This window comes from Mucilaginibacter sp. SMC90 (assembly GCF_022811725.1).
In the GTDB taxonomy this organism is placed as follows: domain Bacteria; phylum Bacteroidota; class Bacteroidia; order Sphingobacteriales; family Sphingobacteriaceae; genus Mucilaginibacter.
Genome location: NZ_CP094527.1, coordinates 4,206,044 through 4,321,386 on the forward strand (window position 1 = coordinate 4,206,044; position 115,343 = coordinate 4,321,386).

Here is a 115,343-nt window from a genome sequence, read left to right on the forward strand (position 1 = left end):
GCCTCACTTATTGGCGCATCATAATCATAACTGGTAATATCGGGCTGGATCTGGTGCCCTTTATCATAATTTGCACCGCTTGTAAAACCAAAGTTAGTACCGCCGTGTGCCATGTAAATATTAAATGATACGGTATCTTTTAAATATTTCTCCAAATCTTTAATTACCGAAGCTTCTGATACCTTTTCAAATTTCTCGCCCCAATGATCAAGCCAGCCGGGGTAGTATTCTGCTACCATATAAGGGCCTTTGCCTTCGTTATATTGATTGATGAGTTTTTTCAAATTTTTGGTATCTCCTTCGCCGTTGGCTGTTGGCAATGCCCCTTTAATTACTCCACCTTCAAACAGCCAGTCGCCATCTGAGGTAAACAACGGCACATCTACACCTGCTTTTAAAAGCAGATCTTTTATGGCTGCACTGTAAATTTTATGATCGGCAAGTGGCACGTCCTTGCGCTGTGCTACGTATGATCCGAATTCATTTTCGGCCTGCACCATAATAATCGGCCCGCCATGGGTTATTTGCAAATCCTTAACCTGGCCCATCAATTGGTTAATGTAAGTTTTGCATGAATCCAGGAAACGATCATTCTTACTACGGATAACCAGCTGTTTATCGTTTTGAAGCCACCACGGATAACCACCAAACTCCCATTCGGCACAGGCATATGGGCCTGGCCGTAATATTACCATCAAACCCTCCTGCTGCGCAGTTTTCACAAATTCACGAATGTCACGATTTTCAGTTTTGAAATCCCACACACCCGGGCTGGTTTCATGATGGTTCCAGAATACATATGTTGCAACGGCATTCATACCCATTGCATGCAGCATTTGCAGGCGCTGCTTCCAATAAGCCTTTGGGATCCTGGCGAAATGCATTTCGCCGGAATGGATCTGGATAGGTTTTCCGTCATATATAAAATTACCATCGGCAATTTTAAAACTATGTTTCGCCTGACTAAAAACCTGCGAAGTAACAAGGGTTAGCAATAATAAGGAGAGAAGTGTTTTTTTCATTTGCGTTGTATGGTTGAAATGATAAGCCCGGGAGGTATATCATTTTTAATGTTTATAGGCACCTAAGTTATAAACCCAAAACAGTAACACCTAACTTATTTTAACGCAAACGTTTGCTGAACTGTAAAATCAAATTTAATAGCATAAAAAGACAGGTGTTAAACTTCAAGCTTTTGCAAGCTGGCACTTTCCCTGAGCTTACTGATGGCCCGGTTTCGTAACTGTCGCACCCTTTCTGCACTAACGCCAAGCCGGTTACCTATTTCGGGGGCCGAGAGCTCACTGTGCCCCTCAAGCCCATAATGATAAAATATAACCGAACGCTCGGCACCATTTAGCTTGCTCAGTAAATCATCAAGTTGTTGTTTAAGTTGAGATGCCTCCAAAAGGCCTTCTGCTCCGGGTTCATCGATATGTAAACGGTCGAGCAGACTGTATCCATCATCGCCCGGAGTATCCGATTTATCGTATGAATGCGTAAAGGGAGCAACATAAAGGGCCTCTTTTACCTTCCACTCGGCAGTATCCAAAAATGAGGCAATCTCATCCTGAACGGGCATTCGCTCCAATTGCTGCTCCAAAACGCCTGTTGCCCTGTTAACATGAACTATCATATCCACCTGGTTGGCAGGCAGGCGGATCATCCTTGTTTTATCAAGGAGTGCCTCCATGATGCGCTGCCTGATCCACCAAACAGCGTAAGATATAAATTTGAAGCCGCGGGTTTCATCAAACCGTTTCGCGGCTTCAAGCAAACCTAAATTACCCTCGCTTATCAAATCGCCCATGGGCATTCCCTGGTGCTGATATTTCTTTGCCACCGAAACCACAAAACGCAGATTGGCTTTTACCAGCTTGTGTAAAGCTGACATGTCTCCCTGCCTTATCTTTCCGGCCAAAAGCACTTCCTCTTCCGCACTGATGGTTGGCTCACGGGTTATATCGCTGAAATACTTCTCCAGCGAAGCAGCATCACGGGCGGTGATCGATTGGGTAATGTTCAGCTCTTTCATTGCTGCTGATTTTTAACTCACGGTTGCAGTATTACTATCATTTTTATAAACCGGTGCCAGGTGATGAAGCATATCAGCTGTCATGGCAGCAAGATCATATTCTGGTTGCCAGTTCCAGTCTTGTCTCGCTTCATTATCATCAACACCCGCCGGCCAAGAGTTTGCAATTGACTGACGTTTGTCTGCATTGTAGCTGATGGTAAAACCAGGCAGGTGTTTTTGCAATTCTGTTACTAAATCGGCAGGTGTAAAACTCAAAGCACCAATATTATATGCGCCTCGTTCTTTGAGGGCCTTTGCCGGGGCATTCATCAGTTCGATGGTTGCCCTTACTGCATCCTCCATGTACATCATCGGCAAAGCCGTGTCTTGGTCCAGGTAGCATTCGTATGATCCATTCTGCAAAGCCTCGTGAAATATCGCTACGGCATAGTCTGTAGTACCACCACCAGCCGGGGCACTATAACTGATCAAGCCGGGATAACGAATACTTCGCACATCAAGCCCATAGTGCTCCCTATAGTAGGCACACCATTGTTCGCCGGCTTCTTTACTTATACCATAAACCGTTTGCGGATCAAGTAACGCATCCTGCGGGCTGATCTTACGTGCGGTTGATGGCCCAAATACAGCTATACTGCTTGGCCAAAATATCTTTTCCAATTTATGATCTTTGGCAACTTCTAATATGTTCAGTAAGCTTTGCATATTCAGATGCCATGCCTTTAGCGGGGCTTCTTCTCCTTTGGCCGATAAGGTAGCCGCAAGATGATAAATTTGAGTTACTTTGTAACTAATAACCAGGTTTTCGATTTCATCCTTATCCAATACATTTAGTTGATGATATGGCCGGTCTGAATCTGGTATTGCAGAGGCATCGCGCAGGTCGGTAGCAATTACTTGCTTCCTGCCATAGGCGTTTCGCAGGGCGGCAACCAGTTCGGTACCTATTTGCCCGCGGGCACCGGTAACAAGGATCACCGGCAATGGTTGATTTTTATCGTATTCCATAGTATTATGATGTAAAATTGTATATTCACAAACTCATAATCCATACAATACTTAAAATTTGGTTTTACAACCTGAAAATACATCCCAAATGGGGTTTTAAAACTTTTGGCAAATAATTGATAATTGTATTTTAGTTTTTGTAACTCTTATGCTCGACCAACTTGACGATACCGATATCCGCATACTTCAATTACTTCAGGAAAATGCACGCCTTACCGGCCAGGAAATAGGTTTAAAGCTTAATAAAACTACTACACCTATCAATAACCGGATCCGCTCGTTACAGGAACGCGGCTATATTAAAAAGTATGTTGCAGTGCTTGATCATGAAAAACTGGAGCTTGATTTCATGACCTTTACTCATGTGCAACTAAAAGATCACAGTCAGCACAGCTTGAGCCATTTTGAAAGCGAGATCATTAAACTTCCTGAAGTGCTGGAATGCTACCACCTAACCGGCGACTTTGATTTTATTTTAAAGGTTACGGTAAAAGACCGTAAAGAATACCATGATTTTTTGATGAACAGGCTTTTTGCCATCATCGCCATTGGCAAGGTGGAAACCAAGCTTGTAATGAAAGCAGCAAAAACAGAAACTGCATTACCAATCAGAAAGCACTAAGTCCCGGATAGTTAAAAATAATGTTCTGTTGACGCAACGAGTGAAAGTAGTTCCAGCTTGGGTTCAACTTCTAAATCACTGGCCTCAAGTTCGCTTGCAAATTTGTGAAACGACTTCAATCCCTGAAGCACCTGGTGAGCTTCTTCATTCTCCAATTGGTCAAAATGCATAAATGTTTTTCCATCGGGCAATAACCATGCAGTATACTTAATACCAGGGTGGCCCAAACCTTTAAGCTCTTCAACAATGGCAGCAATATTTTGTTGATTGGTAGCCGCAAATTCGGGGCGTGTGGTGTATTGTACTCTTACTATTTTCATACCATGAAGCTAAATTAAAGACGATTATTGCCAAACACGCAAACGTGCCAACTAACAGGGGCATTTGCGCCAAAACCAAATACTACCGGATACTTCGTCTGCACAACTATATCTTCATTGTCATTTCAGTGTTTAAAACACATTGAAACATTTCTATATATTAATATTATTTTACCTTTGCATCATCAACCATTGATGAACGTTATTGGGGTAAAATATAATGGATAATAAAAAAATAGAAAAAATATCCCGGGCATTAAGCGATATAAACCGGATAGCTATCTTACAGCAATTTAAAAAAAAGAAGGATTGCCTTTATTGTGCTGAAGTAAACGATTTACTTGATCTTACCCAACCATCCGTATCTCACCATCTTAAACAATTGGTCGATGCTGATTTATTGCTACCACAAAAGGAAGGCCGCAACTTAAAATATGTGCTAAATCAGGATGTGCTTGATGAGTACATCGCCTCCCTCAACGAATTAAAAAGCTAAGCACAAACCTTCGGAAGCAGATACAGTTTCTCGAATTAAAACATCGAAACATTCAAATATTTAAATATATCGACTCATGAATAAATCAATCTATATTATGGCCCTTGGTGCTTTCGGCATCATAACTACTGAGTTTGGGGTTATCGGTATCCTCCCCGATCTGGTAAAGGAATTTCATATTTCAATTGATACAGCAGGCTGGCTGCTTAGTGCGTTTGCCTTAACAGTGGCGCTTGCAGGGCCTTTTACCAATATGCTTACAGCACGCCTTAACCGTAAATTTATTATGTGCCTGGTACTGGGAATATTTGTTATTTCTAATTTACTATCGGCAATAGCACCAAACTTTACAATACTGATGATAGCCCGAATTTTGCCGGCATTTTTACATCCTGTATTTTGGGCTGTATCGATAACAGCAGCTGCAAAGCAGGCTGGCCCAAAAGATGCACCAAAAGCTATCTCCATAGTTATGGCCGGACTTAGTGTAGCAACTGTACTCGGCGTCCCTTTAACCACCTACATGGCCGACCTTTTTAGTTGGAGAGCGTCCTTCATATTGTCGGCGGCCATTAACTTACTGGCTTTTGGCGCATTAACACTATTTGCACCATCAATGCCTGTTAATGAGGAGCAAGCAAGTCCTAAAAGCCAGGTAAAGGTACTGCGCAATATGCATTTATGGGTTAAGTTACTGGCGTCAACTATTATTTTAGCGGGTATGTTTGCCACGTATGGTTACCTTGCCGAGTACCTGGACAAAGTATCGCGCATGAGCGGAGCGCAGATTAGCATTATGCTGCTGGTATTTGGCGTTACAGGTATAGCAGGTAACTGGCTTATGGGCATTGCGCTAAGTAAAAACATGATACTTACTATGCGCCTGTTTTTAATTTCATTGGTTGCAACCCACTTACTGGCATACCAGTTTGGAGGATATTTTATCCCGATGATTGCTATCCTTTCGGTTTGGGGATTTATACATACAGGCGGATTTCTCGCAGCCAATATACAGGTTACCCATGGTATGCAGGAACCTGACCTTGATTTTGTAAACGGATTACTCCAATCCTTTTTTAACGCAGGTATTACGCTGGGCACCTTGCTGGGAGGCTTTGTGATTGCCCACTACGGTATTCATGAGGTAATTTGGATGACGGTACCTTTACTTACGCTTGCCTTTGGAATGAGCTTTATCACCTCAGGCACCGCCGGGAAAACAACATCAATGCAGATTGAAGTATTGCCATCAGAGGTTGAAACAATAGAGGTTGCAGTTTGTGAGTAAATAACCAGGCTTGATAATAAACTAAAAAAAGGAATCTCCTGGTGTTAGGCCAGAGATTCCTTTTGAGCATTTTTAGCTTACAAGGAAAGTACCTGTATGCCTTCAAGTCTATTTTGTCGAACTATCAGAAGTCGCTTTGCTGTATTGTAACAGGGCCAATTAATCCCGATTTTAATAGCGGTGAATCCTTTGTATAAAATTTATGAGTGGTAAACGCGAACCGTTGGCTTTTACGGGGCATTCCCTTTATTAGCCATTCTGGCCACCTCCCATCGCCTTGGATCCCGTCGTCAGGTAGTCTTTCATCCCCAATCAATCTGTTGGGCCATAGGTTTACAACTTCTATTTCTAATAGGTTGTGCTTTTTTAAATCAGCAGTGCTGATATCAATTCGCCAGGGGGCGGTCCAAAGAATGCCAACATTTTTACCGTTTAATTTTACCCGCGCCATGTTGTTTACCTCACCGAGATCAAGGCTGATCTTTTTGTTTTTTTGCAGTAATCCACCCGCGGGCAGGTCAAATGTTTTACGATATACTGCTGTGCCTGAATAATACTTGATGCCATCTTCCGGTCGCTGGGTCCAGTCCTTTAACATATCAAACTGTACAGACCTGGGGCCTCCCCATTTAGGGTCGAAACTTACCTGCCACGGGCCGTTCAAGGTTTTTATTGTTCTATAATCTGCGAAATTTTTGTGGTTTACTGCAGATATATTTTTAGTAAACAGAACAAAATAACTTTGATACGGCTCAAATTTTAAAGGAACTGATGTAAGTTCCCCATTTCTTGAATATTCGGGAAGCACCCGCACGCTGGCGGTTACAGGGTCCCAAAGTTGTACGGTATTATTACCCGTGCGGAATAATGCAGTAGCAGCAACTTGTTGATCTGTTCTGTTTGAAACGAAATAGACATCATCATTACCAACAACACGGTGGGTGTATCTTAACTGACCGTTTGCGGCAAAATCCAGCTCGATGTGCATTTTTTTCAGGATTGCGGCAGTAAGTTGATATGCAGGATAAAGATTGTCAATGTTGTTATTCAAATCGCCGCCCCATATTAATTTACCCTTTCCAAACTTATGCTCTGTTTGCTCACTGGGTTCTTGTAAACTACCCCATAATTTCGTGACCATTGCTGCAAGCTGTTCATCGCACGTAGGATAATCAGAAAGCCCCGGAGATTTTAAGGGAGGAGAACCCACAACAGTGGCACCGTTACTTATTAGTTCAGTGATTTTTTGCAACAACGCCCTTGTCATGGTTTTTACGGCAGGTAAAACCAGTAACCTGTAACTGGCTCCGCCAGGAAACACGATCTGCCCGTTTTGAACAGTTGCCTTATACAATTGGGCCGGCGAACAGCCGTCAAAATTATAACCTTTTCTGTCAGGAATTACCTCATCCCCATCCATTGCTGACGACGGTGGCCTGAATACATGCGGAGAGCCTTCGGGAGTAAGATAAAGCACATCGGCCACAGCCCTGCCCTGCTGCAACATATACTGGCAGCGCGATACGTAATCATGATACCCTTTTACCATCGGCCACCAGGTTTGGTTTCTGTCCCAATGTACGCCATAAGGGCCCATGGTAGCACCGGGCCTTAAAGAGTCGGCCAGGAATTGATTTTGGAACGTATGGTAAACAAAACGGTTTATCCCTGTAGCAAATGCCCAGTCGCCCTGGTTTTTCATCGAACCCGGATATTGTTTCCACATATCATTATCGGCGGTAAAAGCCTCTGCAGGGATTAATGATTTACCGTTTATATGCCCTATGGAAGTTGCTTCAATACAGCTAAAAGATGAATTAAAGCCATATCCTTTGCTCCAAAACTCGCACATAGGTACATCTGCAATATTGCCAAGTTCAAGATCGGCCGTTGGGTTCATGTCGTAAGGTTCAATTGATAACTTTAATCCAAGTTTGTGCGCATACTTTTTCACGTAACCGGCGTGGTTTTCTAAAACCAGTTCCTGTGAGGTTTGGCGCAGGTCCCACAAAAAACGTTCGCTTATTTCATTGCTTTCAACCACATTGCCCGCATAAACAGGGTAATAAGGTAAAGGGTCGTAACCTCTTCGCTTTATAAACTCGGCCCTGAAATTTCCAGTCCAGTTTTGCGCCCCCATTTCCCAACTGTCTATGTGTAATCTTTTTAAGCCCCCGGGTACAGCCGCATCAGGCATTCCGGCTTTACGCAGCAGCTTGCCAATATAATTTTCTAAGTGTGATTTAAGCGCTACTGTATCAAATTTATCTTCTTCAAAACCTAAACCGGGCACAGGTGCCGGGCGGGTAATAGCGCCATTGTTTCGTTTGCCTAAGCGCATCACTGTCCATTTTCCATTTGGGGCGGTCCAGTTAAGCGTGCCATCTGCACGCAATTTAGCAGTAAGATCAATGATCTTACTTTTATCTATTACGGCATCTTTAGTAACTTCCGGATATTTGGCCGTATAGGGAAGGTATTGTTTTACACCTTTTACAGACGAGTAAGGAGCGCGATAGTATAAAGCCTTTTCATCGATATCAGCTATTTTAACCGAAGTTTCTGCCGGAGTTGGATAGGCTATTACCGCAATATCCTCGTAAAAATCATTCCATTGCTTTTTTAATTCTGGTGTAAATGCGCCTTCTCCAAAATAAGGGGCCTTGGGTTGCGGAACGGGCAATTTGATCTGCTGCGCTGTTCCTCCTGTTATATTAACGGTACTACTTACCAAATGCTGCATAGATTGTGATACAGGTACCCAAGGGCCACCGCTGCCAGTCCATCCGGGCCCTATGCCAAGTGTTATTTCAATACCTAAACGTTTGGCCTCCTTTACAGCGTGGGCAAACATATTTTGCCACTCTTCGCTCAAAAAATCAACAGAGCCACGAGGGATACCTACGTTCACTTCCAAAAATATCAAATTACTGATTCCCGCCTTTTTCATAGATTCCAGATCAGAAGTAATTGACCTTGCCGACATGTTGCCATCCATAAAATACCAGTACACACCCGGTTTTGCACTATCGGGCGGGTTAAGAAAACCTGCTTTCAATTTGCCCACTTGCGCCTGGCTTGCAAACTGAAAACACAAAAAAATAATAAACGAGATTACAAAAGGCTTATACATTTATTAAATATAAATAACTGGTAAATCAAAGCTATTTTAATTCCTATTAATCTGACGCTACTTATTTGATATTTAACTTATAATTTTTGATTTGCCGGGGCCGAAAAAACCGGTTATATTTCAAATTTGATTTAATCAGTTTTTTGTTTTTAATTTTGTACCGATGATGGACACGCTGCAAATAAAACTTATTAAAGAACAGCTTGATGAGCTAAAGGATGAACCTGAAAGCCTATCGAAGTTTCTGAACGTATTATTTGAGCCTTTTTCAGCAAATTACGAACAGCTTAAATATGCACTGGAGCGCGAGTTCAGGCCGGAAGGCTCACCGGAAGTAACCCGTTTAAATTTTGACAGGATCAAATTTGATCAAAATGCCGGGCAAGGAAGCTTCCGCATTGTATTGGATGTTAATTATTCATTTGGCTGCGAGGATGTTGTTACGTTTAAAAAGGACCAAACATCAGAATGGACATTTCTTATTGACCATAAGCTTTTAATTGTGAGCTTTTTTAGCTCGCCTTATATCGATAGCCGCTCAACCGCCGACGAGTTTTAGTTGCTCAACTATGCAACAATCTGAAGCTACAATACTGATTCAAAAAGGCATAACAAACGAGTTTCCGCAAAACTGGATTGATCTGGGCTGTGGTAACGGAACGTTCACACTTTCCCTCGCAAACCTCCTTCCTCTGGAAAGCCATATCACAGCTTTCGATAAAACCAGCCAGCAGTTACCATACTCTATTAATGGGATCAAAATAGATTTCCGTAAAGCTGATTTTATAGATGAACAAATAGCCGTTAGCCCTTTAGACGGGATCCTCATGGCAAACTCATTACATTTTGTGGCCGACAAAACAAAACTGATCAAACAACTGGAAAACATATTTAAGGGCAATCCCAAGTTCCTGATTGTAGAATACGATACCACTACAGCCAGCCCATGGGTGCCGTATCCCATTTCTTATCAGAAACTAAACCAGGAATTTAATCAGTTAGGCTATCGAACAGATAAGTTAGCGGAGATGCCCTCAAAATTTGGTGGGATAATTTATTCGGCGCTCGCATTCAAATAAAATAAGTTCATTTACTTCAATGCTGTAATGTTCTATCACTTTGCAACCTGGTTATTATAGATCTTTACATCCTTACAATCTTTTAAGCTTATCAACTTATTGATATCCTTAAAACCGGATGAAGTTATCTTATTACCGGTAATTCTTACCCCGCCGGTGCTCGAAGCTTCAAAAAAACGGGCATCTTTCAAAGTAACTTTATTACCCGCTATTTTGATCCCGGTATGTACCGGACTTGCAGACGCTACTTTATTTTCTGGCAACAAGCCTATAACTGGACCACCGCATTCGTAAAACGTGTTGTTTTGAATGGTAACATTCTTTACAGCACCCGATTCATACCAGCTTGAAGCATCATCGTTGATCATGATGGCACTGTTATGAGTGCGGTTAACGATATTGTTTTCTATTAATACTTTTCTCCTGGTAGTAACCAGGATACCCCTCGTCGGAATCTTTTCAATTGTATTGTGATGGATCCAAACTTCGGGAGTGGCGGTTATATTTTCAACCACATCGCCGGTTTCCATACCATCAGGCAATGGTTTATTCAGGTTTAACAAAAACTCCTTATTATTAAGTTTTTTCACATTCAATAGTTTATTATTTTGATAACTAAGCAAACTTGCAGGATGTACGAGACCAATGCTGTCTCCGGTCGAAAATGCGTCGAACCCATAGGTTTGATCATGCATGAACCTAACTTTAACCTGTGTTGGCGAAAGCTTTTCTGTTATCTTTAAAAATGTGCCATGCACATTAATGGCGTCATCATTGGCCCCCGATAAATATGAACCGGCAACTTCAATTTTACCATTGCAGCCCGAAAAATGCAGTATATCAGCCCAGGCCGCGCAAGTTCTCCCTGTCCGGGCTTTAACACTGATATTGGTAAAGCTAAGGTTTTTGCTAAACTGGCTTACTACTCCCATTCCGTGCATAAAATAAATGCGGATTTGGTTTAAATCAATATTACTGCTTTTTTGAATAAATATTCCGGCACAATCACGGGTAACATCCCTGTTTTGATATACCATACCTTTATGAAAGCCAGGGTTTTGCCTGAAAAATATGCGGACCTTATTCGCATTCAAAGAAGCATATTTCAGGTGTTGCTGCGGAATATCCAACCTTTCAAGTATTCGTGTAGCGGGGTTGTATTGTTGCCAGTATGAATCCGGCTGGTAGCGCCAGCCTTCACCAATCCAGGTTAAGGTGCTATCTTTAATACTAAATTCCGAATCATTATTAATAACTGCATCTGCATGATTTGCAGTTAGCTCCGTAATTGTAAATTCCGAAACAGTTGGCCTCTGATAGTCGAAACTTAAACCACTAATTTTAACGTTATTGCTGTGATTAATGTAAGTTTCGATCATTTTACCCCTTAAATTAACCAGCGCAGCACCACCTGTCACGTTTACAAACCGACTGCTGTCAAGCATCAGGGCTATTGCTTTTAAACCGTACGGAACATCGTTGGTATTGGAAATGTGCAATTGCGTTTTAAAGGCCCCGTCAGGGAAAAAATCATATTTGCCGGGAGCAAATTTTATGGTAACAGGATTCTCCTTTGTTCCATGGGCTACTACAGCCATTGTTTCGTGAAATCCCCCGGGTGATAACACTGTCACATTATCACCTGCTGATAATACAAGCCTGTTAATACCCATAAATGTTTTCCAGGCTTTTGCAGGGATCTTTCCATTATTGCTATCATTACCCTTAACAGGATCGATATAATATGTGCGGTTACCGGGAGAAATGTGCCGGGCTACCAGGGTTGAATATTCAACCGGCTTATTTTGAGCTTTTAACAAACTGCATATCATTAACAAGGCCAAAAGCAACAGATATTTTGTGGTGAAGTTTCTCATGGTATATATCAGGTTACTAATATATAGTGTAGATAGCATAACACCTACACACAGCATTTACAAAATAAATAGTTGTTTGGTATTTAAGGGAAGCCTACAGGATAAAAACAAAAAGCAAGGATACAGCGGCACCGCTGAAGTGAGGATATAATGATCGAAGGAACTTTAACGCAATGGTGATTTGATTTTCTACGGTACGCTTGGAGATATTAAGCCGCTCGGCTATTTCGTCATTGCTCAGGTTTTCAACCCGGCTAAGCCAGAAAATTTCCTGGCAACGACGCGGTAGCTGTTTAAGCACATTGGTTAACTCGGTTTGCAGGTCTTCATACCCCAATTTAACATCTGCCTCGCTAACTACGGCAAGGGTTGGTTGCTCCGGTACTTGCTCGTGAAATTCAATTTTTTCGGCAGCGATCGCCCGCAACTGTTTGTATACGTGATACCTGGCTGTTACCAGGATATACTTCTGAAAATCTATAATATTTGAAGTGTGCCTTTTTTGCCACAAAGCCACAAAAACATCATGAACTATTTCTTCGGCAAGAGTATCATCTTTTAAATACTTTTTTGCCGTTTGATAAAGTTTATGCCAATACCGATTATACAGAACCACAAAGGCTCTGGAACTATCCGAGACCACGGCCTCCCATAATTCGTTGTCAGTAAATTTATTGGACATAACTGGTGCAATAAAAGTAAAAATTATTTATGATTTGTAACAGTGGGCGTTACATAAAATTAAATTGATACTTTTTTTCAGATGTATGTGTGTTGGAGCTTCTGGAACCACACTATATAATAAACAACGGCTCTAATCCCGCAACGGCCAAACCAATAATGACAACCGAAGAATATATTAAATTATACGAAAAGTTTAATTCAGGGCAATGTACCCCTGAAGAAGAAGCGCGCCTCATGGAATTTCAGGATGATTTTAAATTCCCTGAAACAAGCCATGATTTGCCGCTTAACGCAGCAAATAAGCAAAAGCGATCAGTATTATATGCCCGCATAAACAAAACCTTAGTTACTAAACGTGCAGGCAGAAGTTTCCGGACAATGTGGGGATGGGCAGCAGCGGCAGCGGTTGCGTTGCTGTTTTCGGCTATTCTTATTTTTCAGGAAAAACAGCCAGGAAATACCATTGCGGCCAACGTCGTAAAAAAGCCGGCTGCCAAGCCAATAAAGCCTGGCCGAAACACCGCTATCCTTACACTGGCCAATGGGACCAGCATAACACTTGATGATGCAAAAAATGGTGTTATAGCCAAATCTGGAAAATCATCGGTAAAAAAACTGGCTAACGGACTTATAGCTTACAGCGAAGATGGCCTGGCCCAACCAGCGGGCGAGCCTGCCAAAAATATAGTAACCGTACCAAGAGGCGGGAAATATACGGTACAATTGCCCGATGGCACTATGGTTTGGCTCAACTCCTCCTCTTCACTATCATACCCGGTGGCTTTTGCCGGTGCCAACAGAAGCGTTACACTAACGGGCGAAGCGTACTTTGAGGTAACAAAAAATAAACACCTTCCTTTTATAGTACATACCAATGGTGTTGATGTAAAGGTACTGGGCACCCATTTTAACGTATCGGCCTACGAGGATGAAAAAGATATTAAAACAACGCTGATTGAAGGTTCGGTAAGTTTATCAAACAATAAATCGTCGGCATTACTGGTGCCGGGGCAGCAGGGTGTTACCGGCACAGACCAGGGAATCATTACAAAACCGGTAAACGTAAACCAGGTTATCGCCTGGAAAACCGGCTACTTCATTTTCAGGGATGACGATATCCGCGGCATCATGAAAAAAATCTCCCGTTGGTATGATGTTGAAGTTGAATACCAGGGAAACGTTACACACAGAACATTTGGTGGTATCTATTCTATGAATAAAGATATCAACGAATTGCTAAAAGGACTTGAATTAACAGGACTTATTCATTTTAAAATCGAAGAAAGGAGGATAATCGTAATGAATTAACACGTACTTACGATTACCCGGTAAAAGACCGGAGGCGTTGGCGCGCCCCCGGTATGAAGCCAGGTAATCAATGATCAATTGAGCGACAACCAATTATTAATTAAAACCTAACATTCAAATGTATAAAATATTTACTGAATCAAAGTTCAGGCGGCACCCTCATGCGCTGCTCAAAATTATCCGGATTATGAAATTATCGTGTGCCCTGATTATGCTGGCCATAATGCAGGTGAGTGCCACTACTTATGCACAGAAAGTAAGCGTTGATGTACAGCGCGTATCCCTTGAAGATGTGCTTTTTAATTTGCAGCAGCAAAGCGGTTATGACTTTATTTATAGCGCAGATCTTTTAAAAACTACCGCTCCTGTTTCATTGTCGATTAAAAACGCGAGTATCACCAAAGCGCTTGATAAGCTTTTTGCTGATTTGCCGCTTACCTATCTCATCAATAAAAAAACCATAACCATAAAAATAAGGCCCGAGCCCGATGCCCAGGCAGCTATAACGGTAAATGGCAAAATTGTTGACGAAAAAGGCGTGCCAATACCGGGAGTGAATGTACAGGTAAAAGGTACAACTACCGGCGTCATCAGCAAAAGCGATGGATCTTACAACATCAATGTGCCGGATGGTAACTCCGTATTAATTTTCAGTTTTGTTGGCTTTGTTAAACAGGAAGTTTCGGTTGGCAGTAAAACGACAATCAATGTTACCCTTGTTGAAGATAAAAAGGCCCTCAACGAGGTGGTTGTAACGGGTTACAGTACTCAAAGTAAACATACCCTCACCAGCGCCATAGTATCTGTTAAAGGCGAAGATATGACCAAAAGGGTTGCAACCGATCCTTCATCCCTTTTGCAGGGCCAGTTACCGGGTCTATCAGTAGTACAAAACTCGGCCGAACCCGGTAATGAAAATATTCAGTTCAGGATACGTGGTTTAGGAACATTCAGTAGCGCCAGCAACAATCCTTTAGTTATAGTTGATGGTATCCCCGGCGACCTCGGTGTCATCAATCCAAATGATATCGAATCGGCAACGGTGCTTAAGGATGCGGCAGCAGCTACTATTTATGGTTCGCGCGGCGCAAACGGTGTGCTGGTAATAAAAACAAAAAAAGGAAAAGGCGGCGGCGGACTTGCCTTGAGCTACAATTATAACGTAGGTTTTGCTACTCCAACAAGGCTTCCGAAATTAATTACAAATTCAGCAACCTATATGGAATTGCTAAATGAAGCCGAAGCCAATTCTGGTAATGCTCCCATTTATACACAGCAACAAATAGATCTGTATAAAAACGCTACAGACCGTGTAAAATATCCTAACCACGATTGGCTTAAGGACATGTTCAGAACGGCTACGGTACAAAACCATTACCTTAACCTCGGCGGAGGCAACGATGCAACTGTTTATAGCATTGGCCTGGGTTTAACCAATCAGCCGGGTACTATGCGTGGCTTTGACTACAAAAAGTACACTCTTAGCCTGGGTTTAAACTCCAGGGTAAACAAGCGCGTAACGTTAGGAACCAACTTCCAGTTACGCTATGGTGACCGCAGTTATCCATTTGATAATGCAACGGACCTTTATATTTCAACGCTGGCGCAATCACCGCTTTATCCCGCTCAAACAGCAGATGGCTTATGGATCACCAAGGCTTACGATAAAGAACTTGGCAACAAAAACCCGGTATTATCTTCAACCATATTAACGCACAATCCAAATTACTATGGGCAGGGCAACATCTCGCTTGATGTACAGATCGTTGATGCATTGAAATGGGAAAACCGGGCGGGCGTTAGCTTTAATATGCAAAAATATAAAACCTTTGCCCCTGTTATTCCTCAATACCTGTACAGTGACCTCTCCTACTATCGCAACGCCGACGTAGGTACGCCGGGGCTCAGTTCAACAGAGCAGGATGAATCGCATTCAACAATTTATAGCCAGTTAAATTTTCACAAACAGTTTGGCAGGCATGACCTTACGATATTAGGTGGTGCACAACAGGAAGTTGATCATTACAGTAACCTCGGCGCGTTCCGTACCAATTATCCTACCAATGATCTGGAAGAGATTGATGCAGGATCATTGAACGGGTTAAAAAACAACGGCACATCGGCACAATGGGCTATAAGCTCGTTTTACGGTAATGCCAACTACAATTTTGACGATAAATATCTTTTGGGGGCCAGTATGCGTTATGACGGCACATCGCGCCTGCCAGGCAACAGTCGCTGGGGCTTATACGAATCCTTTTCGGCTGGATGGAGGATCTCGAAGGAGAACTTTCTTAAAGATGTATCGTGGCTAAACGATTTGAAAATAAGAGGGTCATGGGGCAGACTTGGGAACCAGAATATTGGTAATTATCCTTATCAGCCTACATTGATACAAAGTGTGTACGCATTCAACGGTACTATATCTAACGGATTCCAGGCCAACCAGCTTATCGACCCTGCACTTACCTGGGAATCGACCCGCATGACGGATATCGGCCTTGACCTCGTAGCCCTGAACAACAAGCTTACCTTCACTTTTGACTGGTTTAACAAATACACCTATGATATTTTAAGACAATCGCAGGTACCGTTGGCCCTGGGTGTAAATGCTCCGGTTGTTAATAATGGCGCGGTAAGCAATAAAGGCGTAGAGCTAAGCCTTCATTACCAGGACCGTCCTTCCGAAAAATTCAGCTATTATGCTACCGCCAACTTCCAGCTTTACCGAAATAAAGTAGTGTCATTCGGAGCTCCTGAAATTGGCGGACCGGACCAGCAAACCATCATGCAAAATGGCTATCCCATCAATTCGTTTTACCTGTATACCATGCAGGGCATTTTCCAGAGCCAGGCCGAGATCAACAGTGCTCCCGACCAGTCAAGCCTTGGCGGCGTGCCTACACCCGGCGACATCAGGTATAAAGATATCAATGGAGATGGTAAGGTAGATGCTAACGACCGCAGTATTATCCCCGGTCAGTACCCTAAGTTCGAGTACTCTTATACCATGGGCGCAACATGGGGCAATTTTGATGCAAGCGTACAACTTTATGGTTCGTACGGTAACAAACTTTACCTGTACAAATGGGGTGTTGATCCTTTCGCACAAGGTGCCATGCCTACTACCGATTGGCTGAACCGCTGGACACCGCAAAACCCTTCAACCACCATGCCTAAAATTTACATGGGCTTTTATGGTTACCCGAAGATCACCAGCGTACAATCTACTTTTCACCTGTACAGTGCAAGCTTTATGCGGATCAAAAACGTACAGGTTGGTTACACCTTCCCCCATGATATGATCAAAGGCGTAAAATCGCTTCGTGTTTTTGGCTCGGTTGATAACCTTGCGTTGTTTACACCGCTAAAACAAGGTGCCGACCCGGAAAGGCAGGATATCAATAACAGGCCCGATGCCTGGTATGGCTTTGCCGGTTATCCGCAAAACAGAACTTTCACTTTTGGCGCATCTGTTCAATTTTAATTTGTTAGCAATGAAAAAATATATCATCATATTTATAGCAGCGTTAGCAGGCTTTACTTCATGTAAAAAGCTTGACGTAACGCCTCCCGATAAGTTATCAAACCTCACTTTCTGGAAAACTCCTGCAGATGCTGATCTGGCGCTTACAGGCGTTTATGCAACCCTTTACGCAAGGAGCGGGCAAATCTCAACCTACGCCCCAATGTGGTACGAAAACTTTAGCGACGACACGTATACACAAAACAACCAGGCGGGCGCACAACAAGCGCTGGTAGCAGGCCTTACCCCTTCAAGCGGTGGCTTTGTGGGCGATGGAGGTAACAGCCTTTATATTAATGCTTATAAAAGTATAGCAGCCTGTAATACCTTTCTGGCAAATGTTGATAAAGTACTTACCGGCGATAAGCTCACACAATATAAGGCTGAAGTTTATTTTGTACGCGCATTCAATTACTTTTTATTAGCCGAAACTTACGGAAACGTTCCGTTGCTGACAGCCGATCCCATCACTTCAGATTTTAAACAAAAGGTGAGTAAATCATCAAGGGCAGATGTATTAAAGCTGATTGAAAGTGATCTTAACAATGCTATTTCCGGCTTGCCAAATCAAAAATTTAATACAGGTCACGTAGTAAAGGGCTCGGCGCAAGGCCTGATGACGAGGGTGCTACTTTTTGAAAAAAAATACACCGATGCTGCAGCGATGGCTAAGTCCGTTATAGATGGCGGCCTGTTTTCGCTTAATAGCAATTACCCTTCAAATTTTTACAAGCCCGATCAGCAAAGCAGTCCCGAAATAATGTTTTCGGTACAATACAGCGCTCCTACCGTTCCGCATCCTGATGCGCTTACCATGATACTGATTTTACCGGGATATGTTGACCTGCAAGGCACACAGGATATGATCAATGAGTATGAAGCTAATGATCCGCGCGAAAAAATGACTTTCTTTTTCCCGGGCGATACACCTGCGCAGGGATGGCCTTATCCTGGCACCGTTGGCAAACCCGGCGTGAACAACTGGACTGCCGGTTTCTATCCATCAAAAAAATGGCTCGATCCAAAGATCGTTAACCCGCAGCCCGGTCTGCTGGATGATCAGGACTATGTATGGATCAGGTTTGCCGATGTAAAACTGATGTACGCCGAAGCCCAGAACGAAGCCGCTGGCCCTGATGCCAGTGTTTACAAACAAGTGAACGAAGTAAGGGCGCGTCCCGGTGTAAATATGCCGGCACTCGCGTCTGGCTTATCGCAAGCGGATATGAGAGAAAAAATAAGGCACGAGCGCAGGGTTGAACTTGCCCTGGAAGGTTTCCGCTATTTTGATATGCGCCGCTGGGGAATAGCTAAAGCCAAACTTAACGGCTTTATTCAAAACCCGCTGATCCCGGCAACAAAAACTATTTATAAAGATAATTTCGATTTCTGGCCGCTTCCTCAATCAGAGGTTGATAGAAATGCACCTGCACTGATCCAGAACGATGGTTATTGATTTTAATGCTGAGTCGTCCTAAAATAGGTTGACAGAAATTAATGATTTAAAGATAGTCCTTGTTGGTCGATACCAGCAAGGATTTTTTGTTGATGTACAAATTGTGGTGTTTGATAATTTAAAGCCAAATGAGGCCTTCGACAGTTATAAAGTTTAATAGCTTCTGCAATCATTACCCTTGCCTGCTGTATATCTGCTGGTTTAACCACCAGGAACTCGTTTTTAATAATGCCGTTGATGCGTTCTGCCAAAGCATTCTGATAGCAATCATATCCATCCGTCATAGATGGGGTAATCTGATGTTTGGCCAACAACTGCTGATATTGTGCTGAGCAATATTGCAAACCTCTATCCGAATGATGTATCAATGGCGCTTTGATCTGCTCATGTCTGACAGCCATTTGCATGGCAGCAGCCACACCATCTGTGTGCAAGCTATGATGCAGATGATATCCTACGATCTTTCTTGAATAAGCATCAGTGATCAAGCTAAGATATGCGGTCTCTGCTTTAGTGTCGATATAAGTAATATCGCTTACCCATACTTCGTTAGGCCTCGTTGCCGCTTTCCTGTGTTTAAGTAAGTTAGGATACTTATGTAACCAGTGCTTGGAGTTCGTCGTTTTATGATAAGAGTGCTTTGGTTTGATCAGCATATGTTCCGAACGCAGAAAATCGAATAAAGCATCTCTGCCTATCTTTATTCCCTTGCTTCTGATCTGTTTACCTAAACGATGATAAAGCTTACGCGTACCCAACCTGGGCAAATGGATTCGTTCTTTAATCACATCCGCTTTTACCTGGCTAAGTTCTTTTAAACGCTTTTCTATGCGCTGCTGCTTTTGATAATAGCCCTGACGGCTGATCCCAAACAACCTGCAAGCCTTTGACAGGCTCACTATTCCTTTGGCTTTGAGCCTTTGGATTGCTTGGGCAAAGACTTTTTTGGCAATGCAACACCGTGCTCTTGCTGCAGGATATCGAACATGGTCTTGTAGATCAGGTTCTTGTCCTGTTCATCTTTTAATGCTGCTTCTAATTGTTTGATCCGCTGTTCCGGACTAAGTTCCCGATCGTTTTCCAAGGTGTACTGTTTGGGTAATGTCCAATCTAAGGTACCATGTTTCCTTAACCAAACCAATACCGTACTCCTTCCCTGGATCCCGTAATGTTTTTGAGCCTTTTTATAGGTCAGTTCGCCTTTTTCAACCTGCTGCACGACCTGCAACTTAAAGGCAAGGCTGTAATCGCGCTGACTGCGCCTACTTACATTCTTTGTTCGTTTTTCCATATAAGTCAACTTGAGTGTCAACTTATTTCAGGACGCGACATGCAATTTGTAAAAGCCTGATGAATAATCATCAGGCTTTTTTTGCTTTACCTCCGCTTGTTAAACAAAAGGTTCTCTTTTCATAATATCCGCAGCATTAATTGTAAACCAAAAATCTACCAATTAAGGGCCAATATTCAATCATGGTAATTGCTGAATGATCATATCATTTTTATCATTATCATTGTTCCTTCAAAACCATTTGCAACAGGCCTTATCAATTTTTCGATTATAAAGCCAGGTGTGCTGATGAATATAATTATATGAACGTTTTATCAAGGAAGATACTGCTTGCTTTTTTAGCCTTTACCATAATTTTAGTTATTGCTGCTCTTTTTGTTAGAGATAAGATCGCCGAAAGATTAGCTCATACGGCTCAAATATCTCACCTTATGGACCTCAACAACTCCAGGCCCCAGCAAGCCCTGTTATTACTGCACCAGGCCGAAGACTTGTTTCAGTCATCACTTGTAGATGGCGACGCCGAAAAAAACAAAGCATACCAGGCCAAGCTTTCGTTAGCATTTGCCGAAATTGATACCTTGTTAAATATGCAGCATGACACTGCCAAACTAAATACTGAGCAGCGTACACAACTTCATACATGGCATAGCCAAAAGATAAAGCTATCAGCAGATCTGCTTTCTGCCCGGCATGATTTCGACTCCTTATTAATGACGTCTTCAGATCTTGAAGTGGCGACGGCTCAAAATAAAATTGCTGTTAAGAGCAGTCAGAAAATTCAAAACAGCACTGACACTATAACCCAACCTGCTAAATTAAAACGAAAGGGCTTTTTTGCGAGGATCAAGGAGGCCATTAAAAACAAAAATGCATATGCAACCGGCTCCGGTGGAGTTGTTATCAATCACCGCACGCGGATCTATGTTGACTCGGTTGCACAAAGGCTTCGCTTTAAGGATAAGTCCAACTACCTTAATAAACTGAAGCAGCTGCGGCAAAGCAATACTAAGCTACAGGAAACTCAAAGGCAGCTTATTGCACTCAATATGCGCATTACCCATAAAATGGAACTATTGATTGCAACCATTAAAGACATCAATTATAGTTTAACTGATGCCTTTAAGGGATTGGCCTTTAACAGCTACCTGGAAACAACGAGCTTATTAAACAAACTTTACCTGAGTGCCCTTTTACTGCTTTTAGCTTTCGCTGTATTGCTGATTGTATTTGTTATTAAACTGGGGCAGTCTGAAGACCTTTTACTTAAAGAGAATGAGCGTGCTGTAATGATAGCACGGCAAAAGATGGATTTACTGCTGCATATGAGCCATGAAATCCGTAACCCGCTAACATCAATAAATGGTTTTCTGTACATTTTCAGCAGAACCACTCTTACACCGAAACAAACAGAAATGCTAAGCACGGTAAGGGCATCATCAGACCTGCTGCTGCAAACGCTTAACGACACACTTGATGCTGCAAAAATGGAAGGCAGTGAATTAAAAATCCATCATGATCCTTTTTGCCCCGATAAAACATTAAAGGAAGTGATAGAAAGTATGGCATTTAGTGCCGATAAAAAGCAGCTGGAATTAAATTATCATTTTGACGGCGACACAGAAGCCGAAGTTTTAGGCGATAGCTTCAGACTTAAACAGATCATTGTGAACCTTGTAAGCAATGCGATAAAATATACGGAGGCCGGGAAAATTAATATCAGGGCAACACTAAATTTAACCGGGGACAAAGGAGGATTAACAGTTGACATAATTGATACGGGGGCCGGTATAAGCCAGGAACAGCAGGTTAACCTTTTCTCAAAATACTATCAAACCAGTTCGGCAAAAGGAAATACCGGCACAGGTCTTGGCCTTTACATTTGTAAGCAATTGATTGAGTTGCAGAAAGGCAATATCACCGTTAAAAGTGATGCTGGTAAAGGGAGTACTTTTAGTTTTGACATCCCCTATAAAAAGTATGAAATAGACTAATTGGGGATATTATGTTTTTTACGTAAATAGTGTGTTTCCAAAATTTAGAAACCTTTTATTTTCCAGCCGATTAACAGGCATAAAACAAAGCCCAACAACACCATGCCCATGCTGAACGGAAAAATGTATAACATCCCAAAATGACTTGCCACCCCGCCTACCAGCGGTCCGGTAATTCCAAGTGAAATATCAAGGAACAGGCCATAAGCCCCCAGAGCGGCACCTTTATTTGAACCGGGCACCAACTTTACCGCCTCTACCCCAAGTGCCGGAAACACAAGTGAAAAACCAAGTCCGGTCACTCCTGCACCGATAAGTGCTGCCTCGGGAGTATTAGCCAGCCAAAGAACCATCAAACCTACTGACTCCAGCGCCATACAAGCAATGGCTGTTTTTAATCCTCCGTAGTTATCAATTGCCCCTGCAAATATCAAACGGCCAAGAATAAAAAAAACACTGAACACCGAAAGGCAAAGTACCGCATTAGTCCAGTTCAGATAGGCATAATAAAGTGTTATAAAAGTAGATATGGTGCCAAATCCCAAAGCAGCCAACGTAAGACACAGCCCGTAAGGAGCAACTGTTTTAAGTACAGATGCAAATGATTTTCGTTGCTCTGTGCTTTTTATCACCGCATCTTCTTTTCTTTTAGCCAGCAAATAACCAATTATGCCAAGTATAAAAACCACAATTCCAATACCGGCTATGCCGTAACCCCCATCAAGCAGTATGCCCACCGGTGCACCAACTGCAAGTCCGCCATAGCTTGCAATGCCATTATAAGATATGGCCTTCGCCGTATTTTGTTCGCCAACAGCATTAATTGTCCAATTGATAGGGCTGGATCCTATCAGGCCTTCAGCAAAACCTGTTACAAGCCTTGTAAGCGCAACTAAAACCAAACACAAGTCATGATGCTCCTTAAACAAAAACGCCAAACACAAAACCAATCCGCTAATGGCAAAACCTGTCATCCCGGAAAGCACAGCCGGCTTTGGCCCCTTTTTATCAATGATATTTCCGGCATAACCCCTAAATAAAAAAGTGCTCAGATACTGCAGACTGATCACCACACCAGCTATCATGGCACTGTATCCTAATTGGTTATGGATAAACACAGGAAGTACCCCAAGACTTAACCCTATAGTAAAATATCCTATAAAGGTAAACTTAACAAAACCGGCTATTTCTAAGGCTATTGATGATGCTGCACTTTTTATACTTGACCCTGCTTCCATGCCGCAAAGATAGGCAGATTCGGCACCTACTTAAGTGTAAATTATACACTTTACTTTTAATTAACATTTAAGCCGATCAAAAGGCCGTATCGTCTGTTATTTCAGGCAAAGAATTATTCCCTCAACTACCCGTTTGGTTTCATCGGGGTCGCGCACCTGGATACAATCTGCACCTGTTGCTCGGGCTGGGTGGTCGTTGCCCCCTTCAAACAAGGCATCACCAATGAATATCATTTGTTTGATCCTGATCTCTAAAGTATGCTGCAGTTTATGAATTCCATAAGCCTTATCTATTCCTGGTTTAGTAATATCAATAGAAGTAGCTCCCCCTATTTGTACCGAAAAACCGGTGAGTGATTTATCAAGAAGAGCTTTGATCTTTTTACGCTTAACATATTTAGGGTCCCACTTTTTCTTTTCGTCAAGCGGCGCATGTTGCCCTAATGCCGAAAATGTGATCTGGCTGCCCCGGTCTTCTATCTGATCGCCCCAGGTTTTCCTGAATTTAACGCCGGATTTTCCAATGGCTTCATTTAATTTGCTGATGATTTCCTGTCTTTCCTGATCTGTAAAGTCTTCTGAATATAATTTTTTCCAGCCCGCTTTTTTATACTGATAGTATTTGGTGCCGCAGGTTGGCAATATGGATAAGTTTTTAAGTAATTTTTTAACGGGCAGGTTTGATAATACCTGCTTTTCAAATTGCGGCCAGTCTCCGCCGGATATGATCGCAACCTTTGCTACTTTCATCAAATCGGTTAAAAGCACAGCCATCTCTTTATCAAGGGCAGCTTTACTTTCGGCAAGGGTGCCGTCCAAGTCAAATATGATCAATTTTTTCATTGCGGGCAGATATCAATTATTAGCCAACAGCAATTAACTGCGCTTGTTTATAACAATGCTGTTATAAGTTACACCAGTACGTCCACTTTAAGGTAAGCTGCCTGTTTTTTACGGTATAGGGTGACGGCGTGGTATTGTCGCCGTAAACAATAAATAAGTCGGAAGCCGGCTTATAACGCCATTGCAGGCGTGTGTTAATATTAATATTGTCAATTTGCTCGTTGTATTGTACATAGGTTGTAAAATACAGGTTATTGGTAAAGGTTACATCAACTTTTGGCCCTACCAGCCAAAACGTGTTATGCCCAAACGGCTGCGGCAGCCGCAGGTCATTAAATGAGGTGTTAATTGCAATATTTACATACGGCTGAAAACGATAGCCTATCAAACCTGTAACACTGTTACGCACGCCTTTGTCATAATAACCGCCATGCGATGCTTCCAGCAAATAGGTAAAAACATTTTGCGGTTTAGATACAAACTGAACATCAATAGTATTCCAATTGTGTTCAGACCCGGTTGGTAACAAACCTTTACCAATGTTAGTAGGATCGTAAGGCTTTAACAATCGCACATAATCATTAATACCCGATACCGAAAGTGTTGCCCGGTTGCGGAATGTAATAAGGTACGACAGGATACTTTCATTATCTGTCCGGTGAAATGATTCGTCAAAAAAGTAATTAGATGTAAGCTGAACGCCGTGGCTGAGGATATTTCCCTGCTTAGGGAAAAAATTACGCAGCAGCAGCGGGCTTAGCTTTACATAACCAACACGGGGTACATAACCCACTTCGGCATTGTAGTTTCTGCCTACGTATTCTTCCTGCATGTACAATGTCCAGTACTTGCTTAGGTATTGGAAATGATCAGAAACAACGTAGTCATGCCCGCTTACACCCGGTGTAAATGATTTAAGTGCAAGCACTTTGCCTGTCCAGATATTACTTCGCGACGCCAGGTTAAACTCGGCCCCAATGTTACGGTTATACGCTGTTGAGCCTGTATTGGTACCGGGAATATTAGCTGTAGCATCTTTATTTACAAACAGGAAACCAATATTAGAGCGGTCGAGCACCCGCCTTTGCAAGGTAATAATACCGTAATTTTCAGGCGCTTGTGCCACACTGCCTGAACCTCCTGTTTGGATATCCATAGCTCCTATACGCCAGTCCTTATCCAATTTACCGGTAAGTCGTGCCCCAAAATCTATCGGAACATTTAAGCCTATCCGCCTTGAAAAAAATGGCCTGATATCCGAATAACCAAAATTGGCAAACAAATCACCATTCTCTAAAAAGAACTGCCGCTTTTCGGGGAAGAAAAGTTCATACCTGTTCAGGTTAATTACCTGCTGATCAACGTCCACCTGCGAAAAATCGGGATTAACCGTTAAATCAAGGTTTAGGGACGGCGTAACCGAGATCTTGGCATCTCCCCCTATTTCGTGTTTATATTCGGTTTTAGTATTGTGCTGATAATCTTTAGATAAACCGGTGAGTGCATAAGGAATAATGGATACGTTGCTACTTGCTGTTGGCGGAGCCTCGTCCCAAACCAAAGTACCGGTATATGCCAGTGAAGCTGTAGGAAATTGTCGCGGAATAGGTGTCCAGCTTGATTTTTCGGCAGTTTTGAGATCATTACGGCTAAAGTTGATCCCCCATTCTTTTATGCCTTTTTTATAACGGATACTTTTAAAAGGGATAGATGCTTCCCAGATCCATTTATCCGGATAATTTTTTACGGCCGAGTACCAGCGGTTATCCCAGCTAAGGTCAACCTTGCCGCCTTCATACATACTGCCATCCCATTGGCCACCTGCGGCGTTGGCTCCAAAGCTAAAACCATCGGTCCGTGCATCAAACGGATCCATGAAGATCAAAAAGTTATCATTCTTTACAAAATTGAAATCCCGTTTCAATGATTCGACCATATAAGGGCCAGGCACCGAATTATAATTGATGGCTATGATGTATAGGTTTTTATCATCATAGGTCATCCGAACTTCGGTCTTAACAGTGGCCTTACTGGTATCCATGGGCAATACCATAAAAAAGTCTCCGGCCGAATCAGCCTGCATCCAGGCCTGTTCGTTCATCACACCATCAACATTAATTGCAGAAACAGCCCTGCGGATATGGTACTTATACCCCGCATTCTTCTTTTGTGCAGACGCGTAAAAGCAGGTCATACAGCACAAAATAACTGGCAATATCATTTTTGCAGGAGGCAGGCAGGGGCGTTTAAAGGGCATTAAGATAAGGGTATAGTAAGTTTATTGGTTATGGATTTTAAAACTACATTTTTTAACCAAAATTCAATGCCTTGTATCACATTATTTACTACCGCTATTTGTTTCTTTGCACCAATAATTATCTACCTGCTAATCTGTATCACATTTTGTTAAAAATGTATCAAGCCATCACTCCCATCGTTAAAAATCAAATTATTTTTAAGCAAACCTGTTTTTATCGCAATCGATTGCAAAAAAATACGGAAAACCTCGTTTTTGGGCATTAATACAGCCTTTATTAATGTATTATTTATTTTTTATTAATGCCTCCCTGTTGTTTTGTACCTGAAATTATAAACCAACAACAGTGTTTTTTATGGCTTGCCAGTAGCAGAGCACTGCATTAACCAACTTTTTTAAACCATGTATTACCACGACCCTAACCCACCGTAAGGCATGCCGCTGCATGCGCTATTTAGTACCCTAACCAGGTAATAATCAATTTAACCTTAAAAAATCAACAAAGAGAGACGATATGAAAAAATATAAATACTTACTTATACTTTTCTTCCTTTTCCCGCTTAGTTTGTTAGCCCAGCAAACTACTTTCGGCGGTAAAGTAATAGACTTAACTGATGGGTCGACACTTCCGGGGGTAAGTGTAAAAATTAAAGGCACCAATACAGGTGTTATTACCGATGCAGCAGGTAAGTTCCTGCTTACAATTCCTAATCGCGATGCTGTTTTACAACTGTCGTTTATAGGTTATGCAACCCAGGAAATTGCGGTAAAGGATATTAAGGGTGGCATAATAGCTCTTAAATCGGCCAATAAAACACTTGATGAAGTGGTGGTTGTAGGTTATGGAACGCAAAAAAGAGCTACCATAACCGGCTCCATCGCAACACTTCAAAATAAAGACATTACCACTACAAAAAATGAAAGCGTAATAAACTCGCTAAGCGGTAAAATACCGGGCTTACGGATTGTACAGAGAACGGCTGAGCCGGGAGGGTATGCTAACGATTTTAATATCAGGGGCTATCAGGGCACCCCACTTGTAGTAATTGATGGTGTTATCGGCGGCGATCAATCAACCATTGGCCGTATGGACCCTAATGAAATTGAAAGTATCTCTGTATTAAAAGATGCCGCTGCATCCATATACGGTATGCGCGCTGCTGGGGGAGCTATTTTAATTACTACCAAAAAGGGCTCTAAAAACGGAGCGATCAATATTAATTACTCATTTAATGATGCAATACAAACGTTTTTGGGCATGCCCGAAGGCGTAAGCGCCATAGATTTCATGATGCTGACCAATGAAAAAGTTAAACGTGATTTCACCCAAAACTTTGTGAACAATCAGGCTCCTACATATACCTACGCCAATTTTTTGCCATATCTTAACGGAACACGCAAATCATCAGACTGGATAGATCTGGCGTTCAGGAAAACGGCTAATCAGATAAGTCACAATTTAAATATCGATGGCGGCAATGACAAGATCAGCTATTTCTTCAACTTCGGCTATCAGAAACAGGACGGCGTATTTAAATCAGGCGATTTAAATTACAATAAGTATAATTTCAGATCAAACGTTACTGCCAACATAACCAAAGGCTTAAAGGCACAGGTGCTTACATCGGCCTGGATGGATGAAAAAAACCAACCGTTTACAGATCAGTGGACTATTTATAAGTACACCTGGAACATGAAGCCCATCGACCCGATTTACGCCAATGATAATCCCCTTTATCCTAACCAGATCCCCGGTGGAGATAATATGAACCCGGCCATTGTAACCGACGCAGATAAAGTAGGGTTTAAGCGATTAAGGAATAAGTCAATCACAAGCCAGTTAAATTTAACGTACAACATACCCGGCGTAAGCGGGCTGAGCGCTAAAGCTTTATTTAACATTGATTATGGCGTTGCCGATAACGATTTTATCAGGAGAACATCTAACCTGTATACCTATGACGCGGCAAACGATATCTATAACCCAATTGTAATAAACTCGCCCGCTGGCATAACAAGGCAATATTATACCCATTTAAATACATTAAGCCAGTTAACATTAAATTATAACCATACATTTTTCAATGACCATAATGTGGCCGCTATGTTTACCTACGAGCAGAGCCATGAAACGGCAGATAACTTTGCCGCCTATCGTGATGTTGAAATTCCTATTGATTATTTATTCGGTGGCCTCTCAAATTCAAATATGCAGGGCTATATGGATGGCGGTGCCCTTTCTGACCGCGCACACCGAAGCCTTATCGGCCGTTTTAACTACGACTATAAAGGAAAGTACCTCGTTGAATTCAGCTTCAGGCGGGATGGTACTAACCTCTATCAGCCCGGGCCAGATCAATGGGGCTTTTTCCCCGGTGGATCAGTAGGATGGGTTTTAACCAAAGAAAGCTTTTTCCGCAAACTTGTACCTGAAAATATTTTGTCCAACTTAAAGTTAAGGGCATCGTACGGTCAAACCGGTGATGAAGCCAACGCAGCGGCATTTAGCTATGTTAATGGATACACCTACCCTACCACCAACTCTTATATCTTTGGTCAAAGCGCCGTTAATGGCTCAACACCTAAACTTGGCAATCCGGGTTTAACATGGTCTGTAAATACCATCAAGAACATCGCTCTGGACTTTGGCCTTTTTGGTGGAAAGGTAGATGGCACCATCGAAATTTTCAGAAACGACAGAACAGGATTACCGGCAACGCCTTCAGTAAGCATACCGGGCACTGTAGGAGCAGCTGTACCGCAAATTAACTATAACAGTGATCGTGTGCAAGGCCTTGACTTCAGCCTGGCATATCATAATAAATTTGGACAGGTTGGTTTTAATGTTGCCGGCAATATTGGTACAACCCGTTTACAAAACAGAAACGTGCTTCGTTCACAATCGGGCAATGAATATTTAAACTGGAAAGAAAATCAAACCAACAGGTACCAGAATGTTTGGTGGGGCCCTGAATATGCAGGCCAGTTTACCAACTATAATCAGATCTATAATTATGGGATAAACACAGGTGGCGGCAACAATAACGTTATACCAGGCGATTATTATTATAAAGACTGGAACAACGATGGTGTTATAGATGATAAAGATAACCACCCAATTGCAACAAGCGGTATTCCTTTATACAATTACGGCCTCACCCTTGGCGTAAGCTACAAAGGCTTTGATATGAGCATGGTTTTGCAGGGTGCCGCCGGTGTATATGTACAATACGGTGAACAATTTGCATCGCCGTTGATGTATAACAGGAGTGCGCTTACCCGTTTCCTCGACAGCTGGCATACAGCAGATCCCTCTGCCAATGTTTTTGACCCGAATACCGTGTGGGTACCGGGTTTCTACCCTGCCATGGGTTCGCCTGATGCCCAGGGCACAAAGGCTATACAGAATGCCAGCTATCTGCGTGTAAAATCGCTGGAGTTTGGTTATTCGTTATCGCCAAGCGTATTGAAAGCTATAGGCGTAAAAAAGCTAAGGGTGTTTGCAAACAGCTACAACTTACTAACATTTACCGGGCTTAAAAATTATGATCCGGAACACCAGGGCCCAAGTCCAAGCGATAACGGCGATTTCAGCAGAGCGCAGCTCGGGTACACCTACCCAATGAACAGGACCTTCAACTTTGGAGCAAACGTTTCCTTTTAAACTTATTGAAACATGAAAAGTATCAAGAAATTAATTATAACAATAACTGTTGGAATAGGAGCCACGGTAACCTCCTGCCAAAAGCTGAACATTGCACCCACCAATATCGTTACACCTGATATTATATACAACAGTGAGGCCGGCGTTAAATCTCTTCTGGCCACTATATATGCAAATTTACCCATCGAGGATTTTAAATACAGGCCCGATGGCGGTGATGATAATAATGGTATTCAGCGCCCTGGCTTCAACCCGGGAAACCCCTGGATGAATTTTTATAATACAGGTGCCGTTACAGGTGAAGAAGTTGGCCCATTTGGTGGCATGGACATCGGTGGTGGTTTCGGTTACTGGCCATACGGCGATATCAGAAACGTAAATACCCTGATAGCCGAACTACCTAAACACACAGCATCCCTTACCCAAACAACCGTAAACTCGCTTTTGGGCGAAGCGCATTTTTTGCGGGCTTATTATTATTTTGGTTTGGCCAAGCGTTATGGCGGCGTTCCTATCATAACTGTTCCGCAAGATCCGGGAGCACCGCTGTCAACTTTGCAGGTTCACCGTGATAAAGAACAAGCTACCTGGGATTTCATAGGCTCGGAACTTGACTTAGGGTACCAGATGATGCCCGAAACCAATGATGCAGGCCGAGCAAATAAATATGCTGCTGCTGCATTAAAGTCAAGAGCGATGCTTTACGCGGCATGTATTGCCAAGTACGGCTCAATTAACTTTGTTGACGGGCCTGCCCGCACTCAGGGCTTGGTAGGGATTCCTGCAGATCAGGCAAGCAAATACTTCCAGGCCGCTTTTGATGCCGCTAAATTATTAGAAGGCCACTATTCGCTTTATAACCAAACTTCGTCAGATAAAGTAAAAAACTTCACCGACCTATTTTTAGACGCCAGCAGCAAGGAAAACATTTTTATCAGGCAGTATTCTCTTACCCTTAATGTCAATACCCCTGCCGGTCCGCATAGTTGGGATGCTACCATGTCACCCGGGCGTATGACATCTGGAGGGCTGTCACGTTCATACCCTACATTAGATTTTGTGCAGCTTTGGGGAAATCTGCCTTTAACCAATGGTGACGGCACACCTAAACGCTTCAGCAATCTTATAGATTTAACGCAAGGACTGGAACCCCGGCTTAGGGCAACCGTATATTTCCCTGGCGAAATGCTGAGAGGCATTGCTTTTGATACGCAAAGAGGTATTTATCCATCATTCAACAGTACCGCTGCCGACGAAGTTACCAAAGCGCCAAACTCGCGTACATGGGTCTTGCAAACCGATCCAAACGTACTATACCCAAGTAAGACTGATGCTAACGCAAAACAGGTTATTGGTTTTACCGGCATTTCCAACAATTTGGGCGATGACCAGTTAACCCGCACCGGTTTTTATGTGCGTAAATACATCAACTACAATGCGGCTAAAACCAACGTTGACTTGTACAAAAGCATCCAGCCATGGATTGATCTGCGTTACGGTGAAATATTGCTGAACCGGGCTGAAGCAGCCATGGAGTTAGGAAACGCCGCAGATGCATTGAACGACATCAATCAGTTAAGGGACAGGGCCGGTGCAACACCGTACATTTCTATCGATCTGGACAAAGTTCGTAAAGAAAGGCGCATGGAACTTGCCTTTGAAAACCAATATTACTGGGATTTAAAAAGATGGCGCACAGCCGATGTTGTGCTTGACCGCGCGCACTTTAAAGGCCTGATGCCATACTACATATTTAACGAAAACAAATACATTTTCCTGGCCGAAACCGAGCTTTTTAACCGCGAATATACATTCCAGAAACAGTTTTATTACGAGCCAATTCCGGGTGGTCAAATAAATCAAAACCCGAACCTGCTTCCTAACAACCCTAATTATTAAAATTTAAATTGAAAGACATGAAAAATCTGATTGGCAGAATTTTGGTGGGCATAGCAATACTGGCAAGTTCTGCGTGTACAAAAACAGATAACTACGATGGCCCAAATGCCTCATTGCAAGGCAATATATTATCATCTGAAGGCGGCAACCTGCTTACTTCCGGAGGCAGTACCACTATTAAACTACAACAAATAGGCTGGACAACGCCGCAAACCATTCCGAGTAAATTTGATGGTACTTATGAGGACAGTAAATTATTTAAAGGCGGATATAAAGTTGTACCTACCGGCGGCGCTTTCTGGCCTGTTACTGACACGGTTACGGTTAATATCGACAAAGGTACTAAGCATGATTTTACGGTTACACCTTATATCGTAATCAAAAACTTCAAGCATACCTTAACCGGTACAACGCTTACGCTCACATTTGATATCGATGCACCCATTATTGCCGGCTTGCCAACTATTAAAGATGTGCAACCATATGTAAATACTACCCGGCTGGTAGGTACAGGAGCTTCTATCCGCGATTTTTCTGATTTAAATGCCAAAACTATCAACAAGGCATTTATTGATATGAGTGCGGCCGAAAAAACGATCACGCTTACTATACCTAATCTTATTCCGGGCCGTACCTTTTTTGTACGTGCAGGCGTTCGCCTGAGCGACAGCTTTAACAGCTCAAATTTTTCGGAAATAGTACAGGTAGATATTCCTAAATAAGTTAACCTAAAACCAAAAAGGAAATGAAATTCATAAAAACAAAGATGGCTTGCTCCATCCTAATGATAGGCCTCAGCATTGTGGGGTGTAAAAAAGAAAAATATATTTCACGCGATACTTCGTACCTGAAACCGCCACCGCCGGATACCACCGCACCGCCAGCAGTTGATCCTACGTTGATATCATTTGATAATGCGGATAAAGCAGATGGCTGGCAAACGGTAGGTACGCCAGCAATAGAAACCAGCGGGCAAAAAGAAGGCAAAGGATATTTAAAAAACACCATTGCAAACGGCAGCGATTTCATGCAGTTTATCAAAGACCTGCCTACCCCGCTTGATACCAAACTTACAGCCAATAACGGTCAGTTTAAATTCTGGTGGTATATATCAGATGTATCGTTACTTAAAGCCGATGGTTCAATTGAGATCACCAGCTCGGGCAAATCAGATGATCATGAATCGGCCTGGGATGTGGCTCCACTTATCCCCAGCCTGAAAAACGGTTGGAATGAGGTTGCCCTGAACTTCAGCAAAGCCATTAAGACAGCTGATGGCGGTGCCGATTACTCGGCTATTAACCACTTCCGCATTTTCTTTTTTACTAAAGATAAAGATCACGGAGAGTTGGTTACGGGTATTGACGACCTTGTTTTCAGGGCCGCCCCGGCCCCACCTCCGGTAGTATTTGACAGTGCCGACAAAGCTGATGGCTGGCAAACTGTAGGCACGCCGGCTATAGAAACCAGCGGACAAAAAGAAGGTAAAGGTTATTTAAAGAATACCATCACCAATGGCAACGACTTTATGCAATTCATAAAAGATGTAACTCCTCCGGTTAACACTTCCTTTGCCGCTGCTGATGGTAGGTTCACCTTCTGGTGGTATGTATCAGATGTGTCGTTACTAAAAGCCGATGGCTCTATCGAAATCACCAGTTCGGGTAAATCAGATGATCATGAATCGGCCTGGGATGTAGCACCATTAATACCAACGCTGAAAAATGGATGGAACCAAATTACACTGGACTTCGATAAATCGATTAAAACTGCTGATGGAGGTGCCGATTATACCGCCATTAACCATTTCAGGATCTTCTTCTTTACCCAAAATAAAGATCATGGAGATCTGGTAACAGGCGTCGACGACCTTAAGTTCATATCCAAATAGTTAATCTCAATTTATAACTAATACCCCAAAGCCGGTTGCTGGTAATACCCTGCAACCGGCTTTAATAACAGTAACATCATAATGAATTTAACCGCATTATATAAACCATTAACAATAAAAGCCCTACCTGCCGTGCTTGCCGCAGTATTTGTATTTGCAGGAAACAGTTGTACTAAGGCCCAGGAAAAAAAAGCCGCCGACAGCGCAACCGGGAATCCATTTATCAGGAATATGTACACTGCCGATCCATCTGCTCACGTTTGGAAAGATGGGCGGCTTTACGTTTATGCATCGCACGATATTTTCCCTGCGAGAGGCTGCGATCTGATGGATCAGTACCATGTTTTTTCGACAGACGATATGGTTCACTGGAAAGACCACGGTGAGATCCTTCGCGCGTCGCAGGTATCATGGGGACGTAAAGAAGGCGGTTTTATGTGGGCCCCGGATTGTGCTTATAAAAACGGCACCTATTATTTTTATTTCCCGCACCCGAGCGATACCAAATGGAACGAAAGCTGGAAAATCGGTGTGGCTACCAGCAAAAGCCCGGCAAGCGGCTTCACCGTTCAGGGTTATATAAAAGGGCTCGAATCAATGATTGATCCATGTGTTTTTATTGATGATGACGGGCAAGCCTATTTTTATTACGGCGGCGGCGGCACTTGCAAAGGTGGCAAACTAAAAGATAACATGATGGAGATTGACGGTGCCATGAAAACTATGGAAGGCCTCAAGGATTTCCATGAGGCAAGCTGGGTGCATAAGCGTAATGGCATCTATTACCTGTCGTATTCAGATAACCACGACGTTAATGGTAAGCACAACCGCATGAATTATGCCACCAGTAAAAGCCCGCTTGGCCCCTGGACTTATGGCGGTATTTATATGGACCCAACAGATAGTTATACCAATCATGGCTCTATAGTGGAGTACAAAGGTCAGTGGTATTCATTTTATCATACCAGCGCATTATCACATGAAGACTGGCTAAGATCCATTTGTGTTGATAAGCTTTATTATAATACTGATGGATCTATAAAAATGGTCGAGCCTACATCTTCTAAATAAATAACAAGTTATACCATGTTATTAATCAATACGCTATGAAAAAAACCAGAAGTAATTGTTCCATGACACTATGCGTTGCTGCTATGCTTGCGTTAGCCTTTGGGTGTTCAAAAAAAAGCAATGGCAACGGCGGCGGTGACGTTACACCTGTAGATAAGCCAAAGGATACAATCGACCTTACCCCGTCGCCCATTGGTGATGTGGTAGGCAAAGTAATTGTCGGTTATCAGGGCTGGTTTGCCGCTATCGGCGACGGTTCTCCGATTGATAGATATTGGCATTGGGCTCAAACCTGGGAAGAACAGCCATCTCCAACCAACGTTGCTATCGCATCATGGCCAGATGTGCGCGACTATACCAAAACCTTCCCTACTAAGTATGCCAACCTCAACAACGGTCAGCCTGCCAATGTATTTTCATCCTTTTCAGATCAAACTATTGATGTACAGTTTAAATGGATGAAGCAATACGGTATCGATGGCGCAGCCCTTCAACGGTTTAACCCAAGCGGTCTGGAAGGCCCGGTACGTGATGCTATGGCAGCGAAAACTAAAATAGCAGCCGAAGCAAACGGCGTAAAGTTTTATATTATGTATGATGTAAGCGGCTGGAAGGATATGCAATCGGAAATAAAGACCGACTGGACTAATAAAATGTCTGCCTATACCTCCTCGCCTGCTTATGCCAAGCAAAATGGCAAGCCGGTAGTATGTATCTGGGGCTTTGGTTTCAGCGATGATAACCACCCTTTTACGGCTGCACAATGCCTGGATGTAATCAAATGGTTTAAAAGTAAGGGATGTTATGTTATTGGCGGTGTACCTACTCACTGGCGTACCGAGGATAGCGACTCGCGCCCGGCATTTCTTTCAGCTTATAGTGCACTGGATATGATATCCCCATGGATGGTTGGCCGGATCGGCAACAAAAGCGAATCAGACAACTTTTATGGTTCGGTTAATCGCCCTGACGTTGCTTATTGCAAAGCTCATGGTATAGATTATCAGCCTTGTATTTTACCCGGAGATTTGCAACAGCATCAGCGTGCCCACGGCGATTTTATGTGGCGACAGTTTTTCAACATGCAAAGCGTTGGTGCAAATGGCCTATATATTTCCATGTTTGATGAATATAACGAGGGCAACCAGATAGCCAAAACTGCCGAAAGCCAGGATTTTGTGCCGGCAGGCTCATCATTTGTTACCCTTGATGAAGACGGTACAGCTTGCTCTGCCGATTATTATCTGAGGCTTACAGGAGATGGTGCAAAGATGTTTAAGGGGTTGATCCCGCTAACGCCAACAAGACCTACACCGGTTAAATAGTACAACAGACTTATTATAACGAAACAGCCGCTTTTTCCAATGGGTAAAGCGGCTGTTTATATTTAATAAGCGTCATTGCGAGGCACGAAGCAATCCCCGATTGGCAGATTCTCTCTGTATAGTTAGGGATTGCTTCGTGCCTCGCAATGACGGTCTTGTATAATATTTAGTTTAATTAATACTCTCCAACATCTTAATATACAACTCAATACCTTCCCTGATCTCATCCACATAAACAAACTCATCGGCAGTATGTGAACGTGCAGAATCGCCGGGGCCAACTTTTATGGATGGAATATCAAGTAATGATTGGTCGGACGTGGTTGGTGAACCGTAAGTGGTACGACCGAGTGCTATGCCAGCCTGAACTATGGGGTGCTCTTTTGGGATAGATGATGGTTTTAACCTGATGGAACGTGGTTTTACATCGCTTGCAACATGTTCACGGATGATCTCTAATACTTCCTCATTACGGTAAGCATCGGTAACACGCACATCAACAGTATAAACACAGCTGGCAGGTACCACGTTATGTTGTGAACCGGCGTTGATAATGGTGACAGACATTTTTATCGGCCCAAAAACTTCTGATTCTTTCGGGAATTTAAACGAGCGGAACCACTCAATATCAGTTAAGGCCTTGTAAATAGCGTTCTCCCCTTCTTCGCGGGCGGCATGACCTGCACGGCCATGAGCGGTACAATCCAACACCATCAAACCACGTTCGGCAATGGCTAACTGCATCAGCGTTGGCTCACCCACAATACCAAAAGATAATTGCCCTAATTCGGGGATGATCAGCTCCAGACCGTTCACGCCTGAGATCTCCTCTTCGGCAGTAGTGGCTAAGCAAAAATTGTATTTCAGGTTTTCCTTATCATGAAAGTACAGGAATACCGCTATAAGCGAAACAAGACAGCCTCCGGCATCATTGCTGCCAAGGCCATATAATTTACCATCTTCAATTTTGGCATCGTACGGGTCACGAGTATAACCCGAATTGGGTTTAACAGTATCGTGATGTGAGTTAAGCAGGATAGTTTCTTTTGCCGGATCGAAATGTTTGTTCCAAGCCCAGATGTTATTTAGTTTACGATGAGTAGTTACTCCGTGCGATTGCAGAAATTCGTTGATCAGATCGGCTGTGCGGTCTTCCTCTTTACTAAACGACGGTATGGATATCAGTTGCTGCAGTAAGGTTACTGCCAGTTGAAATAAATTGCTTGTTTCAGTCATAAATTTAAGGGTCGTCCCTTGTAATGAACGGGCAAAATTAATACTTTTTATTCACGTGGATGAAATACATTTCCTGAACATTAACCGGGCGTGATAGATTTACCATTAATTTAACACCTGATTAACGCGAAGGTTACATGCCATCTGCACATCTGTAATTTGCACATCGAAAAATTCACTCATCTTCCATTTTTGAATGCTTACGTGTATCGTTCATCGTGATGTACAGGATCAACGAAAGCGCGATGCAAACAGTTACATACCAGTAAAACCACTGCGCATGGTGTTCATTTTTGAACCACAAGGCAATATACTCGGCAGTACCCCCAAATAACGATACGGCTATAGCATAAGGGAAGCCCACTCCAAGCGCACGCACATTAGCCGGAAAAAGTTCAGCCTTAACAACCGCGTTGATAGAGGTGTAACCACTTACGATGATCAGCGCGCAAAGGATCAGCGCAAATGCAACCCATACATCTTTGGTATGACTTAGCAAGGTCATAATAGGGATAGTGCAAAGCGTGCCCAGTATTCCAAAACCAATAAGCAGTGGTTTACGGCCAATTTTATCTGATAGTAAGCCGAATAAAGGTTGTATCACCATAAATACAGCTAATGTTAAGGTTGAGATGAGCGTAGCGGCACTTTTGCTAAAGCCTGAGGTGTTAACCAAAAACTTTTGCATATAGGTAGTGAACGTATAAAAGGCCAGCGTACCGCCAATGGTTAAGCCTATTACCGTAAAAACCGCTTTAGGGTGCTGCGTTAACGCTTTTATAGTACCATTCAGGGCATTGGGTTTGGTTCCCTCCTTTTCAAACGATGCAGACTCCTGTAAGCTCCGCCGTAAATACATGGTGGTAACGGCCAGTACTGCCCCTATACCAAAGGGAATGCGCCAGCCCCAGTCGTGCAATTGTTTTTCTGATAAAAATGCCCTCTGCAACAAAACCAACACGCCCAGCGCAAGCAACTGCCCCATAATGAGTGTTACATACTGAAAGCTCGAATAAAAACCGCGATGCTTTTTTGTGGCCATTTCGCTTAAGTATGTGGCGCTGGTACCGTACTCGCCACCAACACTCAAGCCCTGGATAATACGGGCCAAAACCAGCAATATAGGCGCGGCCACGCCAATAGATTTATAGCCCGGCGTTATGGCAATGATGAGAGAGCCAACACTCATCAACAATACAGAAAACGTGAGCGCGGTTTTACGGCCGCGTTTATCAGCAAAGGTACCCATCACCCAGCCGCCTATTGGCCGCATTAAAAAGCCGATGGCGAAAATACCTGCCGTGTTTAATAGCTGTACGGTTTGATTATCCGAGGGAAAAAAAGCATCTGAAAAATAAAGGGAAAAGGCTGTATAAGCATACCAGTCGTACCATTCAACCAAATTACCCAGCGATCCCCCAATGATGGATTTGATGCGCCCACCCGTGGTTTGGGGTAATGGTGATTTTATTTCATTCATAGGTTTGGCAGATATTGTTGGTTTCCGTAATATTAGGAATTTTAAAATAGAGGTACAATACCAATATAATAACCGGCATATTTACTTTAATAAAACTTAATCAACCTAATCTAACCCTATCAACCACTCACCGAACATGCTTTTCACCGAAGATTTTTTGCATTACATATGGAAGTTCAGGCTATTTGAGCGCGAAAACCTGCAAACTGTAGATGGTGAAGAACTGGAGATCTTTTCGGCAGGACTACATAATTCAGATTCGGGCCCTGATTTCCACAATGCCAGGATCCGCATTGGCGAAACGGTTTGGGCCGGGAATGTAGAAGTGCACCTTTCTGCTTCCGACTGGCAAAAGCACGGACATACACATGACGGTGCTTATGATAACGTGATTCTGCATGTAGTTTATCACAATGATGTGCCGCTGTTTCTGCCAAGCGGGCGCAAAGTCCCAACACTTGAGCTGCAAAACCGTATCAGTGAAGAGCTTTACAATAAATACCATAAACTGGTTTTCGGCAATCAAACTTTTATTCCCTGCGAAGCAGGCATAGCAACCGTTGATGGTCTCACCATGCAAAACTGGCTTACCCGTGTACTTGTTGAACGGATGGAAAAACGATCGGCCAATGTAGCGGCAGCTTTGGCACTTAACAAAGGCGATTGGGAGAAAACTTTTTACCAATTTTTAGCAGCAAACTTTGGCTTTAAAGTAAACGCCCTGCCGTTTGAGCTGATGGCAAAATCACTGCCTCAGCTTACCCTCGCCAAAAACAAAAACAACGCTATGCAAATAGAGGCGCTGATATTTGGGCAGGCAGGCTTTTTGGAGGGTGAGTTTAAAGATGAATATCCTTTGAAACTTCAAAAGGAATACAGCTATCTCAGCAAAAAATACAACCTTAAACCGATAGAGAACCATTTGTGGAAGTTTATGCGGCTAAGGCCTCAAAATTTTCCGACAATCAGGCTGGCGCAGTTTGCGGCGCTTATAGTACAATCAAGCCACCTGTTATCCAAAATACTGGAAATTAAAGAAGTAAAAGCCCTGCGTGGTTTGTTCACAGAGATCAAAGTGAATGATTACTGGGAAGATCATTACCGCTTTGATGTACAATCCAAGCCATCGTCAAAAAGTATGGGCGATGGATCTGTTGATATTTTGCTGCTTAATACCGTGGCCTTGTTCCTGTTCAGTTATGGCAAACAGCATCAGCAGCAATATTATATTAGTCGCAGTCTTAAATTATTAGAAAATTTACCGGCCGAAAAAAACAATATTATCGCCGATTTTGTTAACTTAGGAGTGAAAATTGATACTGCGTTTGAATCACAGGCATTGCTTGAGTTAAAAAATAATTACTGTAACTATAAGAAATGCCTGCAATGCGGCGTTGGTAATAAGATACTAAAACTGGCCTGACACCATGCTACAGCGAATACTCACTTTTTTTGAACGGTACTCTTTTGGCGTATGCACCTATCTTGGCGAGCGTTTTAATATTTCTATCTCCAAGATCCGGCTTTTCTTTATCTACTCCTCGTTCCTGGCGGTAGGTTTTCCGCTCATATTTTATTTCTTTGCTGGTATTGTATTGGATATCAGGAATTTCATCAAACGCAAACATACCGGGGTTACTGATCTTTAACCGCTGACTTTTTTTGATTACGTTGATTTCGCTGATTTTTGTTTTATGGATTTCACTGATTGCTTTTTGATTTCACCGATTTCGGATTGGGGACACCTATATCATTCATTAAACCAGTTTACCCGTTTTTACGGCATCCTGTAGGTTCCGCACTTTAAATTTGGGGGTATAGCAGTATTGGGCCAGCTGCTTAACCCACGTGGTGTTGTAGCCAAACATCAATTTTATCATCTTTACCCGGGTTGAGCCTTTGGGATAGCCGTATTTATACCAGCTGAATTTGGACGGATCGACATTAAACTCTTCGGCAAAATCGGCAAGAAAAAGATCTATCTCAATATCAAAAATATCCAGATCAAGATCGATACTGGTATCGAGGCTCAGGCTGTGTGGGTCAACCTTGTGGATCTTATACCTGTTGCAATAATCAACAATAAATTCTTTTAAGGGTGGCAGTATCTCTTCCATTTAAACGAATATTAATTTGACCATTTAAGTTATGAGACGTAGCTTTTGAAATAAGGTTGCATACAAATTTACTTTATTTTTAAATCCCTTAAATTGAGCTCAATAGTTAATAAATGTTAAATTTTTATTGCTGCTTAACGACCCTTTATGCTGCTAAAATCAACCCGATGTATTATTATTGCACCAGGTAAACCAGATACTTCAAATGAACCTAAAAGTAATTGCCTTTGATGCCGATGATACCCTTTGGGTAAACGAACCTTACTTTCAAGCTACTGAGGAAAGGTTTTGCAGTCTGCTCGAAAATTTTTCGCCGCAGCATACCATTTCCAAAGAGCTTTTTAAGGTTGAAGTTGATAACCTGCCGCTTTATGGTTATGGGATAAAAGGCTACATCCTGAGCATGATTGAGGCAGCGCTAAGTATTTCCGAAAAAAACATCAGTGTTGAGGTAGTTGAAACGATACTGCAATATGGCAAGGATATGCTTAACCAACCGATAGAAATCCTAAATGACGTAGAGCATGTATTATCTTCATTAAAAGACCATTACAGGCTGGTGGTAGCTACCAAAGGCGACCTGCTTGACCAGGAGCGCAAACTCAAAAAATCCGGACTGGCACATTACTTTCACCACATCGAGATCATGAGCGATAAAAAGGAAGATGATTATATCAAGCTGATCAAACACCTTGATATCAATCCCGAAGAATTTATGATGATCGGTAACTCCCTAAAATCAGATGTGATGCCGGTGATCAATATTGGCGGGCATGCTGTTCACGTACCTTTTCATACCACCTGGGCGCATGAACACGTGGAGACCGTTTTAACTCACGAAAATTTTAAACAGGCTGATAAGATCAGCGAGGTGCTGGAGTTTGTTATGAAGTCCTAAGCTCCAAGCCGGAAGTCTCGAGTATTAAGTTTAAAGTCAATTTACTCTGCTCATTACTTTCGACTAAAAACTTAGAACTTAAGACTTCCGACTTAAGACTCTAAATACTTTTCTCCATCACTATCAGTTCAATATGCTGTTTAGCATCGCCGAAACGTCCATGGGCGTGAAAAGGCTGAATTTCGCCGGTTGGTCTGTAGCCCCGGCGCTCGTACCAGCTTATAAGTTCAAAACGGGTGCTGATCACTGTCATCGTTAGCGTATGGCAATTATGTTTACGTGCGTAAACTTCGGCTTCTTCAATTAAGGCACGCCCTACACCTTTATTTTGCAGCATTGGCGATACACTAAACATCCCTACATACAGCTTCGGATACCTGATCTCAAGATAAACTGTGCCGGTTATATAGCCATCCTCATCGGTATGTTTTAAAATGATGATATTTTCATCATTCATATAAGTGGTAAGTGTTTCTTCATCAATGCGAAGCCCTCCAATTAAATCGGCTTCGGTTGTCCATCCTTTTTTGGAGCTTTCGCCACGGTAAGCACTATTCACTAAAACGTTAAGTTCAGGAACATCAACAACGGTGGCTTGAGTTATTACAGGCATATGCTTAATTTAAGGACGCCAAATGTAGTATTTGCAAACTTTAAATAAAAGAACAAGGCATAATTTTAAAGCCTGCGCAGTTATATCAAATGACATTAAAAAATCCATTCGTTTTAAAACCAAGCTGTATATTTAATAGTTAATAACACATCTGTTTATATTAAACCCAGCCATGGCTTTTATAGATTATTACAAAGTATTAGAGCTTGATAAAAATGCATCCGAAAAGGATATTAAAAATGCATACCGCAAGCTGGCCCGCAAGTATCACCCCGACCTTAACCCTAACGATGAAGAGGCCAACAAAAAGTTTCAGCAGTTAAACGAGGCGAATGAAGTATTAAGCGACCCGGAAAAGCGAAAGAAATACGACAAATATGGCGAAAACTGGCAGCATGGCGAAGCGTACGAACAACAGGCACGCCAACAGCCCGGCGGGCAAGGCGGTGGCTTTGGTGGGTATGGCGGCTTCGGCGGTGCAGAGGGATTTGGAAGTACTGAAGGTTTTGGAAGTGAAGATTTTTCGGATTTCTTTCAGTCGATGTTTGGCGGTGCCGGAAGTGCGCGCGGAGGCAGACAGGCAAAATTCCGCGGGCAGGATTATAATGCCTCGTTGAGCTTAAATCTTCGCGATGTACTTGAAACACATAAGCAAACGCTCACCGTTAACGGCAAAAATATCCGCATCACTATACCCGCAGGTATCGAGAACGGGCAAACCATTAAAATAGCCGGTCATGGCGCTCCGGGCGTAAACGGCGGCCCTGCCGGCGACTTGTATATTCAGTTTAACGTTGCCCCTGACGCCGGCTTTAAACGTGATGGGAACAATTTATATACCACGTCAAAACTTGACCTATACACTGCTATTTTGGGCGGTGAAATAACTGCTGATACATTAAACGGCAAGGTTAAAGTGAAAGTAAGCCCGGAAACACAAAATGGCACCAAAGTAAAGCTGAAGGGCAAAGGTATGCCTGTTTATAAAAAAGAGAATGAATTTGGCGACCTATACCTGACCTACGACATCCAAACTCCAACCAACCTTACCGAAAAACAAAAGCAACTGTTTGAAGAACTGGCCAAATCATCAGCCTAAATTAAACGCATTATGAAAACAGCAGAGTTAATAGCCGCAAACGATTTTTGTGTATACCATAATGTTGAATACACCTTTATTACTTCATTACATGAAGCGGGCCTGGTTGAAATTACTATCATCAATGAAACCACCTTCATCCCACAAACCGAACTCCAAAAGCTGGAAAAGCTGATCAGTCTGCACGAACTGGATATCAATATAGCAGGTATTGAAGCTATCTCTCACTTGCTTGAACGGATCGAAAAACTACAGGAAGATATGAAGTATTTGAAAAACAGGCTGAGGTTGTATGAGGATTGATTCCCCCCTTAGGAGAAAGAAATATAACGCGTCATTGCGAGGTACGAAGCAATCCCCAAGAGGCAGAGCAGCTATACAAATCTCTCTGTACAGTTTGGGATTGCTTCGTACCTCGCAATGACGCTATTTTAATTAATTGCAGAAAAGCTGCCGCCACTACACCAAATACTTATTCATCATCCGCTCACTTATGATATTAGCTTCATCAATAACCGGTTCAGGGTATCCCATTGATTTGAGAATGGCGATGCCGTTTGTATTTTTAAGCAAGCCTTGTTTCAGAATATAATCAAACACCAGCACCCGCCCGTCTTTCGACTCTGAGAATGAATACACAACAAAGTCCTCATCCAGCAGTTCGGCCAATTCAAGGTCATGGGTTGAAACAAACACAAAATTCTGATTAGCTGTAATATATGACAGAACTGATTTTGCTGCCGCGATGCGCTCAATGGTGTTGGTACCCCTGAAAATTTCATCAATGATCACCAGGCTTTTTATCTCTTCCTTTTTAGCGCTGTTATCGAGGATATTTAAAATTGCCGATGCCTGTGCCTGAAAATAGCTCTTTTGTTCATCAATATTATCGCTGGTTTTTATACTGGTTTGTATTTTCAGCAACGGCGCTTTGTAAGCCTTTGCACAACTTGTAAATATAGTTTGGGACAACAGCGTGTTTATACCCAGCGCTTTAATAAATGTAGTTTTACCAGCCATGTTAGATCCGGTGATCAATGCTCCCCTATCGGCATCCGTTGTATAAAGCGAATTGCTTACACAATTGATTACCAGTGGATGAAAAAGTTCAGTAACCTCTATCCTTTCCTCACCTTCCGTAAACTCCGGCTTCGCATACGCAGGCAACCCGTCACGTACAGATTGTATTGCTATCAATGTATCGGCCCGGCCAATAAATTCATACACCACTTTTATATCATTACGATATTTACTTACCTGTGTCAACGATGAACTGTATGTACCCGGCTCAATTACAAAAAGCAACTTAAATAACCGGAAAATTTCATAACTAATTTGGCTTGTACTATTTACAAAGCCACTTTCTATGCTCACAAACTTAAGCGCCCGTTTTAGTCCTGTTAAGTTGGTAAGAGACTGTTTTACCTCCGGTACCTGACCAAATTTCCCGCTTTTTACCAAGGCCACCGCAACTTTATGCATAACCAGCATTTGAGGTAGTGCCTGGGTATAAGAAGAAATTCCCCTACGGTTAGTGATATGTATAACAATGTTGTAAGCAAACAACAGCACTAAAAATATGACACTAAAAATATTGGGAATAGCAATTAATGATATAAGGGTTGCCAAAATCAGAAACGGAGAAACTCTGATATAAAAGTTCACTACAGGTGATAATACCGGCTCATGTACTTTAAGAAAAAGATCAGCGATAAAATAGGCATCAGGATGGTTAAGCCTGGATAATTCAACCTCTATCAATTCCCGCCCGGGAATATCCATATTAAGGTCCTCAATACTATTATCAAGGTCATGCAAAGCATCGATATCGGTTATAGGATGGTGCAGCAAATTAAACAGGTATTGTTTACCGGGTTTGCTGTTCGTTCTGTCAATGTAGTTGAAAACATTGATCAGATCGAGGTCATTTGCAGTTTGAGTTGAAAGCTTATTTTTATTTTCTGCCGAATTTAAGTAGATACTGATCAACTCAAAATTTCGGCGCGCATTAACAGGCTTACCCCACTTACCTTTAATTTTCACCAATCGTTTTTTAGCCCAACGTAACCTATCATAATATGACTTTATATAAAACGCCCCGCTTATAATAAGAACAATTATTGCAAAAAAGACAAAGTAATACATGCCTAAAAATATAAATTTTAATTAAACCAACCTATCTGTCACCAGTCATAATTATGTATTACAATTCAGGTATTAACTAAAATTTACAACCATGAAATTGATCAGATTTTCAATAATAGCTTTTGTGATGATGTTTTCATTTCAGTTTGCGAAAGCTCAAAGCATAAGTATACATGCACATTTTGGACATCCATATCACCGGGTAGTTTACACAAGGGGATATTATGCAAGGCAGGTTTATTATGGACGTGATGTTTATTACGGGCGTCCGCATTACTACGCATCACGATATTATGATGCGCCCGTATATCGCCACAGATATTATCGTGTTAATCATTACTACAGACACTGGTAAAGTAAACAAGAAGCCCCCGGGATTATCCCAGGGGCTTCCTGTTTTAATCATGGCTGGCCGCATCACGGGCCATCTCAACAATTACTTCATCAAGGCGTTCAAGTTCTGTTATCATATAATCAAGTATCTCAACATCGGCAGGGTTATCTTTTAACAGTCCTGCAAGTCCTTTTAAATTGGCAACCGGGCTGCGCATATAGTGCGACTGTTTCCAGGCCATATTTTTTATGCGGTTAATATGATTATGAATCCGTTCGTAAGCAACTTTCAGGTTATTTTCGATATTCTTTCTTTCGGTGATATCGTAAAGGGCCAGCATCAGGCCTAATATATTATCATGACTGTCTGTTATAGGGAATAAGCGCACATAAAACCAGCATTTTGAGCCATCTGCCTGAACATAGTCCACTTCATAGCTTACATTTTGACCGTTTAAAACCTGTTGGTTAAATTCAACAAATTGCGGAAACCGCTCGGGCGGAAAAAAATCGGCAAGCTTATCTCCATTTTGAGGATCATGGTTAAACTGGCCCCTTACAAATGCTACAGCTTTATGATTAAATGCTAAAACCTTAAGATCTTTATCAAACAGGGCATAAGCGGTGTCGGTTGTGTTTAAAATGGTTTGCAGGTTTGCCTCCGATTTTTGAAGCAATTCTTCCGACCGGAGTTTTTCGGTGATATCATTAGCAATTGAAAGCCTCACCAGGCGTCCCTCATATATGATATCCTGGCCAAAGATCTGAACGTTTATCATCGATCCATTTTTTTTTCGATGGAGTGTAGTCATTGTATTGCCCCACAAAGGCGCCTCTTCGGCGTACCCTCTATACATTTCAGCCCATTCTTCTGGAGGTCTTACATCCTTGATAGTCATGCTTAAAAATTCCTCGGCTGTATAACCATAGTGTTTGGTAGCCGCATGGTTTACCGCAATTATCGATAGGTCATTTTTGGCTATCATCCACATAGGTAATGGATTGCTATCAAAAAGAAGCTTATATTTTTGTTCAGATAACCGCAGTTCCTCTTCAATTTTCTTCCTCTCGGTTATATCTATCATCGAGCCGATAATGGTTGGTTCATCATCAATTTTTGCCCTTGTACCGTAAAATTCAACCCAATTGTTTGAACCATCTTTACAGCGTCCCATCACCTCATAATTCACACTTTCAACTTCGCCCGAAAGCCTGGCCCTTACATGTTCGGTAGTTGTGGCCTTATATTGATCGCTGATAATAACATCAACGGACGAAACTCCAATTAATTCATGAGGTTCATAACCAAAAACATGTGCAAACCTCGGGTTAACATAAATAAACGTACCTTTTTGAACTATGTAAACCCCAACCATTGATTTTTCGGCCAGCGTGCGGAATTTAAGTTCGGCCTCTTTAAGTCCGGCCTCCATAATTTTACGGCTTGTAATATCACGAGCTATCACCAGTACGCTATCTTTGGTAAATCTTTTCACGTTGATCTCCACGTCAAAAACCTGCCCGTTTTTCTTTACAAAACGGCGTTCTTTCATAACTGCATTATGCAAATCATCCGGACCAAGCGTTACCGGTTCGGCCTTCAAATTTTCAGGATCAATGATCTGTGTTGCCTTAAGCTGCAGCAATTCTTCGCGGTTATAGCCGGTCATCCTGCACATACTGGCATTTACTTCGGTAAAACGTCCTTCAAAGTCAATTACATATATGGCATCGGAGGCATGCTCAATAAGGGAACGATATTTTTCTTCGCTGACCTCAAGTTTAACAACCGTATTAACAAGTTCAGAAGCATGATGATGCATTCGTTCGGTAAGGGCAGTATTAAGATCGATGATCCTGTTTTCGGCTTCAAGCCTCTTTTTTTCAAAGTAGTTGAGCAAAATCAGGGCGATGCCTGATATTACTATATAAACTAACGTATTTAACAGCCAGTTTCTTTGCAGCAGATTAAAAACAAGCATGATAAGCAGGCTTATGATAACAATAATCTTGTTTTTCTGCGGATAGTTCATTCAAATAATATAATAAGCAAAGGCCTGCGTAAAACGACTATCTAATTTTTCAACAAAACCGATTTAGGTGAGCAAAGGTAAATTACAACTAATCTGTTAATAACGGGAATCATCTGTGAAATAATATAAAAATGCTGGCAACCTATTTTAACTTGTCCTTAAAAAAAGCATGCAATGCCTGCTGCGTAAACGCCGACAAAACAAGTTCCCCACTTATGGCAGCACGTTGTTTAAGTAAATCATCCCAATCGGCCGTGCCTTCCCAAAGTACCTGCTTTAAATGGGCAAGTGCTGCCGGGTTATATAAAGCCAGCTTTTGTGCAAGTTCAGATACAGCCGCGTCAAGACCAGGGAGATCTTCATACACTTCATTATACAAACCATTTTGCTTTGCCCATTGAGCAGTTTGAAAATCAGCAGTCCTGATGCTAAGTTGAGAAAATGCAGGCAACCCCGTTTTGCGGATCACTGCAGGAGCAATTACAAAAGGGCCAATACCAATAGTAAGCTCACTTAACTTTACTGATGCCGCTTCGCTGGCCAGGCAGTAGTCGGCAGCAGCAGCAAGGCCAACGCCTCCTCCCACTGCTTTTCCCTGTACCCTTGCGATAATTATTTTAGGACATTTACGGCAAGCGCTGATTACGTTGGCAAACCCTTCAAAAAATGACGTACCGGTGTCCTTATCTTTAATTTGTAACAACTCATCAAAACTTGCACCTGCACAAAAAGTACGGTCGCCCCCGCTCTTTAAAACAATAACCTTTGTTTTTGGATCGCTACCGGCGCTGGATATGGCTTCGGCAAGCTGTTTTAATAATGCCGATGGCAATGAATTTTGTGCCGGATGATAAAAACTAATGATTGCTATCCCACCCGTTTCGTTTATAATGGATACATTTCCGTTTTCGGCAGACATATTTTATGGTTTATATCAGGTTTTGAGGCCAATATCAGAAGTATTTAGGTAAGCCGCAATTTTGAGCCGAAATAACACGTGTTTATTTTTGAAGCAACGGCAACTCAAAATAAAAAGTAGCACCTTCGCCCAATTCACTTTCAACGCCTATATCGCCTTTATGGTTGTTAATAATCTCGGCCGAGATATAAAGTCCCATGCCAAGCCCGCTCGCCATAAATTTCTTGTCCTCGACACGATAAAACCGCTCAAAGATATGCTCAATTTGCCCGGCCGACAGGCCGATGCCAAAGTCGGTGACAGATACACGCACTTTTCCGTTTACGCTTGCGGTTTTAATGATGATCTTCTTATTATCGGTTGAATATTTTACAGAGTTATTAATGAAATTTACAAGTACCTGCTCCAGGCGTCCGGCATTGCCATCTACATAAAAGTTGCTTTCTGATTTATTAATAAAATCAAATTCGGGATAAAGATGAACAGCGCTTTCAAGGGTCAGCGATACCAAATCGCGAAGATTTACTTCTGCCATGGCGTATTCAAGCCTGCCAGCATGTATTTTGCTCACATCAAGCAAATCGTTTACCAGCCGCTGAAGTTTGTTTAGAGCCCCGCTTGCCTTTTCAACATATTGCTTCACCATTGGAGGGACTTCCTCCCTTTTATAAACCGTGATAAGCTGCAAGTAACCTTTCAGGCTGGTTAAAGGCGTTTTAAGTTCATGACTGGCAACACCAATAAATTCGTCTTTTAAATCAAGCTGCTTTTTCTGTTCTTCAATATCAGTAGCGGTACCAACCCAAAAAAGGATTTCTCCGGTATCGTCTCTTAAAGGTACTGCCCGGTTAAGGTGCCAGCGATAAGTATTATCCCAGCGCAGGTACCTGTTCTCCAACTCAAAAACACTTCCGTTTTTTAAAGAATCCAGGTAAACATCCATCGTTTTCTGCAAATCATCGGGGTGCACAATCTGTTGCCAGCCCCAGCCTGCTGTTTCGCCATACCGCCTGCCCGTATAATCAAACCAACGCTGGTTGTAAAAATTTACTTCTCCACCGGGCAGGTTTGTCCATGTCATTTGAGGTATGTTATTAGCCAGCAGCTTAAAGTGCTCGCGGCTGATCAGCAAATCGCTGGTGCGCTCTCTTACTGTGTCTTCAAGTTCATTATTTAGCCTTTCGGCAATATTTTGAGCTTCCTCAAGCTGATCATTCTTTATTTTCAGCTCCCATTCCGTTTCCTTTTGAGCAGTTAAATCGGTTAAAATCAAGCTTAACGCTGTTCCTTCATCAAGATCAAGGGTAGTACATGACAGCAAACAGGGCGTTAATTTACCATCCAGGCTTGATAGCAAGATCTCACCTTTACAGTCGTTGTTCCAGCCATCTTTTATTACTTCCTCATATTTTCCTGCGGATACCTCTGCAATGAAATTATCAAAATAAATGCCGATCACTTTTTCAAGCGGCTCATTAACCATTGCCGCAAAGCGCGAATTACTATATAAAATAATTCCTTTGCGGTTAAGGGTAACAGCCCCTTCGTTCATTTTTTCAATAAAAACCCGGTAGGTTTGATCAGCTGTTTTTAGCGTGTAAAGCTGGTGCCCTTCATCACCCTTAACCACAAGCGCATCAACCTGACCGCTGCGAATGGCATCAATGGTATCATTGGCTTCTTCTAACTGAAAACGCAACTCATTATTTTCGGCCAGCAACTGCTCATATGTATATTTAACTGACTCCATGATCAACTTTCTGAATATATACCAAGCCCTTTCAAAACTTTGGGAGTATCTGACATATCTCCTATAAGTTTCCTTTCAATGCCAGGAGATTTTTTGATAAGCAATGGCAGTGCTACAATCTGCTCAGCTTCGGCTATTAGCGGCTGTTGATAAACATCAATTATTTCCAGCTCGTAATTAGCTTTTATATGTTGTTCACAAATATTTTTAAGATTAGTAATAGCCCGGATAGAATTAGGCGATGCTCCAATCACAAATAAACGCAATCGAAAAAGTTGGTTTTCCCCTTCACTTAAATTATTATCGGCATTTAAAGGCGATTGGTTTTGCTCCGTCATTTATTTATTATTTACAGGCCTGATGTTTAATCCAACCAATACTTTCTCTTCGTTACTTAAATCGCCTATTATTTTGCGAATCGGTTCAGGCACTTTCCTTACTAATGTCGGAACAGCAAAAATCTGATCACCCTCCGCCAATTGTGGCTGCTGCAGTAAGTCAATTACTTCAATAACATATTGACCTTTTAAATGTTCTTCACAATATTTTTTAAGATTGGTAAGCGCAGTAACGGATTTTGCCGTTTTCCCTGCCACATACAATCTTAATTCATACTTTATAGCTTCTTCCAGTTCCATTACTTTTTACTTTTTGATTTACTTTTAGGAGCATCGGCATTACCACGGCGGATATTTGTTATCTCCTGCCTGTTTTTTTCAATGATGTCCTGTTTTAACTCTTCTTCAAGGTACATTTTATTCAGTTCTTCCTCGGCCGATTCAAACTCAGCCTGCAGGTTTGCAATTTTCGATTCGAGCATCATCCGCCTGCGCAGTATCTCTTTATCCTTGCGGGTTACGGCAAAGTCCCTGAGCGCCACGCCTGTTTTTTCTTTTAGCTTTTGTGCCTCACGTGCCGATCCGGTAAGCACCCCTTCAGGGCCAAGGTATACATCAACCAGGTTCAAGCCATTATCAGTTATTGTAAACTCACGCACTTGATTCGAGTGGCTCATCCCACGAGATTTCATAATGTACAAGCCCCTGTTGCGTTCGCCGTTCGACTCAATATCCCTCACAAGCAACCAGGCATCAACTAATGATGACACACCCTCATCAGTTTGTTCGCTTACAATTGTATTAAGGCTAAGCGCAGTGAACATAACGGTGATCTGCTCGTCCTGTAAAAAATCAATCAGCCTGATAAGCATGGATTTCACCTCACTTACCGAGCCTACTGTGATGAGATTTGTGATTGGATCAAGGATCACAGCTGCGGGTTTAAACCTTTTAATAATCTTATAAATAGCAACAAGGTGCATTTCAAGTCCGTAAAGTGTAGGACGCGAGGCGTGAAATTTAAGCAAGCCACTATCAACGTGTTTTTTCAGATCGATATTGATTGATCCCATATTCCGGATGATCTGCTTTGGAGATTCCTCGAACGCAAAATAAAGACACCGCTTTTTATTGCGGCAAACTTCGTTGGCAAAACTGGCTGCGATACTTGTTTTACCGGTACCTGCCGTGCCCGAAACCAAAATACTGCTTCCCTCGAAAAAGCCTTTGCCTCCAAACATACTGTCAAGCGAGGGAATACCTGAAGAAATCCGCTTTGATGACACCTCCTTTTCAAGTTTTAAAGAAGTAACCGGTAGTACTGAAATGCCTTCTTCGTCAATTAAAAACGGATACTCATTAGTACCATGCTGCGAGCCACGATATTTTACTACACGCAAACGACGGGTTGAGATTTGATTGATGACCCTGTGATCAAGCAATATCACGCAATCAGAAACATACTCCTCAAGTCCCTGGCGTGTCAGTGAAACTCCGTCGCCCTTTTCGCCTGTGATAACAGCTGTAACGCCTTTATCTTTTAAAAAATTAAAAAGCCTTCTCAATTCGGCACGAAGTATAACCTGATTTGACAAACCAGAAAAAAGGTTCTCCAGCGTATCCAAAACCACCCTTTTGGCCCCAATACTATCAATAGCATAACCTAAACGAATAAATAACCCTTCCAGGTCATATTCGCCGGTTTCTTCAATCTCGCTGCGGTCAATATGCACGTGATCAAGCCTGATCTTTTTATCATCCTGAAGTTTTCGCAAATCAAATCCAAGCGAGGCAACGTTAGATGCCAGTTCATCTGCTTTCTCTTCAAAAGCCATAAATACGCCGGGTTCATTAAACTCGGTAGCACCCCTGACTATAAACTCAAGTGACATCAATGTTTTACCGCACCCTGCCTCACCACATATTAGTGTAGGCCTCCCTTTTGGTATACCACCACCTGTTATTTCATCTAAACCAGTAATGCCAGTAGGGGTTTTAGGCAATTGTTCAAATGTTGTTAACTGTTGTTTTTTTTGCAATTTGGTCATATAAATCTGATCTGTTTAAGCTGCCTGTATACCATAACCATCAAGCATACAGGTTTTTGTTTTTATTGGTAAGGTAATAGTGATACCGGTAAAATTGTTTTGTTTTTTTGATTTCCAAACTGTAAAAAATTAAAAACAATATCAAACTATTAATGCTAATAATACGAATAAATAAAACATATCAATTAAAACAACAACAACCTATATCTCTAAAAGTAAACTTAAACATTTATACACGTTTCTTGTTTCCATAAACAACATTTAGAATAGGCAGCTGCTGTTAAGGGTACCTGAACAAAATCGTTTTGTAAAACTTAAAATGAAATACAAACCCCGCTTGTGTTTAGTATTTTCAACCATTATGGATTATATTTATATGTTTTATCCGTACAATGAATAATTCCACAAACCTGCATCCACAATTAAACGAGGATATTTTCCGTATTCTGATTAAGGAGTCCCCTACTCCTGTTGCTTTGTATATGGGTGAAGGTATGGAGATCAGGATAGCCAACAAGGCTATTATTGATATTTGGGGTAAAGGTGAAGATGTAATTGGCCGCACTTATTTCAACTTGTTGCCCGAGCTTGAAGCGCAGGGCTTCCATGCTATATTATTAAACGTGTATAAAAGCGGCATCGCTTACGAGGGTAAAGAAGAAAAAGTTGATCTTTTAATTAACGGCAACATCGAAGAGTTTTATTTCAACTTTACTTTTAAACCACTGCATAATGACAAAGGCGAAGTTTGGGGGATACTTAACACGGCAGCCGATGTTACCGAACTGGTAACTACGCGTCAAAAACTTGCCAAAAGTGAACAACGCTTTCAATTTGCCCTGCAGGCTGCCGAGCTTGGCACCTGGGATTTAAACCCCAAATTGCAAACTGTAATATGGGACGAGCGCTGCAAAGAGCTATGCGGTTTTCAAAAAAACGACGAAATACAATATACCGATTTGTTGAAATTTGTGCACCCGGAAGATGCACAACGATTACGCGCCGCAGTAATACAGGCATACAACCCGGCAAGCGGCGGTAACTATGATGTAATTGTGCGCTCTATTGACCATGCCGGGCATTTAAAATACTGGATCCATCTTAAAGGAAAGGCCTATTTTAATAATAACGACGAACCCATCCGTTTTGCCGGAACTGTGCAGGATATAACCCGCGAAATATTGGACAAGCAGGAGCAACAAAAACTGCTTGCATTAATTGATAATACTGCCGATATGATTGCAGTAGGCAGCATGGATGGCAATGTTACCTATATCAACAAAACTACTTATGCGCTTTTAGGTATCGGGAGCGCAAAAGAAGCTCTGATACCTGGCGTTGAATATTTTCCAAATGATGAGTCGGGCAAGGTAAATAACCAGATAATACCTTCCGTACAACAACATGGCAAGTGGGAAGGTGAAATGCATTACCGGCATTTTAAAACAGGCGAAAACATTTCTGTATATGTTAGCTGTTTCAGGATTGATGACCCTTTGAATGGCTTACCCATTGGTATGGCTTCTGTAGCCCGCGACCTTCGCCCCGAAAAAGCGGCAAGAAACGAACAATACAAGCTGCTGTCACTCATTAATCATAGTTCAGATTTTGTAAGTCTTTCGGACCTTGATGGTAATGTGACCTATGTAAACACAGCCGGGCAAAAAATGCTGGGTATTAAAGGCATCAATGAGCACAAAAGACATAATAGCGAATTCCTAATGCCTGATGAGCTTAGTAAGCTAAAGGATAAGGTAAATACCACTTTGATGAATGAAGGCCGGTGGAGTGGAGAAATAGTTTACCGCCATTTTCAAACCGGAGAGGCCATACCTGTATACGGTACCACTATGCTGGTTTACGATGCCGTAACAGGATTGCCGCAGGGCCGGGCTTCAATTGCCCGGGATATGCGACGAGAAATAGCCGATAAAAAAGCCCTTACCGATAGTGAGCAATTGCTCAAAAGCATTACAAATGCATCGCCTACGGCGCTTTGGATGGCAGATACCGAAGGTAATATTACCTATGTAAACCAAACCTGGATTGATTGGACGGGCATTAAATTCAACGATAATTTGAGGGCCGGATGGACCATTGCCATTTTAGAAGACGACCGGGCCCGGGCTGTCGAAAAGTTTTTAGCAGATTTAAATGCGCGCCGGTTTTACGAAGTTGATTTTAGAATTACACGCCGGGATGGTGAAATAAGATGGTGCATAGCAACTGGTAATCCGCTATATAACCAACGGGGGGAGTTTACCGGATATGTAGGTGCCTGTACAGACGTTACCGATAAAACACTTGCCGAACGTGAAGTACAATTACGAAACAGGGAACTCAATGACCAGATCAGGCAGTTTGAGTTTGTTACCGATTTTATGCCTGTACAGCTTTGGACAGCACGTACAGATGGCGAGCTTGACTATGTTAACCGGCGGGCTGTAGATTATTTTGGTATTGCTGCAAGCGAGATAGCCGGCCCCGACTGGCTTAACGGAATTCATCCCGACGACAGGGACGATTGCATTGAAGCCTGGACCAATGCAGTAAATACCGGAAGCGTTTATCAATGCGAATTCAGATTAAAAGATAAAGACCAGAATTACAAATGGCACCTGGCCAGGGCTTTACCTTTTATCATTGACGGACAAATCATTAAATGGTTTGGTACTAATACAGATATTGATGAGCAGAAACAGCTTCAACGCCAAAAAGATGATTTTTTAGGTATCGCCAGTCACGAATTAAAAACTCCTGTAACCAGCATAAAAGCTTATGCCCAGGTGCTCGGTGCCATGCTTACTAAAGAAGGTGAGCATAAAAAGGCCGAAATGGTGCTCAGGATGGATGCCCAGGTTAACCGCCTTACCAATCTCATCGGCGATTTACTTGACGTTACTAAAATCAACTCGGGCAGGCTGCAGTTTAATAAAACATGGTTCGATTTTAATGAAGCCGTGCAGGAAACCGTTGAAGACCTCCAGCATACCACCCAAAAACATAAGCTTGTACAAACCTATTCCCAAACAGGCAAAATCTACTCAGACAAAGATCGTATAAGTCAGGTTATTACAAATCTTATTACAAACGCTATCAAGTATTCACCGCATACCGATACCATTATTATCACTACCAGCCGCCAAAACAATGAAGCCATTGTTTGTATACAGGATTTTGGCATTGGCATACCCAACGATAAAAAGGACCGGGTGTTTGAACAGTTTTATCGGGTAAGTGGAAATAAGCAGCATACTTTCCCCGGTTTGGGGTTAGGATTATACATCTCTTCAGAAATTATCAAGCGCGAAGGCGGCAGAATGTGGGTAAACAGCATTGAAGGCAAAGGGTCTACTTTTTGCTTTGCATTACCTGTAGATGATACCAACAGTTAATTTTTTACCGGGTCATTTACGTTTAGGTTAGTTTATCATAAATAATTTCAGAGGGTTTAACCAAGCCCTCACGCCTAACATGAACGCAAAGAATAAAAAAATCATGATTGCAGATGACGATCCCGGTATTGTTGATGCAGTGGAAATGCTGCTTGAATTTGAAGGCTACGAGGTAACATCAACCGTTGACGGTTTAACAGTGCTGGAAATGAAAGAAGATTTGCCCGACCTGTTATTGCTGGATATATGGATGAGCGGTGAAGACGGCCGCGATATCTGTAAAAAGTTTAAGGAAGATAAATTAACCCGCAACATTCCTGTTATCATGATATCGGCAAGCCACGATGTGCGCGAATCTGCCATGATAGCTGGTGCCAATGATTTTTTGGCCAAACCATTTGATATGAACGACCTGTTAAAAAAGGTTGCCTATTTTACCCAAAAGCAAAACGCAGAATAACAACAAGCTTCATTGATCAACTAAATAAATTTTACCCCTCCTCGGGATGAGCCCTGGCGGCGGCCGTCTCATCCGGCCGCCGATTCATCCCGTTGTATCAGGTAAAATATTTAAAGTAATTGATCTTTAAACTACTTGAAGTGTAACTAAAATACAAAAACATTAACCCATAAGCTATGTTATTTATTATAACAAAACTCAATAGCTATGGGAATTTTACAGCACATACAGCACCAGATCTCCGCGTTGAATGATCTGATTAAAATAAATAACGACAGGGTTGCCGGTTATCAAAAAGCCACCGAAACAACCGACGAAGCCGGCTTGAATTTACTTTTCAATGAATATATTGATCAAAGCAAAAGTTACGTTAATGAAATACGTGATTACATTCACGTATTAGGCGGCGACCCAGCAGAGGGCACTACCCTTTCGGGTAAATTTTATCATGCCTGGATGGATGTTAAAGCAGTTTTTGTTAATAAAGACAGGCATTCAATATTATCAGATTGTGAATATGGCGAGGATGTAGCCAAAAAAGCTTACCGCGCCGCTCTTGATGATAAGGAGTTGATATGGGAAGATGAGCAAGTTGTGAATTTGCTTAACAGCCATTTGGAAGGATTAAAAAAAGCGCATGATACCGTTAAATCTCTCAGGGACGCGGTCAATGTCTAATTAATTTTGCAGTACAAACAGATGAATAAATCAAATCAATCATTTTTTTCGGCATGCCGCGTGCCTGATCAATACACAAAGGTTACCTGCACTCAAGACAAAGTAATTTATACGCTGTCGCAATTAAAACAAGCTACGGTAGCTGATATTACTTTGAAATTAGGAGAGCTTGAACCTGCAGTAAATGCCTTCACACACGAAAAAAACACAATTGAAGTTCTTGATTATCTTTTTGAGCGGGGAATGGTGAAGATCACCAGGCAAAACGGCGAATTAAACTACAACCTGGTTAACGCTTAATCAGGTTGTAATTTATTGTCGCCTGTTACATTCCCGGTGCAAGCGGTTTTGCCGATACTATGCTATCAACCACAAAAACGCTTACTCCCCGCCATGGCAGCGTATGCAGATATTCTTTATAATGAAGCTCTAAAAATGAGCCTGCATTGCTGCTTAGTTGCTTAGCAACTTTTTCATCGGTTACAGAAAACATAAATTCGTTGGATCCAATGGTACCACCGGTTGCCTGGGTACGTATCCCGCTTTGAATAAGCCGGCCCTCGTAGGTCTTAAAAATATAGCCTTTCTTTACAAAATAATTCATCGTGCCGGCTTTTGTTCCCTCTCCAAAAACAAAATAATACCGGTACGAAAAAAATCCAACTATAATCAGCAGTAATATAAAAGTGATAATGAACTTAGTTTTTGTTTTCATTGAAGATTTTATTTGCTAACTAAGCTACAAAAACTTAACAGCTAAGCAAATATTTATCTACCCCACCAGGACTCGTTTAGTTTGCTTGCTTATCTCCCTCTTTAATTTTTGTAAGGCTAACCTTCCTGAATGATTCTACTAAAAAATGCACCAGCCCTGTTAGGTTAAATGGCGGATCATTGGTTGTTAGCGTAAGCTTATCTTTATTGTTTTCAAAATCGATATCCAGGTAATAGTTAGGTGCATCTGTAACCTGGCTGGCCTGCTTCCAATCGTACATTTTTTTTAATTCGCTATGTTTTAGCCAATAATTCAGGCTATCAAGTTGCAGCCTTGTAAGCTTGCCTGCATAATCTCCTTTGTAAGGCTCAGCAAATTCACCGCCTTTTAAACGATAAGTGCCATCCGCCCAAATATTGATCAATAATTGCGGACAATTACCATAGCAGGTTGAAGATAAAAAACGAAGTTTTGAAAATTTGATGCCGCTATCGAAACTGGCTTTGTAGTTTTTAAACTGCAGCGGGGGGCGACCGGCCAATTTTATTGCATTATCATTTACAGCCTTGATGGTTAGTTTTTTCCCGTCAAAATAGTTGATGATGAATTTAGAAATATCGATATGCTGTTGTTTGAAATTATCGGCACTTGTAGTATACGTGTCAATTATTTTAAGTGTATCGTGTTCTATTTTGTATTTATTTTCATGTTTCTTAAACCCATCGAAATTAAAATAGGCCTTGCCTTCACCAAAATAAATATAACCAAGGTCTTCGTTGAGCCATTCTTCAGATTCAACGGTAGCATGCTGTGCCAATGCCGAACTGCACAGAACGGTAAAAGATAAAAGAAGCAGTAATATGCTTTTCATGTAAACTAAACTTACAAACTCAAATAATATTGGGTTAGCGATTCAAAATCATCAAACTTATTATCGTAGTCATCGGTATTGCCAAAACCATAACTAACAAACGTAAAAGGAATACCCGCAAGCCTTGTTTGTTCAGCATCGCCATTAGTGTCGCCTATATAAACCGGGCTTTGTAACTTATGCTTATCCATAAGCAGGTGCATGTTATGGTTTTTGGGCATTTGATTAGTGCCATACGCCATGCTATCTGTAATAACCTCGTTAATGCCCGCCCAGGTTAAAAACAATGGAATAATGCCAACTGCGCAATTACTTAATACAAAAAGCTTGTATTTATTTGCCAGTTGCTTCAAACCTTCGGTAACCCCCTTGTACATAATCCCCCCGCTGGTGGGTAATATTTCACGCCTTACCTGGTTTACTGCATTGTACACTTCCATTCCTTTTTCTTCATCAAATTCGGGCAGTAAAACACGGGTAAGTTTTTTACCGTCCATGCCAATTACATGCAGCAGCTCATCTCGTTTTATTGTTCTTTGAATATCAAGCTTTTGAAATATCAGGTTCCATGATTCGGCGTAGGTGTCAACGGCGTCCCAAAGGGTGCCGTCCATATCAAAAATGAGACTGTCGGGTTTCTGCATTAGCTAAAATTATGTTTTTCGCTAAGATGAAAAATTAACGGCAATTAATGTTCATGTTTTCTTCATTATTAATCCTCACCTTAGCAGTGTGATAAGGTTAACGCGGGTCGGCTTAGCAGGAGGCTGAGCCCGCAAAGAACCCCCGCCTCTCGGCGGGGGTTTCTTTTTTTAGCTGGAAGGCCCAAGTTCAAAACCTTGATTCCTAACGATAACAATTCTGAATTCTTCTGCTTAAGACTTGCGACTTAAAACTAAAGACTTATCCCATCCCCTACTTTGTAAACCTCATGAAACCTGATGCCTTGCTTGTCAAAATGCTTTTTGTAAGCAGCATAACGCTGAATAATGAAAAAATCTTTGGCATACCCGTCATGCACAGGAAAGATCTGTTTTGGATGCAGTTCATCGGCAAAGGCGGCAATTGTTGGCTCATTGGTAAAAGGGGCCATGGTTACCATGATAAGTAATTCGATCCCCTTAAAATTCAATAATTTATCTTCCATAGAATCAACCGGGTGCAATACTTTATTATTGATCAGGAAGCCTGTCATTTGAGGCAAAGGATTATCCATGATCAGCTCATGCCTAACCGGGAAAGCCTGTAGTTTAAATGGCCCTGCTTTGTGAGTACCTTCTTCAAGGAGCGTATATTTTAAATTGATCTTCTCCAGTTCCTTACCTACCTGCGAGTTTGTAATAACTTCCGCTCCGCTTAAATCAACAATACTCTTTAAAATGTCGATATCAAAATGATCAGGATGAATATGTGTGATCACAATAGCTTTCACATCGCTAAACATTTGAGGCGTAACTAAACCCTCAGCAAACGAAAACTTTCCCGGATCAAATAACAGCTGATAACCATCGAGTTCAAATAGCAGGCACGAATGCAGGTATTTTGATATTTTCATAAGCAGAGGTTTAATTCCTAAAGATACACAGGAAAGGCTTATGAAGTTTTAGAAAATATGTTTATTCGCTTCTTTAACAAGCGATGAAATAATAAAGCGTCATCACTTTACGAAGCAGTCATAAGTTATACCGGGCTAACATGCAAACCGGAGATTGCTCCGTACCTCTCTCTGACGCAATCGAGCACCCTACAGCAATTCTGTAGCCAGATTAGCCAGCTCGCTTCTCTCGCCTTTTTGCAGCGTAATGTGCGCATAAAGCGGATGTCCTTTGGCTTTATCTATTAAATATGACAATCCGTTACTTTCTGCATCAAGATATGGGGTATCTATCTGGTAAATATCTCCAGTAAATACAAATTTGCTGTTTTCGCCGGCACGGGATATGATAGTTTTTACTTCATGCGGGGTGAGGTTTTGTGCTTCGTCAACAATAAAAAAGATCTTACTAAGCGTACGTCCACGGATGAAAGCCAGCGGCGCTATCGAGATTTTATCGTTGTTAACCAACTCATCAATTTTGGCCTGCATCTTTTCATCGTCGGCAAACTGATCTTTAATGAATTTCAGGTTATCCCATATCGGGGCCATGTAAGGATCAATTTTTGATTTGATATCACCAGGTAAAAAACCAATATCTTTATTACTTAAGGGAACTATGGGGCGGGTTACAAAAATCTGCCGGTAATATTTTCGCTGTTCAAGGGCACTGGCCAGGGCTAACAACGTTTTACCAGTACCCGCGTTGCCTTGTATAGTTACCAATTTAATATCCGGGTGCAACAAAGCATGAATAGCAAATGACTGCTCCATATTACGCGGAAAAATATTTAGCACGGGCTGTTCAGTAACTTTTTCCAATTGCCTTGTTTGCGAATTGTAAAAACCTACCGTATCACCCTTTTTTCCTTTTAATACATAGAAATGATTATTTGTATAAGATGCTACCTTTAAATTTTCGGCAGGTACGTTCTCGTTTTTGTTAAGCGTAGCAATAAGCTTTTCGGTCACCTTATCCACGTCTGTTTTGCCGGTATATAACTCTTCCAGGTTTTTGATCTTACCTGTTTCATAATCTTCGGCATGCAGGTTAAGGGCTTTGGCTTTAAGGCGCAAACAAATATCCTTTGATACAAGCACCACTTTTTTTCCGGGATTTTCTTCCTGTAAACCGAGGGCTGCATTCAAGATACGATGATCTGTTTTATCCGAGCCAAAAATCTGCTCGGCATCCTGTCCGGTAGTTTTAGTATCCATAGCAACTTTAAAGCTGCCTTTGGTTTTGCCGTTAAGCGGAATCCACTCATTAATGAGCCCATTGTGCGATAGATCATCCATAAGCCGGATAAAGCTTCTGGCCTCGAAGTTGCGGGTATCGTTACCGTTTTTTTTGTTGTCGAGCTCCTCCAGCACCTGAATTGGTATAGCTACATCATGCTCTTGAAAGTTTTGAAATGCGTTGTGATCATACAAGATCACGGAAGTATCTAAAACAAATATTTTTTTTTTCTGGTTACGCTGGCCGTCCTTCATATCCGTCTAAAATAACGATTTTAACGTTTGAAGAAAAATTTCTCCACAAACAAAAAAACCTGTAAAAGCGAAAACGGGAGTCATCTCTTGCGATTTGAACTCCCGTTTCCAAACTGTTGCTTAACCGTAGTTGCCCAACAGCATCAAGTTTTGTGTATCTTTAACCGACATGATCTTTATCCTTTGCTCTCACGAGCGGTGGACTATCCTCAATGTCACCGGTTTCTGTTGTTTCCCTCCGTAGAGTTCTTCTCCTTAATTCCGGTACCTCCTTTAACCACTTTCTTTTTTCTAAAAGCTTTCGCTTTCTTCATTTTTTCTTGTGGCTCAGGGACTTTCCTTGATCTTTAGTTCCCCCGAAGGTTCACCCGATTCAATTTCTGTTTTCCTGAAAGGCTATCAAAGTACGTCGTTCTTGATGATTTCAATATCGGGACATTAACCGGTTTTGGCAAATATTTTCGATTGTTTTTATTAACAGGTTATCAACCTAAAAGAGCCAGTTATCCACAACGCGTGAATTACCAATTTTAAGTATAAATACTGTTAATCAGGCAAATAAACTCCAGGGTTATTAACATTATCCTTTTTCAACACCACTTGTAAAAATCCACATATACACGGCGATAAAAAAAGCGCAAAATCAATAAAGCGTTAAATTTTCTCTGTTAAATGCCGCCAATATCGCTTAGGAATATGGCGTACATGAAGCCTGGTATTTTTGCGCGACACGATGTTTACACTGTTAAAATAGTTTTTCCAAAGGTTTTGATAAATACCTTCATCTTCGCCATACGCTGCTATAACATCAACCGGTTTATTCAACTCATCAAAATCCATTTCTATAAATTGCGTATCATGAAGATCATAATACAAACCATAATTTCTTTTGATATCGAAAATCATCCATTTCTGATCGGCATACCTGCTTTTAAAATGTTTGATAAGTAATGGCAGCACATTAAAATCAGGTTCTATTGCCGCATAAAAGGTACCGTCATTTAGTTTCTGAAATCTGATAAAGGCTTCCATCCGGTGCTTTTCGCGCCTAACCATTTTTAAAATCTCCGAAAGGCGCATCACATATCTATTTCCATAATCCTCTTCAATATTCTGCTCACTGTCAAAAACATGACGAATAAAACCAAGTACATTGCAATCTTCGCCGGCAATTTCGGCCATGTGGCTGATATAAAGACGCTGAACTCCCGCTGCGGAAAGCTTTTTGCGCAACCCACTTAATACCCGGCGTGCCCGTCCCTCGTCAGTAACAACAGGAATCACCTCTTCAAACAAAGCATTATTGCGCCACTCCCCTTTCAATAATTTCACAGGATACAGTTTCCGCTCGTAAATCTCAAACACGGCAGTAAGCAAGCCCTCAAACGTTCCGTCGTAAACCAGTGTATGCATCTTCAAAACAGGTTAAGTTGAGTTTGTGTATTTTTAATGTATTTACTTTGAGATTGGGCCATGATAAATTGCTTGATATTCTGCCCGGTTAAATCGCGCCGTTCAAACTCATTGCTTTTACAGGTAATAAAGTACCGGGCCCTGTTAATGGCCACTCCTATTGATTTTAATTGCTCCCAGCCCAACCCGGCAAACTTACGTGCAGCAACTATTTTTTGTGCTGATAACAAACCGATACCCGGAACGCGAAGAATCAGCTGCAAGTCAGCTTTATTAATATCGATCGGAAAAACCTGCATATTGCGAATTGCCCAACTTAGCTTAGGGTCAATATCCAGATCAAGAAGCGGATTTTGATTATTTACTATTTCGTTTACATGAAACCCATAAAAACGCATAAGCCAATCGGCCTGGTAAAGGCGGTTTTCGCGCACCAACGGAACGGCAGTATTCAAGGCAGGCAAACGCTGATCTGCCAAAACCGGCACATATCCTGAATAATAAACGCGCTTTAAATTGAAATTTTTATAAAAATAATTGGCCGATTGCAATACCTGCTGATCACTTTCGCGTGTGGCACCTACTATTACTTGAGTACTTTGCCCTGCAGGCGCAAACATCGGGGCGTTTTTGAAGAGTTTTTTTTCTTCTGTATTCTGAATGATCTCCTTTTTCAAAAACTGCATTGGGTCAATCATATCCTGCCTGTTTTTATCAGGTGCCAATAGCTTTAATCCCGCCTCGGTAGGCATTTCCAAATTCACGCTAAGCCTGTCAGCATATAAGCCTGCTTCACGCATTAACTCTTCACTTGCACCAGGAATAGATTTTAAATGAATATATCCGTTAAAGTTATGCTCCGTTCGAAGTTTTTTTGCTACCCGAACCAATCGCTCCATAGTATAATCCGCATCTTTAAAAATGCCGGAGCTCAAAAACAATCCTTCTATATAATTACGCCGATAAAAATTAATGGTAAGATCAACCACTTCCTGCACTGTAAACGCGGCCCGCTTGATATCATTGTTTTTACGGGATACGCAATAGGCACAGTCAAATATGCAATGATTGGTAAGCAGGATCTTCAGCAACGACACACAGCGTCCATCCTCTGTATAGCTATGACAGATTCCATTACTGGCATTACCCAGGCCCTTGTCCTTGTTTTTCCTGTTGCTCCCGCTCGAGGCGCATGACACATCATATTTAGCCGCATCGGCCAAAATATTGAGCTTTTCCGTTATCCTTTCCACATTCATATCAAATCAAAAATACTAATAATTTTAGCAAATAGCGATTTGAATGGAAATTTTTTTATTTAATAATTTAATATCCTGTCCACGATATAACAATGTAAGTAAAGCGTCTAAATGTTCTTAAGTCAGATCTGGGCAAACACTATGCCTTCTTAGGAGTTAACTATTAAAACAAAGATTAAACTCATGGAAAAATTATATACAGCTGTGGTAACAGCAAAGGGCGGCCGCGAAGGCCATATTAAATCAGAAGATGGTGTAATAGACCTTGAACTTAAGCTACCTGAAGCTCTTGGCGGCGAAGATGGCTATGCCAATCCGGAGTTATTATTTGCGGGTGCGTGGGGAGCTTGCTACTTAGGGGCCTTAGGCTCTGTTGGTAAAAGGGATAATATAGATGTAACACAAGCTACAGTTGACGTGCATATTTCATTCAACAAAGAGAGCGAAGCGGCTTTCGCGCTTTCGGCCGAACTGCATGTACACATTCCGGGGGTAGATTGGGATATCGCTCAAAAAATGGCTGATGCCGCGCACCGGGCCTGCCCATATTCAAAAGCTACAAGAAACAACATTGAAGTTAAAGTACTGGCAGACTAAGTAGTTATTAATAAAAAAAAGCCGCCCCTAACGGGGCGGCCTTCAAACCAAACTAACTACTTTATGAAAACAGTCTTTAATTATTTTACAGCAATTTCTCTTGTTTGAGATTTTGCATCTTCTTTTTTTGCTATAGTAAGCTTCAAAATACCATCAGCATAATCGGCATCAATTTTTGATTGATCTGCGCTTTCGGGCAAGGTGAACGACCTTACAAATGAATTGTAGCTATATTCACGTTTGCTAAATTTCTTGCCTTCTTCAACGTTTTCGGCTTTCTTTTCAGCTGCTACACTTAACACATTTTTGTCAAGATTGATCTTAAAATCTTCTTTCTTTAAACCAGGAACAGCCAATTCAACATGAAATTCGTTTTCTGTTTCTGCAATGTTCACTGCAGGTACGCGGGCAATTAATTTGTCGCTTAAAAACGAATCATTGATCAGTGAATCAAATACATCACTAAAAAATGGGTTAGCTGAAGTATTTTTAAGGCCGTTGTTAAATTTTACTAATGTCATTTTTATATCCTCCTAAAGTTTTGTTTTTTATTAACTTCGTAACCTATTGATCAACTGCTGTACCAACGGCAAAAAAGCCTAAAACGAGCGACAAAAAGTCATCAATAATGTTTTTGGGCAGACAAAATGACTGAAAATGACTGAAAAACTTACTGATTATAAATATAAAACGTCTATTCCTATCCGTTTTTCGGATATTGATTCATTCGGGCACGTAAACAACGCCGTATACCTTACCTATTTTGAAATAGCCCGTATTGGTTACTGGAAGGAAATTATTAACTGGGATTGGAGCACTACCGGCATTATCCTGGGCCGGTCGGAGATCAACTACCTTAAACCTTTAACTGTTCAGGACAATATTGCCTGTTACGTACGTACCATACGGATAGGTAACAGCAGTTTTGATATGATGCATGTATTGGTAAAGATAACCCCGAATGGAGAGGAAATAGTAACTACCGGTAAAACTGTTTGCATCAGTTACGATTACTCAGCCAACAAATCGGTGCCTATTCCATCTTCTGAAAGGCATCGGATGATCAATTACGATGAGCCAAGATTGATTTTGAATACGAATTAAATATTAGATGTATAAATTTCAAATGTGCATATCTGCACATTTGAAATTGCATTATTCTTATATATCTAATTTCCGAACACTTGCACATTTGAAACCTGCACATCTATAATCAGCACATCTGATTAAAATATTTTCCCCGGGTTCAAGATTCCTTCAGGGTCAAATACTTGTTTTATCCCCCTCCAAAGCGCAAAATGAACATCCGAAAATTTTATCGGCATGAAATCTTTTTGCACCAAACCGATTCCATGTTCGCCAGACAAAGTACCACCAAGTGATACTGTAAGCTCAAATATTTCCCGGATACCGAATTTCAACTTATTGTTCCAGTCCTCATCGCTCATGTTAGCCTTGATAATATTTACGTGCAAGTTCCCATCGCCTGCATGACCATAACACACTGATTCAAAGCCATATTTAACCCCGGTTTCTTTTATTCCTTTAATTAACTGCGGCAGCGCAGCGCGGGGAACAACCGTATCTTCTTCTTTATAAACTGAATTTGATTTCACTGATACCGCCATTGTACGCCTTAAACGCCAAAGCTCCTCTTTTTGCGCAGCCGAATCGGCAAATAACACATCGCGGCAGTCAAACTCTTCAAGTACGGTATTTATCTTTTCGCAGTCAGCAAAAATAACATCCTGGTTTGTACCATCTACTTCTATCAGCAAAAAAGCTTCGATGCCATCCTGCAGATCAAAAGCAATATCATCATGCTCCTTAACCCACTCCACGCCTCTCCGCTCCATAAACTCCAATGCAGAGGGAATGATCCCAGCCCTGAATATAGCAGAAACAGCTGCGCAAGCTATTTCATTGGTTGGAAACGAAGCCAGCATTAGTGCATCTATAGTTGGAGCCGGGATAAGCTTTACCACTATCTTAGTCACAATACCCAGCGTACCTTCCGATCCAATCATGAGTTGGGTTAAATTATAACCAGACGCGTATTTAAGCGTATTTGCGCCGGTCCAGATGATCTCGCCGGAAGTTAAAGCCACCTGCAGGTTCAGCACATACTCTCTTATTGTTCCGTATTTAACAACGCGTGGGCCTCCCGAACCGTGTGAAACGTTCCCACCTATAAAGCAACTGCCCTTACTCGCCGGATCAACCGGATATAACAACCCTTCGGCAGCTACCTGGTTCATAAACTCTTCGGTAATAACACCCGGTTCAACAGTGGCCTGCAGGTTCTGCGTATCAATATCCAGTACCCTGTTAAAGCGTTCCATAGCTATCAGCAAGCCGCCATTTACAGGCAATGCGCCGCCGCTTAAACCGGTGCCAGCGCCCCGCGGTGTTACCGGGATTAAATTTTCATTGCAGATTTTTAACAATGCAGCAACTTCCTCAGGAGTTTGCGGACGGGCTACTACTTCAGGATAATAAACCAGGTCTTCGGTTTCATCATGACTGTATTTTTCAAGACCTTCGTCACTGGTTAAAACATTGCTATCGCCCACTACGGCGATGATAGCTTCTAATATTTGAGCTGATATCTTATTGAATTCCATAATCAGGATTTCTTATAGTTAATAATAACAGCAGAATGAGCAACCTTGCCGCTTAAGGGCGGTGTAAGTTTTTTTATGGTAACCTCAATGCTTTCTACAAAAGGATATTTCTTTTTTACACGGTCAATAATTGCCCGACCAACGGTTTCAATCAATTTACGCGGATGTTTCATCTCTTCACATACAATAATATACACGCGCTCATAGTCAACAGTTTTATTTAAATCATCTTCCAGCAAATCGCCGGGAGGCACAAAACCTACATTTACATCAACTAAAAAGCGGCAACCTATTTTTTGTTCTTCGGGATAAAATCCATGGTACGCGAAAAATTCGGCACCCTGCAAGGCTATATTGATCATGTTCAAAAGTAATAAAAGCCGTATCTAAATCTCATCCCCGGTGAAAAGACTTTTAAAATTTTCTGTTGATACCCCAGATTTTCAAGTACAAAAATATTTTTTCACCAAAAACATGCTTTAAACCATTTAAACCTACTTTTTGCAATAAAGCGGCTTTACATATCAAAAAACAGCATTTTTGGCTTGCTTTTACCGAAGGTAAATGCTTTATATTTGCTCACCAACTATAACGTTATGGCCAAAACAGATCTGTACGAAGCTCCTGATTATTATCTGTTAGATGAGTTGCTAACCGACGAACATAAACTGATCCGCTCATCAGTTCGTGACTGGGTGAAGAAGGAATTAAGCCCTATAATTGAAGATTATGCTCAAAAAGCTGAATTCCCTTCACAGTTATTAAGAGGCCTTGCCGAAATTGGCGCTTTTGGCCCTACAATACCAGTTGAATACGGAGGTGCGGGTTTAGATTATACGGCCTACGGCATTATCATGCAGGAATTGGAACGCGGTGATTCGGGCATTCGATCTACAGCATCTGTCCAGGGATCGCTGGTGATGTACCCTATTTATGCCTATGGGAGCGAAGAACAGCGTAAAAAATATCTTCCCAAACTGGCCAGCGGCGAATTAATGGGATGTTTTGGCCTTACCGAGCCCGATCACGGTTCAAACCCCGGGGGTATGACCACTAATATTAAAGACGCAGGAGATCACTATATCCTTAACGGTGCTAAAATGTGGATCTCTAATTCGCCTTTTGCTGATATTGCCGTTGTTTGGGCTAAAGACGAGGAGGGTAAAATTCGCGGAGTGATCGTAGAACGCGGTATGGAAGGTTTCACTACTCCTGCTACGCACAATAAATGGTCATTAAGGGCATCGGCAACCGGCGAACTTGTTTTTGACCACGTTAAAATACCAAAGGAAAACCTGCTACCCAACGTATCCGGCATTAAAGGCCCGCTGGGATGTTTAAATCAGGCCCGTTTCGGTATTGCCTGGGGTGCATTGGGTGCTGCTATGGATTGTTATGATACAGCTCTCCGTTACACGAAAGAGCGTGAGCAATTTGGCCGGCCTATTGCCGGTTTTCAACTTCAGCAAAAAAAACTGGCCGAAATGATAACCGAGATCACGAAAGGCCAGCTATTGGTTTGGCGTTTAGGCACGCTCAAAAATGAGAACAGGGCAACCCCCGCTCAAATATCAATGGCGAAACGAAACAGTGTTGAAACAGCTATTACTATTGCGCGCGAAGCAAGACAAATGCTTGGAGGTATGGGAATTACCGGCGAATATCCTATAATGAGGCATATGATGAACCTGGAGTCGGTGATAACCTATGAAGGCACCCATGACATACATTTACTTATTACAGGAATGGACGTTACCGGGCTCGATGCTTTTAAATAGCAGATAATCAATACATTTTAACTTTCAGTAAATTGCGTGTTATTCTGACACAAAAGTATTGTTCGTTATAATTATGAACATTATATTTGTTGCGTAAACACTTAATTTTGGCGCCCCCCTATAGCCCTGTTAGTTTAAACAAACTGTTGTTCAACCATTCGTATTGGCTGGCTATCGCATGTTTATTGTCTTTTAATTCCTGCGCAAACAGGGTTAAAGATACCGGCGATTACTCTGCACAGTTTAAGCCAATACTTGATACAGTAAACCTGTACAATGGCGAAAAAAATCAACCCCAAAAAGGCCTTGAATACCTCGATTCGGCTTACGTAAACATAAAAAAACCGTTTGTAAGCGACAGGTTCCGTTTTTACTCCGTTCATTTCCTTTACAATTTAAAAGCCTTGCATGACCCTAAAAAAGCCATGCCCTATGCCGATACAATGCAGGCCGTAGCGTCTGAAAGTGTTACCGCCGACCAACACATAGCGTTAGCAGCTGAAGCTAATTTTGCTACCGGAGATGCCTATTCAGACATGGCAAAATATGACCAGGCCTACAGGTATTTTTACAAAGGGTACTCTATAGGCAAAAATGCCATCGACAATGCTATACTGGCCGAATACACCTACAGGATGGGCATGATCATGTTTAAACAAGGGCATTTTAAAGAAGCTGCAAATTACTTTAAGATCAGCCACCGGCAAAGTTATGCTTATACTGATGGTTTCCGGGCCTTTTACCAGCGGCAGGAACTTCTTGATAATATTGGAGAAAGCTATAAAAACAGCGGCGATGTTGACAGTTCAAAGCTTTACTTGGATAAAGCGCTTACCTACATCAATGACAATAGCGCAAGGTTTGCCGAGAGGGCCAATTTGCTTGAAGTTGCCCGGGGTGTTGTGTACGGCAACCAGGGCGACCTGGCTATGCTAACCCATAACTATAATGAAGCAAGTGAGTTATTGAAAAAAAGTATTGCCATCAATTTAAAACCGGGCAATGACACCCGTGATGCCGAGCTAACCGAAATAAAACTCGCCCGCTTATACACTATTACTAATAAGCCAAATGATCTTTTCAATTTATTGAAAAGTTTGCGCACCCAGCTTGATATCGTCAAAAACGATGATGCCGAAACAAGTTGGAATAATTTAATGAGCGCTTATTATCTGCAGCAAAAGGACTATCAAAATAGTTTGCTGTATTTAAAAAACTATTCGACTTTGAAGGATTCGGCTTTAAAAAAAACATCATCATTGAAACGGACCGATGTTAACCAGCAGCAGGCAAGTTTTGATAAAGAAAACCAAATAGAAGATCTTAAAGACCATAATAAACTTCAATTAATTTATATATGCCTCGCCGTGCTTTTTTCGGTAATGGCGGTGATCATTATTTTTCTTGTTTTTAGAAACCTGAAAAGGTCAAAAAGGGATATTGTAGCGATTAAAAAGCTAAACGATCAAATTAAACTGCAAAAAAACGAATTAGAAAACACCCTTGAAGAAGTAAACCAGGGAAGCCGCGAAAAAGACCGTATACTGCGTGCAGTTGCCCATGACCTCCGTAACCCGCTTGGAGGAATAGCATCATTATCAGCATCGATGGTTGAAGATGCGCGCGATGAAGAACAAACAGATCTGATCAATCTTATTAAAGAAACTTCTTATAATTCCCTTGAACTTATCAACGAAATTCTGGAGGCTGCAAATACAGCTAATGTGTCCTTCAATAAGGAATGGGTTGAGATTAACGGCCTTATAAACAACAGCGTTGATTTGCTGCGATTTAAAGCAGCCGAAAAGGAGCAGGATATTATGCTTAGCCTGTTGGATGCCCCTACCGAGCTGTTGATAAACCGGGAAAAAATATGGAGGGTTATCAGCAACCTCATTAGTAATGCCATAAAGTTTAGCCCCAAAGGTGCAGCTATTTACGTAATTGTGAATCAAAAGAACCAGGGGGTTGAAATATGCGTTAAAGATTATGGTATAGGTATTCCTGATAAATTACAGCACCATGTATTTAATATGTTCACCGAAGCTAAACGGCCCGGCACCGACGGCGAAAAATCATTTGGTTTGGGCCTTTCAATATGCCGGCAAATAATCGAAAAACATAGCGGCAGGATCTGGCTAAAAAGCGATCAAAATAACGGTTCAAGTTTCTACGTATATCTCCCTGCACAGGCTTCATAATATCAGCTTGCAGGCCCTTTATTTTTTTAAACAGCTCAAAACTTTCATTATAAATAATTAATTAAAAATATTGGCAAAGGCAGCATGATTTTCTTTGATTTTTTTTATAGTTTACCGTTGTTTTATAACCAACTCTAAACCTGGCTTAATTTTATATTGATGTTTGTACATAAGGGCTTTAGGCAAATAAGGCGTTTCGGTAGTATACCGGGATATTTGCTTTTTGCTTTTATTTTTCTGACAATCAGTTCATGCCGGCAAAAGCCCAAAGGCTTTCTTTCATCATCAGCATACAATAAAGCTGTTGATACAGCAACTATAATGTACGATAACGGACGTCACAAGGCAGCTGTTGATCATCTTGACTCCGCTTTCCGTCATTCAGATAATCTTGGCTTTAAACAGGTATATAACTACTACTATTTTATTTATACCTATGCTTCTCATGTAAAAAACGACCGAAAAATGGCTTTGCTATATGCCGATAGCATGCTCAATATTTTCGATACTCCGGAAAAAAAACTAAAATTCACCAGCGAATATGGGCAGGCGCATCTTGCTAAAGGAGATGTATTATTTGATGAACGACGCTATAACGAGGCGTATGGTTATTTTTATGAAGGGAAAGTAATTGCCAATAACAATCTTGATGACTGTACAATGGGCGACTACAGTTATCGTATGGGTATGATCCTGTATAAGCAGGAACATTACAGCAGGGCTGCCTCCTATTTCAAGAAAAGCTTTGAAGAAACAACTTCATGCGAAGGAAACTTCAATTATTTTTATCGCCGGCAGGAATTATTGAATAACATAGGTTTAAGTTATAGTAAAATGCTGATGAATGACAGCGCTATGTATTTTTATAAAACAGCCCTTGATTACATCAACAATAATACTGCAAGATTTAAAGACCGGCCTCAAATGGCTGAGGTATCCAGGGGTGTAGTTTATGGCAATATGGCCGATATAAGTATCAGGCAAAAGGACTACAATAAGGCTAAAAATCTGCTTAAAAAAGGCATAGCTATCAATCTGCGAAAAGGGAATGATAATAACGATGCGCAATATTCTGAATTAAAGCTTGCTTCAATATATGACAAACAAAACGCCAATGATTCATTATTAAACATCCTTAATATTATCAGGCTCCAGTTTGATAGTATCAAAAGCCCCGAAACACGGCAAGACTGGCATTTATTAATGTCAAATTACTTCGAGAAGCAAAATGATCATCAGCAGGCAATGTTTCATTATAAACAGTATGATGAGCTAAAGGATACTATAGCAAATGAAAATAAAATACTAAAAGAATCAGATGTAGCCGAACAGGTTAAAAGCCTTGAAAAAGACAATGAATTTAATAACCTAAAGAAAAACAACGAATTGCAGCACGTTTACCTGAGAGTAACCGTTGTTTTTGCCTTGATGCTCATTATTATTATTTCCCTGGTGTTTTTAAACTGGCAAAAATCAAAAAAGAATATAAAAACACTCGGAGGCCTTAATAACCAAATAAATCATCAAAACCATCATTTGGAAATTGCACTTAATGATTTAAAACTCAATAACGAGGAAAAGGACCGCATTTTACGCACCGTTGCCCATGACCTGCGCAACCCCATAGGCGGAATAGCTTCACTTACAGGCGCTATGACAGAAGAAAACTATAGCGACGAGCAAAAAGAGCTATTAAATATCATCAGGGAAACTTCATTTAACTCCATTGAACTGATTAATGAAATATTGGAAGCCACCGAATCTGTTTCCGTCATGTTGAATAAAGAAGCAGTTGAAGTTAATTCGTTATTGAGTAACAGTGTTGAATTGATGCGCTTTAAGGCTGCCGAAAAACAACAAGTGATCTCGCTTGCCATGTTGAGTTCTCCGTTAGAGATCTGCATTAGCCGCGAAAAAATATGGCGTGTAATCAGTAATCTGATAAGTAACGCCATCAAATTCAGCCCGGAAGGCTCCGCTATCTTTGTTATGGCCATTGAACGTGAAAAAGAGATCCTGATTTCGGTAAAAGATCACGGCATCGGAATCCCCGATAAGCTAAAAAGCCAGGTATTCAACATGTTTACAGATGCTAAACGCCCTGGAACATCGGGCGAAAAGTCATTTGGCCTTGGTCTGTCGATATGCAGGCAAATTATTGAAGAACACAATGGTCAAATCTGGTTTGAGAGCGATACAGAAAATGGTACGTCATTCAAATTTACGCTGCCAAAGGATTAGCTGTTTATTTTAAAAACTCAGCATACCATCTGCCAGATGCTTTAACTGTACGTTGCTGGGTTGCATGATCAATGTGGATTAATCCAAAACGCGGATGATATCCCTCGGCCCATTCAAAGTTATCGGTAAGTGTCCATACAAAATAGCCTTCAATTTTGTGGCCCTCATTTTTCGCCTTTAATACTTGCGCTAAATTATCTTTAAGATATTTAAGCCTTTGGGGGTCATTTACCTCTCCATCAACAACCTTATCGGGAAAAGCCGATCCATTTTCGGTAATAATGATCTTTTTTATATTAGGATAGGCATCATATTTTTTAATCATATGATAAATAGATGGGGGATAAACTTCCCAGCGCATAGCAGTGAGCTCAACACCCCTATTCTCAGCTTTAACCATGCTTGCATGAATATAGGGTGTGAAAAACGAATATTTTACAATTTCACGTGTGTAATTCTGAATGCCTATAAAATCAAAATCAAAACGCAGCTTATCCTCATCGCCTGGATAAAAATACTTTTTAAGATCTTTGAGCGCAGGAAGATCATTTGTCGGATATCCCATTCCCAGCAAAGGTTCAATATACAAGCGATTGATCAGTGCATCGGCACGAACGGCAGCGGCAACATCCCTTGGTTTACTTGTATAGGGTTCAATTTGTGAGCACGAAAATGTTGTACCTATTTGAGCTGTTGACGGTAAAAGTTTTCGCAGTATCCTTCCCCCCTCAGCAATACTCATGGTAACGTGATGTATTGCAGGTACAAAGTTTTTCATACCGCTGCGCCCTGGTGCATGAATGCCAAAAAAATAACCTGCCCCAGTAAATACTACAGGCTCATTCATTACCATCCAATGTTTTACCCTGTCGCCAAAATTCTGGGCACAAATGGTAATAAACTCACTAAACCAGTTTATAGCTTCACGATTTGTCCAACCGCCTTTAAGCTCAAGTACATGTGGCAGGTCCCAATGGTAAACAGTTAACCAAGGCTCAACGCCTTGTTTAATACAATAATCAATTATGCGGTTATAATAATCAATACCGGTCTGGTTGATTTCTCCGGAGCCTTCGGGTAAAATGCGGGTCCAGGATACAGAAAAGCGAAAATTTGGAATATTGAGTTCTTTAATGAGGTCGATGTCACGCTCATATAAATTATAAAAATCACATGCGGTTTGCGCATGGTCGCCATTTAGGATCTTTCCTTTTTTAGCTGTAAAGGTATCCCATATGGATAGTCCTTTTCCGTCGGCGTTGTAAGCTCCCTCTATCTGAAAAGCAGCTGTAGATACGCCCCACTCAAAGTCGTTGCCAAAAAGATCTTTGCTTAAATGTATTTCCCGGTCAGTAAGTTCCATTAATTTGAGCTACAAAAGCCCAAAAGTGCGATTATATTTATAAATGAAGAATTATAAGTGATAACTTAATGTATGAACGATGAACGCATACTTTTAAGCATCATCCACTGACGGAAATTAATCAGCAGTTTCGAGATATTGATAATGAATTTCATAACCTTATGTTATTTAATTATAAAATAAAGATAACAAGCAGATGTTTGCTGAATATGACAACTATGTTATCTAATTGTTAATCACCATTTTTTTGATACAAAAATCACTTTGATAATTAGTTGTTATTTTTACGCACCATGAAAACTTACGTTATAAAAATGTTTGGTTATAACCTTTTTGCTAACCAGCAAATAATACTGGCTATGAAAGCAGCTGGCCTACCAGCCATAACCCTGAAATTGATGGGACACTTGCTTGCTGCTGAGCAAACCTGGCTTGAAAGGTGCAAACTTATCCCGCCATCTATGTCAAACTCATGGCCCGAAGATGTTACTATTGAACAATGCGAGCAACAGGCAACTGAACATTATGAAGCTTGGATAGCGTTTTTAAACGAATTAAATGAGGAGGATTTAGACAAGGTTGTGCCATATCATAACTTTGCCGGCGACTATTTTGAAAACCAACTGAGCGATATGGTTACGCAGGTACTTAACCATGGTACACATACCAGGGCGCAAATTGGGCAGCAATTAAAGTTTGTTGGCGTAAAAACTTTACCTGTTACAGACTATAGTTATTATTTAAGAGCGTTAAACAGCTAAACATTTAGCATATTTGCCAGGTTTTATCACGCTATCAAAAACCATGAAAAAATATCTATTCGTAGCCGCGGGCTTTGCCTTATTGTTAGGTTGTACCGACACCAAAAAACAGGAAAAAGATCTTTTAAACCAGGTAATTGCCATACATGATAAAGTAATGGCCAATGACGAGCAATTGATGAAAAACAAGATGCTGCTGGATAGCCTGATAAAAAATAATGCTCCAAACATTAATAAAGATACAGCGCAGGTGTATTTAAAACAGGTTGATGATGCCGACAGCGCCATGAGCGACTGGATGCATAAATTTGATGCAGAAAACAAAGGCAAATCACACCAGCAAATCATCGACTATCTGGAAGCTCAAAAAAAGCTTATCAGCAAAATAGATACTCAAATTAATACAGCTGTTACAGGCTCAACTAAGTACATCACCCAAATACCCGCCAAATAATGAGGAAACTATGGATAGGCATTGTAATAATAACGCTTTTTAATGCCTGCAAGTCAAATACAAAAACAGCCCTTCCCATTTTGGGTTACAAAACACCGGTAACTAAAACTATTAATGGCAAAACGGTAACTGATACAGAATACGCTACTATTCCGCCGTTCAAATTCGTAAACCAGTATGCCGATACAATTACCCAGAAAAATTTAGATGGGAAAATTTATGTGGCCGATTTTTTCTTTACCACCTGCCCTTCTATCTGCCCGGTTATGCACCGCAACATGCTTAATGTATACAAGGAGTTTAAGGATGATGATAATTTCAGGATCATTTCGCACACCATCGATCCTAAATATGATACTGTGCCTGTGTTAAAACGCTATGCGGATAAATTGGGCATTGCCGGCAATACCTGGTGGTTGTTGCACGGAGAAAAGGGCGATACTTATAAAATTGGCAAAAGCTACCTGCAAAGTGTATCCGAAAAAAATCCGAAGGGCGAATATATCCATGATGGTTTTTTCATTTTGATAGATAAACAAAAACGCATTCGTGGTACTTATGAAGGTACAGACCCGGCAGAGGTAACCAAGCTTATAGCCGATATCAAAACCCTGAAAGCCGAACCGGATCAAATTGCAGCCAAATGAGGGTCAAAGTAATTGGCGTTATAGCTATCTTGTTAGTTGTAATTGGTGCATCATGCCAAAGCGATGATCAGATTGAGTTTAAACGCTATTATTCTGCAGGGAGCTTTGTTTATCAGCAGCATTGTCAAAACTGCCATGGTGATAAAGGGCAAGGCCTGTCGGCGCTTATACCACCTTTAACGGATTCAACCTATCTGAAAAATAATAAAACAGCACTTGCCTGCTTCGTTAAAAATGGTCTAAAAGGCAAGATCACTGTAGCAGGTCGCGCATTTGACGATGAAATGCAAGCTGACGATATAGCACCGCTTGAAATTGCTAAAGTGCTTACCTACATTACCAATTCCTTCGGTAATAAAATGGGCACTGTTACCTTGCAACAAGTTCAGGACGATTTGAAGAATTGTAAATAATTTTCTGTTCATCGATCATAATTGATGGTTCATAACAAGAAAATTGTCATTGGCTATCGTTCTGCCATGATCTATTTTACGATGATCTATGAACCTTCAACTATGAACCAAAGTAATTTCCCTATCTTTACACCGCAAAACGTTCTATCGCTGCCAACTTGTTTGGCGGAGGAAAGTCCGGGCAACATAGAGCATCCTGCTTCCTAACGGGAAGGCGCCGGCAGCCGGCGACAGCAAAGTGCCACAGAGAAAATACCGCCCGCTTAGGTGGGTAAGGGTGAAAACGTGAGGTAAGAGCTCACGGCATAACCGGGCGACCGGCTATGACGGTAAACCTCAGGAGTTGAAAAACCAAATAGGTCCTGAAAGCGGAGTTGCTCGCTCCCGTATCTGCCGCAAGGCGGGTCGTTAGGATGGGTAGGTTGTTTAAACCTGTTAGTGATAACAGGGCCAGATAAATGATAGAAATTGCCCTTTAACAAGGCAAAACAGAACCCGGCTTATAGGTTTGCTGCTGTATAACCCCTTGCTTTTAAGCGAGGGGTTTTTATTTACAGCAATTATTTTCATTAAATTTCAAAACGCTGCAAACATTTATCGGTCTTAAACCTTTATTAGCACATTAAAAGTGTTTGTTTTTCTATACAAACCCATATATTAGCAAATAACAATTACTACCGGTACATAACTATAAAACATGGCTAAAATTTTAATAATTGATGATGAGCGGTCGATACGTAACACGCTTCGCGAGATTTTAGAGTATGAGGATTACGAGGTTGAAGACGTAGATAACGGGGTTGACGGCCTTCAGTTAATTGAAAAAAAAGACTACGACCTGGTGCTGTGCGATATTAAAATGAACCGCATGGATGGCATGGAAGTACTTACCGAAGGCCTCGCCATTAAACCAGATCTTCCTTTTATCATGATATCAGGCCACGGCACGGTTGAAACCGCTGTAGAGGCCAGCAAAAAAGGCGCGTTTGACTTTATTTCAAAACCACCCGATCTGAACCGCCTGCTGATCACAGTTCGGAATGCACTTGACAGGGGGAGTTTGGTTGTTGAAGCTAAGGTACTTAAACGCAAAGTATCAAAGGTACGCCCTATTTTAGGCGAATCGCAGGCTATAATCAAGATCAAAGAAACTATTGACCGTGTGGCCCCTACCGATGCCCGCGTGTTGGTTACCGGTGCCAATGGCAGTGGTAAGGAACTGGTTGCACGCTGGTTGCACGAAAAATCAAACCGCTCATCTGCACCTATTATTGAGGTTAACTGCGCGGCTATTCCCTCCGAATTAATTGAAAGTGAACTATTCGGTCACGAAAAAGGTTCGTTTACATCAGCCATAAAACAACGTATCGGCAAGTTTGAATCTGCAAACGGCGGAACATTGTTCCTGGATGAGATCGGTGATATGAGCCAATCTGCCCAGGCAAAAGTATTACGTGCGCTGCAGGAAAATAAAATAACCCGTGTTGGTGGAGAAAAAGAAATTGATGTTGATGTACGCGTGGTGGCGGCAACCAACAAAGATTTGCTTAAAGAGATTGAAGCAGGCAATTTCCGTATGGACTTGTACCATCGTTTAAGTGTTATACTTATCCACGTACCTCCGCTTATTGAACGTAAAGATGACATCTCTCTGTTAACCCAAAGCTTTTTGGATGAGATTTGTAATGAATACGGTATGCCGGTTAAAAAGATCTCGGATGCTGCCCTGGAGGCGCTTAAAGCCCTTCCTTGGACGGGCAATATCCGCGAGCTCCGTAATATGGTTGAACGCTTGATTATCCTCAGCGATAAAGTGATAACCGATAACGATGTAAGGGCATTCGCTAATCCATCAGCACCGGTTGCAGTTGGGGCAGGCAACGCCGCCGCACCGGCACCGCAAACAGATTTTGATCAGTTCAATAACTTTCAGGAATACAAGGATTTTGCCGAACGCGAGTATATCAAATTTAAACTGGAAAAAAACAACTGGAACGTTTCAAAAACGGCAGATGATATCGATATTCAGCGAAGTCACTTATACAGTAAAATTGAAAAATTCGGCCTGAAACGCGGCGAATAACATAAACTTTTGAAAATAATTTAAAAAGCATCGGTAAATAAGACAACCGATGCTTTTTTTATGTTATTATTGTATATCAATAACCTTTAACACCATGAAAACCTATTACTTAGCATCTTTTTTTCTGCTTGCCCTGTGTTCATGCAGCAACCCGCCAAAAGCAACTACAGAGACAACCGAACCTGTAGGTAAGCTTGATGGAACCTGGCACCTGATATCAAGCAAAAGCATCACGAAAGGAGACACCACGGTAACCACTCCGCCAAAAGATCAGGAAATGTTCAAGATGTTTAACGCCACTAACTTTGCCTTTTTCACGCATGACTTGGTGCACGGCAAAACAGCCAAGCCGGTTTACTCCTCGGGCGCGGGTACTTATACGCTATCGGGCGATGATTATACTGAACATCTGGCCTATTGTGATGCCCGGGATTGGGAAAACCGGGATTTTAAATTTAAGCTCACCGTAAGCAATGATACCTTAGTTCAAAAAGGAATTGAGAAGATAGACAGCCTTAAGGTTGATCATGAAATTATCGAAACTTATGTAAAAGTGAAATGATTAGCTTTTATTAATATAACTCAATAATATATAAATCCTGAGCCTGATGGCCCGGGATTTTTTTTTCAGCCATTCAAGCTGATTATTTAAAATCACCAATTGATATATTAAATAAAGGTTACTTAATTTTTAAGCTATATCTATATTAATAATAAACGGCTATCAAGAAAAAAAACACAACAACTTAACAAACAAACATTTACAAATAAACTCTAAAACTTTAAAGAGTAACGCAACCTCAAAGCTAAACTATACGTTAAAACACGCATAACTACACTACTACCCGTATTCCAGCAACTTTAATTAAAAAAATAACTCCGTAAGGTTCATGGGATAGTTATGCGGTTTTCGCTGCCTCTGAAAACATTAAATATGTTTTTTATTAAACTTTATTAATTGTAGCTTATGAGCACAAAATTACAACAGGGCATGCAAATTGTATTTCATAGTAAAATACTGGCAGTCATTCTATTCTCTACCTTTTTATTCAGCAGATGCCGGCCGGAAAAACTCGCCCCACCGGCTAAAAACTCCGAAAAAGCTATCAGCGGTACCTCTGCCAATATAAAATTGAGCTCATATACCGGAGTTGGCGTACCATTAAAAGATATGTTTGGTATTAATGCTTATGAATGGAATTTTTTGCAGGATCCGGCCAATCCAAACTTAAAAAGCACTATTTATGAAACCAACATGGCGCTTATTAAATCATTCAGTGGTGTTAGGCATTACCTGGGCTGGGCCCGGATGGAAAGTACAAAAGGCAATTACACTTTTAGCCCAACCCATGAAGGGAGCTGGGATTATGACCTTATTTACAACCGCTGCAAACAAGATGGCATTTTAGTTTTATCAGACATAAAAAACTGCCCGCCATGGCTGGTGGATACCTACCATATGCAGGATCTTGAAAATGCCCCATTGCTTTATGGATTAAGTAAAGCCGACCCTGCAAGTTATATTGACCAGGCACATATGGCATTTCAGTTTGCTGCACGATATGGCTATAACGCCAATATCGACCGGGCTTTAGTAAAGGTTGATTCAAGCGTGCGGTGGACAAATGATCCGCCTAATCGTATAAAGATAGGCATGGGCCTCATTACCTATGTAGAATGTGATAACGAACGCGACAAATGGTGGAAAGGCCCCGCAACACAACAAACTGCTGAAGAGTATGCGGCCAACATGTCTGCATTTTACGATGGAGATAAAGGCAGGCTGGGAAAAAACGCCGGGGTTAAAAATGCCGACCCCAACATGAAAGTAGTGATGGGTGGTTTAGCAACAGCCAATGTAGAATTTGTGAAGAAGATGGTAGAATGGTGCCGCACCAACCGCGGCTATCGGTCCGATGGTAGTGTCGATCTTTGTTTCGACATCATTAATTACCATTATTATAATAATAACGGTAATATATTAACCCACCAATCTGCTACCATAGGACTGCCTCCTGAACTATCAATGGCCGGACAGATTGCTGATTCATTTGTTCAATATGCAAACTCTCTGAGCAAACCTATCCCGGTATGGGTAACAGAATCAGGCTACGATATAAACCAGGGAAGTTACCAAAAAGCATTATATGTTGGTGATAAACAACCGAAAGATACCCAGGGAGATTGGATTTTAAGAACTTCCCTGCTGTATATCAGGCATGGCATTCAGCGTGTATTTTATTACCAGCTGTTTGACGATACCCCAAATGTTGATGTTCAGTATGCCACATCAGGCCTGGCCGAAAATGGTAAACGCCGCCCCGCTGCCGATTACATACTCCAAACCTCAAAATTAATGGGAAACTATACCTATTCGGGGACTACAAATGCGGACCCATTGGTTGATAAATATGTATCAGGTTCACTAACCATGTATGCACTCACAATTCCTGATTTCAGGGCCCGTACAGGCACCTATACCCTTGATTTGGGCACACCCAAGGCAGTTATCTATACTTTAAAAACAGGTGCGGACGAAGCGTTAACAACCCAGGTTAATACAGTTGCCGGTAAACTGACTGTAAACGTGTCTGAAACGCCAACCTTTGTTCAGGGCGTAAACTAAACAAATACCGAAAGATTATCCCTTACCTGTTTGGCGTACATCCCGCCAAACAGGTTTACATGAACCAATAACGGATATAGGTTCCAAAGTTTAAGCCGCTGTTGCCAGCCAGGTAACAACTGAAATTCGTTGTTATAAGCTTCATAAAAGGCACGGTCAAAACCACCAAAAAGCGTGGTCATTGCAATATCAAACTCGCGGTTACCATAGCTTACAGCCGGATCTATCAGGTAAGGTTTACCTTCGCTGCTGATTAAATAATTGCCGCCCCAAAGGTCGCCGTGAAGCAATGCCGGTGGCTCTTCGGTAAATAAACCTGGGAGTTTCTTATAAAGAAGGTCAAACTGGTGAACATCGTTTTTATTGAGTTCTCCTTTGTCCGCCGCCATTTTTATCATTGGCTGTAATCTTTCTTCAATAAAGAATTGCGCCCAGTTATCGCGGGGCCTATTGCTTTGATGGAGCGATCCCATATAATTATCGGCATCAAATCCGAATTGCGCAGAAGTTGCCCGATGCATTTGGGCAAGCTGATATCCTAATTTTTTTGATGAGACGTTGTTAATTTGTCCCGCGTCAATCCATTCCAATATAAGGTAACTCTCGTCGCCGGTATCACCCCGTAAAATAACATTTGGTACAGCTATTGCGTTTGTTTTACTGATGGCAGCCAGGCCTTCCACCTCGCTTTCAAACATACCCGGGAATTTATGGAGACTATTTATTTTAATAAAAAAACGATCCAATGCGGTTTGTAAGCGATAGGCCTGATTAATATCGCCTCCGGCAACTGGGCTTATACTCTTAATTTTGGCATTCAAACCAAGTTCAATATCATTTATTACACCTGCCGATACAGCCATTTTGGTCGGATATTATTTAAATTAAACATTTCAAAATAGTTAATTTATTAGCCGATACAAATTATCGGTTTAAAAAGTTATTTTTGCGGTTCAATGGAGCACATTCGTAATTTTTGTATCATAGCACACATCGACCACGGCAAAAGCACACTTGCTGATAGGTTATTAGAATATACTAACACCATAACGCAGCGCGAATCGCAGGCACAATTGCTTGACGACATGGATCTGGAACGCGAGCGCGGTATTACCATAAAAAGCCATGCCATACAAATGGATTATGAGCTTGATGGCCAAAAATATGTGCTCAACCTGATTGATACCCCCGGTCACGTAGACTTTTCATACGAAGTATCACGTTCTATCGCAGCTTGCGAGGGTGCTTTATTGATAGTTGATGCAGCACAGGGAATCCAGGCTCAAACTATTTCAAACCTGTACCTGGCTTTAGAAAACGACCTAGAAATCATCCCGATCCTAAATAAAATGGACCTTCCCGGCGCTATGCCCGAGGAAGTGAAAGATCAAATAGTTGATTTAATTGGTTGCAAACGAGAGGAAATCCTTGCTGCATCAGGTAAAACAGGTATGGGTGTTCATGATATTCTTCGTGCTATTGTTGAACGTGTTCCTGCTCCGGTAGGTGACCCTAAAGCTCCGCTACAGGCTTTGATCTTCGATTCGGTTTTTAACTCATTCCGTGGTATCATTGCTTACTTTAAAGTTGTTAACGGTGAGATTCGCAAAGGCGATAAAGTAAAATTCGTTGCTACTGAAAAACAATACCTTGCTGATGAGGTAGGCACTTTAAAACTGCGTCCAACGGCTAAGGATGTGATCAAAACCGGCGATGTTGGTTATATCATATCAGGTATAAAAGAAGCAAAAGAGGTTAAAGTTGGTGATACCATAACTCAGGTTGACCGCCCTTGCGAGGTTGGGATCCAGGGTTTTGAAGAAGTAAAGCCAATGGTATTTGCCGGCATCTACCCTGTTGATACCGAGGATTATGAAGAGCTGCGCGAATCAATGGCCAAACTGCAGTTAAACGATGCTTCATTAGTATTTGAACCTGAATCATCTGCGGCTTTAGGTTTTGGTTTCCGTTGCGGTTTCCTGGGCATGCTTCACATGGAGATCATCCAGGAGCGTTTGGAGCGTGAGTTCAACATGACGGTAATTACTACCGTACCCAACGTATCATATGTGGCCCACACAACCAAAGGCGATGAGTTCATTGTAAATAACCCATCCGACCTTCCCGACCCAAGTAAAATTGATTTTGTAGAAGAGCCATATATCAAAGCTACCATTATTACCAAATCTGAATTTGTTGGCCCGGTAATGTCGCTTTGTATCCAAAAACGCGGCACCATTACCAATCAATCATACCTCACATCAGAGCGCGTTGAACTTATCTTTGAAATGCCGATGGGCGAGATCGTGTTTGATTTTTATGATAAATTGAAGACCATTTCAAAAGGTTATGCCTCGTTTGATTATCATCAAATTGGCTACCGTCAGTCTGACCTGGTAAAACTGGATATACGCTTAAACAGCGAGCCGGTTGACGCACTTTCATCACTGATTTTCCGTGGCAACTCATACGATTTTGGTAAAAAGATCTGCGAAAAACTGAAAGAGCTTTTGCCCCGCCAGCAGTTTGAGATCATTATCCAGGCTTCTATTGGTGCCAAGATCATAGCCCGCGAAACGGTGAAAGCTTTGCGTAAAGATGTTACCGCTAAATGTTACGGTGGTGATATTTCCCGTAAACGTAAACTGTTGGAAAAACAAAAACAAGGTAAAAAACGCATGCGCCAGGTAGGTAACGTTGAAATACCTCAGTCGGCATTTATGGCGGTTTTGAAGTTGGATTAATTCCTCATTCTCTTGCAGAAAACGAGGATAAGTAAATTAATATATTCTGTATAGGTTAGTTACATATTTTACAATAGCAGGACTTGTTAAACATATTCATTTAGGAGACTTTGTTTATGGTAAATGGATTGTGTACGACAGTGACGAACCTAAATATTACATAGATGCTTTCAGCAAGGATGCAACTTCAAATAGCATCATATTTGAGTTACTTTTAAACAACAAAAAAGAGACTATCGAAAGCATTATTAACAAGATAAATAAGAATCACGGGCTAAAGTTATCACTGGATAACAGGCCGTTTATAAGAATACAATTGAAATCAGAACCGGTAAGTTTAAATTTACCTCCATTACCTGACCACTTGGTTAAATACATTTAACAATGCAGCTTTTAGACGGAAAATACGTTTCAGAAAAACTTAAGATTGAAATAGCTGAGGAAGCAGCTAAAATATTGGCGAAAACCGGCCGCAAGCCACACTTGGTAGCGGTATTGGTTGGCCACGATGGTGGCAGCGAAACTTACGTGGCCAGCAAAATGAAGAACTGCGAAAAAGTAGGCTTCAAATCATCATTAGTGCGTTATGAAGATGATGTTACCGAAGAAGAGTTACTAAAAAAGGTAGAAGAATTAAATGCAGATCCAGATATCGATGGTATCATCGTTCAGCTTCCTTTACCAAAACATATCGATCCTGAAAAAGTAACGGAGCGCATTGACCACCGTAAAGATGTTGATGGTTTTCACCCGGTTAACCTGGGCCGGATGCAGCGCAATTTACCGTCATTTATTCCGGCAACGCCTTATGGTATCACTTTAATGCTTAAAGAATACGGCATTGAAACAGCCGGTAAGCATTGCGTAGTTGTTGGCCGTAGCAATATTGTTGGCTCGCCAATGAGTATTTTGATGGCACGTAACACAACGCCGGGTAATTGTACCGTAACTATTTGCCATAGCCGCACACCCGACATCAAAAAATTCACGCTCGATGCAGACATCCTGATTGTAGCCATAGGCAAAAAGAATTTCATTACTGCCGACATGGTGAAAGACGGCGTTGTAGTTGTTGACGTAGGTATGAACCGCGAAACATCGACCAGTACAAAATCGGGCTTTAAACTTTATGGCGATGTTGACTTTGATAATGTAGCACCAAAATCATCATGGATAACCCCGGTACCTGGTGGCGTGGGCTTGATGACCATTGTTGGTTTGCTTAAAAATACTTTGGCTTCGGCTAACAAAGAGGTTTATAAATAGTGAGTGGTTTATTAAGTTGATTAGGTGAGTGGTTTTCTAACCATTCACCTAATCAACTGCTCACTACTCATCTCCCTATCAACTTATCCCAAATAGAGGCGACACCGACGTAAACTCCATCTTCCTTTATTTCAACGGGGTAAGTTTCTATAAAATCATTCTGCCCCTCGCCGCCTTTACCTGTTTCCAGATCATAAGTATAGCGGTGATATGGGCAAACAATAAGTTTTCTTACGCATAAGCCCTCACTCAAATCGGCACCGGCATGCGGGCATCTGGCTGATACTGCGTATAGCATTCCATTAAAACCTACCAGGCAAATACTTTTGCGGCCCGCCTTAGTTTTTTTTATGAATGGTTGATTTATATCTTTGGGAGACTCAACTTTATGCCACTTCATTTTGAAACGGTTAAGCTAAATATTCAAGTGTAGATTGTAAATATTGGCTTCCTTGCGTCAAGCTAAAAACATCAAAGGCAATACGGGCCAATATTGATTTTATAGCTGTAGCATCTTTAAAATCATTCATATCAATGTGATAAACAATCCAATCTGACCCATCACTTTGTTCAAATCCCATTTTCTTTAGAATAAAAAGTTCTCTTTCTTCATCCTCATCATCATAGTTTTCCTTATCGTATCCATACATGTCTAATACAGCATCCGAACTTATGGAAATACTAAGCAAATTATTCACATTAAGCTCAAAATATAAATATAAAGCACTCGGCTTATTTAAACAGAGCCTGAATTTTTTAAACCGTCCCTCATATAACTCAAACAACGCATCATCAATTATCTGCGCATCGTTAAAATAACTGGCTGATAATTGATCTTTCCTGATCTCATTTTCTTTTTCTGTTATTCGTCGCTGATAAATGATTCGCAGCCGATTGTTGTCATCAAACCCTTCAAATACATCTTTAAGTCTTTGAAGATCCTGCTTTTTATGATATGATGGATCTTTAAAATACTGTAAGGTTGCTAATTTGCTCTCTAAACGCATCAATTCCTCTTGATGATAATGTGCATATAGAAAGTCGTTTTCAATAAGATAGTTTTTTATCGAAGATTTAAGAGCAAGTTTTTCACTTTCAAAATATTCAATAATTTGATCAAGGTCAGATTTCATAGGTACAAGATATGTACTACAAATTTCAAAGTCTAATACTATTGCTATATTTCTAAACCTTGATATCTGACAGCAAATTCTTAAAAATCTATTTTCAGGTTCATCACATTCGGGTTTTTGATCACCTCATCCATGCTGGTAACCAGGGTAACTTCCCTCCTGTCGGCCGAGAGCATAGCCTTTGAATTATCGACTTTCTTTACCGGGTGGGCAAATCTTAAAATCACTTTATAAGGCATGTCAATAAGCATAGCCTTTGCCATCATAAAAGTTGCCTGGGTTTTCTTTAAAAAAGCATTAAATTTTGCTTTATCTATTATGCGGTAAAATCTGTGGGGCGTAATATCGTATGAATAATAATCCTGTCCCGCTACCATTTGCCTCGCATCAAATGGCTTATTTGTTTTATCCGTGGTTGTTATGGCGCTAATTTGGGTATTAAGCGCTATTTTTGATACATTTTGCAAGTAGTATTGTAAATCTTCGGCATTTTTTGCTGTGTGATTAAGTGTTACCTTCATAACACTCTTTTTAAGGTTCATATTAACGGTCAGCTCGCTGGCCTTGGCCATTTCAATTTCCTCAGTCTTCAATTTTTGCTGGGCGCTATCAGGTATTGCGCTATAAAAGTTAAGCGTTGTATCTTTAACTAAACTAAATTGAGGGGTTTCTTTAACCGAATCAGACATGAGGTTGACCAATACCGACACGGCCCTGCTCATATCAAAAGCGTAAGCAACCTTACAGGTTCCATCGCTCTTAAAATCGTAATGCTCTTCAATATCCACACATGAACTAAAACAAAGCGCCACCATTAAAATTAAAGGAAGGTAAAGTTTTTTCATATTCAGATAGAAATTAAGCGTTAGCGATACAGGTTATAGCATTTTACAAAAATAAGGTTAATTGGTTATCTTTAAATTAAAAGTAATTATAACAATTATTAATGAAATAAGAAAGGTAAAAGGATAAAGGTGAAAGGCAAAAGGTACGAACCCGTTACTTATATATAATTGATGGTGATGGCAAAAAACCTTTCGCCTTCTACCTTTTGCCTTTCTCCTAAAAAGACACTTCCATATTAGTGTAACCTTTTACCTTTCACCTTTCAGCTTTCGCCTATCTTTCAGTACCTTTGCACCCTTAAATAACTATGGCACACCAAATACCAGACGATGGCACGCTGCTTCCTTTAATGGAGGAGTTTTATACGATACAGGGCGAAGGATACAATACAGGCAAAGCCGCATATTTTATTCGCCTTGGTGGTTGCGATGTAGGTTGCCATTGGTGCGATGTTAAAGAAAGCTGGGATGCTGAATTACACCCGCTTACTGCAGCCGATACTATTGTAAGCAATGCAGCCATTCATCCTTCAAAAGCTGTTGTAGTAACGGGTGGTGAGCCCCTTATTTATAATCTTGATTACCTTACCCACAGCCTGCACGAAAAAGGAATAAAAACCTTTATTGAAACTTCGGGCGCGTACCCGCTTTCGGGCGATTGGGACTGGATCTGCCTTTCGCCAAAAAAATTCAAAGCCCCTACCCCACAAGTTGCTGAATCCGCTCATGAACTAAAGGTGATCGTATTTAATAAATCTGATTTTGAATGGGCAGAATACCACGCCAAAATGGTATCACCGGATTGCAAGCTATACTTGCAGCCGGAATGGTCAAAGTCAAAAGAAATGACGCCGCTTATTGTTGATTATGTTAAAGAAAACCCGCAGTGGGAAATTTCATTACAAACGCATAAGTATCTGAATATTCCATAATCTTTGTAACTTACGATATTAATTATCCTGAGTTATAAATGAAAATTGCAGTATTACTGGTGCTTACATTGTGTTTGCCTGCTTTGCTTTGTGCCCAGCAGCCAACACGGTATTCGTCAACCAATAAAGAAGCTGTAAAATTCTTTGCTTCTGCTTATCAAAATCTCGATCAGCATCTTTATGATGAAGCCATTCAAAACTCATTGAAGGCCGTTACCGAGGATCCTAAATTTATTGAAGCGCACCTACTACTGGCCGATTTGTACAGGATGAAACGTATGTATAAACCAGCTGTAGAAGAGTATGCTAAAGTTATCTCATTAAGTCCTGAATTTAACCGCGGTGCATACCTTAAAGCTGCCGAGATGGAAATCCATAGTGCAAGTTATGCACAGGCACAACAGCACCTGGAAAAATATCTTACCTATCCTGATCTTAGTCCGGATAATATCACCTATGCAAAAAAGATGCTTGCCGACGCTAAATTCAGTATCCAGGCGACAGCCCATCCGGTGCCATTTAAGCCCATAAATATTGGACCGGAAATTAATACCGCCAATGATGAATACCTGCCGGTTGCCACTGCCGACGAAAGCACACTGATATTTACGCGAAAGATCAATAACAACGAAGATTTTTATAAAAGTAATATGATAAATGGCAAATGGAATACAGCCACTTATCTAAGCAACCAAATTAACACCGAAAAATATAATGAAGGTGCTCAATCCATATCCCAGGATGGTAAATACCTTTTTTTTACTGGCTGTAACCGCCCGGACGGATTAGGGAGGTGTGATATTTATATTGCTCAAAAAAAAGGTAACGACTGGGCGAAGCCTGTTGATCTTAACCCGCCGGTAAATACCTCAGGCTGGGAATCACAACCTTCTATCAATGCAGATGGCCGTACGCTTTACTTTGTAAGTAACCGTAAAGGCGGCTATGGCGGTTATGACATTTGGAAAAGTACATTGGGCGAAAAAGGTTGGGGTGAGCCTGAAAACCTGGGCCCCAATATTAACACTCCATATAACGAGCTGTCGCCATTTATTCATCCGGACGACAGTACACTTTACTTTAGCAGCGATGGCTGGCCGGGTTTAGGAAGCAAAGATCTGTTTGTAAGTCGCTTAGACAAGGATGGCAAATGGCAAAAGCCCGAAAACCTGGGCTATCCTATCAATACTAATGGAGACGAAGGTGGTTTATCGTTAACAGCAGCCGGCGACTATGCTTTTTTTTCGTCGAATAATTTAAACGGTTTTGGTGGCTATGATATTTACAAATTTGAACTCCCTGTAAAACTGCGCCCTCATTTGGTAACCTATGTTAAAGGTTTTGTAAAGGATGTAAAGACTAAACAGCCCCTCGAAGCTGCAGTTGAGATCATCGACCTGGAAAGTAATCTACCCGTTTACCAGGATTATAGTGACGATGAACAAGGTGATTTTTTAGCCACACTAACTTCAGGAAAAAATTACGCACTTAATATTTCAAAAAGCGGTTATCTGTTTTACTCAGAAAACTTTTCGCTAAAAAATTATAAAATCAAAAGCCCCTTTAATATCATAGCCCTGTTGTCACCTATTGAAATTGGGAATAAGGTGATACTTAAAAACATCTTTTTTGATACTAACAAATTTGATCTTGAAAAGGAATCGAAAGCAGAACTGCTTAAGCTTATCGAGTTTTTAGGTGTAAACCCAGCCGTACGCATCGAAATTTCGGGACATACAGATAACGTAGGCAGTCACCAGGTTAATCAGGTACTATCCGAAAACAGGGCGAAATCTGTTTATCAATACCTGGTGTCGCATGGCATTGCCCCTGCCAGGCTTATTTATAAAGGATATGCAGAAACGCAACCTTTAGCTTCCAACACAACTGAAGAAGACAGGGCCAAGAACAGGCGTACTGAATTTATGATCATTGCCAAATAAGTACTTGATTGATTTATCTAAAATGAAAAAAAGCCCGGTAGCATTAACCATTATTGTACTAATTTCCTGTGCTTTTGTTTATAACCAAACCGGCAAGCCATGGCAAGGTAAAATGCAGCAACTTCCGGGCAGGCTGGAATGCGAATACTATGACCAAGGCGGTGAAGGAGTAGCTTACCATGATACCGATAGTATAAACAACGGCAGCGGAAAGCTAAACCCAGCCAACGGGTCGTCTCTTAATGAGTTCAGAATGAAGGAAGGTGTTTACATATCTTATACTAAAACAGGTAATATCGATAACAATCCTTATAATAAAACTCTGCGGGACCTTAATAAATTTTATGTTGGTTGGACACAGCCCGGCGAATGGATCAATTACACTATAAAAGTAAATAAAACAGGAACCTACCCTATTGGCATTTTATACACATCTAATGGTGATGGAACAATTGCCTTTGATGTTGATGGCAAAGATGCAACAGGGCCGATGAAGATCATTTCAACCCATGATAACCGCGACACGGTGCAATGGCGGCAATGGCATCATTGGAATGCCTGTGATTCCATTGGTTCAGTAGCCTTAAAAAAGGGAGTCCATGTGCTTACCCTCCACATACTTACCAATGGCAACATGAACCTGGATTATATCAATTTTGGAAAAGGCATCAATAAAAAAAGCCTTTAGAGTTTAGTCTAAAGGCTTTCAATATAATAAATTTTGTACTATTAGTTGCCTAATTCTGACATGAACTTGATACGCATTAATTGCACCTCTTCGCGGGTGTAATCATCGCTGCCCAATTCGGCTAAAGCTTCATCAATAGAATCGGCTTCGGCAGTACGGAAATAATCAAACACCTCTTCCTGCTTATCCTCGTCAATTACTTCATCTATATAATAGTTAAGGTTAAGCTTAGTTCCTGAGTTAACAATAGTTTCAACCTCTTTCAGTATCTCTTCATAAGTAAGCCCTTTTGAAGCGGCAATATCGTCAAGGTTTAAATGCCTGTCGATGTTTTGAATAATAAATACTTTAAGGGCCGATTTATTGGCGGCGCTTTTAATCACCATATCGATTGGCCTGTCAATATCATTATCCTCTACATACTTCTGGATCAAATCAGTAAACGGCTTCCCAAATTTCAGTGCCTTACCTGCGCCAACACCAGAAATTTGCTTAAGCTCTTCTGTGTTGATCGGATAGTGCGTACACATCTCTTCTAACGACGGATCCTGGAATATCACAAACGGCGGCAACCCTTTTTGTTTGGCCAGCTTCTTGCGCAGTTCCTTAAGCATTTGCAATAACTGGGTATCTAATGCACCTCCACTTTGTTTTGGGCCGTCATCATCGCTATCATCATCTGTAGCTTCCATGATCTTGTTTAATACAAAACGGATACTATGCGGATTTTCAATAAAGCTATTTCCGTTTTTGGTAAGCCTTAAAAGCCCATACTGATCAATATCCTTTGAAACATAATTATTAAGCAAAGCCTGTCTTAAAAGTGAATTCCAGAGGTTTTTACCAAGTTCCTTCCCGGCTCCGTAATAATCAAGCTGATCATGCTCGTAATTTTTTATCTGCGCATTTTCTTCGCCCATCAATATGCTGATGATATGATGGTCATCAAATTTTTCCCCAATGTGCTTGATCAAACTCAATGCCCTGTGCAGGTGCTCCTCCCCGTCAAAATGATCTTTATGGGTGCAGCAATTATCACACATGTTATTACAACCGGCCTCGTTAAAGTTTTCGCCAAAATAGTGCAATAACTGTTTACGACGGCAAACCGATGATTCACAATAGTCGATAACTTCCTTAAGTATCTGGGTACCTATTTCACGTTCTGAAACAGGTTTATCTTTCATGAATTTTTGAAGCTTATCGATATCTTTTTCTGAATAAAAGGCCACGCAAACGCCCTCTCCTCCATCACGACCGGCACGTCCTGTTTCCTGGTAATACCCTTCCATGCTTTTAGGCACATCATGGTGTATTACGTAACGAACATCAGGTTTGTCAATACCCATACCAAAAGCTATCGTGGCTACAATGACATCAACATCCTCCATCAGGAATTTGTCCTGCGTATCAGCCCGCACTTTAGGATCAAGACCGGCGTGGTAAGGCAAAGCCTTAACCCCGTTAAGGTTAAGCACCTGTGCCACTTCCTCAACCTTTTTACGGCTAAGGCAATACACAATTCCCGACTTGCCCTGATTTTGCTTTACAAATTTTACAATCTCTTTTATAACATTACGCTTGGCTCGTACTTCATAAAACAGGTTGCCGCGGTTAAATGACGATTTAAATACAGTTGCATTGTTCATTTGCAGGTTTTTTTGGATATCCTGCTGAACTTTAGGCGTGGCCGTAGCTGTTAAAGCTATGATAGGTATATTTTCGCCAATATTGCTGATTACCTGACGTATTTTGCGGTATTCGGGCCTGAAATCATGCCCCCATTCCGAAATACAGTGAGCTTCATCTACAGCAACAAATGATACATGATTTAAGCGTAAGAAATCGATATTTTCTTGCTTTGTTAAGGACTCGGGTGCTACGTACAATAATTTGGTTTTCCCCGCCAAAACATCTTCCTTAACCCGGGCTATCTCTGATTTGGTAAGTGATGAGTTTAAAAAGTGGGCTATACTATCTGATCCTCCAAATGCCCTGAGCTGATCTACCTGGTTTTTCATCAGGGCAATCAGCGGTGAAATTACGATTGCCGTACCATCGCTCATTAATGCTGGTAACTGATAACACATCGATTTGCCACCCCCGGTAGGCATAATAACAAATGTATCATTACCGGCCAGGATGTTGGTTATTATCGCTTCCTGCTCCCCCTTAAAATTATCAAACCCGAAAAAATTCTGGAGATTGTCAAATAGCGATTTCTTTGTTTCTATCATTATTTTAACAAATTCTTAAATTGTATTTAAAAGTTTAAAGTAACAAAATTTTCTAAATAAACGGTGGATTTACTTTTAAATTTTATATAAAAATGATGATTAGATGAAAAACAATTTCTTCGCTTGTTTATTTAAAGAACCAGACAAAATTATGGAAGGCATGCTATTAAATTATTTAGTTACACTTAATGGATAATTAACAAATTATTACACATTTTTACGGTTGATATAATACCGAATTAAAACTCTTTACTTTCTCATGAATAAAAACTATTATGCGATAATTATGGCTGGAGGGATTGGAAGCCGCTTTTGGCCGATAAGCCGTACATCGCACCCTAAACAGTTTATAGATATACTTGGTACCGGTAAAACCCTGATACAAAATACCTACGAACGTTTTCTGAAAGTATGCCCCAAAGAAAATATATACATTGTTACCAATGAAAATTATACCAAACTTGTAAAACAGCAGCTGCCGGATATGGAGGATCAGCAGATCCTTACCGAACCGGTAATGCGTAACACGGCACCTTGTGTTGCTTACGGCTGTTTTAAAATTGAAAGCCTTAACCCTGATGCCGCCATTGTAGTAGCCCCTTCCGATCAGCAGATCCTGGACGAAGATGCTTTTGTTGCTGCCATTGAAAAATCATTGCAAACCGCTGCCGCTAATGATTACCTGATTACCCTGGGTATTAAACCATCAAGGCCTGATACCGGCTATGGATATATCCAGTATACCGATAACATTATCAACGACGAGTTTCATAAAGTGAAAACTTTCACCGAAAAACCCACTCTTGAGATAGCGAAAACGTTTATTCAAAGCGGCGACTTTTTGTGGAATGCTGGCATTTTTGTTTGGTCGGCCAAAACCATTGTTAAGGCGTTTGGACAGTACCTGCCCGAGATGCACGAGATTTTTGCCGATGCCAGGCCGGTTTATAACTCAGATAATGAAAAAACATACGTTCATAAAGCATACCAGCAATGCGTTAACATCTCGATAGATTATGGCATTATGGAAAAAGCTGATAACGTATATGTTTTACCATCAGATTTTGGATGGAGCGACCTGGGTACCTGGGCGTCCATATATGACCTGGCAGATAAGGATTATGTAGGCAATGCTGTGATCCCGGCTGAAAAGGTGATCATGTATGATTCATCAAACTGTATGGTAAACGTGCCGGGCGAAAAACTGGTAATACTGCAGGGCCTGCATGACTATATTGTGGTAGAATCAAACAACTCCCTGCTCATTTGCCCTCGAGATCAGGAGCAAAACATCAAACAAGTTGTAACTGATGTAAAAAGCAAATTTGGAGCTAAATATATTTAGGGGTTGATGAGTGGTGGGTAGTTGATTGGGTAAGTAGTTTGATTTTTCAGGAACGATTACCTAATGAACCGCCCACTCACAAGCCTCAAACAACTACTCACTCAATCAACTTAATCAACCATTCACAGCAGTGCGTTGCCTTATCGCTTCATACAAAATGATCCCGGTTGATACCGAAACGTTCAACGATTCAATTTCGCCAAACATTGGGATCTTAGCCAAATGATCCGAGATCCTGATGATCTCGTTCCGTATTCCATCTTCTTCCGATCCCATTACAATAGCAGTAGGGACTGTATAGTCCGGGTTGTAAATATTGTCCTGTGTTTTTTCCGTGCAGCAAACCAGCTGAAGTCCCGACTCCTGGAGGAAACGTACGGTCTGCATAAAATTATCGTGCCTGCAAACAGGGATCTTGTATAAGGCCCCTGCCGAAGTTTTAATTGCATCCGGATTAATTTGTGCCGAGCCTTTTGCAGGGATCACAATAGCGTGTACACCGGCACATTCAGCAGTACGGGCTATAGCTCCCATATTACGCACATCAGTAATACTGTCTAAAACCAGGATTAGCGGCGTTTCGCCCCTCTCAAATACCTCGGGTATGATATTTTCTATCTTCTGGTAAACGATAGGTGAGATCACAGCTATAACACCCTGGTGATTTTTCTGTGTGATACGATTAAGTTTTTCAACCGGAACTTGTTGTGCAACTATCTGGTATTCATTCATAAGCTCTTTAAGCTCATGTATCAGGCTGCCGCTTATGCCTCTTTGTATAAATAATGCCTCAATCTCCTTGCCCGAACGGATAGCTTCCACTACCGCCCTGATACCAAAAACCATTTGATTGCTTTCGCGCTGAGGCCTTGAATTAAATGCCATTTTATGATTTGAATTTTGGCAAAAGTAGCTATATTAATTGATTAAGCCGTTATTGAACTGATAACCCTTTTGGGTTTAACATCATTTGGGCCCGGATGCTATCAACATTCCAAAACTTTATTAACATTGGTTCAATCACCTGAAAATCAAACCATCCATATTTTGTTAAAAAGTTATTAACACTTGGATGTTTATTAAAAACCTTTAAATTATTGCCCTGTGTATGATTATTTTAAAATGCCGATACACTATGTTAGGTGTTTACTTTGCCCGGCGAAACTTTTTTTGTATATTTTTGTACCCTTATGAGTTTTGAGAATAACAACCAGCATAACAAGCCAAACACATTTGAACGCCGGGGCCGGATCACAAATCCAACGCCTTTTATTGGAGGCGGCAAATTGCAGCCTCAGGCTACGGATTTAGAGGAAGCCGTTTTAGGTGCGCTCATGCTGGAAAAAGACGCTCTTTCATCAGTTATTGATGTTTTAAAGCCCGAAGTTTTTTACCAAACCAATCACCAAAAGATTTTTTCTGCCATAAAAATCCTGTTTGAAAAAACACAGCCCGTAGATATTCTTACCGTTACTGCCGAGCTGCGCAGACTGGGGGAGCTTGAGATGGTTGGCGGTGCTTATTATATTACCGAACTTACCAGCCGTGTTGCTTCGGCTGCCAATATTGAGTTTCACTCACGTATTATTATTCAGAAATTTATCCAGCGTGAACTTATTCGTATCTCTACAGAGGTTATTAATAATGCCTATGAGGATACTGCCGACGTGTTCGACTTGCTGGATATGGCCGAAAAAAACCTGTTTGAGATTGCACAGAGCAATTTACGCCGCGATGCCCGTAACATGGATGATCTTGTGCACGAGGCCTTAAGGGATATTGAAGCTTTGAAAGATAAAAAAGACGGTTTAACAGGCGTTGCATCAGGCTTTACCGGCCTTGACAGGATGACCTCGGGCTGGCAAAAATCAGATTTGGTGATTATAGCAGCGCGCCCGGCGATGGGTAAAACAGCCTTCGTGTTAAGTTGCGCCCGTAATGCAGCCGTTGATTTTGACAAGCCGGTAGTTGTGTTCTCGCTCGAGATGTCGTCGGTGCAGTTAGTTAATCGTTTGATAGCCGGTGAAGCAGAAATAGAACAGGAAAAAATACGTAAAGGCACACTTGAAGAGTGGGAATGGCAACAAGTACACTCCAAAATAGGCAGGCTTGAAAAGGCCACCTTTATCATTGATGATACCCCGGCGCTAAATATATTTGAGTTCAGGGCAAAATGCCGTCGTTTAAAATCGCAATATGATATCCAGTTAATCATCATCGATTACTTGCAGTTGATGCATGGCAAAGCCGAAGGTAAAGGCGGTGGCGGTAACCGTGAGCAGGAAATCAGTAGTATTTCACGTGCGCTTAAATCTGTAGCTAAAGAACTCAGCGTACCCGTTATTGCGCTTTCGCAGTTAAGTCGTGCGGTTGAAAGCAGGCCGGGTAACTCAAAAAGGCCAATGCTTTCAGACTTACGTGAGTCGGGCGCTATTGAGCAGGATGCCGACATGGTGCTATTCCTTTACCGTCCTGAATATTACGGTTTAACTGAAGACGAAGACGGCAACCCAACTCAGGGCGTAGGCGAAGTAATTATAGCCAAACACCGTAACGGCGAAACAGGTACTGTCCGGCTTAAATTTGTGGGTAAATACGTTAAGTTTGCCAACCTTGAAGAAGGTATGGACGGCTTCCCTCCGCCTGCAGGTAACGCTTTTGCAGGCCTTGCCCCTTCGCAGGATTTTGAAAAGCAAAGCAACTTTATCATCCGTCCTTCAAGAATGGATGATATGGATGACGAAGCACCATTTTAATTCAACTTTGAATTTGAGATTTTCGATTTCGGATTTAGCCCTCTATGCTAATTCAATATCCGGAGCCGGAAACTCAAAACTCCAGGTCAAAATACTATTCCCAAAATAACACCGATAATAATTACTATCGGTGTTTTTATTTTGGTGAAATGTAACACCAGGAAAGTACCGGTCATTAATAGATAGGCTATCCAGTTCAAGCCAAACGGCCTTACTAACAAAATCAATGCAGTTGCCATAAAGCCTACTGCCACGGCATTAATACCACTTAAAGAGTTTTTTATCCTGGTTATCTTTTTCAGATCTTCCCAAAACGGAACAATAAAGAGGATAAGTATAAGTCCCGGAGTATTAATCCCAATAACCGCAACAAGGCTGCCAATTATTTGCCCCCAGATGTTATAACCTTTATTGCCAAGCGTAATGCCACCTAAAAATGATGTAAAAGAAAAGGTTGGCCCGGGTAATGCCTGTTGCAGGGCATAACCAGATAAAAACTCTGATCGCCCTAAATAATGCTTAACTTCAACAAACTCCGTATACATTAACGGTACAAGCACCTGCCCTCCTCCAAAAATCAGGATGCCATTTCGGTAAAAGTTTTCAAACAAACGAATTGGCAAGCTGAATGGAGATGTTTGATTTACTACCGCGCCCAGTGCTGCAAAAAAAAGCAGGATGCCGATAAAGTAAGCCACCTTGTTGGGGTTTACATTTGAGTAAAGTTTTACCCTAAGTTCATTTTCGTGCTGTTGAGTTTCCATTGCCGATGATATGATACCACCAAGCAATATCAGTATCGGAAAAGCGTAGGCATTTTGCAATATCAGCGTAACAATCAATGAGCCTATGGCCAGCATCATGCTTATTTTTGTTTTTAAAAACTTGCTTGCAAATGTGTAAGTGGCATACGCAACTATGCCAACCGCTATGGGCTGTACATAACTGATCACGTGGCTAAATTTAGCCTTGTTGGCAAACATATTATAACTGATTGCTGCCATACACATAATGGCTGCCGATGGTAAAATCCAGATAAGAAAGGTAATGATGGCAAGTCTGAGCCCGCCCACTTTCCAGGCTATGCCAACCAATGTTTGAGTTGATGAAGGCCCCGGTAAAACCTGCGACAAGGCATTAAGCTCCATCAATTCATCTTCAGTGATATATCTGCGCTTTTCAACAAATTCACGCAGTAAAACGGCAATGTGGGCCTGGGGCCCGCCAAAAGCAGTAAAAGTATAAATCAGCACATCCCTAAGGAATATAAGTTGCCGTTTTTCCATTTAGATAAGTTAAGGAAATCATGGTTCATGACCAAAACCAAAAAATACTATGAACTATGAGCGCCGGCTATTGACTAATAATCGTCGTCATCATCTTCTTCAAAGCCTATTGCCTGCCTGTATACAGCCTGCAATTCAGAGAAAGCGTGATTGTCTCGTTTCTCCTTTGTCACTTTCATGCCGTTTTCATAAGTTTTAATGGCGTCGTCCTTACGGTTTAATGCTTCATAAAGCTTACCTAAATGGTAATATGTACCCGTATAACCCGGGTGGTTATTTACCAGATCCTCGTAATAGGCAAGTGCCTTATCTGTCTCATTCAGACGTAGATATTCTGTTGCCAGGGCATATTTCAGAAACTCGTCATCTGGTTCATTTTTTATAAATTCCAACAGCTTGTTCAATCTGTTCAACTCCATTTTAAACTCTATCTTTTTTAACTAAATTTGCAAAAACCTATTGATATGAAGATTTTGGTATGTGTAAGTAATGTTCCTGATACCACCACAAAAATAACTTTTACTGATAACAACACGCAATTTAATACAAACGGGATTCAGTTTATACTTAACCCCTATGATGAAATAGCGCTTGCCCGTGCCATTGAACTAACCGATGGCGGCAAAGGAACAGTAACTGTAATAAATGTTGGTGAAGCAAATACAGAGGCCACTATTCGCAAGGCATTGGCCATTGGCGCTACTGATGCCGTGCGAATAAACGCTAAACCGCACGATGCCTGGTATGTATCTTACCAAATTGCCCAGTATGTAAAGGCTAATCCTTTTGATTTGATCCTGACCGGGCGCGAATCTATTGATTACAACGGATCGAAAGTTGCGGGCATGCTTGGCGAATTGCTTGACCTGCCATCTGTATCTATTATAAAAAAATTAGATGCCGGTGACACAGAAGCAGTAGTTGAACGGGAAATTGAAGGCGGCAAGGAGGTTTTAACTATCCCCTATCCATTTGTAGCCGGTACTGCAGAGGGAGTGGCCGAACCCAAAATACCTAATATGCGCGGCATAATGTCGGCCCGCACCAAACCGCTTACTGTTGTTGAAGCGGTTGAGGTAAAAACATTTTCAGAAATCATCAGTTATGAAACCCCTGCCCCACGTGGCCAGGTAAAGCTTATTCCTGCCGATGATACAGCCAAACTGGTTGAACTGCTGCATGCAGAAGCGCGTGTTATATAAATTTATTATCTAAACTACTAACAGATAAATATGTCAGTTTTAATATATGCGGAAAATGCCGGTGGCAAATTCAAAAAATCAATTTTTGAAGCCGTTTCTTACGCCCGGGCTATTGCCGATCAAAATGGTACTTCCCTTACTGCAGTTTCAATAGGTAATGTTGATGCTGCAGAATTGGCTTTATTGGGCGAATACGGTGCCGATAAAGTGCTTAACGTATCGGGGGATAAATTAAAAGATTTTGTAAATCAAGCATATGCCTCTGTAATAGCCGAAGCTGCTAAGAAAGAAGGTTCGGCTGTTGTGGTTTTATCCAATACATTTTCTGGCCGTGGTTTAGCACCAAGAGTTGGTGTAAAACTTGAAGCTGGTGTTGCCGACGGAGCCGTGGCGCTTCCGGTGCAGGAAGGCGGCTCATTCAAGGTTAAAAAAACAGCTTTTTCGGGTAAAGCTTTCGCTTCGGTAGAACTTACTTCGGCCATTAAAGTTATTGCACTTGTACCTAACTCTTATAAAGTTATTGAAACAGGCGGCACTGCTCATATTGAGGACTTTAACGTTGAATCCAAAGCTTCAGACTTTAGGGCCATGATCAAGGAAATTGTTCGTTCAACTGATAAAGTTTCTCTTCCCGATGCTGAGATTGTGGTTTCGGGTGGCCGTGGTTTAAAAGGGCCTGAAAACTGGGGTATGATTGAAGAGCTTGCAGAACTTTTAGGCGCTGCCACTGCGTGCTCTAAACCTGTTTCTGATGCAGGATGGAGACCTCATAGCGAGCACGTTGGGCAAACCGGCATAGCTGTCAGTCCAAATTTGTATATTGCAGTCGGAATTTCAGGCGCTATTCAGCACCTGGCGGGGGTAAGTTCATCAAAAGTTATCGTAGTCATAAACAAAGATCCCGAAGCGCCGTTTTTTAAGGTAGCTGATTACGGGATAGTGGGCGATGCATTTGAGGTACTCCCTAAATTAATTGCAGCCGTTAAAGAATATAAAGCTTCAGCATAAATACAGGTGATGGGGAATAACATGAAAAAAATAAAGCTTGATATTGTCGGCTTATCATACAGTCAAACACAATCGGGCGCATATGCACTTGTTTTGGGTGAGGTGAGCGGCCGTCGTCGTTTGCCTATTATTATCGGCAGCTTTGAAGCCCAGGCTATAGCTATCGAAATAGAAAAAATGACCCCAAGCCGCCCGCTTACGCACGATCTTTTTAAAAGTTTTGCCCAGGCTTACCAAATTGAAGTTCAGGAGGTAATTATTTATAACCTGGTTGATGGTATCTTTTATGCAAAACTTATCTGCAGCGATGGTAAACGTTCGGTAGAGATAGACGCGCGTACATCTGACGCCATTGCAGTTGCCGTTCGTTTCGACTGCCCTATTTTCACCTATGAGTTTATTCTTTCAACTGCGGGCATTGTTATAGAAGGTAACGATTTTGTTTATCTGGAGAATATCAATGAAACGCCCGAAGAAAAATCCGTTAGCGCATCAGTAAGCGGTTACGCTTCCATCAGTACCGAGGAGCTTAAAACCAAACTTCAGGAAGCTCTTGCCGAAGAATCTTATGAAAAGGCGGCAAAAATTCGTGACGAATTAAATAAACGTAAGGCTTCATGATGATTTCGGGATTCGGATTTTAGATGTCGGATTTAATTGCTTGCTCTTTTTTAAAAATATCTTTTTATCATATCAACAACTGATAACAGAAACTCAATCCCGGGTTTCTGTTTAATAAGCGTAATTTCTGTAACTGTAGCTTTCTGATTTACATTTATTTCACTACTTTCCGCTTTTAATTTAACACTGACTAAATTTATTTAAACCAGGTACCGTATGAATATTAAGTTCCGCTTAATACTGATGAATTTTATGCAATTTTTTATCTGGGGAGCCTGGTTACTTACCATCGGTGCATACTGGTTCCAGGATAAACATTGGTCGGGCGCACAATTCGGGGCTATCTTCAGTACCATGGGTATTTCGGCCATATTTATGCCTGCCCTTACCGGTATTATAGCCGATAGGTTTATCAACGCCGAAAAATTATACGGCATTATGCACATTTTTGGAGCGGCATCCTTATTTACCCTTCCATTAATTACCAATCCATCTGCTTTTTTTTGGGTGATGCTGATTAATATGGTGTTTTATATGCCAACCCTTTCACTTTCAATAACAGTAGCATATTCGGCGCTAAAAGGCGGTAATAAGGATGTAGTGAAGGACTACCCACCAATCAGGATTTGGGGAACTATCGGCTTCATTGCCGCATTATGGACAGTAAGCCTAACGCATAATGAAACCTCGCCAAATCAGTTTTATATAGCATCGGCGGTAGCGCTGGCACTGGGTCTTTACTCATTCAGTCTTCCCAAATGCCCTCCGCTTTCTGCCAAAACAACTAACAAATCATTTGCCGACTCATTAGGACTGAACGCTTTTAAACTGTTCAAGGATCCTAAGTTTGCTATCTTCTTTGGTTTTTCGATGCTTTTAGGGGCAGCGCTACAGCTTACCAATGCGTACGGTGATACTTTTATACAGGATTTCAAAAACATAGCCATTTACAAAGATTCTGTCGGTGTAAAATATCCGGCTATCATCATGTCGATTTCACAATTTTCTGAAACGTTTTTCATCCTGGCCATACCCTTCTTTCTTCGTAAGTTCGGTATCAAATATGTAATGCTATTTAGCATGCTGGCGTGGGTGTTAAGATTTGGCCTTTTTGCCTTCGGCGATCCGGCAGGGGGATTATGGATGATAGTTTTATCATGCATTGTTTACGGTATGGCTTTCGATTTCTTCAATATTTCGGGTTCCCTGTTTGTTGAAACACAAGCTACTCCGGATATCAGGGCAAGTGCACAGGGCTTATTTATGATGATGGTAAACGGTTTCGGGGCATTTTTTGGAAGTATTGCAAGCGGCCTCATCATTGATAAATTTTTCCTGCTGCCGGGCGGCGAGAAGGATTGGCATGGCATCTGGCTTACATTTGCAGGCTATGCCCTGGTAATAGCTGTTATTTTCCCTTTTGTGTTTAAATATAAACATAATAAAGCCCTTGTTGAAGCTATACAGCACGCGTAATTGTCTGAACCGGGATTTGGGGAGATTTTTTGGATTATCCAGGTAAATTATAAAACAGAGAAGGCTCACGAATTATCGTGAGCCTTCTCTGTTTTGAGCAAGAAAATCCTGTAATCAAAAGAATCCCCCCAAATCCCGGTTCAGACTATTTCTTCCTCCCCATTGCATATTTGATCCCGCCCAATAAATGGTTCAAATACAAAGGATCAGCATATGATTCATCAGTGTGCCCCAATTCGGTATAAAAAGCCCTGCCGCCATCAAAATTATGATACCAGGCCATTGGGTGGTTGTCGCCATTTTCGCCGCCGGTATAGCTTTTTTCATCTATCTTGATCAGTACATGCAGGTCATCACCTATCCATTTGTAGTTATACCATTCGTCCCAGCGTTTCCAGGTTTCAGGCAAGTGTTTAGTCGCAATAAAATTACGGTCTACTATATTTAACGTTGCCTCCTGTTGTTTCGGGTGGCTTTTAAAATAAGCACCTACCAGTTTGCCATACCATGGCCAGTCATATTCGGTGTCTGTTGCGGCATGTACGCCAACAAAGCCGCCCCCTGCTTTAATATATTGCTCAAACGCAGCCTGCTGGGTATCATTTAAAACGTCGCCCGTGGTACTTAAAAATATTACTGCCTTATATTGCTTCAAATTATCTGCAGTAAACTTTGCAGCATTAGTGGTGCTATCCACATCAAAATTATTTTCCTGCCCGAGTTTGATTATCGCCGGTACCCCTACCGCAATTGAGTTGTGGTGAAAACCGGCTGTTTTACAAAATATCAATACTTTATCTTTAGCAAGTACCTGCGTTATAGATGCGCCTACCAAGAGGCATATGGTTAGTAGTTTTTTCATAGTTGGTGAGTGGTTGATTATGTTGATTAAGTGAGCAGTTAGTTTTATGTTTAGTTAATAGTTGATTAAGTGAGCGGTTGATTAAAACTTGAGAATCGGCGCCAAACCATTCACCTAATCAACCACTCACTATTCACCAACTTATAAATTCCCTTTCTTTAATTCATCTACAGCAAAATGAGCGGCACGCGCCGTCATAGCCATATACGTTAACGATGGATTTTGACAAGCTGCTGAAGTCATTGCAGCCCCATCAGTAACAAAGACATTTTTAGCGTCCCAAACCTGGTTATTACCGTTAAGTACCGAAGTTTTAGGATCGCGCCCCATACGGGCTGTACCCATTTCGTGGATACCATCGCCAACATTATGACCACGATCATGCGTTTCAACGTTTTTCACCCCGGCGCTTTCCAGCATAGCTTTCGCCTCTTTTACAATGTCAACACGCATTTTCTTTTCGTTTTCTTTGATCTCGGCGTCCATAGCCAATATTGGCAGTCCCCATTTATCCTTACGGGTTTTGTCAAGTGTGATCTTATTTTCGTGATAAGGCAGCAATTCGCCGAAACCACCGATACCTATTGTCCATGGGCCTGGTTCAGTAAGTGCATCTTTATATTGAGCTCCGATACTATATTCGGCAATTTCACGACTCCAGCCCATGCGGCTTGCTGCGCCCTGGTAGCCGAAGCCGCGCAGGTAATCGCGCTTATCACCAAACAGGTTTGCAAAACGCACAACGTAAATACCATTGGCCCGGCGGCCATAATAATATTTATCCTCGTAACCGTCAACCAAGCCGCTTGCGCCAAGATTGTAATGATGATCCATGATGTTGTGCCCCAATTCGCCGCTGCTGCTGCCTAAGCCATCGGGCCAGATGTCGGTAGCTGAGTTCATCAACACCCAGGCACTGTTTAAAGCCGACGCATTAACAAAAACTATTTTGGAGTAATACTCATAAGTTTGATTGGTTTCGGCATCAAGCACTTCAACACCCTTTGCCTTTTTTGTGTCCTTATCGTATAAAATTTTAGTAACAATAGAATATGGCCTCACAGTTAGGTTACCGGTAGCCAGCGCTGCAGGCAAGGTTGATGATTGCGTGCTGAAATACCCGCCGAAAGGACATCCTTCCCAACACCGGTTCCTGAACTGGCAAGCCGTACGCCCCGGAATAGCAGCCGTTAAATTGGCGGTTCTGCCAATGATCATATGTCTTGTACCGTTATAATTTTTCCGGATCCGGGCAGCCACATCTTTTTCCACCCAATTCATATCCATAGGCGGCAAATAGTGTCCGTCGGGCAATTGCGGTAACCCCTCTAACGAGCCGCTGATACCTGCAAACTTTTCTACGTGATCATACCAGGGTGCCAGGTCTTTATAGCGGATGGGCCAATCAATAGCCCAGCCATCCTTGGCATTGGCTTCAAAATCAAAATCGCTCCAGCGGTAGCTTTGTCTTCCCCATAAAATGGAACGACCGCCAAGCTGATATGAACGCCACCAATTAAATGGCTTTATCTCGGTGTATGGTGCAGCCTGCTCATCAGTCCAATAATCCATAATAGGTTCGGTAGCACCCCAACTGCGCGAAATCACCGGACGCTGCTTGCGTTGCGCCTGGGTTGGAGCGCCTGCATGATGGCGGTCCCAGGGGTCCTGGTTAGCGGTTTTATAATCTTTGATATGTTCAAAGTTCCTGCCCCGCTCAAGCATAATAGTTTTTAGCCCCAGTTCTGATAATTCTTTTGCTGCCCAGCCACCACTGATACCTGAGCCTACTACAATGGCGTCATAGGTATTATTAGCCTTGGCTTTGCCGTTTACATTACTTAATGGCATAGTTTTATAAATTGGTTTTGAAATTGGATAAAACAATTATATCAATTAAAAATCGATATAGCAATCGATTGTGAAGAAAAAAGAACCGTGATTTGGGGGGATTTTTAGGATTATGGGATCCCCCTTCGTTTAGCCTTGCAAATCAAAATCCGGTTGATCCTTAAATTAGTTTAATCCTGGTGCAGACATTAACAAACTAAGAATCCCCCGCATCCTAAAAATCCACCCAAATCCCGGTTCAGATTTCTTATTTTTACACCATGCTCCAGATAAGCGAATTATTTATTTATCCTATTAAATCATTGGGAGGCATTGCTGTACAAAACGCTGTGGTTACCACGCGCGGTTTACAGCATGACCGGCGCTGGATGCTGGTTAATGAGCAGGGACATTTTATAACACAACGCGAGTTTCCGCACATGGCCTTATTGAAAGCCACAATAGAAACCGACGGCATAGCTGTACATCATCATTCAAGCGGATCATTACTAATTCCATTTAACAACGAAAAGAGGCCGTTGCAGCAGTTTGCAGTATGGGATGATAGCTGCATGGGCCAATACGTTAACGACGAATTTGATCATTGGTTTAGCAGGGCGCTCAATATGAAATGCCGCCTGGTTTATATGCCCGATGACAGCGAACGCGAAGTTGACCAGCGTTATGCCAAACCGGGCATGATCACATCCTTTGCCGATGCTTATCCTTTCCTGCTCATTGGCCAGGCATCGCTTGATGACCTTAACAAACGCATGTCATTGCCTTTACCGATGAACCGCTTTCGCCCCAACATAGTTTTTACCGGAGGAGAAGCCTACAGTGAAGACCTGATGAACCAGGTAATAATAGCTGGCATTACCTTTTACGGGGCTAAACTTTGTGCGCGCTGCGTGTTAACCACTATTGATCAGCAAACGGCGATAAAAGCTAAAGAACCTTTGAAAACACTTGCCTCCTACCGGATGAAAAATAACAAGATCATGTTTGGGCAAAACCTGGTACATGAAAATACCGGCATTATTTCGGTGGGCGATGAACTTAAAGTTTTAAGCACTCATACTGAAGAACGATTTATTGTAACAAAGAAACCTATAACAGCAGCATGAAACCAACGATAACTATTGAATATTGCCCTAAATGCAACTGGATGATGCGCGCCGCCTACATGGCCCAGGAGCTGCTTACAACCTTTACCGATGATGTAAACGGGGTTACTTTGAAACCAAGCGAAATAAGCGGCCGCTATACGATCAGCATTGATGAAGAGCCCCTGTTTGACCGTAAGCGCGATGGCCATTTTCCCGAGATCAAAGAGCTGAAACAAGCCGTTCGTGATAAAGTTAATCCGGGTAAAAGCCTTGGTCATTCGGATACACATCAATTGTAACTTTTATATAACAATGTCTGTATAAAATATCCTTTCTATATAATCTATAATATTACTCGAAAAAATAGTTAATTTAGATAATATCTTTATTTAACTTTGTGAGTTTTTATTTTAGAAAATGCTTTCAAAAAAAACTAAATACGCTATAAAGGCACTTGTGGTTCTTGGCAAGAACATGGACCAACCGCCTATGCAAATTTCGAAAATTGCCGAAACTGAACGGATCCCTAAGAAGTTTCTTGAGCAAATACTGCTTGACCTGCGCAATGCAGGCTTCCTTTACAGTAAAAAAGGGGCTGGCGGCGGCTACAGCCTCAACCGCGACCCTAAAGACATATTCCTGGTAAGTATAATGCGAATTACAGACGGGCCTATTGCTATGGTGCCTTGTGCAAGCTTAAATTTTTACCACAAGTGCGATGAGTGCCACCAGGAAAGCACTTGCGGCATAAGGGATGTGTTTGTTGATGTAAGAGATGCCACACTTAAAATATTGAGCGAAACCAGTATCGCAGATATCATCAAACGCGAAACCACTCTCATCAGCGTTTAAATTCAAAACTTCATAAAACTGTCATAACGCAGTTTTTTTTATTTAAATGCTACCTTTTCCGTATACTATATATATATTTGGGAAATGAATCGTGAGCGCATTAATATTATCTGCCATAACCAACTGACCCATTGCTATATGCGCAATGGTAAAAAGAGGCAGTAGAAGTAATATTAACCATATATGCCTCTTTAGCCACAGCCAAAGGGGCTTTTTTATAAAAGATTAACAGATAGAATATGCAGAGCTTCAGAACAGAACTGGAGAATCCCATTGTTGAGAAGGACATTATCGATCTTGAAAAGAAGATCCATGCTTTTCGTGAAGGAAAAATTCATGATGAAAAATTCAGGAGCCTTCGTTTGGCGCGTGGTGTGTATGGTCAGCGTCAGCCGGGCGTACAGATGGTGCGTATCAAATTGCCTTTCGGCAAGGTGAGCTTTAAGCAGCTATTAAAAATTGCTGAGATCTCTGACGAATTTGGGAGCAGTAACCTGCACCTAACCACCCGTCAGGACATCCAGATTCATTACGTAAGCCTTGACCGTACCCCTCAGCTTTGGGCCAAGCTTGAACAGGATGATATAACCATCCGCGAAGCATGCGGTAACACCGTACGTAACGTTACAGCCTCTCCTACTGCAGGTATCGATCCGAAAGAACCATTTGATGTTTCACCATATGCATATGCTACGTTTGATTATTTTCTGCGTAACCCTATATGCCAGGAAATGGGCCGTAAATTCAAGATCTCTTTTTCATCAAGTGATGAAGATACTGCATTTTCATACGTTCATGACATTGGTGCTATCCCTAAAATAAATGCTAATGGCGAGCGTGGTTTCAAGATCATGCTTGGCGGCGGCTTAGGTGCACAGCCTATTTTGGCCAGCATTGTTGAAGAGTTTTTACCTGAAGATCAGTTAATCCCTTATATCGAATCGGTGATCCGCGTATTTGACCGCTATGGTGAACGCACTAACCGTAATAAGGCCCGTATGAAGTATCTCATCCAGAAACTGGGTTTGGATGAAGTATTGCGTTTAACTGAAATTGAGCGTACTGCCAATAAGGTAAAATCATACCCTATTAACCGCGACGCCATTGACGCACCGGCATTGCCACCAACTAACAACTACCCTGAGGTAACAATCACCAATCCGTTTCGCTACGAGCAATGGTTGGCTACCAACGTTTTTGAGCAAAAGCAAAAAGGCTTTTACGGCGTGTACATTAAAGTACCTGTTGGTGATATTTCATCTGATACCGCCCGTGCGCTTGTTAAAACGTTAGAGCCTTTGGTTGGTCATGAAATCCGGATTACCCAAAACCAGGGACTACTTTTAAAATATGTGCAAAAAGAAGCTTTGCCTGCTTTATATGAAGGATTGGCTAAGCTTGAGCTGGCAACTCCGGGTTTTGATAGCATTGCTGATGTTACCACCTGCCCGGGTACAGATACCTGCAACCTGGGTATATCAAACAGTATGACCATGGCAAGGGTGCTGGAAGACCTGATTTATAACGAATACGAAGACTTTATTTATAACCGCGAAATTAAAATCAAGATAAGCGGTTGTATGAATTCATGCGGTCAGCATGGTTTGGCTCATATAGGCTTCCATGGCAGTTCGCTTAAAGCGGGTGCAAAAGTATTACCATCTGTACAAGTGATGCTTGGTGGAGGTACTGTTGGTGATGGTGTTGGTCGCGCTGCCGAAAGGGTGATCAAAGTGCCTACCAAACGCGCTACTGAAGTTTTAAGGTATTTACTGAATGACTATAAAGCGTTTTCGCCGGAAGGTGAAACGTACCACGAATATTACGACAGGCAGGGCAAAGATTACTTTTATCGCTTGTTGAAACCACTTGCCGATTTAACTACTCTTACCGATGATGAATACATTGACTGGGGGCACCAGGAAACATTTGTTACTGCTATAGGCGTAGGTGAATGTGCGGGTGTAGTTATTGACCTGGTTGCTACACTTTTATTTGAATCGGAAGAAAAACTTGGCTGGGCCAATGATGCCTATGCTGATGGACGCTGGGCTGATGCCATTTATCATGCGTACAATGTTTTTGTAAGTTCGGCAAAAGCTTTGCTGCTCGACAAGGGTGTTAACAGCAGTACACAAATTGGCGTAATCCGCGAATTTGATGCACAATATGTTGAAAAAGGCGAATTTGAATTAAGCGGAACCTTTAACGACCTGGTATTACAGATCAATCAAAATGAGCCATCGCAAGAATTTGCTACAGCATATTTAGCACAGGCTACAGAATTTTTAAGCAGAAGCAAGGATAAGAGAGAGGCGCTTGTACAATAATGACTGATACTAATAAAAATATAAAAGAGCCGCGCATCACCCTGGTGGGCGCCGGACCAGGCGATGCCGACCTGATAACTGTAAAGGCGATCAAAGCTTTGAAAACAGCCGATGTTGTTTTATATGATGCTTTGGTTAATGAAGAATTGCTTGAATACGCACCGGAAAACTCTACCAAAGTTTATGTGGGCAAACGTTCTGGCGATCATACCTTTTCGCAGGAAGCAATTAACAACCTTATGGTTGATTACGCTAAAAATTACGGGCATGTGGTAAGGTTAAAAGGCGGTGATCCATTTGTGTTTGGCCGCGGATACGAAGAACTTATTATTGCAGCAGCACACAACATACAGGCCTCCGTTATTCCGGGTATTTCAAGTTCGATAGCCGTTCCCGAATTACAGCAAATCCCGGTTACCCACCGTGGATTAAGCGAAAGCTTCTGGGTAGTTACCGGCACCACGGCCAACGGCATGATCTCGAATGATCTTATCGATGCTTCCCGCTCAAATGCTACCGTGATTGTGTTGATGGGCATTCATAAACTGGCCGAAATAACAGAAATATTTAAACGCCAGGGCAAAAGCAAGTTACCGGCAGCAGTTATTCAAAGCGGATCAACTGTGGATGAGAAAATTGCTGTTGCTACCGTTGATACTATTGTTAATACGGTTGAAGAAAACAAGATTACATCGCCCGCTATTATTGTTCTGGGCGAGGTGGTATCTCTTCACCCAAAATTCCAACTGATAAAAGAGGTATATGACATTGTTGCCCGGGGATAATAGTTTAACCAATATTCAGGACGAAAAGCAGGAAGGCAATCAGCTTTTTCCTGTTTTTTTGAAACTGAATGACCTGCATACCCTGCTTATTGGCGGCGGCAATGTAGGATTGGAAAAACTTAACGCTGTGCTTAATAACAGTAACCATGCGCGGGTAACCGTTATCTCCCGTGAGTTTTTGCCTGAAGTACACACCCTGGCAGCGAAATATGCTGGTATCCGCGTAGTGCAGAAATCATTTACCGATGATGACCTGAACAATGCAGATATTGTTATTGCAGCCACTAATGACAGCGAACTTAACAGCTATATCCGTAGTGCAGCCCATGATCGTAAGCTACTGATCAATGTAGCTGACAAACCTGCACTATGCGATTTTTATTTAGGATCAATAGTGCAAAAGGGTGATCTGAAGCTGGCAATATCAACCAACGGAAAATCACCTACCGTAGCTAAACGGTTAAAAGAAGTATTAAACCAAAGCCTTCCTGCTGAACTTGACACTACTTTACAGCAAATGAGCGAACTAAGAAATACCCTTGAAGGTGACTTTACCGACAAGGTAAAAAAACTAAATAGCGTAACCTCCGTATTGGTTGAACCCAAACCTGTTAACCGGAAAAATTTCATCTGGCTAATTTGGTCAACCATTATTGTATCCCTGGCTATCGGCATAACAGCGCTTTACTTTAATGAGCCCGCTTTTAAAAGTTACGTATCTAATATTGATCCAATATTTTATTACTTTTTAGGAGCAGGTTTTGTATTTGCTATGATTGATGGCGCAATTGGCATGTCATACGGCGTTACATCAACATCTTTTTCGTTAACGATGGGTATCCCGCCGGCATCGGCCAGCATGGGAGTTCACCTGTCTGAGATCATGAGTTGTGGCATAGCCGGCTGGATGCACTACCGAATGGGTAACATAAACTGGAAATTATTCTGGCTGTTGGTTATACCTGGTATGATAGGGGCCGGAACCGGGGCGTTCCTATTATCATCTCTGGAACACTATAGTATGTATACTAAACCCGTTGTATCTGTTTATACGCTGATACTGGGCATTGTAATATTCAGAAAAGCATTTAACACACAAAAGAAAAAATCGGCTGATAAGGTAAAACGCATTTCCCTGCTCGGTTTAGGCGGAGGTTTTATTGACGCCGTTGGTGGCGGCGGCTGGGGATCGATCGTATTATCTACCCTGATAGCCGGCGGTCGCAGTCCGCGCTTTTCATTAGGCACCGTTAAACTTTCGCGTTTTTTTATTGCGATGGTTGGTTCTTTAACCTTTATGGCTATGGTTAGCAGCAACCATTGGCATGCAGTGGTTGGTCTGGTATTAGGCAGTGCTTTAGCATCGCCAATTGCAGCAAAAATTTCTAATAAAATTTCGGCAAAAACTATCATGGTTGCTGTATCAGTTATTGTTATCCTGATCAGTATCCGTTCTATCCTCAAATTTTTTGTTTCGATACCATGAGTGCGCCTTTAGAAAACATACAAGAACACATAAATGGGCTTGGCCCTGTTGAAGCCCTGACTAAGCTTGCAGCGTTATTTCCGGGTGAAGTTATATTCTCCACCAGTTTTGGATGGGAAGATCAGGCTATCAGCCACATGATCTTCGCCAATAATTTGCCTGTTAAAGTATTTACTCTTGAAACCGGCAGGCTTTTCCGCGAAACTTATTCTGTTTGGGCCAGTACCATGAACAGATATCAGAAGCCTATTCATGCCTATTATCCTAACAACGAGTTGTTAGAAGAAATGGTAAGCAAGAAAGGCCCTAACAGCTTTTATGAGTCGGTTGAAAACCGCAAGGAATGCTGCGGGATCCGCAAAATTGAGCCTTTGAAACGTGCTTTAAAAGGCAATAAAGTTTGGATTACCGGAATCCGCGCCGAACAATCGGTTAACCGTCATGACATGCATGACCTGGAATGGGATGAGCAAAACCAACTGGTAAAGTTCCACCCTATTTTTAACTGGACCCTGGATGAGGTAAAATCTTACATCAAGCAATATAACATTCCATATAATTCACTGCATGATAAAGGTTTTCCGAGTATTGGCTGTATGCCTTGTACCCGTGCAGTAGCCGAAGGTGAAGATTTCCGCGCCGGTCGCTGGTGGTGGGAAGATCAATCCAAAAAAGAATGCGGACTGCATGAAGTAACCGCCAAATAAGTCAAAGACGCTTTTTTTTTATACGTAGGTCAACTGGTTGAAAGATCGGTTGGCCTTTTTTTATTGCTGATTTTTTTGATTGCATTGATTTCGTTGATGACTTTCTACGCTTTATAATGATTTGATTATTTATATTAATTTCTCTTACAATCATCAATTCCAATCACAATTGAAAAAATCAGCGTAATCAAAAAAATCATAGAAAAATCATGGTCAAAAAAGGGGATGAAGCTTTTACACCTCATCCCCTTACAAACTATATAAAACGTAATAAAAGTTCTTATTTATTGTTGTTGTTTCCGGCTAATAAACCATCAAGCGTTACCGATACATAGTACAAACCGCCAATAGTTGGGCCGCCTGCATACTGGTAATATCTTTTATTAAAGATATCTGTAGCGCCTAATTTAAAGGTTGCATAGTATGAAGGCACACGGTAAGTAACCTGGGCATCAACTGTTTTGATTGATGGCACAGTACCTGTAACCAACGGGCTTTCCCATAGGTATGACTGTTGCCATTTATAAACCACGTTAAAACCAAAGTTTTTAACCACTTCGCGGTTACCGAACGATACGTTGCCTGACCATTCAGGTGTATTGAAACCAGTTACAAATATATCTGACGCTGTTTGGGCTTTTAGTTTATTAAAGCTCACGTTACCGGATACGGTGTAGTGCTGGTAAAAGTTGTAAGTAATACCTGCAGATGAACCGTAGTTATGATAGATATTTTTAGCGTTGGTATAAACACGGTACCTGCTTTGGCCCTGGCTGGCTGCATTACTTGATGTACCTGTTGTAGGGTCGCGGTTAACATCAAGCATTGATAATACGCCTGCGTCAGTTCCTACTGTAGCGCCGTTTGGCACAAACACCTGCACCTGGCCAAGAAAACCATCATAACGGTTAGTATA

General features: G+C 41.5%; 99 protein-coding genes and 1 other RNA gene (2 of these 100 running past the window's edge). 56 read left to right on the plus strand and 44 right to left on the minus strand.

Annotated features, from left to right (window positions below; translation table 11 throughout):
* The 3 genes from MTO98_RS17985 to MTO98_RS17995 all read right to left on the minus strand — a co-directional run.
* Positions 1–1,022, minus strand: the 5' portion of a protein-coding gene (locus MTO98_RS17985) for a beta-galactosidase (protein ID WP_243480272.1). 835 nt of this gene lie to the left of the window's left edge; the window shows 1,022 of its 1,857 coding nt (coding positions 1–1,022); the start codon lies at positions 1,020–1,022; the stop codon falls past the left edge of the window.
* Between the two features lie 158 nt (positions 1,023–1,180).
* Positions 1,181–2,035 (minus strand): RNA polymerase sigma factor RpoD/SigA, encoded by an 855-nt coding sequence (locus MTO98_RS17990; RefSeq protein WP_243480273.1) that lies wholly within the window; start codon positions 2,033–2,035, stop codon positions 1,181–1,183.
* A 12-nt stretch (positions 2,036–2,047) separates the two neighbouring features.
* The gene (locus MTO98_RS17995) at positions 2,048–3,046 is read right to left on the minus strand and encodes an NAD-dependent epimerase/dehydratase family protein (protein ID WP_243480274.1); all 999 of its coding nucleotides are present in this window, start codon (positions 3,044–3,046) and stop codon (positions 2,048–2,050) included.
* 148 nt (positions 3,047–3,194) lie between these two features.
* Here MTO98_RS17995 and MTO98_RS18000 point away from each other — a divergent pair, with 148 nt between their 5' ends.
* A complete protein-coding gene (locus MTO98_RS18000; RefSeq protein ID WP_114937700.1) occupies positions 3,195–3,668 on the plus strand; it encodes an Lrp/AsnC family transcriptional regulator in 474 nt (157 codons plus the stop codon).
* 11 nt (positions 3,669–3,679) lie between these two features.
* Here the strand turns inward: MTO98_RS18000 and MTO98_RS18005 are convergent, their stop codons facing one another.
* Positions 3,680–3,988 carry a hypothetical protein gene (locus MTO98_RS18005; protein WP_243480275.1) on the minus strand — a complete coding sequence of 103 codons (309 nt, stop codon included), beginning with the start codon at positions 3,986–3,988 and terminating at the stop codon, positions 3,680–3,682.
* A 220-nt stretch (positions 3,989–4,208) separates the two neighbouring features.
* Here MTO98_RS18005 and MTO98_RS18010 point away from each other — a divergent pair, with 220 nt between their 5' ends.
* Both MTO98_RS18010 and MTO98_RS18015 read left to right on the plus strand, forming a co-directional pair.
* Positions 4,209–4,484 (plus strand): helix-turn-helix transcriptional regulator, encoded by a 276-nt coding sequence (locus MTO98_RS18010; protein ID WP_243480276.1) that lies wholly within the window; start codon positions 4,209–4,211, stop codon positions 4,482–4,484.
* Positions 4,485–4,560: 76 nt separating this feature from the next.
* The gene (locus tag MTO98_RS18015) at positions 4,561–5,772 is read left to right on the plus strand and encodes an MFS transporter (RefSeq protein ID WP_243480277.1); all 1,212 of its coding nucleotides are present in this window, start codon (positions 4,561–4,563) and stop codon (positions 5,770–5,772) included.
* 124 nt (positions 5,773–5,896) lie between these two features.
* Here MTO98_RS18015 and MTO98_RS18020 read toward each other — a convergent pair whose 3' ends face one another.
* Complete coding sequence (locus MTO98_RS18020) at positions 5,897–8,905, minus strand: glycosyl hydrolase (RefSeq protein WP_243480278.1); 3,009 nt, start codon at positions 8,903–8,905, stop codon at positions 5,897–5,899.
* Between the two features lie 163 nt (positions 8,906–9,068).
* Between MTO98_RS18020 and MTO98_RS18025 the strand changes: the two genes are divergently transcribed.
* Together MTO98_RS18025 and MTO98_RS18030 are read left to right on the plus strand one after the other, a co-directional pair.
* Entirely contained in the window at positions 9,069–9,464 is a 396-nt protein-coding gene (locus MTO98_RS18025) for a hypothetical protein (RefSeq protein ID WP_243480279.1), read from the plus strand.
* Positions 9,465–9,474: 10 nt separating this feature from the next.
* Positions 9,475–9,984: a trans-aconitate 2-methyltransferase gene (locus MTO98_RS18030; protein WP_243480280.1), complete on the plus strand. Its 510-nt coding sequence runs from the start codon at positions 9,475–9,477 to the stop codon at positions 9,982–9,984.
* A 35-nt stretch (positions 9,985–10,019) separates the two neighbouring features.
* Here the strand turns inward: MTO98_RS18030 and MTO98_RS18035 are convergent, their stop codons facing one another.
* Positions 10,020–11,861 (minus strand): right-handed parallel beta-helix repeat-containing protein, encoded by a 1,842-nt coding sequence (locus MTO98_RS18035; RefSeq protein ID WP_243480281.1) that lies wholly within the window; start codon positions 11,859–11,861, stop codon positions 10,020–10,022.
* A gap of 94 nt (positions 11,862–11,955) precedes the next feature.
* A complete protein-coding gene (locus MTO98_RS18040) occupies positions 11,956–12,543 on the minus strand; it encodes an RNA polymerase sigma factor (protein ID WP_243480282.1) in 588 nt (195 codons plus the stop codon).
* Between the two features lie 158 nt (positions 12,544–12,701).
* Between MTO98_RS18040 and MTO98_RS18045 the strand changes: the two genes are divergently transcribed.
* The 3 genes from MTO98_RS18045 to MTO98_RS18055 all read left to right on the plus strand — a co-directional run bounded on the left by MTO98_RS18045 (position 12,702) and on the right by MTO98_RS18055 (position 18,835).
* Positions 12,702–13,853, plus strand: coding sequence for a FecR family protein (locus MTO98_RS18045; protein ID WP_243480283.1), 1,152 nt, complete (start codon positions 12,702–12,704; stop codon positions 13,851–13,853).
* Positions 13,854–14,040: 187 nt separating this feature from the next.
* Positions 14,041–17,340, plus strand: coding sequence for a TonB-dependent receptor (locus tag MTO98_RS18050; RefSeq protein WP_243480284.1), 3,300 nt, complete (start codon positions 14,041–14,043; stop codon positions 17,338–17,340).
* Positions 17,341–17,350: 10 nt separating this feature from the next.
* On the plus strand, positions 17,351–18,835 hold the full coding sequence (locus MTO98_RS18055) for a RagB/SusD family nutrient uptake outer membrane protein (protein ID WP_243480285.1): 1,485 nt from the start codon (positions 17,351–17,353) through the stop codon (positions 18,833–18,835).
* 38 nt (positions 18,836–18,873) lie between these two features.
* Here the strand turns inward: MTO98_RS18055 and MTO98_RS18060 are convergent.
* Positions 18,874–20,126 (minus strand): IS3 family transposase gene (locus tag MTO98_RS18060; RefSeq protein ID WP_371825378.1). Its coding sequence is split into 2 segments (ribosomal slippage): positions 18,874–19,784 and positions 19,784–20,126, totalling 1,254 coding nucleotides; the frame shifts between segments, so codons are not numbered across the junction.
* A gap of 302 nt (positions 20,127–20,428) precedes the next feature.
* Here MTO98_RS18060 and MTO98_RS18065 point away from each other — a divergent pair.
* A complete protein-coding gene (locus MTO98_RS18065) occupies positions 20,429–22,120 on the plus strand; it encodes a sensor histidine kinase KdpD (RefSeq protein ID WP_243480286.1) in 1,692 nt (563 codons plus the stop codon).
* Between the two features lie 44 nt (positions 22,121–22,164).
* Here the strand turns inward: MTO98_RS18065 and MTO98_RS18070 are convergent, their stop codons facing one another.
* The 3 genes from MTO98_RS18070 to MTO98_RS18080 all read right to left on the minus strand — a co-directional run bounded on the left by MTO98_RS18070 (position 22,165) and on the right by MTO98_RS18080 (position 26,458).
* On the minus strand, positions 22,165–23,358 hold the full coding sequence (locus MTO98_RS18070; RefSeq protein ID WP_243480287.1) for an MFS transporter: 1,194 nt from the start codon (positions 23,356–23,358) through the stop codon (positions 22,165–22,167).
* 96 nt (positions 23,359–23,454) lie between these two features.
* Positions 23,455–24,201, minus strand: coding sequence for an HAD-IIB family hydrolase (locus tag MTO98_RS18075; protein ID WP_243480288.1), 747 nt, complete (start codon positions 24,199–24,201; stop codon positions 23,455–23,457).
* Between the two features lie 61 nt (positions 24,202–24,262).
* Positions 24,263–26,458 (minus strand): carbohydrate binding family 9 domain-containing protein, encoded by a 2,196-nt coding sequence (locus MTO98_RS18080; protein ID WP_243480289.1) that lies wholly within the window; start codon positions 26,456–26,458, stop codon positions 24,263–24,265.
* A gap of 514 nt (positions 26,459–26,972) precedes the next feature.
* On the opposite strand from MTO98_RS18080, the gene MTO98_RS18085 reads away from it, so the two are divergent.
* The 6 genes from MTO98_RS18085 (at position 26,973) to MTO98_RS18110 (ending at position 36,308) form a co-directional block, all read left to right on the plus strand.
* Complete coding sequence (locus MTO98_RS18085) at positions 26,973–30,122, plus strand: TonB-dependent receptor (RefSeq protein WP_243480290.1); 3,150 nt, start codon at positions 26,973–26,975, stop codon at positions 30,120–30,122.
* A 12-nt stretch (positions 30,123–30,134) separates the two neighbouring features.
* The gene (locus MTO98_RS18090; RefSeq protein ID WP_243480291.1) at positions 30,135–32,021 is read left to right on the plus strand and encodes a RagB/SusD family nutrient uptake outer membrane protein; all 1,887 of its coding nucleotides are present in this window, start codon (positions 30,135–30,137) and stop codon (positions 32,019–32,021) included.
* A gap of 17 nt (positions 32,022–32,038) precedes the next feature.
* Positions 32,039–32,743 carry a DUF3823 domain-containing protein gene (locus tag MTO98_RS18095; protein ID WP_243480292.1) on the plus strand — a complete coding sequence of 235 codons (705 nt, stop codon included), beginning with the start codon at positions 32,039–32,041 and terminating at the stop codon, positions 32,741–32,743.
* Between the two features lie 23 nt (positions 32,744–32,766).
* Positions 32,767–33,912: a hypothetical protein gene (locus MTO98_RS18100; RefSeq protein ID WP_243480293.1), complete on the plus strand. Its 1,146-nt coding sequence runs from the start codon at positions 32,767–32,769 to the stop codon at positions 33,910–33,912.
* Positions 33,913–33,993: 81 nt separating this feature from the next.
* Positions 33,994–34,983, plus strand: a complete 990-nt coding sequence (locus tag MTO98_RS18105) for a family 43 glycosylhydrolase (protein WP_243480294.1) — start codon at positions 33,994–33,996, stop codon at positions 34,981–34,983.
* A gap of 35 nt (positions 34,984–35,018) precedes the next feature.
* On the plus strand, positions 35,019–36,308 hold the full coding sequence (locus tag MTO98_RS18110; RefSeq protein WP_243480295.1) for a glycoside hydrolase family 71/99-like protein: 1,290 nt from the start codon (positions 35,019–35,021) through the stop codon (positions 36,306–36,308).
* Between the two features lie 171 nt (positions 36,309–36,479).
* On the opposite strand, the gene MTO98_RS18115 is transcribed toward MTO98_RS18110, so the two are convergent.
* The gene (locus MTO98_RS18115) at positions 36,480–37,544 is read right to left on the minus strand and encodes a M20 family metallo-hydrolase (RefSeq protein ID WP_121224767.1); all 1,065 of its coding nucleotides are present in this window, start codon (positions 37,542–37,544) and stop codon (positions 36,480–36,482) included.
* Positions 37,545–37,719: 175 nt separating this feature from the next.
* Positions 37,720–39,024, minus strand: coding sequence for an MFS transporter (locus MTO98_RS18120; RefSeq protein WP_243480296.1), 1,305 nt, complete (start codon positions 39,022–39,024; stop codon positions 37,720–37,722).
* Between the two features lie 136 nt (positions 39,025–39,160).
* On the opposite strand from MTO98_RS18120, the gene MTO98_RS18125 reads away from it, so the two are divergent.
* Both MTO98_RS18125 and MTO98_RS18130 read left to right on the plus strand, forming a co-directional pair.
* Positions 39,161–40,447, plus strand: a complete 1,287-nt coding sequence (locus tag MTO98_RS18125) for a DUF2851 family protein (protein ID WP_243480297.1) — start codon at positions 39,161–39,163, stop codon at positions 40,445–40,447.
* A 4-nt stretch (positions 40,448–40,451) separates the two neighbouring features.
* Positions 40,452–40,673, plus strand: a complete 222-nt coding sequence (locus MTO98_RS18130) for a PspC domain-containing protein (protein WP_022830549.1) — start codon at positions 40,452–40,454, stop codon at positions 40,671–40,673.
* 108 nt (positions 40,674–40,781) lie between these two features.
* Here MTO98_RS18130 and MTO98_RS18135 read toward each other — a convergent pair whose 3' ends face one another.
* The gene (locus MTO98_RS18135) at positions 40,782–41,141 is read right to left on the minus strand and encodes a DUF1493 family protein (RefSeq protein WP_243480298.1); all 360 of its coding nucleotides are present in this window, start codon (positions 41,139–41,141) and stop codon (positions 40,782–40,784) included.
* A 205-nt stretch (positions 41,142–41,346) separates the two neighbouring features.
* On the opposite strand from MTO98_RS18135, the gene MTO98_RS18140 reads away from it, so the two are divergent.
* Positions 41,347–42,039: an HAD family hydrolase gene (locus MTO98_RS18140; protein WP_243480299.1), complete on the plus strand. Its 693-nt coding sequence runs from the start codon at positions 41,347–41,349 to the stop codon at positions 42,037–42,039.
* Between the two features lie 100 nt (positions 42,040–42,139).
* Here the strand turns inward: MTO98_RS18140 and MTO98_RS18145 are convergent, their stop codons facing one another.
* Positions 42,140–42,652, minus strand: coding sequence for a GNAT family N-acetyltransferase (locus MTO98_RS18145; protein ID WP_243480300.1), 513 nt, complete (start codon positions 42,650–42,652; stop codon positions 42,140–42,142).
* Positions 42,653–42,824: 172 nt separating this feature from the next.
* Between MTO98_RS18145 and MTO98_RS18150 the strand changes: the two genes are divergently transcribed.
* A complete protein-coding gene (locus tag MTO98_RS18150; protein WP_243480301.1) occupies positions 42,825–43,751 on the plus strand; it encodes a DnaJ C-terminal domain-containing protein in 927 nt (308 codons plus the stop codon).
* Between the two features lie 12 nt (positions 43,752–43,763).
* Entirely contained in the window at positions 43,764–44,054 is a 291-nt protein-coding gene (locus MTO98_RS18155) for a chaperone modulator CbpM (protein WP_243480302.1), read from the plus strand.
* Positions 44,055–44,210: 156 nt separating this feature from the next.
* Here MTO98_RS18155 and MTO98_RS18160 read toward each other — a convergent pair whose 3' ends face one another.
* Positions 44,211–45,794, minus strand: a complete 1,584-nt coding sequence (locus tag MTO98_RS18160; protein ID WP_243480303.1) for a hypothetical protein — start codon at positions 45,792–45,794, stop codon at positions 44,211–44,213.
* Positions 45,795–45,987: 193 nt separating this feature from the next.
* On the opposite strand from MTO98_RS18160, the gene MTO98_RS18165 reads away from it, so the two are divergent.
* Positions 45,988–46,251: a hypothetical protein gene (locus tag MTO98_RS18165; RefSeq protein ID WP_243480304.1), complete on the plus strand. Its 264-nt coding sequence runs from the start codon at positions 45,988–45,990 to the stop codon at positions 46,249–46,251.
* 43 nt (positions 46,252–46,294) lie between these two features.
* Here MTO98_RS18165 and MTO98_RS18170 read toward each other — a convergent pair whose 3' ends face one another.
* The 6 genes from MTO98_RS18170 to kaiC all read right to left on the minus strand — a co-directional run bounded on the left by MTO98_RS18170 (position 46,295) and on the right by kaiC (position 53,317).
* Entirely contained in the window at positions 46,295–48,262 is a 1,968-nt protein-coding gene (locus MTO98_RS18170; RefSeq protein ID WP_243480305.1) for a PAS domain S-box protein, read from the minus strand.
* A 142-nt stretch (positions 48,263–48,404) separates the two neighbouring features.
* Positions 48,405–49,181, minus strand: coding sequence for an enoyl-CoA hydratase/isomerase family protein (locus MTO98_RS18175; protein WP_243480306.1), 777 nt, complete (start codon positions 49,179–49,181; stop codon positions 48,405–48,407).
* Positions 49,182–49,263: 82 nt separating this feature from the next.
* Complete coding sequence (locus MTO98_RS18180) at positions 49,264–50,931, minus strand: ATP-binding protein (RefSeq protein WP_243480307.1); 1,668 nt, start codon at positions 50,929–50,931, stop codon at positions 49,264–49,266.
* Between the two features lie 2 nt (positions 50,932–50,933).
* Positions 50,934–51,269 (minus strand): circadian clock KaiB family protein, encoded by a 336-nt coding sequence (locus tag MTO98_RS18185; RefSeq protein ID WP_243480308.1) that lies wholly within the window; start codon positions 51,267–51,269, stop codon positions 50,934–50,936.
* Entirely contained in the window at positions 51,270–51,569 is a 300-nt protein-coding gene (locus MTO98_RS18190) for a circadian clock KaiB family protein (protein WP_091206144.1), read from the minus strand. It lies immediately after the preceding gene.
* Positions 51,569–53,317, minus strand: a complete 1,749-nt coding sequence (gene kaiC / locus MTO98_RS18195) for a circadian clock protein KaiC (RefSeq protein WP_243480309.1) — start codon at positions 53,315–53,317, stop codon at positions 51,569–51,571. Before kaiC ends, MTO98_RS18190 begins: the two co-directional genes overlap by 1 nt.
* Positions 53,318–53,709: 392 nt before the next feature.
* Between kaiC and MTO98_RS18200 the strand changes: the two genes are divergently transcribed.
* The 4 genes from MTO98_RS18200 to MTO98_RS18215 all read left to right on the plus strand — a co-directional run bounded on the left by MTO98_RS18200 (position 53,710) and on the right by MTO98_RS18215 (position 58,150).
* Positions 53,710–56,712 carry a PAS domain S-box protein gene (locus MTO98_RS18200; RefSeq protein WP_243480310.1) on the plus strand — a complete coding sequence of 1,001 codons (3,003 nt, stop codon included), beginning with the start codon at positions 53,710–53,712 and terminating at the stop codon, positions 56,710–56,712.
* Positions 56,713–56,791: 79 nt separating this feature from the next.
* Positions 56,792–57,172 (plus strand): PleD family two-component system response regulator, encoded by a 381-nt coding sequence (locus MTO98_RS18205; protein ID WP_243480311.1) that lies wholly within the window; start codon positions 56,792–56,794, stop codon positions 57,170–57,172.
* A gap of 207 nt (positions 57,173–57,379) precedes the next feature.
* Positions 57,380–57,850: a PA2169 family four-helix-bundle protein gene (locus MTO98_RS18210; protein WP_243480312.1), complete on the plus strand. Its 471-nt coding sequence runs from the start codon at positions 57,380–57,382 to the stop codon at positions 57,848–57,850.
* Positions 57,851–57,871: 21 nt separating this feature from the next.
* Positions 57,872–58,150: a hypothetical protein gene (locus MTO98_RS18215; RefSeq protein WP_243480313.1), complete on the plus strand. Its 279-nt coding sequence runs from the start codon at positions 57,872–57,874 to the stop codon at positions 58,148–58,150.
* A 25-nt stretch (positions 58,151–58,175) separates the two neighbouring features.
* Here the strand turns inward: MTO98_RS18215 and MTO98_RS18220 are convergent, their stop codons facing one another.
* The 7 genes from MTO98_RS18220 to MTO98_RS18250 form a co-directional block, all read right to left on the minus strand.
* A complete protein-coding gene (locus tag MTO98_RS18220) occupies positions 58,176–58,565 on the minus strand; it encodes a hypothetical protein (protein ID WP_243480314.1) in 390 nt (129 codons plus the stop codon).
* A 76-nt stretch (positions 58,566–58,641) separates the two neighbouring features.
* Positions 58,642–59,436 carry a DUF6438 domain-containing protein gene (locus tag MTO98_RS18225; RefSeq protein ID WP_243480315.1) on the minus strand — a complete coding sequence of 265 codons (795 nt, stop codon included), beginning with the start codon at positions 59,434–59,436 and terminating at the stop codon, positions 58,642–58,644.
* A gap of 11 nt (positions 59,437–59,447) precedes the next feature.
* Positions 59,448–60,080 carry an HAD family hydrolase gene (locus tag MTO98_RS18230; RefSeq protein ID WP_243480316.1) on the minus strand — a complete coding sequence of 211 codons (633 nt, stop codon included), beginning with the start codon at positions 60,078–60,080 and terminating at the stop codon, positions 59,448–59,450.
* Between the two features lie 251 nt (positions 60,081–60,331).
* Positions 60,332–60,991, minus strand: a complete 660-nt coding sequence (locus MTO98_RS18235; RefSeq protein ID WP_243480317.1) for an MBL fold metallo-hydrolase — start codon at positions 60,989–60,991, stop codon at positions 60,332–60,334.
* 189 nt (positions 60,992–61,180) lie between these two features.
* Entirely contained in the window at positions 61,181–62,524 is a 1,344-nt protein-coding gene (locus MTO98_RS18240; RefSeq protein ID WP_243480318.1) for a PhoH family protein, read from the minus strand.
* Positions 62,525–63,178: 654 nt separating this feature from the next.
* Positions 63,179–63,937 (minus strand): TIGR03915 family putative DNA repair protein, encoded by a 759-nt coding sequence (locus tag MTO98_RS18245; protein ID WP_243480319.1) that lies wholly within the window; start codon positions 63,935–63,937, stop codon positions 63,179–63,181.
* A gap of 2 nt (positions 63,938–63,939) precedes the next feature.
* Entirely contained in the window at positions 63,940–65,196 is a 1,257-nt protein-coding gene (locus MTO98_RS18250) for a putative DNA modification/repair radical SAM protein (protein WP_243480320.1), read from the minus strand.
* A gap of 183 nt (positions 65,197–65,379) precedes the next feature.
* On the opposite strand from MTO98_RS18250, the gene MTO98_RS18255 reads away from it, so the two are divergent.
* A complete protein-coding gene (locus MTO98_RS18255) occupies positions 65,380–65,793 on the plus strand; it encodes an Ohr family peroxiredoxin (protein WP_243480321.1) in 414 nt (137 codons plus the stop codon).
* An 80-nt stretch (positions 65,794–65,873) separates the two neighbouring features.
* On the opposite strand, the gene MTO98_RS18260 is transcribed toward MTO98_RS18255, so the two are convergent.
* Positions 65,874–66,314, minus strand: coding sequence for an Hsp20/alpha crystallin family protein (locus MTO98_RS18260; protein ID WP_243480322.1), 441 nt, complete (start codon positions 66,312–66,314; stop codon positions 65,874–65,876).
* A gap of 136 nt (positions 66,315–66,450) precedes the next feature.
* Between MTO98_RS18260 and MTO98_RS18265 the strand changes: the two genes are divergently transcribed.
* Positions 66,451–66,897, plus strand: a complete 447-nt coding sequence (locus MTO98_RS18265) for a thioesterase family protein (protein WP_243480323.1) — start codon at positions 66,451–66,453, stop codon at positions 66,895–66,897.
* A gap of 122 nt (positions 66,898–67,019) precedes the next feature.
* Here the strand turns inward: MTO98_RS18265 and MTO98_RS18270 are convergent, their stop codons facing one another.
* Positions 67,020–68,417: an FAD-binding oxidoreductase gene (locus tag MTO98_RS18270; protein ID WP_243480324.1), complete on the minus strand. Its 1,398-nt coding sequence runs from the start codon at positions 68,415–68,417 to the stop codon at positions 67,020–67,022.
* Positions 68,418–68,419: 2 nt separating this feature from the next.
* Positions 68,420–68,779 carry a dihydroneopterin aldolase gene (gene folB / locus MTO98_RS18275; protein ID WP_243480325.1) on the minus strand — a complete coding sequence of 120 codons (360 nt, stop codon included), beginning with the start codon at positions 68,777–68,779 and terminating at the stop codon, positions 68,420–68,422.
* A gap of 234 nt (positions 68,780–69,013) precedes the next feature.
* Here folB and MTO98_RS18280 point away from each other — a divergent pair, with 234 nt between their 5' ends.
* The 3 genes from MTO98_RS18280 to MTO98_RS18290 all read left to right on the plus strand — a co-directional run bounded on the left by MTO98_RS18280 (position 69,014) and on the right by MTO98_RS18290 (position 74,637).
* Positions 69,014–70,195 (plus strand): acyl-CoA dehydrogenase family protein, encoded by a 1,182-nt coding sequence (locus MTO98_RS18280; protein WP_243480326.1) that lies wholly within the window; start codon positions 69,014–69,016, stop codon positions 70,193–70,195.
* A 146-nt stretch (positions 70,196–70,341) separates the two neighbouring features.
* On the plus strand, positions 70,342–72,396 hold the full coding sequence (locus MTO98_RS18285; RefSeq protein WP_243480327.1) for a HAMP domain-containing sensor histidine kinase: 2,055 nt from the start codon (positions 70,342–70,344) through the stop codon (positions 72,394–72,396).
* Between the two features lie 159 nt (positions 72,397–72,555).
* Positions 72,556–74,637: a HAMP domain-containing sensor histidine kinase gene (locus MTO98_RS18290; protein WP_243480328.1), complete on the plus strand. Its 2,082-nt coding sequence runs from the start codon at positions 72,556–72,558 to the stop codon at positions 74,635–74,637.
* Positions 74,638–74,641: 4 nt separating this feature from the next.
* On the opposite strand, the gene MTO98_RS18295 is transcribed toward MTO98_RS18290, so the two are convergent.
* The gene (locus MTO98_RS18295) at positions 74,642–76,000 is read right to left on the minus strand and encodes a GH1 family beta-glucosidase (protein ID WP_243480329.1); all 1,359 of its coding nucleotides are present in this window, start codon (positions 75,998–76,000) and stop codon (positions 74,642–74,644) included.
* A gap of 293 nt (positions 76,001–76,293) precedes the next feature.
* On the opposite strand from MTO98_RS18295, the gene MTO98_RS18300 reads away from it, so the two are divergent.
* The 8 genes from MTO98_RS18300 to MTO98_RS18335 all read left to right on the plus strand — a co-directional run bounded on the left by MTO98_RS18300 (position 76,294) and on the right by MTO98_RS18335 (position 82,984).
* Entirely contained in the window at positions 76,294–76,761 is a 468-nt protein-coding gene (locus MTO98_RS18300) for a DinB family protein (protein WP_243480330.1), read from the plus strand.
* 43 nt (positions 76,762–76,804) lie between these two features.
* Positions 76,805–77,215, plus strand: a complete 411-nt coding sequence (locus tag MTO98_RS18305; protein WP_243480331.1) for a hypothetical protein — start codon at positions 76,805–76,807, stop codon at positions 77,213–77,215.
* Positions 77,215–77,862 (plus strand): SCO family protein, encoded by a 648-nt coding sequence (locus MTO98_RS18310; RefSeq protein ID WP_243480332.1) that lies wholly within the window; start codon positions 77,215–77,217, stop codon positions 77,860–77,862. The genes MTO98_RS18305 and MTO98_RS18310 overlap by 1 nt, the downstream gene beginning before the upstream one ends.
* Positions 77,859–78,275, plus strand: a complete 417-nt coding sequence (locus MTO98_RS18315) for a cytochrome c (protein WP_243480333.1) — start codon at positions 77,859–77,861, stop codon at positions 78,273–78,275. The genes MTO98_RS18310 and MTO98_RS18315 overlap by 4 nt, the downstream gene beginning before the upstream one ends.
* Before the next feature lie 131 nt (positions 78,276–78,406).
* Positions 78,407–78,794, plus strand: an RNA gene (gene rnpB, locus MTO98_RS18320) — RNase P RNA component class A.
* A gap of 178 nt (positions 78,795–78,972) precedes the next feature.
* The gene (locus MTO98_RS18325; RefSeq protein WP_243480334.1) at positions 78,973–80,358 is read left to right on the plus strand and encodes a sigma-54 dependent transcriptional regulator; all 1,386 of its coding nucleotides are present in this window, start codon (positions 78,973–78,975) and stop codon (positions 80,356–80,358) included.
* Positions 80,359–80,452: 94 nt separating this feature from the next.
* Positions 80,453–80,920: a hypothetical protein gene (locus MTO98_RS18330; RefSeq protein WP_243480335.1), complete on the plus strand. Its 468-nt coding sequence runs from the start codon at positions 80,453–80,455 to the stop codon at positions 80,918–80,920.
* A gap of 405 nt (positions 80,921–81,325) precedes the next feature.
* Positions 81,326–82,984: a hypothetical protein gene (locus MTO98_RS18335; protein ID WP_243480336.1), complete on the plus strand. Its 1,659-nt coding sequence runs from the start codon at positions 81,326–81,328 to the stop codon at positions 82,982–82,984.
* Here the strand turns inward: MTO98_RS18335 and MTO98_RS18340 are convergent.
* The gene (locus MTO98_RS18340; RefSeq protein WP_243480337.1) at positions 82,981–83,847 is read right to left on the minus strand and encodes a fructosamine kinase family protein; all 867 of its coding nucleotides are present in this window, start codon (positions 83,845–83,847) and stop codon (positions 82,981–82,983) included. The two genes, MTO98_RS18335 and MTO98_RS18340, sit on opposite strands and share 4 nt — an antisense overlap.
* Positions 83,848–83,940: 93 nt before the next feature.
* Between MTO98_RS18340 and lepA the strand changes: the two genes are divergently transcribed.
* Together lepA and MTO98_RS18350 are read left to right on the plus strand one after the other, a co-directional pair.
* Entirely contained in the window at positions 83,941–85,728 is a 1,788-nt protein-coding gene (lepA, locus tag MTO98_RS18345) for a translation elongation factor 4 (RefSeq protein ID WP_243480338.1), read from the plus strand.
* 384 nt (positions 85,729–86,112) lie between these two features.
* On the plus strand, positions 86,113–86,994 hold the full coding sequence (locus tag MTO98_RS18350) for a tetrahydrofolate dehydrogenase/cyclohydrolase catalytic domain-containing protein (protein ID WP_243480339.1): 882 nt from the start codon (positions 86,113–86,115) through the stop codon (positions 86,992–86,994).
* Between the two features lie 67 nt (positions 86,995–87,061).
* Here MTO98_RS18350 and MTO98_RS18355 read toward each other — a convergent pair whose 3' ends face one another.
* The 3 genes from MTO98_RS18355 to MTO98_RS18365 all read right to left on the minus strand — a co-directional run bounded on the left by MTO98_RS18355 (position 87,062) and on the right by MTO98_RS18365 (position 88,972).
* The gene (locus tag MTO98_RS18355) at positions 87,062–87,394 is read right to left on the minus strand and encodes a Rieske (2Fe-2S) protein (RefSeq protein WP_243480340.1); all 333 of its coding nucleotides are present in this window, start codon (positions 87,392–87,394) and stop codon (positions 87,062–87,064) included.
* 10 nt (positions 87,395–87,404) lie between these two features.
* Positions 87,405–88,127: a hypothetical protein gene (locus tag MTO98_RS18360; RefSeq protein ID WP_243480341.1), complete on the minus strand. Its 723-nt coding sequence runs from the start codon at positions 88,125–88,127 to the stop codon at positions 87,405–87,407.
* 80 nt (positions 88,128–88,207) lie between these two features.
* Positions 88,208–88,972, minus strand: coding sequence for a hypothetical protein (locus MTO98_RS18365; RefSeq protein WP_243480342.1), 765 nt, complete (start codon positions 88,970–88,972; stop codon positions 88,208–88,210).
* Between the two features lie 308 nt (positions 88,973–89,280).
* On the opposite strand from MTO98_RS18365, the gene MTO98_RS18370 reads away from it, so the two are divergent.
* From MTO98_RS18370 to MTO98_RS18380, 3 genes are read left to right on the plus strand one after another with little or no spacing between them, the layout of a single operon-like run.
* Positions 89,281–89,904 (plus strand): 7-carboxy-7-deazaguanine synthase QueE, encoded by a 624-nt coding sequence (locus MTO98_RS18370; protein WP_243480343.1) that lies wholly within the window; start codon positions 89,281–89,283, stop codon positions 89,902–89,904.
* Between the two features lie 38 nt (positions 89,905–89,942).
* Positions 89,943–91,847 carry an OmpA family protein gene (locus MTO98_RS18375; protein WP_243480344.1) on the plus strand — a complete coding sequence of 635 codons (1,905 nt, stop codon included), beginning with the start codon at positions 89,943–89,945 and terminating at the stop codon, positions 91,845–91,847.
* A 22-nt stretch (positions 91,848–91,869) separates the two neighbouring features.
* On the plus strand, positions 91,870–92,535 hold the full coding sequence (locus MTO98_RS18380) for a carbohydrate-binding protein (RefSeq protein WP_243480345.1): 666 nt from the start codon (positions 91,870–91,872) through the stop codon (positions 92,533–92,535).
* A 41-nt stretch (positions 92,536–92,576) separates the two neighbouring features.
* Here MTO98_RS18380 and recQ read toward each other — a convergent pair whose 3' ends face one another.
* Entirely contained in the window at positions 92,577–94,769 is a 2,193-nt protein-coding gene (recQ, locus tag MTO98_RS18385) for a DNA helicase RecQ (protein ID WP_243487943.1), read from the minus strand.
* A 262-nt stretch (positions 94,770–95,031) separates the two neighbouring features.
* Here recQ and MTO98_RS18390 point away from each other — a divergent pair, with 262 nt between their 5' ends.
* A complete protein-coding gene (locus MTO98_RS18390) occupies positions 95,032–96,117 on the plus strand; it encodes a mannose-1-phosphate guanylyltransferase (protein ID WP_243480346.1) in 1,086 nt (361 codons plus the stop codon).
* Between the two features lie 114 nt (positions 96,118–96,231).
* Here the strand turns inward: MTO98_RS18390 and rlmB are convergent, their stop codons facing one another.
* Positions 96,232–97,002 (minus strand): 23S rRNA (guanosine(2251)-2'-O)-methyltransferase RlmB, encoded by a 771-nt coding sequence (gene rlmB, locus MTO98_RS18395; protein ID WP_243480347.1) that lies wholly within the window; start codon positions 97,000–97,002, stop codon positions 96,232–96,234.
* Positions 97,003–97,307: 305 nt separating this feature from the next.
* Here rlmB and dnaB point away from each other — a divergent pair, with 305 nt between their 5' ends.
* Positions 97,308–98,873, plus strand: a complete 1,566-nt coding sequence (gene dnaB / locus MTO98_RS18400; RefSeq protein WP_243480348.1) for a replicative DNA helicase — start codon at positions 97,308–97,310, stop codon at positions 98,871–98,873.
* Between the two features lie 86 nt (positions 98,874–98,959).
* Here the strand turns inward: dnaB and chrA are convergent, their stop codons facing one another.
* Together chrA and MTO98_RS18410 are read right to left on the minus strand one after the other, a co-directional pair.
* The gene (gene chrA / locus MTO98_RS18405) at positions 98,960–100,159 is read right to left on the minus strand and encodes a chromate efflux transporter (RefSeq protein WP_243480349.1); all 1,200 of its coding nucleotides are present in this window, start codon (positions 100,157–100,159) and stop codon (positions 98,960–98,962) included.
* 74 nt (positions 100,160–100,233) lie between these two features.
* Positions 100,234–100,578, minus strand: a complete 345-nt coding sequence (locus tag MTO98_RS18410) for a tetratricopeptide repeat protein (RefSeq protein WP_091206030.1) — start codon at positions 100,576–100,578, stop codon at positions 100,234–100,236.
* A gap of 45 nt (positions 100,579–100,623) precedes the next feature.
* Here MTO98_RS18410 and MTO98_RS18415 point away from each other — a divergent pair, with 45 nt between their 5' ends.
* From MTO98_RS18415 to MTO98_RS18430, 4 genes are all read left to right on the plus strand, one after another.
* Positions 100,624–101,361, plus strand: coding sequence for an electron transfer flavoprotein subunit beta/FixA family protein (locus MTO98_RS18415; RefSeq protein WP_243480350.1), 738 nt, complete (start codon positions 100,624–100,626; stop codon positions 101,359–101,361).
* A 30-nt stretch (positions 101,362–101,391) separates the two neighbouring features.
* On the plus strand, positions 101,392–102,369 hold the full coding sequence (locus tag MTO98_RS18420) for an electron transfer flavoprotein subunit alpha/FixB family protein (protein WP_243480351.1): 978 nt from the start codon (positions 101,392–101,394) through the stop codon (positions 102,367–102,369).
* A gap of 21 nt (positions 102,370–102,390) precedes the next feature.
* Positions 102,391–102,990: a bifunctional nuclease family protein gene (locus tag MTO98_RS18425; RefSeq protein WP_243480352.1), complete on the plus strand. Its 600-nt coding sequence runs from the start codon at positions 102,391–102,393 to the stop codon at positions 102,988–102,990.
* A gap of 216 nt (positions 102,991–103,206) precedes the next feature.
* Positions 103,207–104,466, plus strand: coding sequence for a nucleoside permease (locus tag MTO98_RS18430; RefSeq protein ID WP_243480353.1), 1,260 nt, complete (start codon positions 103,207–103,209; stop codon positions 104,464–104,466).
* Positions 104,467–104,611: 145 nt separating this feature from the next.
* Here MTO98_RS18430 and MTO98_RS18435 read toward each other — a convergent pair whose 3' ends face one another.
* The gene (locus MTO98_RS18435) at positions 104,612–105,328 is read right to left on the minus strand and encodes a ThuA domain-containing protein (protein WP_243480354.1); all 717 of its coding nucleotides are present in this window, start codon (positions 105,326–105,328) and stop codon (positions 104,612–104,614) included.
* A gap of 141 nt (positions 105,329–105,469) precedes the next feature.
* Positions 105,470–107,179, minus strand: a complete 1,710-nt coding sequence (locus tag MTO98_RS18440) for a GMC oxidoreductase (protein ID WP_243480355.1) — start codon at positions 107,177–107,179, stop codon at positions 105,470–105,472.
* A 260-nt stretch (positions 107,180–107,439) separates the two neighbouring features.
* Between MTO98_RS18440 and MTO98_RS18445 the strand changes: the two genes are divergently transcribed.
* From MTO98_RS18445 to MTO98_RS18475, 7 genes are all read left to right on the plus strand, one after another.
* On the plus strand, positions 107,440–108,285 hold the full coding sequence (locus tag MTO98_RS18445) for an MOSC domain-containing protein (RefSeq protein ID WP_243480356.1): 846 nt from the start codon (positions 107,440–107,442) through the stop codon (positions 108,283–108,285).
* Positions 108,282–108,566 carry a SelT/SelW/SelH family protein gene (locus MTO98_RS18450; RefSeq protein ID WP_243480357.1) on the plus strand — a complete coding sequence of 95 codons (285 nt, stop codon included), beginning with the start codon at positions 108,282–108,284 and terminating at the stop codon, positions 108,564–108,566. The genes MTO98_RS18445 and MTO98_RS18450 overlap by 4 nt, the downstream gene beginning before the upstream one ends.
* Positions 108,567–108,684: 118 nt before the next feature.
* On the plus strand, positions 108,685–109,119 hold the full coding sequence (locus MTO98_RS18455) for an Rrf2 family transcriptional regulator (RefSeq protein WP_243480358.1): 435 nt from the start codon (positions 108,685–108,687) through the stop codon (positions 109,117–109,119).
* 239 nt (positions 109,120–109,358) lie between these two features.
* Positions 109,359–111,449, plus strand: coding sequence for a nitrite reductase (locus MTO98_RS18460; RefSeq protein WP_243480359.1), 2,091 nt, complete (start codon positions 109,359–109,361; stop codon positions 111,447–111,449).
* Positions 111,449–112,234, plus strand: coding sequence for a uroporphyrinogen-III C-methyltransferase (gene cobA / locus MTO98_RS18465; protein ID WP_243480360.1), 786 nt, complete (start codon positions 111,449–111,451; stop codon positions 112,232–112,234). Before MTO98_RS18460 ends, cobA begins: the two co-directional genes overlap by 1 nt.
* Positions 112,212–113,720, plus strand: coding sequence for a TSUP family transporter (locus MTO98_RS18470; RefSeq protein ID WP_243480361.1), 1,509 nt, complete (start codon positions 112,212–112,214; stop codon positions 113,718–113,720). Before cobA ends, MTO98_RS18470 begins: the two co-directional genes overlap by 23 nt.
* Entirely contained in the window at positions 113,717–114,427 is a 711-nt protein-coding gene (locus tag MTO98_RS18475; protein WP_243480362.1) for a phosphoadenylyl-sulfate reductase, read from the plus strand. The genes MTO98_RS18470 and MTO98_RS18475 overlap by 4 nt, the downstream gene beginning before the upstream one ends.
* Positions 114,428–114,707: 280 nt before the next feature.
* Here MTO98_RS18475 and MTO98_RS18480 read toward each other — a convergent pair whose 3' ends face one another.
* On the minus strand, positions 114,708–115,343 hold the final stretch of the coding sequence (locus MTO98_RS18480; RefSeq protein ID WP_243480363.1) for a TonB-dependent receptor domain-containing protein. Its footprint extends 2,313 nt past the window's final position; the window shows 636 of its 2,949 coding nt (coding positions 2,314–2,949); the start codon falls outside the window, past its right edge; its stop codon occupies positions 114,708–114,710.

What these genes read in the sequence shown, in the direction of transcription:
- MTO98_RS18190 (WP_091206144.1), bottom strand. Translation starts at nt 51,569, where the DNA reads ATGGAACTGGAAGAAGCTATAAAGTATGAATTAAGATTGTATGTGGCA.
- MTO98_RS18020 (WP_243480278.1), bottom strand. Translation starts at nt 8,905, where the DNA reads ATGTATAAGCCTTTTGTAATCTCGTTTATTATTTTTTTGTGTTTTCAG.
- MTO98_RS18335 (WP_243480336.1), top strand. Translation starts at nt 81,326, where the DNA reads ATGAGCACAAAATTACAACAGGGCATGCAAATTGTATTTCATAGTAAA.
- MTO98_RS18200 (WP_243480310.1), top strand. Translation starts at nt 53,710, where the DNA reads ATGAATAATTCCACAAACCTGCATCCACAATTAAACGAGGATATTTTC.
- rlmB (WP_243480347.1), bottom strand. Translation starts at nt 97,002, where the DNA reads ATGGCATTTAATTCAAGGCCTCAGCGCGAAAGCAATCAAATGGTTTTT.
- MTO98_RS18210 (WP_243480312.1), top strand. Translation starts at nt 57,380, where the DNA reads ATGGGAATTTTACAGCACATACAGCACCAGATCTCCGCGTTGAATGAT.
- MTO98_RS18090 (WP_243480291.1), top strand. Translation starts at nt 30,135, where the DNA reads ATGAAAAGTATCAAGAAATTAATTATAACAATAACTGTTGGAATAGGA.
- MTO98_RS18455 (WP_243480358.1), top strand. Translation starts at nt 108,685, where the DNA reads ATGCTTTCAAAAAAAACTAAATACGCTATAAAGGCACTTGTGGTTCTT.
- MTO98_RS18280 (WP_243480326.1), top strand. Translation starts at nt 69,014, where the DNA reads ATGGCCAAAACAGATCTGTACGAAGCTCCTGATTATTATCTGTTAGAT.
- MTO98_RS18470 (WP_243480361.1), top strand. Translation starts at nt 112,212, where the DNA reads ATGACATTGTTGCCCGGGGATAATAGTTTAACCAATATTCAGGACGAA.
- MTO98_RS18355 (WP_243480340.1), bottom strand. Translation starts at nt 87,394, where the DNA reads ATGAAGTGGCATAAAGTTGAGTCTCCCAAAGATATAAATCAACCATTC.
- MTO98_RS18010 (WP_243480276.1), top strand. Translation starts at nt 4,209, where the DNA reads ATGGATAATAAAAAAATAGAAAAAATATCCCGGGCATTAAGCGATATA.
- MTO98_RS18420 (WP_243480351.1), top strand. Translation starts at nt 101,392, where the DNA reads ATGTCAGTTTTAATATATGCGGAAAATGCCGGTGGCAAATTCAAAAAA.
- MTO98_RS18180 (WP_243480307.1), bottom strand. Translation starts at nt 50,931, where the DNA reads ATGGAGTCAGTTAAATATACATATGAGCAGTTGCTGGCCGAAAATAAT.
- MTO98_RS18205 (WP_243480311.1), top strand. Translation starts at nt 56,792, where the DNA reads ATGAACGCAAAGAATAAAAAAATCATGATTGCAGATGACGATCCCGGT.
- chrA (WP_243480349.1), bottom strand. Translation starts at nt 100,159, where the DNA reads ATGGAAAAACGGCAACTTATATTCCTTAGGGATGTGCTGATTTATACT.
- MTO98_RS18170 (WP_243480305.1), bottom strand. Translation starts at nt 48,262, where the DNA reads ATGAACTATCCGCAGAAAAACAAGATTATTGTTATCATAAGCCTGCTT.
- MTO98_RS18365 (WP_243480342.1), bottom strand. Translation starts at nt 88,972, where the DNA reads ATGAAAAAACTTTACCTTCCTTTAATTTTAATGGTGGCGCTTTGTTTT.
- MTO98_RS17995 (WP_243480274.1), bottom strand. Translation starts at nt 3,046, where the DNA reads ATGGAATACGATAAAAATCAACCATTGCCGGTGATCCTTGTTACCGGT.
- MTO98_RS18135 (WP_243480298.1), bottom strand. Translation starts at nt 41,141, where the DNA reads ATGGAAGAGATACTGCCACCCTTAAAAGAATTTATTGTTGATTATTGC.
- MTO98_RS18005 (WP_243480275.1), bottom strand. Translation starts at nt 3,988, where the DNA reads ATGAAAATAGTAAGAGTACAATACACCACACGCCCCGAATTTGCGGCT.
- MTO98_RS18100 (WP_243480293.1), top strand. Translation starts at nt 32,767, where the DNA reads ATGAAATTCATAAAAACAAAGATGGCTTGCTCCATCCTAATGATAGGC.
- MTO98_RS18305 (WP_243480331.1), top strand. Translation starts at nt 76,805, where the DNA reads ATGAAAAAATATCTATTCGTAGCCGCGGGCTTTGCCTTATTGTTAGGT.
- cobA (WP_243480360.1), top strand. Translation starts at nt 111,449, where the DNA reads ATGACTGATACTAATAAAAATATAAAAGAGCCGCGCATCACCCTGGTG.
- MTO98_RS18070 (WP_243480287.1), bottom strand. Translation starts at nt 23,358, where the DNA reads ATGGAAGCAGGGTCAAGTATAAAAAGTGCAGCATCATCAATAGCCTTA.
- MTO98_RS18450 (WP_243480357.1), top strand. Translation starts at nt 108,282, where the DNA reads ATGAAACCAACGATAACTATTGAATATTGCCCTAAATGCAACTGGATG.
- MTO98_RS18120 (WP_243480296.1), bottom strand. Translation starts at nt 39,024, where the DNA reads ATGAATGAAATAAAATCACCATTACCCCAAACCACGGGTGGGCGCATC.
- MTO98_RS18085 (WP_243480290.1), top strand. Translation starts at nt 26,973, where the DNA reads ATGAAAAAATATAAATACTTACTTATACTTTTCTTCCTTTTCCCGCTT.
- MTO98_RS18240 (WP_243480318.1), bottom strand. Translation starts at nt 62,524, where the DNA reads ATGAAGGACGGCCAGCGTAACCAGAAAAAAAAAATATTTGTTTTAGAT.
- MTO98_RS18370 (WP_243480343.1), top strand. Translation starts at nt 89,281, where the DNA reads ATGGCACACCAAATACCAGACGATGGCACGCTGCTTCCTTTAATGGAG.
- MTO98_RS18075 (WP_243480288.1), bottom strand. Translation starts at nt 24,201, where the DNA reads ATGAAAAAATTGATCATATTTGACTTGGACGGCACCCTTGCCGAAAGT.
- MTO98_RS17990 (WP_243480273.1), bottom strand. Translation starts at nt 2,035, where the DNA reads ATGAAAGAGCTGAACATTACCCAATCGATCACCGCCCGTGATGCTGCT.
- MTO98_RS18265 (WP_243480323.1), top strand. Translation starts at nt 66,451, where the DNA reads ATGACTGAAAAACTTACTGATTATAAATATAAAACGTCTATTCCTATC.
- MTO98_RS18295 (WP_243480329.1), bottom strand. Translation starts at nt 76,000, where the DNA reads ATGGAACTTACTGACCGGGAAATACATTTAAGCAAAGATCTTTTTGGC.
- MTO98_RS18310 (WP_243480332.1), top strand. Translation starts at nt 77,215, where the DNA reads ATGAGGAAACTATGGATAGGCATTGTAATAATAACGCTTTTTAATGCC.
- MTO98_RS18025 (WP_243480279.1), top strand. Translation starts at nt 9,069, where the DNA reads ATGATGGACACGCTGCAAATAAAACTTATTAAAGAACAGCTTGATGAG.
- MTO98_RS18230 (WP_243480316.1), bottom strand. Translation starts at nt 60,080, where the DNA reads ATGCAGAAACCCGACAGTCTCATTTTTGATATGGACGGCACCCTTTGG.
- dnaB (WP_243480348.1), top strand. Translation starts at nt 97,308, where the DNA reads ATGAGTTTTGAGAATAACAACCAGCATAACAAGCCAAACACATTTGAA.
- MTO98_RS18185 (WP_243480308.1), bottom strand. Translation starts at nt 51,269, where the DNA reads ATGACGGAGCAAAACCAATCGCCTTTAAATGCCGATAATAATTTAAGT.
- MTO98_RS18115 (WP_121224767.1), bottom strand. Translation starts at nt 37,544, where the DNA reads ATGACTGAAACAAGCAATTTATTTCAACTGGCAGTAACCTTACTGCAG.
- MTO98_RS18360 (WP_243480341.1), bottom strand. Translation starts at nt 88,127, where the DNA reads ATGAAATCTGACCTTGATCAAATTATTGAATATTTTGAAAGTGAAAAA.
- MTO98_RS18065 (WP_243480286.1), top strand. Translation starts at nt 20,429, where the DNA reads ATGAACGTTTTATCAAGGAAGATACTGCTTGCTTTTTTAGCCTTTACC.
- lepA (WP_243480338.1), top strand. Translation starts at nt 83,941, where the DNA reads ATGGAGCACATTCGTAATTTTTGTATCATAGCACACATCGACCACGGC.
- MTO98_RS18435 (WP_243480354.1), bottom strand. Translation starts at nt 105,328, where the DNA reads ATGAAAAAACTACTAACCATATGCCTCTTGGTAGGCGCATCTATAACG.
- MTO98_RS18045 (WP_243480283.1), top strand. Translation starts at nt 12,702, where the DNA reads ATGACAACCGAAGAATATATTAAATTATACGAAAAGTTTAATTCAGGG.
- MTO98_RS18325 (WP_243480334.1), top strand. Translation starts at nt 78,973, where the DNA reads ATGGCTAAAATTTTAATAATTGATGATGAGCGGTCGATACGTAACACG.
- MTO98_RS18445 (WP_243480356.1), top strand. Translation starts at nt 107,440, where the DNA reads ATGCTCCAGATAAGCGAATTATTTATTTATCCTATTAAATCATTGGGA.
- MTO98_RS18340 (WP_243480337.1), bottom strand. Translation starts at nt 83,847, where the DNA reads ATGGCTGTATCGGCAGGTGTAATAAATGATATTGAACTTGGTTTGAAT.
- MTO98_RS18125 (WP_243480297.1), top strand. Translation starts at nt 39,161, where the DNA reads ATGCTTTTCACCGAAGATTTTTTGCATTACATATGGAAGTTCAGGCTA.
- MTO98_RS18050 (WP_243480284.1), top strand. Translation starts at nt 14,041, where the DNA reads ATGAAATTATCGTGTGCCCTGATTATGCTGGCCATAATGCAGGTGAGT.
- MTO98_RS18315 (WP_243480333.1), top strand. Translation starts at nt 77,859, where the DNA reads ATGAGGGTCAAAGTAATTGGCGTTATAGCTATCTTGTTAGTTGTAATT.
- MTO98_RS18375 (WP_243480344.1), top strand. Translation starts at nt 89,943, where the DNA reads ATGAAAATTGCAGTATTACTGGTGCTTACATTGTGTTTGCCTGCTTTG.
- MTO98_RS18475 (WP_243480362.1), top strand. Translation starts at nt 113,717, where the DNA reads ATGAGTGCGCCTTTAGAAAACATACAAGAACACATAAATGGGCTTGGC.
- MTO98_RS18155 (WP_243480302.1), top strand. Translation starts at nt 43,764, where the DNA reads ATGAAAACAGCAGAGTTAATAGCCGCAAACGATTTTTGTGTATACCAT.
- MTO98_RS18290 (WP_243480328.1), top strand. Translation starts at nt 72,556, where the DNA reads ATGTTTGTACATAAGGGCTTTAGGCAAATAAGGCGTTTCGGTAGTATA.
- MTO98_RS18245 (WP_243480319.1), bottom strand. Translation starts at nt 63,937, where the DNA reads ATGCATACACTGGTTTACGACGGAACGTTTGAGGGCTTGCTTACTGCC.
- MTO98_RS18270 (WP_243480324.1), bottom strand. Translation starts at nt 68,417, where the DNA reads ATGGAATTCAATAAGATATCAGCTCAAATATTAGAAGCTATCATCGCC.
- MTO98_RS18140 (WP_243480299.1), top strand. Translation starts at nt 41,347, where the DNA reads ATGAACCTAAAAGTAATTGCCTTTGATGCCGATGATACCCTTTGGGTA.
- MTO98_RS18235 (WP_243480317.1), bottom strand. Translation starts at nt 60,991, where the DNA reads ATGAAAATATCAAAATACCTGCATTCGTGCCTGCTATTTGAACTCGAT.
- kaiC (WP_243480309.1), bottom strand. Translation starts at nt 53,317, where the DNA reads ATGACCAAATTGCAAAAAAAACAACAGTTAACAACATTTGAACAATTG.
- MTO98_RS18460 (WP_243480359.1), top strand. Translation starts at nt 109,359, where the DNA reads ATGCAGAGCTTCAGAACAGAACTGGAGAATCCCATTGTTGAGAAGGAC.
- MTO98_RS18175 (WP_243480306.1), bottom strand. Translation starts at nt 49,181, where the DNA reads ATGTCTGCCGAAAACGGAAATGTATCCATTATAAACGAAACGGGTGGG.
- MTO98_RS18350 (WP_243480339.1), top strand. Translation starts at nt 86,113, where the DNA reads ATGCAGCTTTTAGACGGAAAATACGTTTCAGAAAAACTTAAGATTGAA.
- MTO98_RS18165 (WP_243480304.1), top strand. Translation starts at nt 45,988, where the DNA reads ATGAAATTGATCAGATTTTCAATAATAGCTTTTGTGATGATGTTTTCA.
- MTO98_RS18330 (WP_243480335.1), top strand. Translation starts at nt 80,453, where the DNA reads ATGAAAACCTATTACTTAGCATCTTTTTTTCTGCTTGCCCTGTGTTCA.
- MTO98_RS18015 (WP_243480277.1), top strand. Translation starts at nt 4,561, where the DNA reads ATGAATAAATCAATCTATATTATGGCCCTTGGTGCTTTCGGCATCATA.
- MTO98_RS18425 (WP_243480352.1), top strand. Translation starts at nt 102,391, where the DNA reads ATGAAAAAAATAAAGCTTGATATTGTCGGCTTATCATACAGTCAAACA.
- MTO98_RS18000 (WP_114937700.1), top strand. Translation starts at nt 3,195, where the DNA reads ATGCTCGACCAACTTGACGATACCGATATCCGCATACTTCAATTACTT.
- MTO98_RS18215 (WP_243480313.1), top strand. Translation starts at nt 57,872, where the DNA reads ATGAATAAATCAAATCAATCATTTTTTTCGGCATGCCGCGTGCCTGAT.
- MTO98_RS18150 (WP_243480301.1), top strand. Translation starts at nt 42,825, where the DNA reads ATGGCTTTTATAGATTATTACAAAGTATTAGAGCTTGATAAAAATGCA.
- MTO98_RS18145 (WP_243480300.1), bottom strand. Translation starts at nt 42,652, where the DNA reads ATGCCTGTAATAACTCAAGCCACCGTTGTTGATGTTCCTGAACTTAAC.
- MTO98_RS18300 (WP_243480330.1), top strand. Translation starts at nt 76,294, where the DNA reads ATGAAAACTTACGTTATAAAAATGTTTGGTTATAACCTTTTTGCTAAC.
- MTO98_RS18055 (WP_243480285.1), top strand. Translation starts at nt 17,351, where the DNA reads ATGAAAAAATATATCATCATATTTATAGCAGCGTTAGCAGGCTTTACT.
- MTO98_RS18220 (WP_243480314.1), bottom strand. Translation starts at nt 58,565, where the DNA reads ATGAAAACAAAAACTAAGTTCATTATCACTTTTATATTACTGCTGATT.
- MTO98_RS18105 (WP_243480294.1), top strand. Translation starts at nt 33,994, where the DNA reads ATGAATTTAACCGCATTATATAAACCATTAACAATAAAAGCCCTACCT.
- MTO98_RS18035 (WP_243480281.1), bottom strand. Translation starts at nt 11,861, where the DNA reads ATGAGAAACTTCACCACAAAATATCTGTTGCTTTTGGCCTTGTTAATG.
- MTO98_RS18250 (WP_243480320.1), bottom strand. Translation starts at nt 65,196, where the DNA reads ATGAATGTGGAAAGGATAACGGAAAAGCTCAATATTTTGGCCGATGCG.
- MTO98_RS18260 (WP_243480322.1), bottom strand. Translation starts at nt 66,314, where the DNA reads ATGACATTAGTAAAATTTAACAACGGCCTTAAAAATACTTCAGCTAAC.
- MTO98_RS18040 (WP_243480282.1), bottom strand. Translation starts at nt 12,543, where the DNA reads ATGTCCAATAAATTTACTGACAACGAATTATGGGAGGCCGTGGTCTCG.
- MTO98_RS18095 (WP_243480292.1), top strand. Translation starts at nt 32,039, where the DNA reads ATGAAAAATCTGATTGGCAGAATTTTGGTGGGCATAGCAATACTGGCA.
- MTO98_RS18130 (WP_022830549.1), top strand. Translation starts at nt 40,452, where the DNA reads ATGCTACAGCGAATACTCACTTTTTTTGAACGGTACTCTTTTGGCGTA.
- folB (WP_243480325.1), bottom strand. Translation starts at nt 68,779, where the DNA reads ATGATCAATATAGCCTTGCAGGGTGCCGAATTTTTCGCGTACCATGGA.
- MTO98_RS18410 (WP_091206030.1), bottom strand. Translation starts at nt 100,578, where the DNA reads ATGGAGTTGAACAGATTGAACAAGCTGTTGGAATTTATAAAAAATGAA.
- MTO98_RS18440 (WP_243480355.1), bottom strand. Translation starts at nt 107,179, where the DNA reads ATGCCATTAAGTAATGTAAACGGCAAAGCCAAGGCTAATAATACCTAT.
- MTO98_RS18030 (WP_243480280.1), top strand. Translation starts at nt 9,475, where the DNA reads ATGCAACAATCTGAAGCTACAATACTGATTCAAAAAGGCATAACAAAC.
- MTO98_RS18080 (WP_243480289.1), bottom strand. Translation starts at nt 26,458, where the DNA reads ATGCCCTTTAAACGCCCCTGCCTGCCTCCTGCAAAAATGATATTGCCA.
- MTO98_RS18390 (WP_243480346.1), top strand. Translation starts at nt 95,032, where the DNA reads ATGAATAAAAACTATTATGCGATAATTATGGCTGGAGGGATTGGAAGC.
- MTO98_RS18110 (WP_243480295.1), top strand. Translation starts at nt 35,019, where the DNA reads ATGAAAAAAACCAGAAGTAATTGTTCCATGACACTATGCGTTGCTGCT.
- MTO98_RS18415 (WP_243480350.1), top strand. Translation starts at nt 100,624, where the DNA reads ATGAAGATTTTGGTATGTGTAAGTAATGTTCCTGATACCACCACAAAA.
- MTO98_RS18430 (WP_243480353.1), top strand. Translation starts at nt 103,207, where the DNA reads ATGAATATTAAGTTCCGCTTAATACTGATGAATTTTATGCAATTTTTT.
- MTO98_RS18225 (WP_243480315.1), bottom strand. Translation starts at nt 59,436, where the DNA reads ATGAAAAGCATATTACTGCTTCTTTTATCTTTTACCGTTCTGTGCAGT.
- MTO98_RS18380 (WP_243480345.1), top strand. Translation starts at nt 91,870, where the DNA reads ATGAAAAAAAGCCCGGTAGCATTAACCATTATTGTACTAATTTCCTGT.
- MTO98_RS18255 (WP_243480321.1), top strand. Translation starts at nt 65,380, where the DNA reads ATGGAAAAATTATATACAGCTGTGGTAACAGCAAAGGGCGGCCGCGAA.